General features: G+C 69.4%; 106 protein-coding genes and 1 riboswitch (2 of these 107 only partly in view). Of the genes, 49 read left to right on the top strand and 57 right to left on the bottom strand.

The window, feature by feature from the left end; genetic code table 11:
• Together ACPL7H_RS10590 and ACPL7H_RS10585 are read right to left on the bottom strand one after the other, a co-directional pair.
• On the bottom strand, nucleotides 1-1,161 hold the 5' portion of the coding sequence (locus tag ACPL7H_RS10590) for an alpha/beta fold hydrolase (RefSeq protein WP_424796889.1). It extends 156 nt beyond the left edge of the window; the window shows 1,161 of its 1,317 coding nt (coding positions 1-1,161); the start codon lies at nucleotides 1,159-1,161; its stop codon lies beyond the left edge, outside the window.
• A 351-nt stretch (nucleotides 1,162-1,512) separates the two neighbouring features.
• The gene (locus ACPL7H_RS10585) at nucleotides 1,513-2,601 is read right to left on the bottom strand and encodes a Gfo/Idh/MocA family protein (protein ID WP_424796888.1); all 1,089 of its coding nucleotides are present in this window, start codon (nucleotides 2,599-2,601) and stop codon (nucleotides 1,513-1,515) included.
• A 375-nt stretch (nucleotides 2,602-2,976) separates the two neighbouring features.
• On the opposite strand from ACPL7H_RS10585, the gene ACPL7H_RS10580 reads away from it, so the two are divergent.
• The 5 genes from ACPL7H_RS10580 (at nucleotide 2,977) to ACPL7H_RS10560 (ending at nucleotide 8,855) form a co-directional block, all read left to right on the top strand.
• Entirely contained in the window at nucleotides 2,977-4,176 is a 1,200-nt protein-coding gene (locus tag ACPL7H_RS10580; protein WP_424796887.1) for a sensor histidine kinase, read from the top strand.
• Entirely contained in the window at nucleotides 4,164-4,823 is a 660-nt protein-coding gene (locus ACPL7H_RS10575; RefSeq protein WP_424787686.1) for a response regulator, read from the top strand. Before ACPL7H_RS10580 ends, ACPL7H_RS10575 begins: the two co-directional genes overlap by 13 nt.
• A 148-nt stretch (nucleotides 4,824-4,971) precedes the next feature.
• Complete coding sequence (locus tag ACPL7H_RS10570) at nucleotides 4,972-5,829, top strand: hypothetical protein (protein ID WP_424787685.1); 858 nt, start codon at nucleotides 4,972-4,974, stop codon at nucleotides 5,827-5,829.
• 437 nt (nucleotides 5,830-6,266) lie between these two features.
• Nucleotides 6,267-6,932, top strand: coding sequence for a GntR family transcriptional regulator (locus ACPL7H_RS10565; RefSeq protein ID WP_424796886.1), 666 nt, complete (start codon nucleotides 6,267-6,269; stop codon nucleotides 6,930-6,932).
• A gap of 108 nt (nucleotides 6,933-7,040) precedes the next feature.
• Nucleotides 7,041-8,855 carry a thiamine pyrophosphate-binding protein gene (locus ACPL7H_RS10560; protein ID WP_424796885.1) on the top strand — a complete coding sequence of 605 codons (1,815 nt, stop codon included), beginning with the start codon at nucleotides 7,041-7,043 and terminating at the stop codon, nucleotides 8,853-8,855.
• A 72-nt stretch (nucleotides 8,856-8,927) separates the two neighbouring features.
• Here ACPL7H_RS10560 and ACPL7H_RS10555 read toward each other — a convergent pair whose 3' ends face one another.
• The 10 genes from ACPL7H_RS10555 to ACPL7H_RS10510 all read right to left on the bottom strand — a co-directional run bounded on the left by ACPL7H_RS10555 (nucleotide 8,928) and on the right by ACPL7H_RS10510 (nucleotide 20,764).
• Nucleotides 8,928-10,817: an FAD-binding monooxygenase gene (locus ACPL7H_RS10555; protein WP_424796884.1), complete on the bottom strand. Its 1,890-nt coding sequence runs from the start codon at nucleotides 10,815-10,817 to the stop codon at nucleotides 8,928-8,930.
• A gap of 41 nt (nucleotides 10,818-10,858) precedes the next feature.
• A complete protein-coding gene (gene hpaD, locus ACPL7H_RS10550) occupies nucleotides 10,859-11,941 on the bottom strand; it encodes a 3,4-dihydroxyphenylacetate 2,3-dioxygenase (protein WP_424796883.1) in 1,083 nt (360 codons plus the stop codon).
• A 27-nt stretch (nucleotides 11,942-11,968) separates the two neighbouring features.
• Nucleotides 11,969-13,474, bottom strand: coding sequence for a 5-carboxymethyl-2-hydroxymuconate semialdehyde dehydrogenase (gene hpaE, locus ACPL7H_RS10545; RefSeq protein WP_424796918.1), 1,506 nt, complete (start codon nucleotides 13,472-13,474; stop codon nucleotides 11,969-11,971).
• Nucleotides 13,475-13,562: 88 nt separating this feature from the next.
• Entirely contained in the window at nucleotides 13,563-14,492 is a 930-nt protein-coding gene (gene dapA, locus ACPL7H_RS10540; RefSeq protein WP_424796882.1) for a 4-hydroxy-tetrahydrodipicolinate synthase, read from the bottom strand.
• Between the two features lie 17 nt (nucleotides 14,493-14,509).
• Nucleotides 14,510-15,967: a fumarylacetoacetate hydrolase family protein gene (locus ACPL7H_RS10535; RefSeq protein WP_424796881.1), complete on the bottom strand. Its 1,458-nt coding sequence runs from the start codon at nucleotides 15,965-15,967 to the stop codon at nucleotides 14,510-14,512.
• 161 nt (nucleotides 15,968-16,128) lie between these two features.
• Nucleotides 16,129-17,448, bottom strand: coding sequence for a short-chain fatty acid transporter (locus ACPL7H_RS10530; protein WP_424796917.1), 1,320 nt, complete (start codon nucleotides 17,446-17,448; stop codon nucleotides 16,129-16,131).
• A 359-nt stretch (nucleotides 17,449-17,807) separates the two neighbouring features.
• Entirely contained in the window at nucleotides 17,808-18,563 is a 756-nt protein-coding gene (locus ACPL7H_RS10525; protein WP_424796880.1) for an anti-sigma factor, read from the bottom strand.
• The gene (locus tag ACPL7H_RS10520; RefSeq protein WP_424796879.1) at nucleotides 18,550-19,122 is read right to left on the bottom strand and encodes an RNA polymerase sigma factor; all 573 of its coding nucleotides are present in this window, start codon (nucleotides 19,120-19,122) and stop codon (nucleotides 18,550-18,552) included. The genes ACPL7H_RS10525 and ACPL7H_RS10520 overlap by 14 nt, the downstream gene beginning before the upstream one ends.
• A gap of 55 nt (nucleotides 19,123-19,177) precedes the next feature.
• Nucleotides 19,178-19,906, bottom strand: coding sequence for a class F sortase (locus ACPL7H_RS10515; RefSeq protein WP_424796878.1), 729 nt, complete (start codon nucleotides 19,904-19,906; stop codon nucleotides 19,178-19,180).
• 36 nt (nucleotides 19,907-19,942) lie between these two features.
• Complete coding sequence (locus ACPL7H_RS10510; RefSeq protein WP_424796916.1) at nucleotides 19,943-20,764, bottom strand: DUF4397 domain-containing protein; 822 nt, start codon at nucleotides 20,762-20,764, stop codon at nucleotides 19,943-19,945.
• 282 nt (nucleotides 20,765-21,046) lie between these two features.
• On the opposite strand from ACPL7H_RS10510, the gene ACPL7H_RS10505 reads away from it, so the two are divergent.
• From ACPL7H_RS10505 to ACPL7H_RS10495, 3 genes are all read left to right on the top strand, one after another.
• Nucleotides 21,047-21,661: a DUF664 domain-containing protein gene (locus ACPL7H_RS10505; protein WP_424796877.1), complete on the top strand. Its 615-nt coding sequence runs from the start codon at nucleotides 21,047-21,049 to the stop codon at nucleotides 21,659-21,661.
• 43 nt (nucleotides 21,662-21,704) lie between these two features.
• Entirely contained in the window at nucleotides 21,705-21,923 is a 219-nt protein-coding gene (locus tag ACPL7H_RS10500; protein ID WP_424787674.1) for a hypothetical protein, read from the top strand.
• Nucleotides 21,924-22,051: 128 nt separating this feature from the next.
• On the top strand, nucleotides 22,052-22,555 hold the full coding sequence (locus ACPL7H_RS10495) for a CinA family protein (RefSeq protein WP_424796876.1): 504 nt from the start codon (nucleotides 22,052-22,054) through the stop codon (nucleotides 22,553-22,555).
• Nucleotides 22,556-22,578: 23 nt separating this feature from the next.
• Here ACPL7H_RS10495 and ACPL7H_RS10490 read toward each other — a convergent pair whose 3' ends face one another.
• The gene (locus ACPL7H_RS10490; protein WP_424796875.1) at nucleotides 22,579-23,637 is read right to left on the bottom strand and encodes a DNA glycosylase AlkZ-like family protein; all 1,059 of its coding nucleotides are present in this window, start codon (nucleotides 23,635-23,637) and stop codon (nucleotides 22,579-22,581) included.
• A 257-nt stretch (nucleotides 23,638-23,894) separates the two neighbouring features.
• On the opposite strand from ACPL7H_RS10490, the gene ACPL7H_RS10485 reads away from it, so the two are divergent.
• The 4 genes from ACPL7H_RS10485 to ACPL7H_RS10470 all read left to right on the top strand — a co-directional run bounded on the left by ACPL7H_RS10485 (nucleotide 23,895) and on the right by ACPL7H_RS10470 (nucleotide 30,920).
• Nucleotides 23,895-24,257, top strand: a complete 363-nt coding sequence (locus tag ACPL7H_RS10485) for a DUF4342 domain-containing protein (protein ID WP_424787671.1) — start codon at nucleotides 23,895-23,897, stop codon at nucleotides 24,255-24,257.
• A 258-nt stretch (nucleotides 24,258-24,515) separates the two neighbouring features.
• Nucleotides 24,516-27,974 (top strand): serine hydrolase, encoded by a 3,459-nt coding sequence (locus ACPL7H_RS10480; protein WP_424796874.1) that lies wholly within the window; start codon nucleotides 24,516-24,518, stop codon nucleotides 27,972-27,974.
• 134 nt (nucleotides 27,975-28,108) lie between these two features.
• A complete protein-coding gene (locus tag ACPL7H_RS10475; protein ID WP_424796873.1) occupies nucleotides 28,109-29,293 on the top strand; it encodes an amidohydrolase in 1,185 nt (394 codons plus the stop codon).
• Nucleotides 29,294-29,510: 217 nt separating this feature from the next.
• A complete protein-coding gene (locus ACPL7H_RS10470; RefSeq protein ID WP_424796872.1) occupies nucleotides 29,511-30,920 on the top strand; it encodes an FAD-binding oxidoreductase in 1,410 nt (469 codons plus the stop codon).
• A 241-nt stretch (nucleotides 30,921-31,161) separates the two neighbouring features.
• On the opposite strand, the gene ACPL7H_RS10465 is transcribed toward ACPL7H_RS10470, so the two are convergent.
• Genes ACPL7H_RS10465 through ACPL7H_RS10445 form a run of 5 tightly spaced genes read right to left on the bottom strand, consistent with a single transcriptional unit; the run spans nucleotide 31,162 to nucleotide 37,153 of the window.
• Entirely contained in the window at nucleotides 31,162-32,286 is a 1,125-nt protein-coding gene (locus ACPL7H_RS10465; RefSeq protein WP_424796871.1) for a Gfo/Idh/MocA family protein, read from the bottom strand.
• A complete protein-coding gene (gene iolD / locus ACPL7H_RS10460) occupies nucleotides 32,273-34,246 on the bottom strand; it encodes a 3D-(3,5/4)-trihydroxycyclohexane-1,2-dione acylhydrolase (decyclizing) (RefSeq protein WP_424796870.1) in 1,974 nt (657 codons plus the stop codon). Before iolD ends, ACPL7H_RS10465 begins: the two co-directional genes overlap by 14 nt.
• Complete coding sequence (locus tag ACPL7H_RS10455) at nucleotides 34,243-35,181, bottom strand: Cgl0159 family (beta/alpha)8-fold protein (RefSeq protein WP_424796869.1); 939 nt, start codon at nucleotides 35,179-35,181, stop codon at nucleotides 34,243-34,245. Before ACPL7H_RS10455 ends, iolD begins: the two co-directional genes overlap by 4 nt.
• Nucleotides 35,178-36,185, bottom strand: coding sequence for a 5-dehydro-2-deoxygluconokinase (gene iolC, locus ACPL7H_RS10450; protein WP_424796868.1), 1,008 nt, complete (start codon nucleotides 36,183-36,185; stop codon nucleotides 35,178-35,180). The genes ACPL7H_RS10455 and iolC overlap by 4 nt, the downstream gene beginning before the upstream one ends.
• An 8-nt stretch (nucleotides 36,186-36,193) precedes the next feature.
• Complete coding sequence (locus ACPL7H_RS10445) at nucleotides 36,194-37,153, bottom strand: sugar phosphate isomerase/epimerase family protein (RefSeq protein ID WP_424796867.1); 960 nt, start codon at nucleotides 37,151-37,153, stop codon at nucleotides 36,194-36,196.
• Nucleotides 37,154-37,365: 212 nt separating this feature from the next.
• Between ACPL7H_RS10445 and ACPL7H_RS10440 the strand changes: the two genes are divergently transcribed.
• From ACPL7H_RS10440 to ACPL7H_RS10430, 3 genes are read left to right on the top strand one after another with little or no spacing between them, the layout of a single operon-like run.
• Nucleotides 37,366-38,103, top strand: a complete 738-nt coding sequence (locus ACPL7H_RS10440; RefSeq protein WP_424796866.1) for a GntR family transcriptional regulator — start codon at nucleotides 37,366-37,368, stop codon at nucleotides 38,101-38,103.
• Nucleotides 38,104-38,144: 41 nt separating this feature from the next.
• A complete protein-coding gene (iolB, locus tag ACPL7H_RS10435) occupies nucleotides 38,145-39,065 on the top strand; it encodes a 5-deoxy-glucuronate isomerase (protein WP_424796865.1) in 921 nt (306 codons plus the stop codon).
• A gap of 6 nt (nucleotides 39,066-39,071) precedes the next feature.
• The gene (locus ACPL7H_RS10430) at nucleotides 39,072-40,070 is read left to right on the top strand and encodes a Gfo/Idh/MocA family protein (protein ID WP_424796864.1); all 999 of its coding nucleotides are present in this window, start codon (nucleotides 39,072-39,074) and stop codon (nucleotides 40,068-40,070) included.
• A gap of 307 nt (nucleotides 40,071-40,377) precedes the next feature.
• Here ACPL7H_RS10430 and ACPL7H_RS10425 read toward each other — a convergent pair whose 3' ends face one another.
• The 3 genes from ACPL7H_RS10425 to ACPL7H_RS10415 are packed head-to-tail and all read right to left on the bottom strand — an operon-like array spanning nucleotide 40,378 to nucleotide 43,240.
• A complete protein-coding gene (locus ACPL7H_RS10425; RefSeq protein WP_424796863.1) occupies nucleotides 40,378-41,358 on the bottom strand; it encodes a sugar ABC transporter substrate-binding protein in 981 nt (326 codons plus the stop codon).
• 3 nt (nucleotides 41,359-41,361) lie between these two features.
• A complete protein-coding gene (locus ACPL7H_RS10420; protein ID WP_424796862.1) occupies nucleotides 41,362-42,168 on the bottom strand; it encodes an ATP-binding cassette domain-containing protein in 807 nt (268 codons plus the stop codon).
• Between the two features lies 1 nt (nucleotide 42,169).
• Nucleotides 42,170-43,240 (bottom strand): ABC transporter permease, encoded by a 1,071-nt coding sequence (locus ACPL7H_RS10415; protein ID WP_424796861.1) that lies wholly within the window; start codon nucleotides 43,238-43,240, stop codon nucleotides 42,170-42,172.
• 574 nt (nucleotides 43,241-43,814) lie between these two features.
• Here ACPL7H_RS10415 and ACPL7H_RS10410 point away from each other — a divergent pair.
• A complete protein-coding gene (locus ACPL7H_RS10410; protein WP_424796860.1) occupies nucleotides 43,815-43,946 on the top strand; it encodes a hypothetical protein in 132 nt (43 codons plus the stop codon).
• A 56-nt stretch (nucleotides 43,947-44,002) separates the two neighbouring features.
• Nucleotides 44,003-45,337, top strand: a complete 1,335-nt coding sequence (locus tag ACPL7H_RS10405; protein WP_424796859.1) for a DUF222 domain-containing protein — start codon at nucleotides 44,003-44,005, stop codon at nucleotides 45,335-45,337.
• A 211-nt stretch (nucleotides 45,338-45,548) separates the two neighbouring features.
• Here ACPL7H_RS10405 and ACPL7H_RS10400 read toward each other — a convergent pair whose 3' ends face one another.
• From ACPL7H_RS10400 to ACPL7H_RS10380, 5 genes are all read right to left on the bottom strand, one after another.
• Complete coding sequence (locus tag ACPL7H_RS10400) at nucleotides 45,549-46,607, bottom strand: ABC transporter ATP-binding protein (protein WP_424796858.1); 1,059 nt, start codon at nucleotides 46,605-46,607, stop codon at nucleotides 45,549-45,551.
• Between the two features lie 215 nt (nucleotides 46,608-46,822).
• The gene (locus ACPL7H_RS10395) at nucleotides 46,823-47,614 is read right to left on the bottom strand and encodes an ABC transporter permease (RefSeq protein ID WP_424796857.1); all 792 of its coding nucleotides are present in this window, start codon (nucleotides 47,612-47,614) and stop codon (nucleotides 46,823-46,825) included.
• Nucleotides 47,615-47,742: 128 nt separating this feature from the next.
• Nucleotides 47,743-48,525: a molybdate ABC transporter substrate-binding protein gene (gene modA, locus ACPL7H_RS10390; protein ID WP_424796856.1), complete on the bottom strand. Its 783-nt coding sequence runs from the start codon at nucleotides 48,523-48,525 to the stop codon at nucleotides 47,743-47,745.
• Nucleotides 48,525-48,935 carry a TOBE domain-containing protein gene (locus tag ACPL7H_RS10385; protein WP_424796855.1) on the bottom strand — a complete coding sequence of 137 codons (411 nt, stop codon included), beginning with the start codon at nucleotides 48,933-48,935 and terminating at the stop codon, nucleotides 48,525-48,527. The genes modA and ACPL7H_RS10385 overlap by 1 nt, the downstream gene beginning before the upstream one ends.
• A gap of 146 nt (nucleotides 48,936-49,081) precedes the next feature.
• Nucleotides 49,082-49,675 carry a TetR/AcrR family transcriptional regulator gene (locus ACPL7H_RS10380; RefSeq protein ID WP_424796854.1) on the bottom strand — a complete coding sequence of 198 codons (594 nt, stop codon included), beginning with the start codon at nucleotides 49,673-49,675 and terminating at the stop codon, nucleotides 49,082-49,084.
• A 53-nt stretch (nucleotides 49,676-49,728) separates the two neighbouring features.
• On the opposite strand from ACPL7H_RS10380, the gene ACPL7H_RS10375 reads away from it, so the two are divergent.
• From ACPL7H_RS10375 to ACPL7H_RS10365, 3 genes are all read left to right on the top strand, one after another.
• On the top strand, nucleotides 49,729-50,709 hold the full coding sequence (locus ACPL7H_RS10375) for an alpha/beta fold hydrolase (protein ID WP_424796853.1): 981 nt from the start codon (nucleotides 49,729-49,731) through the stop codon (nucleotides 50,707-50,709).
• Between the two features lie 227 nt (nucleotides 50,710-50,936).
• On the top strand, nucleotides 50,937-51,170 hold the full coding sequence (locus tag ACPL7H_RS10370) for a DUF4267 domain-containing protein (protein ID WP_424796852.1): 234 nt from the start codon (nucleotides 50,937-50,939) through the stop codon (nucleotides 51,168-51,170).
• Complete coding sequence (locus ACPL7H_RS10365) at nucleotides 51,167-51,493, top strand: hypothetical protein (protein WP_424796851.1); 327 nt, start codon at nucleotides 51,167-51,169, stop codon at nucleotides 51,491-51,493. The genes ACPL7H_RS10370 and ACPL7H_RS10365 overlap by 4 nt, the downstream gene beginning before the upstream one ends.
• Before the next feature lie 298 nt (nucleotides 51,494-51,791).
• On the opposite strand, the gene ACPL7H_RS10360 is transcribed toward ACPL7H_RS10365, so the two are convergent.
• Nucleotides 51,792-52,157: a WhiB family transcriptional regulator gene (locus ACPL7H_RS10360; RefSeq protein ID WP_424796850.1), complete on the bottom strand. Its 366-nt coding sequence runs from the start codon at nucleotides 52,155-52,157 to the stop codon at nucleotides 51,792-51,794.
• Complete coding sequence (locus ACPL7H_RS10355; RefSeq protein WP_424796849.1) at nucleotides 52,154-54,007, bottom strand: MFS transporter; 1,854 nt, start codon at nucleotides 54,005-54,007, stop codon at nucleotides 52,154-52,156. Before ACPL7H_RS10355 ends, ACPL7H_RS10360 begins: the two co-directional genes overlap by 4 nt.
• Nucleotides 54,008-54,121: 114 nt before the next feature.
• Here ACPL7H_RS10355 and ACPL7H_RS10350 point away from each other — a divergent pair, with 114 nt between their 5' ends.
• Nucleotides 54,122-54,865: a TetR/AcrR family transcriptional regulator gene (locus ACPL7H_RS10350; protein WP_424796848.1), complete on the top strand. Its 744-nt coding sequence runs from the start codon at nucleotides 54,122-54,124 to the stop codon at nucleotides 54,863-54,865.
• A 46-nt stretch (nucleotides 54,866-54,911) separates the two neighbouring features.
• Here ACPL7H_RS10350 and ACPL7H_RS10345 read toward each other — a convergent pair whose 3' ends face one another.
• The 4 genes from ACPL7H_RS10345 to ACPL7H_RS10330 all read right to left on the bottom strand — a co-directional run bounded on the left by ACPL7H_RS10345 (nucleotide 54,912) and on the right by ACPL7H_RS10330 (nucleotide 57,303).
• Entirely contained in the window at nucleotides 54,912-55,307 is a 396-nt protein-coding gene (locus tag ACPL7H_RS10345; protein WP_424796847.1) for a hypothetical protein, read from the bottom strand.
• Between the two features lie 203 nt (nucleotides 55,308-55,510).
• Nucleotides 55,511-55,936, bottom strand: coding sequence for a cupredoxin domain-containing protein (locus tag ACPL7H_RS10340; protein WP_424796846.1), 426 nt, complete (start codon nucleotides 55,934-55,936; stop codon nucleotides 55,511-55,513).
• Between the two features lie 40 nt (nucleotides 55,937-55,976).
• Nucleotides 55,977-56,732: an anti-sigma factor family protein gene (locus ACPL7H_RS10335; protein ID WP_424796845.1), complete on the bottom strand. Its 756-nt coding sequence runs from the start codon at nucleotides 56,730-56,732 to the stop codon at nucleotides 55,977-55,979.
• Complete coding sequence (locus tag ACPL7H_RS10330) at nucleotides 56,725-57,303, bottom strand: RNA polymerase sigma factor (protein WP_424796844.1); 579 nt, start codon at nucleotides 57,301-57,303, stop codon at nucleotides 56,725-56,727. Before ACPL7H_RS10330 ends, ACPL7H_RS10335 begins: the two co-directional genes overlap by 8 nt.
• Nucleotides 57,304-57,537: 234 nt before the next feature.
• Between ACPL7H_RS10330 and ACPL7H_RS10325 the strand changes: the two genes are divergently transcribed.
• Nucleotides 57,538-58,023, top strand: coding sequence for a hypothetical protein (locus ACPL7H_RS10325; RefSeq protein ID WP_424796843.1), 486 nt, complete (start codon nucleotides 57,538-57,540; stop codon nucleotides 58,021-58,023).
• Between the two features lie 80 nt (nucleotides 58,024-58,103).
• Here ACPL7H_RS10325 and ACPL7H_RS10320 read toward each other — a convergent pair whose 3' ends face one another.
• Nucleotides 58,104-58,526, bottom strand: coding sequence for a DUF5655 domain-containing protein (locus tag ACPL7H_RS10320; protein ID WP_424796842.1), 423 nt, complete (start codon nucleotides 58,524-58,526; stop codon nucleotides 58,104-58,106).
• Between the two features lie 143 nt (nucleotides 58,527-58,669).
• Between ACPL7H_RS10320 and ACPL7H_RS10315 the strand changes: the two genes are divergently transcribed.
• From ACPL7H_RS10315 to ACPL7H_RS10280, 8 genes are all read left to right on the top strand, one after another.
• Nucleotides 58,670-59,479, top strand: coding sequence for a serine hydrolase domain-containing protein (locus ACPL7H_RS10315; protein ID WP_424787640.1), 810 nt, complete (start codon nucleotides 58,670-58,672; stop codon nucleotides 59,477-59,479).
• An 81-nt stretch (nucleotides 59,480-59,560) separates the two neighbouring features.
• A complete protein-coding gene (locus ACPL7H_RS10310) occupies nucleotides 59,561-60,049 on the top strand; it encodes a hypothetical protein (RefSeq protein ID WP_424787639.1) in 489 nt (162 codons plus the stop codon).
• 219 nt (nucleotides 60,050-60,268) lie between these two features.
• Nucleotides 60,269-62,875, top strand: coding sequence for a DEAD/DEAH box helicase (locus tag ACPL7H_RS10305; protein WP_424796841.1), 2,607 nt, complete (start codon nucleotides 60,269-60,271; stop codon nucleotides 62,873-62,875).
• A complete protein-coding gene (locus ACPL7H_RS10300) occupies nucleotides 62,868-64,019 on the top strand; it encodes a DUF2510 domain-containing protein (protein ID WP_424796840.1) in 1,152 nt (383 codons plus the stop codon). Before ACPL7H_RS10305 ends, ACPL7H_RS10300 begins: the two co-directional genes overlap by 8 nt.
• 10 nt (nucleotides 64,020-64,029) lie before the next feature.
• A complete protein-coding gene (locus ACPL7H_RS10295; protein WP_424796839.1) occupies nucleotides 64,030-64,986 on the top strand; it encodes a DUF2510 domain-containing protein in 957 nt (318 codons plus the stop codon).
• A 114-nt stretch (nucleotides 64,987-65,100) separates the two neighbouring features.
• Entirely contained in the window at nucleotides 65,101-66,855 is a 1,755-nt protein-coding gene (locus tag ACPL7H_RS10290) for a DUF2510 domain-containing protein (protein WP_424796838.1), read from the top strand.
• A 21-nt stretch (nucleotides 66,856-66,876) separates the two neighbouring features.
• Complete coding sequence (locus ACPL7H_RS10285) at nucleotides 66,877-67,473, top strand: pentapeptide repeat-containing protein (protein ID WP_424796837.1); 597 nt, start codon at nucleotides 66,877-66,879, stop codon at nucleotides 67,471-67,473.
• On the top strand, nucleotides 67,470-68,165 hold the full coding sequence (locus ACPL7H_RS10280; RefSeq protein WP_424796836.1) for a YggS family pyridoxal phosphate-dependent enzyme: 696 nt from the start codon (nucleotides 67,470-67,472) through the stop codon (nucleotides 68,163-68,165). The genes ACPL7H_RS10285 and ACPL7H_RS10280 overlap by 4 nt, the downstream gene beginning before the upstream one ends.
• A gap of 15 nt (nucleotides 68,166-68,180) precedes the next feature.
• Here ACPL7H_RS10280 and ACPL7H_RS10275 read toward each other — a convergent pair whose 3' ends face one another.
• Together ACPL7H_RS10275 and ACPL7H_RS10270 are read right to left on the bottom strand one after the other, a co-directional pair.
• On the bottom strand, nucleotides 68,181-69,002 hold the full coding sequence (locus tag ACPL7H_RS10275; protein ID WP_424796835.1) for an ABC transporter permease: 822 nt from the start codon (nucleotides 69,000-69,002) through the stop codon (nucleotides 68,181-68,183).
• The gene (locus tag ACPL7H_RS10270) at nucleotides 68,999-69,934 is read right to left on the bottom strand and encodes an ABC transporter ATP-binding protein (protein WP_424796834.1); all 936 of its coding nucleotides are present in this window, start codon (nucleotides 69,932-69,934) and stop codon (nucleotides 68,999-69,001) included. Before ACPL7H_RS10270 ends, ACPL7H_RS10275 begins: the two co-directional genes overlap by 4 nt.
• Nucleotides 69,935-70,037: 103 nt before the next feature.
• Here ACPL7H_RS10270 and ACPL7H_RS10265 point away from each other — a divergent pair, with 103 nt between their 5' ends.
• Nucleotides 70,038-70,790 (top strand): TetR/AcrR family transcriptional regulator, encoded by a 753-nt coding sequence (locus ACPL7H_RS10265; RefSeq protein ID WP_424796833.1) that lies wholly within the window; start codon nucleotides 70,038-70,040, stop codon nucleotides 70,788-70,790.
• A 77-nt stretch (nucleotides 70,791-70,867) separates the two neighbouring features.
• On the opposite strand, the gene ACPL7H_RS10260 is transcribed toward ACPL7H_RS10265, so the two are convergent.
• The 3 genes from ACPL7H_RS10260 to ACPL7H_RS10250 all read right to left on the bottom strand — a co-directional run bounded on the left by ACPL7H_RS10260 (nucleotide 70,868) and on the right by ACPL7H_RS10250 (nucleotide 74,255).
• Nucleotides 70,868-71,917, bottom strand: coding sequence for a lipoyl protein ligase domain-containing protein (locus ACPL7H_RS10260; protein WP_424796832.1), 1,050 nt, complete (start codon nucleotides 71,915-71,917; stop codon nucleotides 70,868-70,870).
• Nucleotides 71,918-71,958: 41 nt separating this feature from the next.
• A complete protein-coding gene (gene cimA / locus ACPL7H_RS10255) occupies nucleotides 71,959-73,596 on the bottom strand; it encodes a citramalate synthase (RefSeq protein ID WP_424796831.1) in 1,638 nt (545 codons plus the stop codon).
• Nucleotides 73,597-73,841: 245 nt separating this feature from the next.
• On the bottom strand, nucleotides 73,842-74,255 hold the full coding sequence (locus tag ACPL7H_RS10250) for a DUF7715 family protein (protein WP_424796830.1): 414 nt from the start codon (nucleotides 74,253-74,255) through the stop codon (nucleotides 73,842-73,844).
• A 719-nt stretch (nucleotides 74,256-74,974) separates the two neighbouring features.
• Nucleotides 74,975-75,089, bottom strand: a riboswitch (SAM riboswitch).
• Between the two features lie 81 nt (nucleotides 75,090-75,170).
• Between ACPL7H_RS10250 and ACPL7H_RS10245 the strand changes: the two genes are divergently transcribed.
• The 4 genes from ACPL7H_RS10245 to ACPL7H_RS10230 all read left to right on the top strand — a co-directional run bounded on the left by ACPL7H_RS10245 (nucleotide 75,171) and on the right by ACPL7H_RS10230 (nucleotide 78,063).
• Nucleotides 75,171-75,695 carry a hypothetical protein gene (locus ACPL7H_RS10245; protein ID WP_424796829.1) on the top strand — a complete coding sequence of 175 codons (525 nt, stop codon included), beginning with the start codon at nucleotides 75,171-75,173 and terminating at the stop codon, nucleotides 75,693-75,695.
• A 139-nt stretch (nucleotides 75,696-75,834) separates the two neighbouring features.
• The gene (locus ACPL7H_RS10240; protein WP_424796828.1) at nucleotides 75,835-76,665 is read left to right on the top strand and encodes an ABC transporter ATP-binding protein; all 831 of its coding nucleotides are present in this window, start codon (nucleotides 75,835-75,837) and stop codon (nucleotides 76,663-76,665) included.
• Complete coding sequence (locus ACPL7H_RS10235) at nucleotides 76,662-77,684, top strand: FtsX-like permease family protein (RefSeq protein WP_424796827.1); 1,023 nt, start codon at nucleotides 76,662-76,664, stop codon at nucleotides 77,682-77,684. Before ACPL7H_RS10240 ends, ACPL7H_RS10235 begins: the two co-directional genes overlap by 4 nt.
• Nucleotides 77,614-78,063, top strand: coding sequence for a hypothetical protein (locus ACPL7H_RS10230; protein WP_424796826.1), 450 nt, complete (start codon nucleotides 77,614-77,616; stop codon nucleotides 78,061-78,063). The genes ACPL7H_RS10235 and ACPL7H_RS10230 overlap by 71 nt, the downstream gene beginning before the upstream one ends.
• A gap of 9 nt (nucleotides 78,064-78,072) precedes the next feature.
• Here ACPL7H_RS10230 and ACPL7H_RS10225 read toward each other — a convergent pair whose 3' ends face one another.
• The gene (locus ACPL7H_RS10225; protein WP_424796825.1) at nucleotides 78,073-78,960 is read right to left on the bottom strand and encodes a DUF2268 domain-containing protein; all 888 of its coding nucleotides are present in this window, start codon (nucleotides 78,958-78,960) and stop codon (nucleotides 78,073-78,075) included.
• 69 nt (nucleotides 78,961-79,029) lie between these two features.
• Here ACPL7H_RS10225 and ACPL7H_RS10220 point away from each other — a divergent pair, with 69 nt between their 5' ends.
• On the top strand, nucleotides 79,030-80,772 hold the full coding sequence (locus ACPL7H_RS10220; protein WP_424796824.1) for a bifunctional 3'-5' exonuclease/DNA polymerase: 1,743 nt from the start codon (nucleotides 79,030-79,032) through the stop codon (nucleotides 80,770-80,772).
• A 28-nt stretch (nucleotides 80,773-80,800) separates the two neighbouring features.
• On the opposite strand, the gene ACPL7H_RS10215 is transcribed toward ACPL7H_RS10220, so the two are convergent.
• The 5 genes from ACPL7H_RS10215 to ACPL7H_RS10195 form a co-directional block, all read right to left on the bottom strand.
• Nucleotides 80,801-81,901, bottom strand: a complete 1,101-nt coding sequence (locus tag ACPL7H_RS10215; RefSeq protein ID WP_424796823.1) for a branched-chain amino acid aminotransferase — start codon at nucleotides 81,899-81,901, stop codon at nucleotides 80,801-80,803.
• Nucleotides 81,902-81,971: 70 nt separating this feature from the next.
• The gene (locus tag ACPL7H_RS10210; RefSeq protein ID WP_424796822.1) at nucleotides 81,972-83,012 is read right to left on the bottom strand and encodes a 3-isopropylmalate dehydrogenase; all 1,041 of its coding nucleotides are present in this window, start codon (nucleotides 83,010-83,012) and stop codon (nucleotides 81,972-81,974) included.
• Between the two features lie 100 nt (nucleotides 83,013-83,112).
• The gene (locus tag ACPL7H_RS10205; RefSeq protein ID WP_424796821.1) at nucleotides 83,113-84,276 is read right to left on the bottom strand and encodes an FAD-dependent oxidoreductase; all 1,164 of its coding nucleotides are present in this window, start codon (nucleotides 84,274-84,276) and stop codon (nucleotides 83,113-83,115) included.
• A 13-nt stretch (nucleotides 84,277-84,289) separates the two neighbouring features.
• The gene (locus ACPL7H_RS10200; RefSeq protein ID WP_424796820.1) at nucleotides 84,290-84,724 is read right to left on the bottom strand and encodes a hypothetical protein; all 435 of its coding nucleotides are present in this window, start codon (nucleotides 84,722-84,724) and stop codon (nucleotides 84,290-84,292) included.
• A 185-nt stretch (nucleotides 84,725-84,909) separates the two neighbouring features.
• Nucleotides 84,910-85,542, bottom strand: coding sequence for a hypothetical protein (locus tag ACPL7H_RS10195; RefSeq protein WP_424796819.1), 633 nt, complete (start codon nucleotides 85,540-85,542; stop codon nucleotides 84,910-84,912).
• 146 nt (nucleotides 85,543-85,688) lie between these two features.
• On the opposite strand from ACPL7H_RS10195, the gene ACPL7H_RS10190 reads away from it, so the two are divergent.
• From ACPL7H_RS10190 to ACPL7H_RS10180, 3 genes are read left to right on the top strand one after another with little or no spacing between them, the layout of a single operon-like run.
• Complete coding sequence (locus ACPL7H_RS10190) at nucleotides 85,689-86,309, top strand: DUF4870 domain-containing protein (RefSeq protein ID WP_424796818.1); 621 nt, start codon at nucleotides 85,689-85,691, stop codon at nucleotides 86,307-86,309.
• Nucleotides 86,306-87,346: a proline racemase family protein gene (locus ACPL7H_RS10185; RefSeq protein WP_424796817.1), complete on the top strand. Its 1,041-nt coding sequence runs from the start codon at nucleotides 86,306-86,308 to the stop codon at nucleotides 87,344-87,346. Before ACPL7H_RS10190 ends, ACPL7H_RS10185 begins: the two co-directional genes overlap by 4 nt.
• Nucleotides 87,343-88,443 (top strand): YeiH family protein, encoded by a 1,101-nt coding sequence (locus ACPL7H_RS10180; RefSeq protein WP_424796816.1) that lies wholly within the window; start codon nucleotides 87,343-87,345, stop codon nucleotides 88,441-88,443. The genes ACPL7H_RS10185 and ACPL7H_RS10180 overlap by 4 nt, the downstream gene beginning before the upstream one ends.
• A gap of 50 nt (nucleotides 88,444-88,493) precedes the next feature.
• Here ACPL7H_RS10180 and ACPL7H_RS10175 read toward each other — a convergent pair whose 3' ends face one another.
• From ACPL7H_RS10175 to ACPL7H_RS10160, 4 genes are all read right to left on the bottom strand, one after another.
• Nucleotides 88,494-89,837: a GNAT family N-acetyltransferase gene (locus ACPL7H_RS10175; RefSeq protein WP_424796815.1), complete on the bottom strand. Its 1,344-nt coding sequence runs from the start codon at nucleotides 89,835-89,837 to the stop codon at nucleotides 88,494-88,496.
• Between the two features lie 162 nt (nucleotides 89,838-89,999).
• A complete protein-coding gene (ilvC, locus tag ACPL7H_RS10170; protein ID WP_424796814.1) occupies nucleotides 90,000-91,028 on the bottom strand; it encodes a ketol-acid reductoisomerase in 1,029 nt (342 codons plus the stop codon).
• Between the two features lie 58 nt (nucleotides 91,029-91,086).
• Nucleotides 91,087-91,611, bottom strand: coding sequence for an acetolactate synthase small subunit (ilvN, locus tag ACPL7H_RS10165; protein WP_424787610.1), 525 nt, complete (start codon nucleotides 91,609-91,611; stop codon nucleotides 91,087-91,089).
• A gap of 8 nt (nucleotides 91,612-91,619) precedes the next feature.
• Nucleotides 91,620-93,461 carry an acetolactate synthase large subunit gene (locus ACPL7H_RS10160; RefSeq protein ID WP_424796813.1) on the bottom strand — a complete coding sequence of 614 codons (1,842 nt, stop codon included), beginning with the start codon at nucleotides 93,459-93,461 and terminating at the stop codon, nucleotides 91,620-91,622.
• Between the two features lie 314 nt (nucleotides 93,462-93,775).
• Between ACPL7H_RS10160 and ACPL7H_RS10155 the strand changes: the two genes are divergently transcribed.
• The 3 genes from ACPL7H_RS10155 to ACPL7H_RS10145 are packed head-to-tail and all read left to right on the top strand — an operon-like array spanning nucleotide 93,776 to nucleotide 96,839.
• Nucleotides 93,776-94,996, top strand: coding sequence for a DUF418 domain-containing protein (locus ACPL7H_RS10155; RefSeq protein ID WP_424796812.1), 1,221 nt, complete (start codon nucleotides 93,776-93,778; stop codon nucleotides 94,994-94,996).
• Nucleotides 94,993-96,219, top strand: a complete 1,227-nt coding sequence (locus ACPL7H_RS10150) for a sensor histidine kinase (protein WP_424796811.1) — start codon at nucleotides 94,993-94,995, stop codon at nucleotides 96,217-96,219. Before ACPL7H_RS10155 ends, ACPL7H_RS10150 begins: the two co-directional genes overlap by 4 nt.
• Entirely contained in the window at nucleotides 96,216-96,839 is a 624-nt protein-coding gene (locus tag ACPL7H_RS10145; protein WP_424796810.1) for a response regulator, read from the top strand. Before ACPL7H_RS10150 ends, ACPL7H_RS10145 begins: the two co-directional genes overlap by 4 nt.
• Nucleotides 96,840-96,873: 34 nt before the next feature.
• Here the strand turns inward: ACPL7H_RS10145 and larB are convergent, their stop codons facing one another.
• Genes larB through ilvD form a run of 4 tightly spaced genes read right to left on the bottom strand, consistent with a single transcriptional unit; the run spans nucleotide 96,874 to nucleotide 100,564 of the window.
• Nucleotides 96,874-97,551, bottom strand: a complete 678-nt coding sequence (gene larB, locus ACPL7H_RS10140) for a nickel pincer cofactor biosynthesis protein LarB (RefSeq protein ID WP_424796809.1) — start codon at nucleotides 97,549-97,551, stop codon at nucleotides 96,874-96,876.
• A complete protein-coding gene (larE, locus tag ACPL7H_RS10135; RefSeq protein WP_424796808.1) occupies nucleotides 97,544-98,392 on the bottom strand; it encodes an ATP-dependent sacrificial sulfur transferase LarE in 849 nt (282 codons plus the stop codon). Before larE ends, larB begins: the two co-directional genes overlap by 8 nt.
• A 55-nt stretch (nucleotides 98,393-98,447) precedes the next feature.
• Entirely contained in the window at nucleotides 98,448-98,837 is a 390-nt protein-coding gene (locus ACPL7H_RS10130) for a hypothetical protein (protein WP_424796807.1), read from the bottom strand.
• Nucleotides 98,838-98,839: 2 nt separating this feature from the next.
• Entirely contained in the window at nucleotides 98,840-100,564 is a 1,725-nt protein-coding gene (gene ilvD, locus ACPL7H_RS10125; RefSeq protein WP_424796806.1) for a dihydroxy-acid dehydratase, read from the bottom strand.
• 126 nt (nucleotides 100,565-100,690) lie between these two features.
• On the opposite strand from ilvD, the gene ACPL7H_RS10120 reads away from it, so the two are divergent.
• A complete protein-coding gene (locus tag ACPL7H_RS10120; RefSeq protein WP_424796805.1) occupies nucleotides 100,691-101,224 on the top strand; it encodes an aromatic ring-opening dioxygenase LigA in 534 nt (177 codons plus the stop codon).
• A gap of 141 nt (nucleotides 101,225-101,365) precedes the next feature.
• Here ACPL7H_RS10120 and ACPL7H_RS10115 read toward each other — a convergent pair whose 3' ends face one another.
• Together ACPL7H_RS10115 and ACPL7H_RS10110 are read right to left on the bottom strand one after the other, a co-directional pair.
• Nucleotides 101,366-102,034, bottom strand: a complete 669-nt coding sequence (locus tag ACPL7H_RS10115; RefSeq protein WP_424796804.1) for a response regulator — start codon at nucleotides 102,032-102,034, stop codon at nucleotides 101,366-101,368.
• Nucleotides 102,031-102,810, bottom strand: a complete 780-nt coding sequence (locus tag ACPL7H_RS10110) for a sensor histidine kinase (protein WP_424796803.1) — start codon at nucleotides 102,808-102,810, stop codon at nucleotides 102,031-102,033. Before ACPL7H_RS10110 ends, ACPL7H_RS10115 begins: the two co-directional genes overlap by 4 nt.
• A gap of 193 nt (nucleotides 102,811-103,003) precedes the next feature.
• On the opposite strand from ACPL7H_RS10110, the gene ACPL7H_RS10105 reads away from it, so the two are divergent.
• From ACPL7H_RS10105 to ACPL7H_RS10095, 3 genes are read left to right on the top strand one after another with little or no spacing between them, the layout of a single operon-like run.
• On the top strand, nucleotides 103,004-104,320 hold the full coding sequence (locus tag ACPL7H_RS10105) for an FAD-binding oxidoreductase (RefSeq protein ID WP_424796802.1): 1,317 nt from the start codon (nucleotides 103,004-103,006) through the stop codon (nucleotides 104,318-104,320).
• Nucleotides 104,317-105,285, top strand: a complete 969-nt coding sequence (locus tag ACPL7H_RS10100; RefSeq protein ID WP_424796801.1) for an ATP-binding cassette domain-containing protein — start codon at nucleotides 104,317-104,319, stop codon at nucleotides 105,283-105,285. The genes ACPL7H_RS10105 and ACPL7H_RS10100 overlap by 4 nt, the downstream gene beginning before the upstream one ends.
• Entirely contained in the window at nucleotides 105,282-106,148 is an 867-nt protein-coding gene (locus tag ACPL7H_RS10095) for an ABC transporter permease (protein ID WP_424796800.1), read from the top strand. Before ACPL7H_RS10100 ends, ACPL7H_RS10095 begins: the two co-directional genes overlap by 4 nt.
• 72 nt (nucleotides 106,149-106,220) lie before the next feature.
• Here ACPL7H_RS10095 and ACPL7H_RS10090 read toward each other — a convergent pair whose 3' ends face one another.
• On the bottom strand, nucleotides 106,221-107,063 hold the full coding sequence (locus ACPL7H_RS10090) for a MerR family transcriptional regulator (protein WP_424796799.1): 843 nt from the start codon (nucleotides 107,061-107,063) through the stop codon (nucleotides 106,221-106,223).
• 161 nt (nucleotides 107,064-107,224) lie between these two features.
• Between ACPL7H_RS10090 and ACPL7H_RS10085 the strand changes: the two genes are divergently transcribed.
• Nucleotides 107,225-107,773, top strand: a complete 549-nt coding sequence (locus ACPL7H_RS10085) for a DoxX family protein (RefSeq protein WP_424796798.1) — start codon at nucleotides 107,225-107,227, stop codon at nucleotides 107,771-107,773.
• Nucleotides 107,774-107,854: 81 nt separating this feature from the next.
• Here the strand turns inward: ACPL7H_RS10085 and ACPL7H_RS10080 are convergent, their stop codons facing one another.
• The gene (locus ACPL7H_RS10080; RefSeq protein ID WP_424796797.1) at nucleotides 107,855-109,102 is read right to left on the bottom strand and encodes a glycerate kinase; all 1,248 of its coding nucleotides are present in this window, start codon (nucleotides 109,100-109,102) and stop codon (nucleotides 107,855-107,857) included.
• Nucleotides 109,103-109,201: 99 nt separating this feature from the next.
• Between ACPL7H_RS10080 and ACPL7H_RS10075 the strand changes: the two genes are divergently transcribed.
• A complete protein-coding gene (locus ACPL7H_RS10075) occupies nucleotides 109,202-110,395 on the top strand; it encodes a Gfo/Idh/MocA family protein (RefSeq protein WP_424796796.1) in 1,194 nt (397 codons plus the stop codon).
• 77 nt (nucleotides 110,396-110,472) lie between these two features.
• Here ACPL7H_RS10075 and ACPL7H_RS10070 read toward each other — a convergent pair whose 3' ends face one another.
• Nucleotides 110,473-111,198, bottom strand: a complete 726-nt coding sequence (locus ACPL7H_RS10070) for a GAP family protein (RefSeq protein WP_424796795.1) — start codon at nucleotides 111,196-111,198, stop codon at nucleotides 110,473-110,475.
• Between the two features lie 117 nt (nucleotides 111,199-111,315).
• Here ACPL7H_RS10070 and ACPL7H_RS10065 point away from each other — a divergent pair, with 117 nt between their 5' ends.
• A protein-coding gene (locus ACPL7H_RS10065; protein ID WP_424796794.1) for a sensor histidine kinase crosses the window boundary here: on the top strand, nucleotides 111,316-111,598 show its beginning. 950 nt of this gene lie beyond the right edge of the window; only the first 283 of its 1,233 coding nucleotides appear in the window; the start codon lies at nucleotides 111,316-111,318; the stop codon falls past the right edge of the window.

Raw genomic sequence — 111,598 nt, 5'->3', positions numbered from 1 at the left:
GTGGGCGTCGACGTACATGTCGTCGTAGTAGACCGCCGCGGCCACCGGGACCTCGTTGGCGGCCAAGGCGTCCAGGTCGTACAACCGGGACCAGTTCTGGCGGTGGGCCAGTTCGTTCACCGCCGGGGCGAAGCCGCGCAGCAGCCGTACCTCCCCGAACATCCACGGGAAGGCCATCTCGCCGGTGAACAGCAAGGGGCGGCGGTCTTCGGCGAACTCCGGGCGACGGTCGCGTTCGGCCTGGGCAGCCCACGCGGTGGGGCCCGAGCCGACGTCGCCGTAGATGGACTCCTGCAGCGTCCAGAACAGCGGGTTGCCGGCGGAGGAGGTGCGGGCCTGGACCTGCTCCAGGAAGCCGGTGGACAGCCGGCCCGGTCGCACGAACGCCCCCTCGAGCAGCCAGTGCATCCGCTCGAAGCCGGGTTTCATCCCGAAGTCGATGCCCAGGGACTGGAACCTACGCACGGTGAGCCGGTCGCCGTCGGGCAATCGCACGTCGTTGGATTGGAGGTGGTCGGCGATCGCGGCCACGATGTCGGCGTCGGCCGGGTAGCGACGGTAGAACTCGGCGGTCTTGTCCTGCACCCGGGTGAAGGTGCGGCGGTAGACGTCGGCGGCCGCCGGCGGCGTCCCCGGGACCCCACCGTGGATGTAGCAGGCACTCAGGGCCCGTGGGGCGACGGAGAGGTAGGTCAACGTGATCCAACCGCCGAAACTCTGGGCGATGGTGGCCCACTTGCGACCCTCGTACAGGGTGGTACGCACGTGTTCCAGGTCCCGCACGATCGAGTCGGCGCGGAACTTGGCCAGGTAGTCAGCCCCCGCTGCGGCGTCGCCACGGGCCTGCACGTCGGAGGCCTCGATCGGTGTGCTGCGACCGGTGCCGCGCTGGTCCACCAGCACGACCCGGTAGTTCGCCAGCGCCTCGGCCAGCCAGCCGCCGGAGCCGGTCAGCGGGCGTGGGTTCGCCCCGCCGGGGCCACCCTGGAGGTAGGTGATCAGGGGCAGGTCGGCGTCACGCCGGCCCGGGTCGATGAGTTCGCGGACGAAGACCTCGATGGTCTCCCCACTCGGTTCGTCCCAGTCCAGGGGGACCTCGATCGTTCGTTCACTCACCCACATGCCGGGCATGGAGTAGGTCCAGGGTTCGGCTCGAGTCACGCAGCATTCCTCCGTTAGAAAACCTCGATGGTATGTACCATTTCACACCGCCTGGACCGTCGTCCACCGGGCTCGCCCCGGTGCGCACCTCGCACCCAGCGGGGCCGGCCTGGGGCGCGCACCTCGCGCCCATCGGGACCCGCCCTCGCGCCAACCGGGGCTACCCCTGGCAAGCCACCGGACTCCAGGGCTCGCCCTGGCGCCCCACTCCAGGTGACACCGGTCGATCGCCCGCGAGACAGGGGGTGCGCGACCGGAGCCACCGCACCCCACCCGTCTCAGCGCTCGGGGGTGCTGGGGTGAGCGGCTCCGGGTGGTCGGACGAGTGCTCGGGTTGGTGGGGCGCGGGGGTCAGTGGGCGGGGCGTGGGACCAGGTCGACCGCTTGCATCTGGGCGCGCACCGCCAGTTCGGCGGCCTTGAAGGCGTGCTCCTGGGTCATCGCGTTCTCGGTGCGCGCCAGACAGTCCCGGATCAGTTCACCGAAGTAGGGGTAACCCACCTTGCCGTGCACATTGAAATGGGTCTCCTCCTGCCCATTGGCCAGGTACACATGCCCCGGACCATCGGAGGTGGTGATGTTCATGTACTTACGCTGCTCGATGAACCCCTCGGTCCCGAGGATGAAACTACGCCCATCACCCCACCCCTGCAGACCATCGGGGGTGAACCAATCACACCGGAAGTACCCACTGGCCCCGGTATCGGTCACCAGCATCGCATCACCGAAGTCATCCAACTCCGGGTAATCGGGGTTGTGGTAATTCGCGATCTGGGACCGCACCACCTCGGCATCGGTCGAGCCGGTGTAATGCAGGATCTGCTCGATCTGATGCGACCCGATGTCACACAAGATCCCCCCGTACCGCTCCCGCTGGAAGAACCACTCCGGACGCCCCGCGGCACCGAGACGGTGCGGGCCCATCCCGATCACCTGGACCACCTTGCCGATCGCACCGGCCTCGATCAACTGACCGGCGAACACCGAAGCCTCCACATGCAGACGCTCGGAGTAATACACCGCATACTTACGCCCGGTCGCCGCCACCGCCTCCTTCGCCGCAGCCAACTGCTCCAACGTCGTCAGCGGCGCCTTATCGGTGAAGTAATCCTTCCCCGCATTCATCACCCGAATCCCCAACGCCGCCCTATCCGCAGTCACCGCAGCCCCGGCCACCAGATGCACCTGATCATCCTCAAGGACCTCGGCCTCACTACGCGCCACGCGCACCTGCGGGAAGTTCTGCCTGAACGCCGCAACCTTGGCCGGGTCAGGGTCATACACCCACTTCAACTGCGCCCCAGCACCGATCAACCCCTGGCACATCCCCCCGATATGACCATGATCCAACCCGATCGCGGCGAACACGAACTCACCAGGCCCCACCACCGGCGCCGGCATCGGATCAGGGGCGTAGTTGGCGCCATCAGTTGCGCTCATCATCTTCCTTCCATCAAGGGCGAATCACAATTACTCTCGGGCGTCGGGCGGGCCGTCGGGGACCGTGGCTGCATCGCGGACGTGCGGGCTGGGTGTCGCGGACGGTGTTCGCGAGATCCGGCGAACCCTCCATTGCGATTGACACTCCTCGACTCCTCCAGCGGACCACATCCCTGGTACGGACCGTGTGCGGGCCGGCCGCGCCGGCCGCGCATCGGTCCTGCGGCGTACCCGAGCCTAGTGCGTCGCCGTCCACGGTGGCAGCGGGAGACGTTGTATCGTGCCCGCACGTGTGGCGGGGTGGGGAAAACCCTCCCCTGGATTGACCGGCCAGCACCGTAGAAGCCACCACCGGGCGCCCGTAGCGTTCAGGGTGTGAAAACCAAACTCATCACCACCTGGTCACGGGCAGTGGACCTGTTCCTGGACTTCATCGTCGGAACGTTCTGGGTGACGCTGTTCCTTGCCCTGATCGCCACAGGTATTCCGCTGATCCTGCTGGCAGGCCTCGGCGTGCTGCTCCTCCTCGGTACCGCCGCTCTGACCCGGGTGAGCGGCTCTGCTGAGCGGCACCGCGCGATGGCCCTGCACAACGTGGCCATCGAGGCACCCCACCGCCGCCGCACCACTCGCACCGACTGGCTCCGCCCCTTCGCCCAGGGCCTGACCGACATGACCGATCCGGTCACCTGGCGAACGCTCGCCCACCACCTGATCACGATGCTGGTGGGCAGCGGCATGCTCCTCATCCTCGCCGGCGGCATCGGCCTGCTGGAGTGGCTCACCCTGTCCGCGAACGCCGGCACCGTCTCCTGGGCGATGCCGGTGGCAGCCGGACTGGCCGCGTTGCTGCTCCTGGTGCTGTACGTCGCCTACATCGGCCGGCTGGACGAGGCCGCCTCGGTGGCCCTGCTGGGTCCGAGCCGCTCGGCGGCGCTGGCCGGGCAGGTCAACCAGTTGGCGCAGGCGCGCAAGGGCGCGGTCAGTGCGGCCGACACCGAGCGACGCCGCTTCGAACGCGACCTGCACGACGGCGTTCAGCCGCGGCTGGTCTCCACCGCAATGACCCTGGGCATGGCCAAGCACCGGTTCGACGAGGACCCGCAGGGAGCCCGCCAACTGCTGGATGAGGCCCATGAGGAGATCAAGGAGTCGATCACCGAACTACGCCATCTCGCCCGCGGCATGCACCCGGCGGTCCTGACCGATCGTGGCCTCGATGCGGCACTGTCCGCGGTGGCCTCCCGCAGCCCGGTCCCGGTGCGCCTGGAGGTGAACCTGGCCGGTCGCCTCGATGGCGAGACCGAGGCGGTGTTGTACTTCGTGGTCGCCGAGGCCCTGACCAACGTCGCCAAACACTCCGGCGCCACCAGCGCACAGGTGCAGGTCAACCGGCGCGATGGCGCAGTCTGCGGGCGGATCACCGACAACGGGCGCGGATCGGCCTACGTCACACCCGGTGGGGGCTTGAGTGGCATCGGCGACCGGGTCCGTTCCGCCGGCGGCACGTTCACCCTGACCAGCCCCGAGGGCGGTCCAACCGAGATCGAGGTACTGGTGCCATGCGAATCGTGATTGCCGAGGACGCCGTTCTGCTGCGCGCCGGACTGGAGCGCCTGCTCAGCGACGCCGACCATGAGGTGGTGGCCACCGTGAGCACCGCCAACGAACTGCTCCGCGCTGTGGACACCCATAGCCCTGACCTGGCCGTGGTGGATGTGCGCATGCCCCCGACGTTCACCGACGAGGGCATCCGGGCCGCGGTGCTGATCCGGTCCCAGAACCCCGACACGTGCGTGCTGGTGCTGTCCCAGTACGTCGAGGAACGCTACGCCGCCGAACTCATCGCCAGTGACACCGCCGGCCTGGGCTACCTGCTCAAGGACCGGGTGGCCGATGTGACGGACTTCCTGGATGCGGTCGCCACCGTGGGAGCCGGTGGCACGGCCCTGGACCCGGAGGTGGTGGCCCAGATCCTGGTGCGCTCGCGCCGGGTGGACGAGCTCACGGCCCTGACTGCCAGGGAGCGCGAGGTGCTGGCCGCGATGGCCGCCGGCGCCGCCAACCGCACCATCGCGAAGCAACTGCACATCACCGATGGTGCGGTGGAGAAGCACATCTCCTCGATCTTCACGAAGTTGAGCCTGTCGAGCGAGGCCACCGGCAATCGGCGGGTGCTTGCGGTGCTGCGATACCTCCGGCACGAGAACGGAGGGACATGACGCCGGGGCCCCGAAACCCAGGGCCGCGCACACCCCCGCATGTAGCCGGCCAATCGCACGCCGCGCCGGCGCAGATACCCCCGCACGTAGCCGGCGAACGCGTCGTCGGCACACCGCCACTCCGACCGACCTTTCCTGAGGACCCACGATGACCGCCACCGCAACGCCCCAGCCCACCTCTCCCCCGCCGTCAGGCACCCCGCACGCGCGGCCCAACAGCGCCCTTCGCGCCGCCCTGCTCCTGATCGGCACGGTGCTGCTGATCGGCCTCCTGGTCCCCACCGGGGTGCGGCTGGTCGCACTGGCCACGCACGAGAACCAGAGCGGCCTGCACCAGGTCACCGAAGAGGTGGACAGCGTGTCACTGCGCACCGTCGCCACCGACGTGCAGGTGCGGTACGCCGATGTGGATCAGGTGGAGTTCGAGTTCACCCAGAACAACCCCGACCTGATCCTGCGGCACAGCGTGCGGGCCGGAGAGCTCTCGATCGTGGTGGAACGGCCTGGCCGGGGCCTGGGCATCCTCACCCCGTCACTGTCCTCCCGCCGGGGGGCCAACGTGGAGGTCACCTTGCCGCGCACCTCGGCCGGAGCGGACCTGGACCTGCGCACCACGGCCGGGGACGGGCAGATCGAGGGGGACTTCGGTGGCGTCTCGGTGAACTCCACCGCCGCCGACATGCACCTGACCGGAAGTGCTGGTTCCCTCCAGGTGGACGGCACCGCCTCCGACGTCATCGCCCGTGACCTGGCCGTCTCCGGCCCGGTCCGGATCGACATGACCGCAGGGATGGTGAGCTTCCACGGCACCGAACTGCCCTCCTCGATCAATGTGGGCACCACGGCCACCGACGTGTTGTTCGAACTGCCCGCCGGTGAGTACGAGATCCGCACCAGCACCACCGCTTCGACCCTGACGCAGGGTCTGTCCAGCACCGTCGGCGCCGAGCGGATCTACGATTTCCGCAGCACCGCGGGCGACCTGCACCTGCGCGAACGCCCCTGAGCACGGCCCCGGCCGCCTACGGCTCCCCGGTGCCTCAACGCCCCGGCGCACGGCGTCGGCCGGCTTCGGCTCCAGGGCGAGCCTCGTGGCCGAGGGCGAGTGGCCGAACACTCGCCTTCGGCTACAGGGGTCGCTCTCGGCGGCACTGGACCGGGCGGGCTCGGCGGCACTGGACCGGGCGGGCTCGGCGGCACTGGACCGGGTGGGCTCGGAACCATCCGCAGCGTGCTGAACCGCTGTCTCGCCGACAGCGTGCTGAACCGCTGTGCCGCCGTCGCGCGTGCGTCGCGGGGGCGGTTCGCGTTCAGGTGTGCGGCGGGGCCGCCCACCGCTGACCTGGGAACGCAGGATCGTATATGATGCTGGGTGCCGGCACGGCCGGCGCACGAGCAGCGCCAGGCGCGCGAGCAGAGGCCGGCACCAACGGAGGGAGCGCAGTGACCAGACTCGTCGCGGTCTCCAAGTCCGAGATGGTCTACCAACGGGTACGCGACCGGATCCTCACCGGCACCTACGGCGCGGGATACCGGCTGGTGCTGGACAAACTCGCTCGAGAGTTCGAGGTCAGCCCCGTCCCGGTCCGTGAGGCGATCCGTCGCCTGGAGGCCGAGGGGCTGGTCACCTTCACCCGCAACGTGGGTGCCGAGGTCAGCGGAGTCAACGAGCGCGATTACACCGACGCCATGCAGACTCTGGCCTACCTCGAGGGCGCGGCCACCGCCCTGGCTGCGCCCGCCCTGAGCGCCGAGCAGGTCGCCGAGGCAACCGAGGTCAACGAGCAGATGCGCCGTCTGCACCACGGGGACTTCGACCCGGTGCGCTTCACCGCACTGAACGAACGCTTCCACCGGGTGCTCTGCGGGGTCTGCCCGAACCAGCGCCTGCTGGACCTGGTGGACCGGGAGTGGCAGCGGATGGCGATGATCCGCCGCTCCAGTTTCATCCGGCTGTCCTCGCGCCCGGCGGTCTCGATCGCCGAGCACGACGATCTGCTCCACCTGATCCGCACCAAGGCGCCGGCGGGCGAGGTGGAGCACGCCGCGCGCACCCACAAGCTGCGCACCATGGAGGAGTTCCTGGCCGGCCGGCACGGCGGCACCTGACAGCGCACCGTAGGGACCGCCCAGCACAGCGAAGGACGACGACGAGCACCTTGGACGATGACGACCGGAGGTTCCGTGCCAGACAAGCCAGACACACAAGGCCCCACCGTGTCCACGGACACCCCGACCGTGTCCACGCACACCCCCACCGTGTCCATCGCGGTTGCCGAAGTGATCAGCGAACGTGCCGGGCACCTCTTCGGCCTGCTGGGCAACGGCAACGCCCACCTGGTGAGCCACCTGACGAGTTCCGGTTTCCCGTTCACCTCGGCCCGCCACGAAGTCGCCACCGTGACCATGGCCGACTCCTACCACCGGGCCACCGGGCAGATCGCGGCCGCCACCACCACCTACGGCGCCGGCTTCACCAACACCTACACCGGCCTGGCCGAGGCCGCGCGGGCCCGCGTCCCCCTGGTGCTCATCACCGGCGACGCGCCGTCGACCGGCCTGCGCACCTTCGACATTGACCAAACCGCGGCAGCGGCCGCCGTCGGCGTGGCGACGCTCACCGTCACCCCCGCCGACGCCGCTGCCCTGACCCACCATGCCTTCGACCTGGCGCTGCAGACACGCCGTCCGGTGGTCCTGGCCATCCCCCACGACCTGGCCACCGTGCCACTGCCCGACGCCGACCAGCCGGCCCACCGGGCGCCCTCGGCCGAGACACCCGGTGAGCACGCGGACCCCGGCACCCGCACCGGCCAGAAGCCCCCTCCCCTGCCCGCGCCCATCGGCCCCCCAGCACCGTCAGCCGAGGAGTTGGACCGGATCGCCGAGGCCCTCCGCGCCGCGCGCCGCCCCCTGATCCTGGCCGGCCGGGGCACGGTCCTTGCCCGGGCGGGCCACGACGTGCGCGCGCTGGGCGATCGGCTCGGTGCCCTCTTCATGACCTCGGTGATGGCCGCAAGCGTCATCGACAGCCCGTGGAACCTCGGCATCGCCGGTGGCTTCACTCGCGCCCACCGCCTCGACGTCGCCCGCCGGGCCGACGTCGTGCTCGTGCTCGGCGCGAGCCTGAACCCCTTCCAAACCCGGTACGGCACCCTGGTCGCGGAGGGAACCCGAGTGATCAGGGTCGACGACGAGTCCCCGGCCGACCATCCGATGGTCACCGACGCCGTCCACGCCAACCTGGTGCCGGTAGTGCGCGGGCTACTGGAACGACTGCGGCAGGCCGATGAGGCGCGCACCTGGCGGGCCCACGTTCCGCAGGTGGCCACGGCGCAGTTCCGATCCGCGCAGATCGACCGCGCCGAGTTCACCCCGGCCGAGCTCGCCGCCCCGGAGGGCACCGGAACAGCAGCAGGGGTCGAGTTCTGCACCGACGGCCGGTTGAACCCCCGCGTCGTGGCTGCCGCACTCGACGGCATCCTCCCCGCGGACCGCTCCGTGGTCACCGACGGTGGCAACTTCATCGGGTGGGCGCCGATGTACTTCTCCGTCCCGGACCCCCACGCGATGGTGCTGCTGGGCACCGCGTTCCAGTCGATCGGGCTCGGTTTCGGCTCCGCCGCCGGTGTGGCCGCCGCCCGCCCGGACCGCACCACCGTCCTGGTCACCGGCGACGGCGGGGCCCTGATGGGCCTGGCGGACCTGGAGACCCTGATGCGCACCGCACACCGGGCGGTGGTCGTGGTCTTCAACGACGCCGCCTACGGCGCCGAACTGCACCAGTACGCCGCCGCGGGTCTGCACGATGCGGCGATGCGTATCGATGAGGTCGACTTCGCCGCGCTCGGCCGCGCCTTCGGTGCCGAGGGGATCCAAGCGCGCACGCTGGCGGACCTGGACGTCCTGCGCCAGTGGCTGGCCACCCACACCGAGGGCGTGTTCATTCTCGATGTGTCCATCTCCACCGAGGTGGTCGCCGACTTCCTGGCCGCCTCCCTCGAGGCCAAGTCCACCCGCGACCAACGCTGACTTCGCGGCACGTGGATCGAGTGCGCACCGAGGCGTGCGCGCGCTCAGTCCAAGATCCGCGAAGTCAGGGGATCACGCCGGCGGGCGCAGATTGGCGGCGAAGAAATCGGCCAGGTCTGCGGTCGCCTCCAGCGGGAGCACGTGGGCGACGTACTGGTCCGGACGGACGACGACGACGGCCCCGCCGCGATCGATCTGGCGGATGTCGAAGATGTCCTCGCCCTCCATCACCCCGTACACCTTGTTGTAGTCGAGCAGATCGAAGGGCCCCACGGTCGGTTTGAAGACCGTGGGCACGGCGTTGATGTCGACGTCGGGGTGGACCTGCTGGAAGATCACCTTGACGTCGAAGATCGCGTCGTCGTCGCCGTCGGCCGGGGTGAACCGCACCACGGGCGAGTCCGGCGAGGTGGAGAGCCAGTGCGCGAACCGGCTCAGCGCCGAGTCCTCCCCCGCCGGGCCGGCGTCGGCGAAGGCATAGATGCGCCAGCGCCCGTCGGCCTCGGCCAGGTGACCCAGGTGCACGGGGTTGGCGTCGCAGACCCGCACCACCCGTGCGGACTTGAACCGCTTGCCCACGGTGAAACCCTCGGCGAGGCCCTGGTGGGTGGCCGGTCCGGTGATCATCGACCGTTCGTACTCGGTCATGAAGCCCGCGGGGAACTCGAAGGTCTTGACGTAGAAGTCCTCCAGGGCCGAGGGGTCCTCGAACTCATCGGCCGGTTTGGCCATCAGGGTGGACCACTCCCGGTCGAAGTCGATCAGGTTCTGGGCCACGACCTGCCGCTCGGCCGAGTAGGTCGCCAGCAGTGACTCCGGGCTGCGCCCGTCCAGCACGTGCCCGAGTTTCCAGCCCAGGTTGAACCCGTCCTGCAGGGACACGTTCATGCCCTGCCCGGCCTTGGCGCTGTGGGTGTGGCAGGCGTCCCCGGCGATGAACACCCGCGGCAGGCGCTCGGACTCGGCCCCGGCGGGTACGTCGTCGAACTTGTCGGTGACCCGGTGGCCCACCTCGTACACGCTCCACCAGGCCACGTGCTTGACGTCCATCGAGTAGGGCGTGAGGATCGCGTTGGCCTTGTCGATGATGGCGGTGATCGGCGTGCGGCGCACGGTCGCGGCCCGCTCGGCGGTCACCTCCCCCAGGTCCACGTACATGCGGAACAGGTGCCCGCCCTCGCGCGGGATGTGCAGGATGTTGCCCCCGGATCGGGACTGGATCGCGCACTTGAGCCGGATGTCGGGGAAGTCGGTGGTGACCAGCACGTCCATCACCCCCCAGGCGTGGTTGGCCTGGTCGCCCACGTGGGTGGCGCCGATCTCCCTGCGCACCTTGCTGTGCGCCCCGTCCCCGCCGACGAGGTACTTCACAGCCACGGTGCGCTCCTGGCCCTCGCGGGGCCCGGCGGTGTAGCGCAGCCGCACGCGCACGGGATACTCACCCTCCCCGACGGTCAGGCCGAGGAGCTCCACGCCGTAATCAGGCCGCATCCGGGCCGGTGAGTTCGCCATGAACTCGTTGAAGTAGTCGATGATGCGGGCCTGGTTGACCAGCAGGTGCGGGAACTCGCTGATGCCGGTGGGGTCGTCGGCCGGGCGGGACGTGCGCACGATGTGGTCGGGGTTCTGCGGGTCCGGCTTCCAGAACGCCATCTCGGTGATCCGGTAGGCCTCCTCGGCCAACCGGCCGGCGAAGCCGAAGGCCTGGAAGGTCTCCACGCTGCGGGCCTGGATCCCATCGGCGTGGCCCATCGCCAGGCGGTGCGGGCGGCTGTCGATGATCCGGGTATGGACGTGAGGGAACTGGGACAACTGTGCCGCGGTGATCGTCCCGGCCGGGCCGGTACCCACCACGAGCACGTCGAACTCATCGGGTATCTCCTCCGGTCGGTCCAGGCCCACCCCGGCCGCCGACTGGATGCGCGGGTCGGTGGTGACGTACCCGTGATGGTGAAACCTCACTGGGGACTCCTCTCTGAGCCTGTCAGGGTGCGCACTGGGGCTCAGACCTGGTTGCCGAGTTTGAAGCCGTGGTCGGTCTCGCCCTTGCGGGTGTAGGAGAAGCCGTCGGCGCCGATGGTCACGTCCATCTCCTTGGCCTCCTGGCGCTCCTGCAGCGGGACCGGGTTGCCGTCCAGGTCCAGCACGGTGGAGGCCTCGGTGTACCAGGACGGCACCACCGGGTTGCCCCACCAGTCCCGGCGCTGGTTGTCGTGCACGTCCCAGGTCACCACCGGATTGTCCGGGTCGCCGGTGTAGTAGTCCTGGGTGTAGATCTCCACCCGGTGCCCGTCCGGGTCACGCAGGTAGAGGTAGAAGGCATTGGACACCCCGTGCCGGCCGGGGCCGCGCTCGATGCAGTCCGAGCGGCGCAGCGCGCCGAGCTTGTCGCAGATGTAGAGGATGTTGTGCTTCTCGTGGGTGGAGAAGGCGATGTGGTGCATCCGCGGCCCGTCCCCGCCGGTGAGTGCGGTGTCATGCACGGTGTGCTTGCGGGCGAACCAGGCGGCGTAGGTGATCCCGTCGTCGTCGCGGATGTCCTCGGTGCGTTTGAACCCGAGGTTCTCCAGGTACGCCGCGCCGGCGACCACGTCGGGATAGACCTGGTTGAAGTGGTCCAGCCGCACCAACGCGCCGGCGCCGTAGCGTTCATAGTTCCACGCCAGGCGCGGCACGTGCTCGGTCTCGTAGAAGAACTCATACGGGAAGCCGAGCGGGTCCTGTACCCGTACGGCGGCACCGATCCCGCGCACGAACCCCTCGGCGCTGCGGCGCACGTCGCAACCCAGGTCCCGGTAGTAGGCGTCGGCCCGATCCAGGTCCTGTGGGCTGCGCACCCGGAAGGCCAGCGCGGCGACTGCCGGCTCGTCGCCCACCCGGAGCACCAGGTTGTGGTGGATGAACTCCTCCAGGGTGCGCAGGTAGATCGCGGTCTCGTCCTCCTCGGTGACCACCAGGCCGAGGATGTCCACGTAGAACTCCCGCGCGGCGGCCAGGTCGGTCACCACCAGTTCCATGTACGCCGCCCGCACGATGTCGGGCGGGGCGGGTTCCGTCGTCGGGCTGTCCGTGCCGGGTTGGGTCATGACCGGCTCCCTCGCGCGCGTGCCATCTCAGGCCTCGTCCCTCTTGGCGGCGAAGAACGGGTCCTGCTCGTCATACCCGGTGGCCCCGAACCGCGCGGTGTGCACGGCGCCGAGGGTCACGTGCACAACCTTGTGCTCGGAGTAGAAGTTCAGCGACCGGTAGCCGCCCTCCTGGCCCAGGCCGGAGGCCTTGATGCCTCCGAACGGGGAGCGCAGGTCACGCACGTTATGGGAGTTGATCCAGATCATCCCGGCCTCGATCCGGTCGGCCAGGGTGTGGGCGCGGGTGACGTCCTTGGTCCAGATGTAGGCGGCCAGGCCGTACTTGACGTTGTTGGCCAGCGCCACGGCCTCATCCTCGGTGTCGAAGGGGGTGATCGCCACCACGGGTCCGAAGATCTCCTCCTGGAAGATCGACGCCTCGGGCGGCACGTCGGCGAACACGGTGGGGGCCAGGTAGTTGCCCTGGTCCAGTCCCTCGGGGCGCCCTCCACCGGCGACCAGGCGCGCCTCGGTCCTCCCGGCCCGCACGTAGCCCAGCACCCGGTCGTAGTGCTCCGGATGCACCAGCGCACCGACCTCGGTGTCGGGGTCCGACGGCGGTCCGACCTTGATGTTCTCGGCGCGCGCGGCGTAGGCGGCCACGAATTCCTGATACACCGACCGCTCCACCAGGATCCGGGAGGAGGCGGTGCAGCGCTCCCCGTTCAGGGAGAACACCCCGAACAGGGTGGAGTCCAGTGCGGCCTCCAGATCGGCGTCGGCGAACACCAGCGCCGGGGACTTGCCCCCCAGTTCCATGGACAGGCCCTTGAGCGTGGGGGCGGCATTGGCGAAGATCGTCTGCCCGGTGGTGGTCTCCCCGGTGAAGGAGATCAGGTCCACGCCCGGGTGCCTCACCAGCGCGTCACCGGCCACCTCCCCGATGCCGTTGACCAGGTTGAACACCCCCGGCGGCAAGCCGGCCTCCTCGAAGATCCCGGCCCACAGCGAGGCCGACAGCGGGGTGAACTCCGCGGGTTTGAGCACCACGGTGCACCCGGCCGCGAGCGCCGGGGCGAGTTTCCAGGAGGAGAGCATGAACGGGGTGTTCCACGGGGTGATCAGCCCGGCCACCCCCACCGGGGAGCGGTTCACGTAGTTCATCTGCATGCCCGGGACCTTGTAGGCGTCATCGGTCCCGGCCACGATCAGGTCGGCGAAGAAGCGGAAGTTCTCCGCCGCCCGGCGGGCCTGGCCCCGGGCCTGGGTGATCGGCAGACCGGTGTCGAAGGACTCCATGGTGGCCAGCGCCTTGTCCTGGGCCTCGACGGCGTCGGCGATCGTGTTCAGGATCCGGGCCCGTTCCCGGTTCCTCATCCGCGGCCACGGGCCGGTCTCGAACGCCTCCCGGGCGGCGGTCACCGCGGCGTCGATGTCGGCGTCCTGTCCGGCGGCGGCCCGGATGTAGGCGGCGTTCGTAGTGGGTTCGAGCACCTCGAAGGTCTGCCCGCCGCGGGACTCGAGGGATGCGCCGTTGATGTAGTGCTGGATGCGCTCGGGAGTGCCCGGCGGCGGGGCGGGAGCCGGCGACGGCGTGGGCCGGCTCGCCGGGGTCGGTCCGGTCGTCTCAGCGGTCACCTCAGGTTCCTTCCACCGGGGTCAGGTACTGCTCGCCGCGGCGGGCCAGCTCGGTCACGCGGCGCCGGCCCTGCTCACTCAGCCCGACCAGGGGCGGACGCACATGGTCCGAGGCGATCAGGCCGCGCTGGGCCATCAGCCACTTGGCCGGGGCGGGATTGGTCTCGGCGAAGATCAGGTCCACCAGCGGGTGCACGCCGTAGTGCAGCGCCCGCGCCCGGTCCCAGTCCCCGGCGATCGCGGCGTCGTAGGTCTCGGCGACGGCGGCCGGCGCGATGTTGGACAGCGCGGAGATGAACCCGGTTCCCCCCAGCGGGATCAGCGGCAGGCACAGCAGTTCGATCCCGGACCACATCAACGCCTCCTGGCCGCACAGGTACATGGTGCGGGAGAAGTGCTCGAAGTCCTTGGTGGTCTCCTTGATGCCCACGATGTTGTCGTGGTCGCGGAACAGCCGGGCGAAGGTCTCCGGGGCCAGGTCCACCGCGGTACGCACGGGCACGTTGTACGCCACGATCGGCAGGTCGGGGAACTCCGCGGCCACCGTGGAGTACCAGACGTAGAGCGCCTCCTGGGTGGGCCGGGCGTAGTAGGGGGTGATGATCAGCGCCATGTCCGCCCCGGCGTCCCGGGCGATCGAGGTCAGCTCCAGGGTCTCCTCCAGCTGCGCCGTGCCGGTGCCGGGCAGGAACGGGACGGCGTCACCCACCTCCTGGGCCACGGTGCGGATCGCGGCCGCGCGCTCGGCAAGGCTCTGGGAGGAGGGTTCGCCGGTGGACCCGCCGATGGAGATGCCCCGAGAACCGTTGGCCAGTTGCCAGCGCACCATGCGCCGCAGCGACTCGTGGTCCAACTCGCCCTCGTCGGTGAACGGGGTGAACACCGGCGCCAGCGCACCGGTGATACGGGCGGGGTCGGAGCGGAACTTCATCGTGTCCTCCTCGGAGCTCAGCCGCGGGTGGAGCGCCAGGCGTCGAAGGCCTGCCGCCATTTCTCGTTCATCGGGTATAGCCCGTGCACCGACTCCCCCGCCGCGACCATCTCGGCGATGAAGGTTTCCTCGGCCTCCTGGTCCTCGGCGTCCCGGAGTACCTCGGCCACGAGGTGGGGTGGGATGACCAGGGCTCCGTCGTCGTCGGCCACCACGACGTCCCCGACCTGCACGGTGGCACCGCCGCAGGAGATGGTCACGTCGGCCTCCCAGGGCACGTGCCGCCGGCCCAGGACGGCGGGGTGGGCCCCGGAGGAGTACACGGGCAGGTCGAGGTCGGCGACGGGGGCGGCATCGCGCACCGCACCGTCGGTGATGATGCCGGCGGCGCCGCGCACCTGGGCCCGCAGCGCGAGGATGTCCCCGAGGGTGCCGGCCGAGGACTCGGCGCGGGCCTCCATCACCAGGACCTCGCCCGGCCCGATCGTGTCGATCGCCTGTTTCTGGGCGTTGTACCCCCCGCCGTGGTCGGCGAACAGGTCCTTGCGGTAGGGCACGAAGCGCAGCGTGCGGGCCCGGCCCACCAGCCCGCGACCCGGGACCAGGGGACGTACGCCGTCGATGGAGACGGTGTCGAAGCCGCGCCGGCGCATCTGCACCGACAGGGTCGCCACGGCGACCGCTCCCAGGCGGGCGCGCAGATCCTCGGTGAGAACGAACGGGGGTTCGCCAGGGGTGGCCTCCCGCCCCCAGGCGTCGGCGCGCTGGGCGTCGTCGACCTTCGGCGGATGGCCCCAGTCGGGCAGGGCGGGTCCCTCGACCACCTCGGTGTGCAGCCGCCCGGTGCTCAGGTCCGGATCGTCCGGGCAGGACACCTCGACGGCGATGTGCTGGCCGGGTCCGGCGACCGAGGCTCCCGCGGGAGTGCCGGTGAGGATGACATCGCCGCGGTGCAGGGTCATGACGCGGGACAGATCGGCGATCATCAGGGCGAAGGGGAACAGCAGGCCGGCGGTGGAGTCGTCCTGGACGAGTTCGTCATCCAGCCAGGTGCGGATGGCAAGCCGGGCGGGGTCGAGCCCGGTGGCGTCGAGCAGCCGCGGGCCGATCGGGGTGTAGCCGTCTCCGCCCTTGGAGCGCACGTTGGAGCCCTTGTCCGCATACCGCAGGTCATGCAGGCCCAGGTCGTTGGCGGCGGTGACCCAGCCGACGTGACCCCAGGCCCGTTCCGGCGGGACGTCCCGCGCGTCGGCGCCGATCACCAGGGCGATCTCACCCTCGAACGCGAGCAGCTCGGTGCCCGCCGGTCGGATCACCTGGCCGGAGCCGGTCAGCGAGGAGGTGGTCTTGAGGAAGTAGGACGGATACGCCGGGGTTCGGCCACGCTGAGCGGCGCGCGAGGCGTAACTGAGGTGAACCGCGATCACCTTGCCGGGCCGGTGCCCGAGGACGGCGGTGATCGGGTCGTTGCTCATCTGCACCGGCTCCTTCGCCCAGGACGTCCACGAACGATCGTATACGATCCCAATCCTGCCCCCGCCACCCCCCGGTGTCAACAGGTGGACGGGCGTGGGAGTGGCCACCACGGGACACCTGCTGCGCCCGATGACACTGCGCCTCCGGGCGAACGCGTGGCCTACAGCGAGATCAGCACCAACGTGGTGCCGAACACCAGGCCCGTGGTCACCAGGGTGATCGTGGTGTAACTGAGGATGTCGCGCATCTTCAGCCCCGCGATGGCCAGCAGGGGCAGGGCCCAGAACGGTTGGATCATGTTGGTCCACTGATCGCCGTAGGCCACCGCCATGATCGCGATCGCCGGGTCCACCGACAGGCTCTCGGCCGCCTCGAGCATCACCGGCGCCTGCACCGCGAACTGCCCACCGCCCGAGGGCACGAAGAAGTTGACGGTGCCGGCGGCGACGAAAGCAAGCAGCCCGAAGGTGTACTGGTTCGAGATGGACACCAAGGCGTCGGAGATCACCGTGATCAGCCCGGTGCCGGCCATGATGCCCATGATCCCTGCGTACAGGGGGAACTGCAGCAGGATCTCCCCGACGTTGGAGGCGGCCTTCTTGGTCAGCGCGATCAGTTCAAAGGGGTTCTTCACCAGCAGCAGGATCAGGGCCAGGAAGCTCCAGTTGACGAGGTCAAGGGTCAACGTGCCGCCACCGGAAAAGTGGATCACCAGGTAGCCCACCAGCATCAGCCCGGTGAGCAGCGTGGGCACACGAGAGGCGTCCACCCGGTCCGCGGGGGTGGTGACCTGCTCGGCGACGTCAACCTCCTTCTCCCGGGCATCGACCTTCAGTGGCACGATCGCTTCCTTGCGCCGTGGTGCGACCAGCAGCAACGCCACGGCCACCAGAATGATCGCGGCACCGGCCGCGGCGATGTTCCACGGGGTGAAGATCGTCTCGGTGATCGGCAGCGGCTCACCGAGTTGCTCGGCGACGAAGGAGTCCGGCGTGGCCGCCAGCAGCGGACCGGACGCCGAGTAGCCCATGTGCCAGACCACGAAGCCGGAGAAGGCGGAGGCGACCAGCATGGCGAAGTGGATCGGTTCGTCACGTCGCCGGAACTCATAGGCGACCTCGCGGGCGAGCAGAGCACCGGCTACCAGGCCCAGGCCCCAGGTGATCAGCGAGGCCAGCGCGGCGATCACGAAGACCAGCACGTAGCCCTGCATGGCCGTCCTGGGTCGCTTGGCCAGCCACACCAGGACCTTCCGGACCGGGCCGGTGTTGGCCAGGATGTACCCGAGCAGCAGGATGAGCGCCATCTGCGTCATGAAGGCCAGTAGCCCTGCCAGTCCGTTGCCCCACTCCTCCACCACCTGCACCGGCCCGGCGTCGGTCAGGATGAGGGCGAGCAGGACCACCACGAACGTGAGCACGATCGCAAAGACCAGGGCCGAGGGGATGAACCTCTCGACCAGGCTGTTCAACGGGCGCATCAGGCCCGACAGCACCGCACCGCCGTCGGCCTTCTTCTCGTCTTTCGTCGTTCCCTGGCTATTCGGGTCTGCCATGTCTCCTCCTTGAGTATGGTCCCCGCCCGGATTCTCGGCTCGACCTGAAGCCGGGAGGGTAGATGGGGCGGGTGGCGACGATTCCACCCAGGCCTCAGCGTGGCACAACCAGGCGCCGCGCGGGCGGCACTTCGGGCTGGGTCCGGCCCACCGCCACGTGCCACCGCCGGGTGCCACCGCCGGGTGCCACCGCTGAGTGGCACCGCGTGGTGCCACCGCCGGGTGCCACCGCTGAGTGACACCGCGTGGCACCGCTGAGTGCCACTGCGGGGCACCGCGATCACCTAGGACAGTTCGCCGCGCACGATGCTGTTTCCGCTATGGGCAGGGTCGCCGTCGTAAGGCTCGTCGGAGACGTCCACGATCAGGAACTCGCCCATATCGAGGTTGTCGGGAACGTCGAAGACTCCCTCGGATCCGACGAGGACGCCGAGGCTGATCAGCCGCTCCAGATCGCTGTCGATGAGCCACACCTCGCGGTACCCCTCGCCCAGGCCGGGGTCGAGCTCGACGTTCAACACCCGGGCACCGTCGACCTCGTGCAGCGCGGCGGCGCCGGCGTCGGCCTCGCTCCACTCAGGAAGGGGCGCCAACTCGGCCGTGGCGAGCACCTCGGGCGCCGGGGGCGTGCGCAGTTGGTCAGCCACCACGGTGGCGCCGACGCCCAGCAGGAAGGCCGCCGCAGCCACCCACGCCGTGCGCCAGTTCCGGGACGAGCGCCGTGCCAGTTGCGGAACGGGCGCGCGCACGGGCTCGGCAGAGACCTCGGGCGCGACCGCAGACACCTCTGGCGCACCGGCCGGTTCGGAGGCTGGCGGCCCGAGGAGTTCGGCGCTGATCCGGGACCAGACGTGCTCTCCCGGGCGCTCCAGGCCGGGCTCCCCGGCGCCGGCCCGCCCTGCGCTCACCACGCGGCGCAACGCCTCGAGTTCCTTCCGGCACGTCGCGCACTCGGCGACGTGGCGGCTCTGTGCGCGCGTGACGCCCTGCTGCTCCCCGAGAGCGAGGAGGGCCAACGTGCCATCGTCAGGATGCTCCATCGGTCACCTCCAGCCGATCCCGCATACGTTGCAGACTGCGTTTGATGTGGGACTTGACCGTTCCGAGTGGCAGGTCGAGCCGCCCAGCGATCTGGGAGTGGGTCAGATCCTCGAAGAAGGCAAGCCGCATGATCGTGCTCGGAGGTTCACCCAGACGGCGCAGTTCCTCGGCGATCACCACCCGGTCGATGACGACGACCGGATCGGCTCCGGCCCCGGCCCCACCCGGCCGGCGGGCGACGACCTCGGCCGCGTCCTGCGCGCGGCCGTCCCGGGTCCGGCGCTGATAGACGTCGACGATCTTGTTCCGCGCGATGGCAACCAGCCAGGAATGCAAGCGAGCCCGGGTCGGGTCGTACCTGGTCCTACCCTGCCATGCGGCCACGAACACCTGCTGGGTGACGTCCTCGGCGTCAGCGACCGAGCCCAGGGCTCGTAACGCGATCGTGTAGATCAGCGGCGACCACCGTTGATAGACCGCACGCATGACGCCGTCGTCCTCGGCGACGAAGGCACGCTCCAGGGCTGACTCCCGAGCCTGCCCTGCCTCGTCGCTCATCGTCCGCCCATCCGGCACGATCGTGGCTCCATGTTTGGGCCAACCGGGGATTCGATCATCCTTGTCGCAGGCTAGCAGTGACGACGATGTTGTCGCTGTAACTACCGCGCGTCTCATCCCACTGCCCGCCACAGGTGATGAGCACCAGCCGGGGCTGCCCGTCGCGCCGGAAGTGGTCGGCCAGGTCGATGGTCTCCTTGGCTTGGCTGGTGACGGTGACGACGTCATAGGTCACCTCCGTCCCATCCGGGCCGATGAGGTCGATCGAATCACCTGGCTGGGCTTGGCGAAGGTAATGGAACGGACCGACGCCGGTGGTGAAGGAACCGTTGTGTGCAGCAACGACAATGGATCCGTTCGCGTCGCCCAGTCCGGGACCGAAGCGGTACCACCCGGCCCTGTTGGCGTCGTCAGGGATCTCCATCTGGCCGTCCGCGGCAACCCCGACCGGGTCGATGTCGAGGGTGATGTCCCGCTCGGCGTACTCCAATCGCACCGGCGGGGTCCTGGCCTCGGGGCCGGCAGCCTCGAGCCTGGCGGTGCTGACGTCGACCTCGACCGCGGGTGATTCGAGCTCACCGGGGACGACCTGCGACCCGGGTGCGGTGGCTTCGGTGCGCCCCTGCTCGGGCGCCCCCGGCGAGATCGCGGCGGAGCCCGGCCGTGCCGCCGCGGCGTCGGTCGAGACAGACCGGCTCGGTGGCTGCGCGTCGGGGGTCGCGCAGCCACCGAGGATTCCGGCCAAGAGCAGGATCCCGAGGGACAATGACCTCGTCCTGAACATTCGGACTCCTACTCCCGCCCCGTCCGGGCTTGCTCGTCAGTTGGTTGCGTGTGCGCCCTGGCTGCGGCCGCGCAATCCGAGGATGGCCAGGAGGCCCGCACCGAGGGTGATCACGACCCAAGCCAGCGGCGCCATGCCCGCTTCCTCGACCGGGATCTGACCGGTGGGGACACCACCCGGGGCCGAGTGCAGTCCATCGACCGTCTGGACCGCCAGGTCGAGAGTGTCCTCTTCCAGGCTGCCCCACGCATAGACGATCGTGAGTGACCCCTCACCGACCGTGACGTCGGCCGGGCCCAGCACCGGGTCGGTGGTGCCGGCTGCGGCCACTGCCGCCGGCACGGTCCCGGCGGGCAGATCGAGGCTGGCCTCGTCGGGGTTGACCAGGTCGGTGATGACAGCCTCGTCTCCGGCCAGGATGTCGACGGCCGGAGCGGCTGCGGTGTGCCGCACTGTCAGGCGCCCTTCGCCTGCCGCCGTTTCAGAGGTGTCGTTGGTGAACAGGGTGGCGGTCGGCCCACCGTCGGCGTCCAGGTGGGCCACCGCGGTGTAGTTCATCCCACCGTCCAGACTCAGGTCCACCGGCCCGAGGGCCGGCTCACTGTCGTCGTCGGCGTCTGCCGCGGTGATCGCCACCGAGTAGGTGCCGGCAGGCAGTTCGAGCGGGCCGGCGAGGTCACCGGGTTCGAAGTCGTCCAGGGTGAGTTCACCATCGACGTAGACGTCGACGACCATGTCCGGCACACCGTGCAGAACAGAGAGTGCGGCGCCGGGTTCGGTGGTGTCGGCGAAAGCGGGTGCCGCGGCGAGTGTGACTGCCGTGAGGCCGGCCAATCCGGCCAGCGCGGTGCGACGCATGTGCATGATGTTTCCTCCATCGGATGTGGCCCGGGTGGGCCGGTGGGTGTTCGCACCGGTACTTTCTGGCGATGACCCCCGTTTGGATGCACCTCGGCCGAAGTTTTTCCGATGAGTTCGGTCAGGGCCTCATGAGGTACCGCTCGGATCTACCACCCGAAGATCTACCGCCGGATCCTTCCGAACGGCACAATGTGGACACCACCAGGCGGCTGGCCGGGCCACATCGGGTGCGGCGGACGCACCAGAGACGGCTGCCGCACCAGAGATGGGAGTGCGTGCATGGCTGAGGCAACCGAGGCAGCGGCGCAGGCGCCGTGGGAACCGCCGCTGGCCAGCTCGGAGGTGGAGCACCTGCTCGGTGCCCTGAACCGGCTGCGCACCACCTTCCGCTGGAAGACCGACGACCTGGACGCCGAGGGCCTGTCCCACACTGTGGGCGCCTCCGCGCTGACCCTGGGTAATCTGCTCAAACATCTGGCGTGTGCCGAGGATGAGAAGTTCGGGATGGCCCTGTCCGGTGCGGCCTACGGGCCGCCGTGGGCCGGCATGGTCGACTTCGACGGAAGTCCGCACGACTACATGTTCAGCACCGATGGGATGGAGCCCGCGGAGTTGTACGGCGTGTGGGACGAGGCGGTACGCCGATCCGACCAGCGCCTGCAGGCCGCTCTGGAGCAACAGGGCCTGGACCAGCGGGTTGCCCTGGGCGCCGACGAGGGGTTGGAGGTGAGCCTGCGCCGGCTGCTGTACGACCTGGTGGAGGAGTACGGGCGGCACACCGGCCACGCGGATCTCCTCCGGGAGGCCGTCGACGGTCGGGTCGGCGAGGACCCGCCACAGGGTTGGAGCGCCGTGAGCGGGAACTCACCGGTCGGAGTTTCTCCTGGCAAGTGAATCGACGGCCGGCCTGGAAACGGCCGGCAGGGAAGGAGTCGCGATGGCTGACACACCCGATATCCGACCGGTGGGGGACCTACCGGACGCGATCGGCAAGACCGCTGCCCGCGAACTCGCGGGCAACGGCATCACGAGCCTGGCACGGGTGGCTCAGCACTCCCGGAAGGAACTGCTGGCCATCCACGGCGTGGGCCCCAAGGCGATCGCCATCCTTGGCGAGGCCCTGGCGGCCGAGGGCCTGGACTACCGCGCGACCTGACCGCGCCGGCGGGCCGGGCACCCCCGTCATCAGCCGCCATCGCCTCCGCCGGGCGGGCGCACCAGAACGGGCCGCCCCGGCGCAGTGATGCAGATGCCGCAGGCACGATCCCCTGCGAGGATGCGTCCATGTCCGCCTCTGAACAACTCCGAGCCGACTTCGAGGAACTCGCTGAGCGCGTCGGCAAGGCAGCCCTTGCCCGTGGCGCGCTCGTTGCCACCGCCGAGTCCCTGACCAGCGGGCAAGTGGCCGTCCACCTGGGCGCCGCACCCGATGCCGGTGACTGGTTCGCCGGTGGTGTGGTCGCCTACACGGTCGAGGCGAAGCAGCGTGCTCTGGGCGTCCCGCCCGGCCCGGTGATCTCCGAGCAGTGCGCCACCGCGATGGCCGAGGGGGCGGCGCAGCGGCTGGGGGCAGACTGTGCCGTGGGCGTGACCGGTGTCGGCGGGCCCGACGAGCAGGAGGGTGAGCCGGTCGGGACGGTGTTCATCGCCGTACACACCCCGGAGGGCACCACCTGCGAGCAGCATCACTTCGACGGCGACGCCGAGGAGATCCTGGACGCCACCACCCGCAGGGCCCTGGAACTGCTCGGCCAGGGGATCACCGATGTCGGCACCAAGGCCCAATAACGGCGCCGCCCACCGCGCGGGGTCTAGCCGAGGAGTTCCCGCACCCGCAGCGACTGTTCGGCCAGTTCCGGGGGTGATCGGTCCGCCCCGTCGAACCAGGACACCGCGGGCCCATCACCGGCGAGCCGCCAGGTCCCGCAGACCACACCACCGGTGATCACCAGGTTCGCTCCGCGGCTGACGGCGGGCCGGTGTTCGGGCGGGACCACGTGGACGTCGGCTGTGCCAGTGCCGAGCACCCACTGGTCGTGACCGGTGAGGAAGCGCACCGCGCTGGTAGGGCTGGCGGCCATCAGGTCCTCCACGTGGTCGGGGTGCACCAGCGCGGGCTCACCCTCCACCTCGATCTCGGTGAGTTGCTCACCCAAGCCGGCGAGCCACCCCGCGATGCGCTGACGGCCGGTGCCAAGCCCCTCCCCGAGCCAGTAGTGCACCCGCTCGGGCGTCGTCGGGCCGTAGGCGGACAGGTAGGCGAAGACCGCCTGCCTTCCCGCCTCCTGCAGTTCCGGAAGACCCGGCCAGTACCGGTTCTGTGCGAGCGCCTGAAGGGTGGCCTGCCCGTTCCTGGTGGGGCCGAAACACACGTCGCCCTGCCAGAAGAAGGGCTTGAGGAAGGTGTTCGCGGCCGAGAGTGCCGGTCCGAGGTGGGCGAACCTAGCGCTCGTGGTGACCTCCGCGGCGACTTCATCCGGTGTCAGCGGCCCATCAGCCAGGGTCTCGCGGACCGCTGCCCGAAGCGCCGGCCACTCCCCCGGCTCCACCCGGTAGTGGTCGCGCCAGCTCCGGCGCTCCCACATCCGGCTCGAGGATCGCAGCGCCAGGTAGACGGCCGCGCTCGCGGGGGTCATCAGGTAGGTGCCGCCTCGGAACGCGAACACCTTGACCACACGGCCCTGGGCGAGGACCTGATCGAGTTCGTCCGGTTCCGGTTCGGTCTGGCGCACCCACACCGCGTACCCAGGGTTACCGGACCAGGCCGGGATGGCACCCAACCGGCCCACGACCTCGTCGGCCCGAAGCCGACCCGCCGGCGCGAGCAGCTGCCGAGCCATTCGCCAGGCCAACGCCTGCGCCCAGGTCACCCGCACCGCGCTACCGCCATCTCGGATCCGGCGGAACGACACGCTTCATGGATGCCCACCCGGCAGCCGAAGACCATGCCACAGGGACTCTCCCCCAGCCTCGTTGCCATGGGCCCATCCTCGCACCCCGGCCGTCGTCGCACCCGGGGGTTATCCACTATACGTGCGGGTGCCGATGCAGGACAATGACGACGACGGAGAGGGGCCGAGCCGAATACGGCCACCGGACCACCGCTCACCTCAGGAGGAGACCACACATGGCTGACACACACGAATCCAAGGACGACTCGGCCAAGGCCAAGAAGACCTGGTACGAGGAGTTCACCGTCTCCGGGAACGAACTTCTCGACCAGGTGAAGAAACTCGTCGCCGAAGGCAACGTCCGGCGGGTGTTCATCAAGAACCCCGAGGGGCGCACCCTGCTGGAGATCCCCCTGACGGTAGGCGTGGCCATCACCGCCGTGACCGCGGCGTTCGCGCCCATTCTGGTGGCGGTCGGGGCCATTGCGGCGCTACTGACCTCCGCGACGATCGGTGTCGAAAGAGAAGACCCCGACGACGACGCGGGCGGCAACGAAGACTCGACGGCAGGCAACGGGCCGCCCGTCCTGGAGCAGTAGCCGCTGCTGCGTGTCGAGCCATGGCGCGCGCTCAGAGCACGTTCACCGGCCCAGCCGAGGCCTTGACCGAGCCCCTCAGGTGTGACGGACCAGCACCTTGGCTGCTCACGATCATGGGCCTTGCGAGCCCTCGGAACGGTCGGTAGGTAACTCCATTCCGCCACTCGTAGCATGAATGTAACTCCTTGACAGCCTCGGTGACCTGCGCCACAGTGGCTGTCGGCCGGCAGGGACGCCGGTGCCAACGGGAGGTAGGGCATGCGCAAGGTACTCGCGGTCGCGGCCACACTGGCGGTGGGTCTGACAGGTGCGGCAATGGCAACGCCGGCAGCGGGAGATATTCTCCCCCTCGCCGAACGTGAACGAGGGTGGGACCGCTCGAACGCGCCTCACCACCTACTGCGAGACGGCACGCCGGAGGAAGCCGGGCTCATCGCCAGCCGGCTCGCGGCCATCGAACCGGCCCTCCACGACGGGCTCACGGCCGACCCGACCCCGCTCTACCCGGGCGCTGTCGCCCTCGTCGCGGCGAATGGGGTCATCGCCGAACGTACCGCCGTTGGCCACTCGGTGCGCTGGGCCGACCCCGACACCGAGTTGCCCGCCGAGGAGCAGATCGAGATGTCGACCGACACGATCTTCGACCTGGCCTCCCTCTCCAAACTGTTCACCGCGGTCGCGGTGATGCAGCTGGTCGAGCAGGACGAGATCGACCTCGAGGATCCCGCAGCCGCCTACATTCCGGCTTTCGCCGCTGAGGACAAGGAGGACGTCACCCTCGAGCATCTGCTCACCCATACCGGTGGACTGCCCTCGTGGATCAACCTGTACTCGGCTTACGACGACATCGACTCGCGCCTGGCGGCGGTCTACGGGATCGCCCCCCTGAGCGAACCCGGTGAGGAGTACCGCTACAGCGATCTCGGTCTGATCGTGCTCGGCAAGATCGTCGAGGAGGTCTCGGGCCTGGCACTGGATGAGTACGTCGAGGCTCGCATCACCGGCCCGCTGCAGATGGCCGACACGACGTACAACCCCCCGGCCGAACTTCTCGATCGGATCGCCGCCACCGAGTACCAGCCGCTCGCCGAACGCGGACTGGTCCACGGTGAGGTGCACGACGAGAACGCCTGGTCCCTCGGTGGAGTCGCCGGCCACGCCGGCACGTTCGCGACTGTGGACGACGTGGCCGTCTTCGCCCAGATGCTCCTCAACGGTGGCAGTTACGACGGCGCCCGGATCCTCGAGCCCGCCACCATCGAGACCATGATGCAGGACTACACCGGACACGCCTCCAACGCCCACCGCGGGCTCGGCCCGGAGTTGGAAGCCTGGTACTACCACGACGTCCTCACCACCGCGGAGTCCGCGGGACACACTGGCTTCACCGGAACGTCGCTGGTGATCGACCCGCACTCCGACACGGTGGCGATCCTGATGTCCAACCGGGTCCACCCCAGCCGGGACTGGGGAAACGTCAACCCGGTGCGCCGAGCCGTGGCTCGTGCCGCCGGCCTGGCCCACCCGATGACCGGCTTCACCCATGGCTCCGCCTGGTACTCCGGTATCGGGGACGAGTTGGAGCACTCCCTCACCGTGCCCGCGCGTCTCGACGGTGCCGGTGAACTCGCCTTGGACGTGTGGTTCCACACCGAGCCCACCGACTACCTGCATATCGAAGCGTCGACGGACGACGGCGACACATGGGAACCGCTCAGCGGCACCCTGACTGCTGATGGCGACGCGCTCTCTGCACCGGGCTGGATCTCCGGTGACGGCCTGAGCCGCTGGTGGGATGCCCGCTTCGACCTCTCCGGCCTGGATGGTCACGTCCTGCTTCGACTGCGGTACGCCACCGACGAGTTCTACTCCGGGCGCGGCGTCTACTTCGACCGTATCCAGGTGACCGCCGACGGCGTGAGGATCTTCGACGACTGGGACCTGGCTGACCGGGCGCGGATGCAGGTCGAGGGCTGGACCCGCGTGGACGCCGAAGGTGAGGAGGTGCACGAACCCGTCGAGCAGTTCCGCGGCTACTGGGTGGACGCCTTCAACCCGGGCATCTACGACGCCGAGGAGGTTCAGAACCTCGTCGCCGACGCCGAGAAGGTCGGCGCCAACGCACTCATCGTGCAGGTGGGGCGCCGCTACGACTGCTTCTGTAACAACTCCGCCTTCCCGCGCACCGACGCCTCCATCGACCCGGCGCCCTACGACCCGCTCGAGGAGGTCATCGAGCAGGCCCATGCGGCGGGGATCGAGGTGCACGCCTGGGTGAATGCCACGACGCTGTGGAACCAGGCCGCCCCACCCAGTTCGCCCGAGCACGCCTACAACCTGCATGGACCGGGGGCCGAGGGCGAGGACCGTTGGCTGAACCAGCGTGTGGATGGCACCGAGCAGGTGGGGAACAACACCTGGATCGACCCGGCTCACCCGGGCGCCGTGGACTATTTCGTCGATGGCGTTGCCTCGATCATGGAGAACTACGACGTCGACGGAATCAACCTCGACTACATTCGCTACCCCGATCACAGCGCGGATGAGAGCCAGAACGAGTGGGGTTACTCCGAGGTCTCCTTGGCACGCTTCGCTGAACACACCGGACGCGCCGACGTGCCCGAACCGGACGATGCGGAGTTCTCCGACTGGCGGCGCGATCAGGTCTCGGCCCTGGTGCGCAAGGTGTTCCTGGAGATGTATGAGATCGATCCACTGGCTCGGTTGAGCATCGACGGCATCACCTACGGCTTCGGTCCGGTCAGTCACGACGACGGCTTCGAGGGCACCCGCACCTACGCCAACGTTTCCCAGGACTTCCGGTCGTGGCTCGATGAGGGGATCATCGACACGGTCACCGCGATGAACTACAAGCGCAACTGGATGGATGACCAGGCGCGTATGTTCGCCGAGTGGAACGACGCCCTGATCGAGTACCGGGCCGGGCGCCACGTGGTCAATGGTCCTGCGCTGTACCTCAACGAGATCGAGGACTCCGTGGCCCAGGCGCGCCAAACGGTCGATGCCGGCTTCGATGGCTGGTCGGGCTACTCCTACGCCAACGCCTCACTCACCGCCAACGCGTCCGGCTCCTCGGCGGTCAAAGACGCCGAGCGTCAGGCGTTGGCCGAGGCGCTGCGCGAGGAGGTGTTCGCCGCCGATGCTGACGTTCCGGAGATGGACTGGAAGACCAACCCCACCGACGGGCACCTGTCCGGCACCCTCCTCGCGGACGAGGATGGGCAGATCGACGGCGTGACCGTCACCATCGAGGCGGTCGACGGCGAGTCCGCGCAAGCGCGCACGGACGGCTCCGGATGGTTCGGCGCGGTCGACCTCGCCCCGGGCGCGTACGTCGTCAGCGCGACCGGCGCCGAACCGGCCGAGGTGACCATCGTCGCCGGTGAGGTCGCGCGTGTGGAACTGGAGCCGGCCGAGGAGCCGGCGGATCCGGCCGCCGCGCTGGAGAAGTTGACCGTCTCGTTGGAGGCCTACATCGACTCGGGTGGGGTGGACGGTCCGATCGCCCACCAGTTGGAGAATGCGCTGGAGCAAGCACAGCAGCACCTGGCCGCTGACCGGGAGACTCCGGCGATCCGTGCGATGGAACGGTTCCTGCGCCACGTGCAGAATCCGAAGGAGCCGGACACACTCGCGGACGCCGCTCGTGATGACCTCACCGGTCAGGCCGGGGCGATCCTCGAGCAGCTTCAATAGTCACCGGACGACCCGGTTACTGACGGCCCGTGCCCGGTGCCCGCTTCCCGCGCTTGCGCGGAAGCCCGGGAAGCGGGCACGGCGTGGCTCAGGTGAACTCACGCCCAGCATGCCGACCATGGCAGGGTGGGAGCATGACGACGATTGCTTTCACCGGCGGACATGTCCTGCCTGTTGACGCTGAGCCCTTCGATGGCACGGTGGTGGTCACCGACGGGGTGATCAGCGCGATCGGGCCGAAGGCGAAGGTCCCGCGGGGCGCCCAGGTGGTCGATGCGACCGGACAGTGGGTGCTGCCCGGTTTCGTTGATGCCCACACGCACCTGGGTACGCACGAGGAGGCCGAGGGCTGGGCCGGTAGCGACGTCAACGAGATGACCGACCCGGTCACCGCCCAGGTCCGGGCACTGGACGCTATCAACCCCAAGGAGACGGGCTTCGCCGACGCCCTGGCCGGCGGTGTCACGGCGGTGTGCGTCAATCCTGGCTCCGGCAACGTCGTCGGCGGTTTGTGCGTAGCGATCCACACCCACGGCGATGTGGTCGATGAAATGGTGCTGCGCTCTCCCGCCGGACTGAAGTCGGCGCTGGGTGAGAACCCGAAGCGGGTGTACGGGGACAAGAAGACCATGCCCTCGACCCGGCTGGGCACCGCCGCGGTGCTGCGGCAGGCGTTCGTCGAGGCGCAGAACTACGTGGCCAAGCGCAATGCGGCCAAGGGTGACTTCGATGCACGCAACCTCACCCACGAGGCGGTCGCCTCGGTGCTGGCCGGGGAGATCCCGTGGCGCCAGCACGCCCACCGCGCTGACGACATCGCCACCGCGCTGCGCGTGGCCGAGGAGTTCGGGTACGAACTGGTCCTGGACCATGGCACCGAGGCGCACCTGGTGGCCCAGCAGATCGCGCAGCGCGGTGTGCCGGTGCTCATCGGCCCGCTGTTCACCAGCAGGTCGAAGGTGGAGTTGCGCGAGCGCAGCCTGGCCAACCCCGCCAAACTCGCCCGGGCCGGAGTGACGATCTCCATCATCACCGACCACCCGGTCGTCCCGATCAACTTCCTGGTCCACCAGGCCACGCTCGCGATCAAGGAGGGCCTGGACCGCGATACCGCGCTGCGTGCCATCACGCTGAACCCGGCCAAGGTCATCGGCATCGACGACAAGGTGGGATCGCTGAGCAAGGGCAAGTACGGCGACATCGTCCTGTGGAGCGGGGATCCGCTCGATGTCATGCAGCGCGCACAGCGGGTCTTCATCAAGGGCCAGGAGGTCTACTCCTACTCCGCCGACGAAGCCAACGCGCCCGCGAGTTCGTAGCCTTTAGCCCCTGGGTGCCAGTTCGCCTGGCGCGCAGTGCACGCTGAGCGAAACGGCTCGGGTAGTCATCGGCGTCGAAGAAGGTCAAAAGCATTGACCAGCGATCAGCACGGGCGCAGGATTGGAGCGACTCCGCCGGCCTGCCGCTGTGGCCGGTTCGGGCGACGAGTCCGAATCGCGGGGCGCCGACTCCGACCTCCGCAGGAGAGAAGGCGTCATGGCTTCGCCGACCATTTCCAGCCCGCACATCGACACGCTCCGCGGCCGGGTCCAAGGCTCGGTCATCACCCCGTTGGATCCCGGCTACGACGAACAGCGCCGCATCTGGAACGCGATGGTCGATGCACGCCCGGCTGTGCTCGTACAGGTCACCGCACCCGGCGACATCGCAGCAACCCTCGAGTTCGCGCAGTCCCACGCCTTGCCTCTGGCGGTGCGCGGCGGCGGGCACAACGTGGCTGGCCACGGCACCGTGACGGACGGCGTGGTCATCGATCTGAGCGCGATCAACAGCGTGACGGTCCTGGACGATCCCGCCCAATCGGTAGGTGACGGTGCCGCAGTTCGCATCGGTGGTGGTGCCACTCTGGCCGACGTGGACCGCGTCACCGCCCCGATGGGCCTGGCTGTCCCGCTCGGAGTCGTGTCCCAGACCGGGGTGGGCGGCCTCACCCTCGGGGGCGGCATGGGCTGGCTCACCCGTGCCTATGGGTTGACCGCGGACAATCTGCTCGACGCCGAACTCGTCGCAGCCGATGGCTCGCCCATCCGGGCCGCCGATGACCCCGAACTGCTGTGGGCGCTGCGCGGCGGTGGCGGGAACTTCGGCGTCGTGACGGCGTTTACCGTCCGCGCGCACCGACTGGGTTCGGACATCTACGGAGCAAACCTCGTCTACAGGTCATCCCGGTGGCGCGGGGCATTGAGCGCCTGGGAGAACTGGACGCGGGACCTGCCCGACCAGATGCAGTCGATCGTCACGGTGATATCCCCGCCTCCGGAATTCGAGCTCGGTACCGAACCGGTGCTGATCGTCGGGGCCGCGTGGTCCGGCCGCGAGCCCCAGCAGGGCGAGGACCTGATTGCTGATCTCCGCGCCGCCGCCACGCCGGAGGATGAGGAGGTCGGCCTGGTCCCATGGACCGAGTGGCAAAGCGCCATGGACTTCTTGTTTCCCCGGGGTGTGCGCGGCTATTGGAAGAACACCTCCTTCGACCACCTCGACGACGACGTCATCGAGATCCTGGTCCGCCGCGGCACCGAACAAACCTGGCAGGGCACAGCCTTCGACATCCACCACATGGGTGGTGCCTTCGCCCGCGTTCCGGTTGATGGAACCCCGTTCCCGGCACGGGATGCGCGCTTCTGGCTGAATTGCTACGGGTTCTGGCGGGACCCGGGCGATGACGCGGCTCGCACACGGTTCGTGCAGGACCTTGCCCTGGATATGGCGCCCTTCGCCGGCGACGGACACTACGTCAACTTCGCTGCCCGCGACGAGCGAGTGCCCCGCGTCGCGGCCGAGGAGACGTTCGGCCGGTCGAAACTCTCCCGGCTCGTGGAGGTCAAGCGCCGGTACGACCCGAACAACGTGCTGCGGCGCAACCACAACATCCCGCCGGACTGAGGACCCCAGGGCGCCAGGTCCACCCGGCGCTCCGTCAAGTCGGCCTGGTCGCCCACGTAGGCGATGAGCGGCCCGGCGGGGTTGACCGAGCGTGAGCCGGTATGCCCCAAGAGTGCGCAGCAGCCGGCGGTAGTGCTGCTGGGTCCGGCTCAGCGGCAGCATCGGCACGTACCGCTCGATGGTCGCTGCTCCGGCTCACGGTCCTAGTGATGGCACCCATGGGGTCACCGCGTGCACCGGGTCATCGGTAGAAGGTGGGTTGTTCGACGAGCCGCACTGGTTCGATCCGTCCGGACCGTTGGGAGGTCACCCCGGCCTCGCAGCACGCTGCCGTGGCGTAGCCGTCCCAGGCGGTGGGCCCGGAGGTGGTTCCGGCACGGACCGAATCGACCCACTGCTGAATCTCGGCGTCGTAGGCCACCTCGAACCGGTCGTAGAAGTTCTGCGAGATCGCCCGGGACTCCTGCTGGGCGGAGGTGACCTGCATGCCGGTGGCGTACCCAGCGGAGACGACCCCGTTCTCGAACACCGCCTGCGCCTCCACCTGGTATCCCAGGCCGGAGTTCATAAAGATCTCCACATCGGCGAGCAGACCCGAGGAGGTCTCCAACAGCACCAGTTGCGGGTCACGCATGGCGCCCTTGCGGGTGCTGCGACTGGTGCGCACCTGCACGGAGGTCACTTCCTCCCCGGTGAAGAACCGCACCGCGTCGAATTCGTGCACGACGGAGTCGTTGATGAGCATCTCCTCGGTGAACCCTGGCGGAGCCGCAGGATTGCGGTGCTGGAAGTGCAGCATCAGCAGCCGACCCAACTGTCCGGAGTCGATGACCTGCTTCAACTGGCGGTATTCGGTGTCGAATCGTCGGTGGAAGCCCACCTGGATCGTGCGCCGGCCGCTGCGTTCCTCGGCCTGCAGCACGCGCAGTGCTGACTCGGCAGCCGGGGTCAGGGGCTTCTCGCACAGCACCGGTAGATCCGCCTCGATCAGTTGCAGCAGGGCCACCTCGTGCAGGAACCCGGGAGTCACCAGCACGACCGCATCTGCACAGTCGGCGGCGACGAGATCGTCGATAGTGCCGAACACCCGCGGCTGAACCTGCTGGCGGGCGCTGGCTCCGGCTGCCACGGAGCGGGCCCGGTCGGCGTCCACGTCCGCCAGGGCACTGACTATCGCACGTTGAGTGGTTCCGGCGATCCGTTCGACGTGATTGGCCCCCATCCGCCCGGTGCCGACGACTGCGATTCGCAGATCGCGCTCGGATACCGGTCGCCCGGTGGACTCTGCCGGTGCTGGCTGCCGCTCGGCGCGCACCTGATGGGGTGGCTGCACCTCGTCATCGGTGCGTCCCTCAGTGGATGGCATCGGTTTCTCCTGCGGTGGCGCTGGGGCCCAGCAGCGGGCGCTGGCGGGCTTTCTGCTCGGTGTAGGTGACGTGAGCAGCCTGGGTGGTGTCCAGGTCGGAAACCTGCGCCACGGGCACGTCCCACCAGGCCTCGGAGTCCGGCGCTCCCTGGTACAGATCAGAGGCGATGTGGATGAGCACCGGCCCGGTGTCCTCCGGTAGCGACCTGGCGTGGTCCACGGCCCGGCGAAGGTCGTCGATCGCGCCCGGACCACGGTCGATGCGGATCACCTGCACGCCCAGCGACTCGGCGTTGGCGGCCAGATCCACGGGCAGTTCCCCGCCGTCCTCAAAGGAGTGGCGCTGGGGGTCCAGGTAGCGGAACTTGGTGCCGAACCGTTGGCTGCCCACGGTCTCCGACAGGGATCCGATCGAGGCGAATCCGTGGTTCTGCAGGAGCACCACGATCAGTTTGATCCGTTCGGCCACAGCGGTGACCAGTTCGGTATGCATCATCAGATAAGACCCGTCCCCCACCATGACCACCACGTCCCGCCCGGCGCCTTCGGCGAGCGCGGCCCGTTTCACACCCAGGCCGCCAGCGATCTCATAACCCATGCAGGAGAACGCGTACTCCACGTGGTAACCGTAGGGGTCCTTGATCCGCCAGAGTTTGTGCAGGTCCCCCGGGAGGGAACCGGCGGCGCAGATCACCACGTCCTCATCCGCCATGGCCCGGTTCACCGCGCCGATGATCTGGCTCTGGGCGGGTAGCGGCTGGTCCTGGATGGTGAACGCCTCGTCCACCGTGGCATCCCAGCGTTGCTTCTCTGCCCGGATGAGTTCCGCCGCCTGCTGTCCTACTTGGTAACCCACGGAGCCCAGTGCCGCCCGCAGAACCGGGATCGTCTTTCCCGCGTCGGCGATGATCGGGACCGTCACCCCGAGTTTGTACGTGTCGAAGCCGGTGATGTTGATGTTCACGAACCGCAGCGCGGGGTTCTGGAACAGTGTCTTGGAGGCGGTGGTGAAATCGGAGTAGCGCGTCCCGATACCGATCACCACATCGGCCTGTGCGGCGTAGGCGTTGGCCGCGGTGGAGCCGGTCGCACCGACCGCCCCCAGGGCCTGTGGATGGTCCCAGTCGATCACGCCCACACCCGCCTGGGTGTAGGCGACGGGGATGCCGGTGACCTCGGCCAGGTCACGCAGTGTGTCGGTCGCCAACGCGTAGTGCACCCCGCCACCGGCGATGATCAGCGGCCGGTGGGCGCCACGAATCACGTCCACCGCGGCCTCGATATCCACCTGTTCGGGGTCGGGGCGGCGGATGCGCCACTGCCGGGGGGCCAGGAACTCATCCGGTACCTCGATCCGTTCGGCCTGCACGTCCTGGGGCAGTGAGATCGTCACCGTGCCGGTCTCAGCCGGGTCCATCAGCACCCGCATCCCGGACAACAGGGCGCTGAACACCTGTTCGGGCCGCTCCACCCGGTCAAAGAACCTGCTCACCGGCCGGAATAGATCGGCGCAGGCGATGGTCGCGTCGTGGGGCAGTTCGAGTTGCTGCAGGACCGGGTCCGGGGCCCGAGTTGCGAATTCGTCGGAAGGCAGCAGTAGTACCGGTAGCCGGTTCGTAGTGGCCACCGCCGCACCAGTGATCATGTTCGTGCTGCCCGGTCCGATCGAGGCGGTCACGGCGTAGGTCTGGCGCCGCCGGGTGTGCCGGGCGAAGCCGGTGGCTTGATGCACCAGGGCTTGTTCGTTGCGGCCCTGGTGGAACGGCATCAGCCCGGGGGCATGGGTCTGGACCTGCTTGAGGGCCTGGCCCACACCGGCGAGGTTGCCGTGCCCGAAGATTCCGTGCATGCCTGGGATGGTGCGCACCTCGGTGCGGTGACCATCGATAAGGTCGACAGTCCATTGGTTGGCCAGGAACTCCACCGCGGCCTGCGCCACGGTCATGATGCGGGTGCTCATTCAGGGGTCTCCTTCTCCACGGAGTCGTCGCGCAACAGCGACGCGGCGGTGTCGATCGCGCCGGCCACGTCACCATCCTCGGGGTAGAGCAAGGCCCGGCCCACGGTCAGGCCCTGCACCCCGGGTAGCGCCAGGGCCGGGCGCCACGTGTCCAGGATGTCCTCAGTGGGCCCGGCCGCGCTGCCGCCCAACAGCACGGTGGGCAGGGTGGTGGCGGCCATTACCCGTTCCATATCCGGTACCACGGGCAGTTTCAGCCAGGTCCGGGCCGTACTCGCCCCGAGCCCCTGGGCGATGGCTACCGAGCGCACCACCGCATCGGTGGACAGGTCGTTGACCACCTGGCCCTGGCGTTTGACGGCGATGAACGGTTCCACCATCGCCAGCAGCCGGTGCCGGTGCAGGTCGTCGACGGCGTGGGCGGTGGCCTCCAAGAGCGAGGTGGTGTGTTCGTCGTCGTAGGCGATGCGGGTGAGCATCTTGCCGCCGTCAGCACCGATCTCTGCCAAGGCCGGAGCGGTGTGGGCGGTGAACCGGTCATCGATCTCGTTCACCAGTCCGGGCAGGCCGGCGCGGTTCATTGAGCCGAACACGAGTTTGCCGTCCAGCGCGCCGAGTAACAGCAGGTCATCCAGCACGTCCGGGGACGCCAGCACCCCGTCCACCTTGGGGCTTGCCAGGGCGGTGCACAGCCTGTCCAGCAACTCCCGCCGGTCGGCCATGGCGAAGGAGTCACCGTTCACCTCAAGGGCGCCGCGGGCCGGATGGTCGGCGGCGATGATGAAGACCTGTTTGCCCGGGCGTGGGCCGGGGTGGCGGCGCCGGGCACGGGCGACACGCAGCACCGAGTCGGGGTCCTGCACACGCAGGTCGGTCAGATGCTCATACCGTCTTGGGTCGCAACTCCCGCTTCGCGCCGGTTGGGCCACGGTCATTCCTTCTTCCGGGCGGGCTCGGCCGGCGGCCGGTCCGGGACGGCGCGTCCGGCGTCGCGCAACATCTGGTAGATGCGGGTGGACGTGGGCATCGCTTCGGAACAAGCGATCTGCCCCGCGACGTGGGCGCCGGCGGCGTTGGCGAAGTCCAAGATCTGTTCCAAGGGCCAGCCGGATAACAGCCCGTGGCATAGCGCCCCGCCGAAGGAGTCCCCGGCGCCCAGCCCGTTGACGGTCTCCACCTGGATTGGCTTGGAGGTGACGCGTTCCTCGGCGGTGGCGGCCATGACGCCCTCGGATCCCTGTTTGACCACGGCCAGTCGCACTCCGGACTCCAGGAGCCGGTCGGCCTGGTCGTGGGCGCTGCCGGGACCGACCGCCACGGCGCATTCCTCGGTGTTACCCACCGCCACCGTCACCGAGGGCAGGATGCGCATCACCTGCTCGCGGGCCTGGTCCACCGAGTCCCAGAACATCGGCCGGTAGTCCAGGTCCAGGATGGTCTGTTGCCCGGCGATGAGTTCATCGCGAGGACGGGCCCGATGCATCGCGACCTGTGCTTCACGGGAGGCGGGTCGCACCATCCCGGTCAAGGTGGACCAGAAGATGCTGGTGTGCCGCACCGCGTGATAATCCACCTCATCGACCGCGATCTCCCAGTCCGGCGCCGACGGGCTGCGGCCGTAGAAGTACAGCGGGAAGTCCTCCGGGGGTTGGATCGCGCAGAACGTCACCGGGGTCTGCAGCCCGGGCACGGCGGTCGCCCACCGGTCGTCCACGCCGTAGCGCCGTAGTTCGCGGCGCAGGTAGACCCCGAACGGGTCATCGCCAGTGCGGGTGATGACGGCAACGCGCCGGCCGTGCCGAGCGGCGGCCACCGCCACGTTCGTGGAGGAGCCGCCCAGGTACTTACGGAACCGGGTCACATCCTCCAATGGCACGCCGATGTCATCGGGGTAGATGTCCACACTGATGCGGCCAGTGGTGATGAGGTCGTAAGCCACGCGTGCTCCTAGCGGATCCGGGTCCGGGATCCGCAGCCGCATAGGTACCGGCGGGTGCGGGCAGCGATCGGCAGGGGTATGTCGAAGGAGGCCACCGGGTACATATCCTGTTCCACGATGCAGTAGAACCCGCGGCCCAGTTTCTCCAGTTCCTCGATCACCACGGCCAGGTCGGGAGCGCCCGCCGGCGGTTCGACCATCACCCCGGCCTTGTTCGCCTCGGCCCAGGCGAGGTTGTTCCGGCGCACCACCTCCATGATCGTGGGATCGACCTGCTTGAGGTGCAGGTAGCCCACCCGGTCGGGATAACGGCGGATCAGGTCAGCCGATGAGGCACCCCCGTATTCGACGTGCCCGGTGTCCAGGCAGATACTGACCAAGTCCGGGTCGGTACCTTCGATGAAGCGCTCGATCTGCTGCTGGCTGCACACGTGCGCATCGGCGTGGGAGTGGAACTGCTGGTGCAGGCCGTACTCCTCATGCAGAACCCGACCCAGTTCGTTGTGCCCATCGAACAATCGCTGCCACTGGTCGGTGCTGAGGTCTTTATCCTCCACGGGCTCGCCGGTGACGTCATCGCGCCACATCGCCGGGATCACCACGATGTGTTCCCCGCCCACCGCGCTGGTGAGTTCGGCCACGCGCCTGGCCTGGTTCCACGTGGCCCGGCGTTCATCCGTGTGAGTGCGGTGGAACGCGGTGAACACCGTGCCGGCACTCACCTTCAGATCCCGCGCGGCCAGTTCGTCCTTCAGCTGGGAAGCGTCGGTGGGCAGGTAACCGTAGGGACCTAGTTCGATGATGCGGTAGCCGGCTTCGGTTGCTTCGTCGAGGAAGCGGTTCCAGGGGGTCTGCTTGGAGTCCTCGGCGAACCACACTCCCCAGGAATCCGGTGCGGTGCCGATCAGCAACGGCGCCTCGGTACCGTCCTCGGCGACCTGGGGCCTATGGGTGGGCGTGTGCGTCATTGTCCTCCTCCAGCCGCGGTTACAGCGAGAGGCCCGTTCGGCGGCCCCGCGAGTTGGCCTGCAGGTTCCAGTCTTCCGAGAAGGCTGTCCTATTGTCAAGACAAACAAAGGGAACGGCGAATAGCATCGTCCTTCCGAGCGCCTGTCCCTCAGGTGTTATGACACGCCCGGCTTGTCATGACAAACTAACCAAGGTGCAAAGGAGACGCCCCGTGCCCGCCTCACTCGAGATCGATCTGGACCGCTCCTCCCCGGTGCCGCTGTATCACCAGGTCGCGTCGGCCATCGAGAGCGCCATCCGCGACGGCACCCTGCCTCCGGACACCAAACTGGAGAATGAGGTGGCCCTCGCGCACCGATACAACCTGTCCCGGCCCACGATGCGTCAGGCGATGAACCAACTGGTCCGTAGCGGGCTGGTGGTGCGTCGCCGCGGTGTGGGCACCCAGGTGATCGGCCCCCGTGTGCGGCGCGACCTGCGCTTATCAAGTTTGTACAATGACCTGGTCTCCGAAGGAGCAAACCCGCAGACGACGGTCCTGTCGTTGGAACGGATCGGCGCGCCGGCCCAGATCGCCGAACCGCTGAGAATCGCCACCGGCGATGAGGTGTGTCATCTGCGCCGGTTGCGGAGGGTGGACGGCCAGCCGCTGGCGGTCATGGAGAACTGGGTGCCGAGTAGTGTCGCGCACCTGGACAAGGAGTCCTTGGAGCAGGATGGCTTGTACAACATCTTGCGCAAGGCCGGGATCGACTTCCGGATGGCCCATCAGCGGGTGGGCGCCACCACCGCCGGCACCGAGCAGGCTGAACTGCTCCAGTGCAATCGCGGTTCGGCCTTGGTGATGATGGAACGCACCGCCCTGGATAGCCGTGGCATCGCGGTGGAGCACGGGCACCACCTCTACCGGGCAGACCGGTACTCCTTCGACATCACCCTGGTGGATTGACCAGCCGGCAGGACCGTCGAGCACGAAAGTGAGGACTCGCTATGCCCCATGCACAGACCAGGCCCTGGTTCCACCCCGCAGGTAGCACCGGCCACGGCCCCTGGGCTCTCGACCTGGGTACGGCTGACTCGGTCGTCCAGGTGCCAGGGTGGGAGCACACCGGCATCCGTAGCGCGGAGATCGCCCCCGGCGGACACGTGCATCTGGGTGCCCAGAACGAAGAGCGGCTCGTGCTGCCGTTGAGTGGTTCCTTCGACGTGCAGGTGGAAGGGGCGCGGTTTGAGTTGGAAGGCCGCGAGTCGGTGTTCCACGGCCCCACCGATGTGCTGTACGCCGGTATCGGCACCGAGGTGCGGATCGGTTCAGCCGATGGCGGTCGGGTGGCCGTCGCCTCGGCCACCGCCACCGTGGAGTACCCGGTCCGGCACGTGGGCAAGGCTGAGGTGCCGGTGGAACTGCGCGGGGCAGGTGCGGCCTCGCGCCAGGTGCACAATTTCGGCACCCCGGCCGCATTGGATGCCGACCGGTTCATCGTGTGCGAAGTGCTGACCCCGGCGGGCAACTGGTCGTCCTATCCCCCTCACAAACACGATGAGGAGACCGACGGCGAGACCGCGCTGGAGGAGATCTACTACTTCGAGATGCAGCCCGCCGAGGGCATGCCTGTCCCCCAGCCCGAAGAGGGCGGGCCGGACCTGATGGGGTATCAGCGCGTGTACGCCTCGGACGACCGGGAGATCGACGTCACCGCCGAGGTGCGCACCGGCGACGTGGTGCTGGTGCCCTATGGCTGGCACGGGCCGGCGATGACGCCGCCGGGGCACGACATGTACTACCTGAACGTGATGGCCGGCCCCGGCCCGCTGCGGGCGTGGTTGATCAGCGACGATCCGCACCACGGGTGGATCCGGCGCACCTGGGAAGGTCAGCAGATCGACCCTCGTCTGCCGTTCGACGGCTGAGGACACATGGTGGCCACCACGATCGGGCTCCTCGGAGCCGGACGGATCGGGACGCTGCACGCGGCGAACCTGCGTGCCCTGGCAGAGGTGGAGGTGCTGATTGCCGACGCCGAGCCTGCCCGGGCGCAGCAGGTCGCCGTCGACCTGGGCTGCTCAGCGGTGGCAGACGCAGAGGCCTTGTTCGCCCGAGATCTTGACGGCGTGGTGATCGCGACGGGCACCGACCAGCACGCGCCGTTGGTCCAGCGGGCAGCAGCGGCCGGGGCTGCGGTGTTCTGCGAGAAACCCCTGGCGCGGACCACTGCAGAAGCCTTGGCGGTGCTGGAGGCGATCGACGCGTCCGGGGCCACGGTGCAGGTCGGTCACCAACGGCGCTTGGATCCCGGATACCAGGAGGCCCGACGGGCGTACCGGGCGGGAGAACTGGGGTGGCTACACACCGTCCGAGCGGTGACCGCGGATCAGTTCCCACCAGCGGTGACGTTCCTGGCCACCTCCGGTGGGTTGTTGCGGGACTGCTCAGTGCACGATTTCGACATCCTGCAGTGGATCACCGGGCAGCGGATCATGGAGGTCTATGCCCGCGGCTCCAACAACGGCGATCCGACTATCGGCTCCGTCGGGGACGTGGACTCGGCAGTCACGCTGGCCACGTTCGCAGACGGAACCCTGGCCACAGTCTCGGCCACCCGGCACAACGGCGCGGGACATGATGTACGGCTGGAACTGCACGGGTCCGTAGGTACCATCCAGGTCGGCCTGGATGCCAGTTATGCGGGCCGAAGCGCTGAGCCTGGATTCGGCTACCCCGCCGGCCAGGTGCACAGCACGTTCCACGAACGATTCGCCGACGCCTACGCGGCGGAGATGGCGGCGTTCGTAGCGTTGGTGCGCGGCTCCGGCGCCAACCCCTGCCCTCCCCATGAGGCGGTGGACGCTGGGCGTGTCGCCGACGCCGCGCAGGCATCGCTGGACTCAGCAGTACCGGTCCGGGTGGCGCGGTGACCGTCGGTCCTGCAAGGCGACGCGGTAATGGTGGTGCGGCGTTCACCGCCCGAGCACGCGCTCCGCTGCGCTGATGATGAGCGACGCACGCCAGGCCAGAGCGCGCGGAGGGTGTCCCAGTCCTGATACCGCGCGCTCACGAACACCCCGCATGTGACCCGAATACACTCCGAGACCCTTGGTGCGCCCCCGGCGACTCAGGTGCACCCCCACAGCGAGCAGGTGCGCACCGGCCAGGACCACACGGCAATGATCCCGGCCGGGTTCGATGAGCCTGTTGCAGCGCGGGCTGCTATTCCGCGGCCTTCTATTTCGCGGCCTGCTCCTCCAGCGCGGCCGCGAACTCCGCGGCGTTCTCGGCTGTCACCAATGTGGTGTCGATGGCGATCTCGGCTTCCACGTCTTCACCGGCTGCCACCCGGATGGCTTCCTCGATGCTGCGAGCACCCATCTCGTAAGCGCCTTGGGCCATGGTGGCGTCCAGTTCACCGGCGATGATGGAGTCGATCGCATCGCCGGTCCCGTCCACGCCTACGATGAAGAAGTCATCGAGGTCCAGGCCCGCTCCGCGAACGGCCTCGATGGCACCCAGAGCCATGTCGTCGTTGGCCGCGAAGATCACGTCCAGCTCGGGGTTGGCCTGCAGGGCGTCGGCGGTGACGGCGCGAGCCTGCGCACGGTCGGAGTCGGCTCCGAGATCCGCCACGAGGTTGAAGTCAGTGCCCTGCAGCACCTCCAGTGCGCCGTCGATGCGGTTGTCGGTGGAGGGGTTACCGGCCACACCGCGGATGGTGAGCAATTCCCCGGAGCCCGCCTCATCGAGAAGGAACTCGCCCACTGCCTGACCAAGGTCCCAGTTGTCGGTGCCGATGAAGGTTTCCGCTCCGTCCCACCCCTCGATGTTGGTATCCAGCAGTACCACCGGGGTGCCTTCGTCCACGGCGCTTTGCAGGATCGGTTGGAGTTGCTCGGCCTGGGTGGGAGAGACCACGAGCACGTCGGGCTGGTTCGTCAGGTCCGCCTGGATGCGGTCGATCTGTTCCTGCACCTCGGTCTCCTGGGTCGCGCCACCCACGGTGACGTTCACTCCGTGTTCGGCCGCGGCATCTTCCACCCCGCCCATCACCTGCAGCCAGTACGGGGAGGTGGTGGTCTTCAGCACCACGGCGACGTTCAGCGCATCATCGTCGCCGCCGTCGCCATTTCCGTTACCGCAGGCGCTCAGTGTCAGGACCGCAGCGGCGGTGAAGGCTGCACCCACCCGCCATTTCTTGCTTCTTGACGCCATGATCTACTCCTCCTTGTGGGTTCTCGCACCCACGATCAGTGAAACCATTTCCTCCATCGTCTCTGCGGTGGGCACGACCTCGCCGACCACACCGCCTTGTCGCATCACCACTGCCTTGTCGCACACCTCGACCACGTGATCCATGTTGTGGGAGATGAGGACGATCGAGACGTTGTACCGGCGCGGCAGTTCAGCGATCGTGTCCAGCACGTTGCGCGTCTCCCGGACCCCGAGTGCCGCCGTCGGCTCATCGAGGATCAGCACCCGGGTGGCGAACGCCACTGCGCGGGCCACCGCTACCGCCTGCCGCTGGCCCCCGGACATCAGGCCCACCGAGGAGCTAAAACTCGGCAGATGCACCTGCAGGGAGTCGAGTTTACGACGGGCCTCGGTTTCCATCGCTTTGCGGTCCAGCCAACCCAGGGCACGCAGCCAACGCGGCTTAGTCAGTTCGTTGCCCAGGTACAAGTTGGAGACCACGCCGAGGTTGTCGAACAGCGCCAGGTCCTGGTACACGGCTTCGATGCCCAGGGCCCGGGCGTCGTTCGGGGAGCGGATGTCCGCCGGATTCCCATCGATGTAGATCCTGCCGGCATCGAGCCGGTGTACACCGGTGATGGCCTTGATCAGCGTGGACTTCCCGGCCCCGTTGTCGCCGAGCAGTCCCAGTACCTGGCCCTCATCCAGCGAGATGCTCACGTTGTCCAGAGCCCGCACCGGCCCGAAGAGTTTCGAGGCGCCGCGCACTTCCAGGATCGGCGGAGTGCGCCCGGACTCTGCGGGGGCTGGTGCTGCTACGGCATCGGACATGTCACTTCGCCTTCTGGTCAACTTCCTTCTGGTCAACTTCCTTCTGGTCGACTTCCTTCTGGTCGACTGGTTTGTGTTCAGCCTCCGCAGTTTTCAGCCGGGTCTCGAGGCGTTGACGGACCACGTCCATCTCCACGGCTATGATGACCACCACGCCAAGCGCCACGTACTGCCAAGCTGCGGCGACGTTGAGCAAGTTCAGCCCGTTCTGGATCACGCCCAGGATGAGCGCCCCCACTAGCGCCCCGAACACGGTGCCCCGGCCGCCGAAGAAGCTGGCTCCCCCGATGATGACTGCCGCGATAGCGGACAGCTCCAGCAAGTTCCCGGCCGTGGGATAGGCCGAGTTGGTCTGCCCGGAGACCACGAGCGCTGCCACGCCAGCGAAGAAGCCGCTGATCACGTAGACCGAGATCAGCACTCGGTCCACGGGGATCCCCACTCGTTTGGCACCTTCCTTGTTCGCACCCACCGCATAGATCCACTGCCCCCAGGTGATGCGGGAGAGCAGGATGTGCACCAGCAGCGCGAGGCCGAGCACCAGGAACACCGCGATGGGCACGCCGAATACGCGATGACTGCCAAGGGCGAGGATGGCAGGGGGCATACCGGTGATCGGCCGGCCTTCGGAGATCAGCAGTGCAGCCCCGCGGGCTACCATCATCATCGCCAGTGTGGCCAGGAACGGGTGCGGTAGCCGACCTTTGACGAACAAGGTGCCGCTGACCGCGCCGGCGAGGATCCCCCCGGCGATCATGCTGGGGATGATCAACCAACCTTCCACGATGTTGGCTTCCCGGACCCACAAGGCACCGAGCACACTGGCGAAGGCGATCACCGAACCCACCGAGAGGTCGATCCCGGCGGTGATGATGACCAGCAATTGACCCAGCGCCAGCAGCGCCACCACCGAGGACTCCAGGCCGATGTTGCCCAGGTTGCGCCCGGACAGGAACACCGGGGTGAGAATGGACATCGCGATCGCTAGGAGCAGGAGCATCAGGGCCGGCCCCATCCGAACCAGTGTGAGGCCCCAACGCAGACGCTCCTTGTCCGCTACGGGTGCTGTCACAGGTCTCCCCCGTCCTTGTTGGGAACCGGCACCTTGCGTGTGTGGTATTTCATCCTGACCAGCACCCGATTCCTTGTCAAGACATATTGACTAATACCTGCGCCATGCGTGCCGCGCCGGTACGACTCTATGGTGGGTGCAGCGCACTGATCGACGAACCCGCTCGCCGCGACATGGCCGTCCGATCGCGAATCTGGTGCGGGCCCGTCATCACGTGCGGGCGTCCGACCGTTCCCACCGGGGCGAATGGCTCAGACCGGCGCCACCTGGCGCAGGCAACCGCGGGAGGCGACCCCGGGCGGGCGTGATTCACAATGCTGCCCGACACACCGGATGTGCAGCAGGTGTTGGGCACTGTCGTTCGCCCCGTTGAAGACGATCACCCTCTGGTGTTCGGCGAACGCAAGGACCGCTCGCTGCTCAATGACGTCGTCATCCTCCTCGCAGCCGACCCTGCTGACGCCGGTCGCCTACGCCGCGGGCGTCAACGGCGCCGGCGGGCTCTGGGGAACCCGGCGGCTGGCCGGTACCGGTGGGCTGGGGAGTTCAAGCACGACGGCGGTTGCCTCCCGCGGTGGCCGACATCGACGACGAGGCGGCCTGGACCGGCATCCTCGCTCGCCACCCGGTGCTGCCGGACACCCGACACCGATTCCTCGCGGAGAGCGCCCCGGGCAACCCACGCCGAGGGGAGGTGCTCGGATGAGTGCCATCGACCGGTCATCAAACTGGAATGTCAGTGGCCGCTAGTACGGTTGTTCTATGTCGACCACCTCCGTCGCCGATCCGGTGACCCAGGCGCCAGCGGTGCTGGGCCAGGTCACCGAGAAGTTGAGCGACCTTCCTCAGGGCGAGTGGTGGCGAGCCACGGAGAGTGACCTCGTCGATGTGCTCGGTGCGGTGAACCGGCTGCGGCACGAACTCGCGCGCGTAGAGGTCCATGCCACCGCCGAGACGCTCAAGCGCGGCCTGCCCAAGGATCGGTGCCTGTCGCCGGCAGACTACCTGTCCGAGGCCCAGGCCCAGCGGGCACCCGCACCACCGGTGGGGCACGCCGTGAACACCGTCCGGTTGGCAGAGGCCGTCCAGCAGGTCTCCGAGGGTGCCGACCGAACGGATTGTCTGCAGGAGACCGTCGCCGCATTCGACGCCGGAGTCCTCGCCGCGTCCCGGGCCGGCACGATCGTGCGGTTCCACAACGAGGTAGCGCCCCATTCACCCCCTCAGGCGCTGGCCACGACCATGCGCACGATCAACAAGGGCGCCAAGGACTCCCACGGTCCCCGCGGAATGAGCAGGGATCCACTGGGCCGGGATCACGATCCGAACTCCATCGTTCGGCGCCGAGGGTGGAGCGAGCGCGAGTTGCGCACGATCCTGTCCCAGGCCCGCCGCATCATCAAACCGGCCACCGAGTCCGAACGCGAGGAGGAACGCGGCCGGGCCTTCCGCACCCTGCACTCCAGCACGCGCGAGAACGGGATGACCGAGTACGCCCTGGTTGTCGAGCCCGAAGCCGCCGCCACCATCGATGCCGCTGTCTCAGCCTTGTCCGCCCCAGTCAAAGGTGAGGATGACACCCCGGATCCGCGCACTCCGGCCCAACGACGCGCAGATGCACTGCTGACCGTCATCCGGCGCGGGGTCTCCGCCCCCGACGGAGTGCCGAAAACGACCAAGGCCCAGGTGATGGTCACCATTCCACTGGCAGATCTGCTCAGCACCACCCAGGGTGCCGGCATCACCGCCACGGGGCAGGTCCTCTCCCCCGGCACCGTTCGGCGGATGGCCTGCGACGCCGGGGTCATTCCGGCCGTACTCGGCTCGCAGGGGGAGATCCTGGACCTGGGCACCAAGGTGCGCCTGTTCACCGAGGGACAGCACCGGGCCCTGTGGCACCGCGACCAGCGGTGCACCTTTCCCGCCTGCACGATCCCGGCGCAGTGGTGCGATGCCCACCACGTCGAGCACTGGGCTAACGGCGGACCGACGAACCTGGACAACGGGGCGTTGCTCTGCCCCCGGCACCACACCTATGTGCACAGTTTGGACTTGACCGCCACCGTGACCACCACCGAGGTCACATGGCACACCTGACTACCCCGCCCCGCACCCGGCTCGCAAGGGCCGGGACAGAGGCATGCCTGTGCAGCAGCGCAGCAACCACCGCAGGCACCCCCGGCCCCATAGGCACAGCAGGAACCGCAGGCACCCCCGGCCCCATAGGCACAGCAGGAACCGCAGGCACCCCCGACCCGGCAGGCCCCATAGACGCAGCAGGTACGGCAGCCGCCACAACAACGAACGCTCAGGCGGCGTACAGGTTCACCTCGGCAGCCTTGATCACGAACGTCACCTCCTGACCCACGGTCAGGCCCAAAGAGGCGACCGCTGCCGGGGTGACGTCGGCGGCCAAAGTGAGACCCGCCGTCGTCCGGGCGCGCAGCCGCACCAGTTCTCCCTGCTGCTCGATCCCGACCACCCGCACCTCGACGGTGTTGCGCGGGCTGCCCCCGGGAGCATCGCGGTGCACCGCGACCGCACGCGGGCTGAAGGTTGCCGCAGCGGCTCGTCCAGCAACAACCGGCCGGCCCGGCCCGGTCTCACCGCCGTCGGGCATGCCGTGGATCACCAGACCACCGGTCAGAGTGATCGCGTCGCGGGACTCCCATACGCCCGAGAGCATGTTCACCCCGGCGAAGCGAGCAGCGAACTCCGAGCGCGGCCGGGCGAGCACCTGCAGCGTCGGCCCCTGTTCGACCACCCGCCCATCGGAGAGGACGACGACGGAACAGGCCAGCGCGAGCACGTCCAGCAGGTCGTGGGTCACTACCAAGGCTGTGCGACCGGCTTCACGCAATGACGTTCGTAGCACCTGACGCATCTGGGCAGCAGCCTCGACGTCCAGCGCGCCCAGGGGCTCATCGAGGAGCAGCAACTCGGGGTCGGGGGCCAGCGCGCGCGCCAGCGCGACCCGTTGTTGTTGCCCGCCGGACAGCTCCCGCGAGCGCCGGTGTGCCAGGTGGGCGATCCCGACCTCCGCCAATCGCGCCATTGCGATCTGGCGGGCTCGCGCGCGTCCGGCACCCTGCGACTGCGGGCCGAACGCCACGTTCGCCAGGACATCCAGGTGGGGCAACAGCAGGGGTTCCTGAGCGAGCAGTGAAGTGCCCCGCCGATGCGGGGGCACCCACCCGCCCTGGCCGGCTACCTGTCTCGATCCCAGATGCACGGTGCCAGCACTGGGGTGGAGTGTGCCCGACGCCAAGGCGAGCGCGGTGGACTTGCCGGCGCCGTTGGGGCCGAGCAGCGCCACGATCTGACCGGCCGGAACCTCCAGGTCCAGGCGGACTTCGCGCTCGGACACCTCAGCGTGAATTGATAACGCCGGTGGAGTCGCGAGGTTTCCGCCTCCCGCCGTCGGTCCTCTGACCGCCGCGCATCCTGGGGCACCGCCACTGCCTGAATCCTCAGCGCGCATCACATCCCCGGCGCGCATCGCTCTGCCGGCGCTCATCGCGTCACCCGAGTTCGCCTCGGCCGAGTTCATCGCGCCACCGGAGTTGGCCGCGTCCCCCGAGTTCATCGCATCACCTGCGTGCCTCGCGCGCCGGCTGTGCGGCTACGCCCATGGGTGCTCAGCACCAAGACCGCAGCCAGCAGAATCAGGACCAGGGACAACGCGATCGCCGCATCCGGGTCGACCTCCCGCTGCAGGTAGATCTCCAGCGGCAGGGTGCGCGTCACCCCCTGCAGGGACCCTGCGAAGGTCAGCGTCGCGCCGAACTCGCCCAGACAGCGGGCGAAGGCCAGCGCTATGCCGGAGCCCAACCCCGGGCCCAGCAGCGGCAGCGTCACCCGGCGCAGCACCGTGGTGGGCCGGGCCCCCAGGGTGGCGGCAACCACCTCATGCCGACGACCGACGGTGCGGGCAGCGCCCTCGATGGAGATCACCAGGAACGGCATCGCCACGAATGCCTGCGCCAGCACCACCGCCGCCGTGGAGAAGGCGACGTCGACCCCGAGCACCTGCAACTGCTCCCCGATCAGTCCGCGGCGACCGAACGTGGTCAGTAGCGCCAACCCGGAGACCACCGGTGGCAGCACCAGCGGGAGCAGCACCACGGTCCGCACCACCCGCGCTCCGGGGAAGCGCACCCACGCCAGCACCAGCCCCAGTGGCACCCCGAGCACCACACACACCAACGTCGCGGCTACCGAGGTGCGCAGACTGAGCCAGAGTGCGGACAGGGAGGCTTCGGAGGTGAGCAGGGCGGGCAGGTCGGCCCAGGGCACCCGAGCCAGCATGCCGATCACCGGCAGCGCGATGAGCAGTACCGCACCTGCCGCGGGAAGCAGGATCCACCGCGGCAAACCGGCGGCGAAGCCGGCTCTCCCGTCCCGCGCCCGAACCTCCCGTCGCTGCCGCGGTTCGGTTTCCGGTTCACCATGGCCCGGCGGCCGAGAGCCTCGGGCCGTCGTCGGTGCCCGGTGCTGCGGGCTCATGGGATGCCGAAGCCCGTCTCGTCCAGCACCGCTTGCGCTTGCGACCCGAGCACGAAGTCGATCCATGCGGTCGCAACGTCGGGGTGGTCGGAGCCGGTGGTGACAGCCATCGGGTAGTGGTTGATGGCCCGCTCGTGCTGGTCGTAGACCTCGATGATCTCGATCCGTTCCCCGGCCGAGGCGGCATCGGTGTTGTACACAAGACCGGCATCGGCCTGCCCGGAGGTGATCTTGCCGAGCACGTCGGTGACGCTGCCCTCCTCACTCACCGGCACCAGGTCGACGTCGAACAGACCAGCCACGGCGGCGGTTGCCTGCCCACACGGCACCTGGGAGGCACAGACCACCAGGTCGGCACCGGCCAGGCTGTCATTCATGCCGGTCACGCGGGCCGGGTTCCCCGCCGGGGTGATAAGGGTGAGCACGTTGGTGGCGAACAAGACCGGTTCGCCCTCGATCGTGCCGTTGGCCGCGGCGTCGGCGATCGCCGCCTCGTTCGCAGCGGCCAGCACATCGGCAGGCGCCCCGGCGTCCAACTGGGCAACGAGGTTCGAAGATCCCGCAAAGGAGAACGCCACCGATACGTCGGGGTGCTCAGCGGTGAACATCTCTCCGATCTGGGTAAAGGCGACATGCAGGGAAGCCGCGGCGAATACGGTCAGTTCACGGTTGGGCAGGTCACGGTCGGGGTCGGCCTCGTCACTCGCCCCGAGTGTTCCGCACGCGCCCAGTGTGAAACCCGCGGCCAAGGCGGCAGCCAGTAGTCCGCTACGAGGCATCAGGCCGGTTCCTTCGGAGCCTCGATAATCACGGTGGTCGCCTTGACCACGGCGGTAGCCAGCGAGCCGGGTTCCAGGCCGAGTTCATCGACGGCCTCGGCGCTCATCAGCGACACCATCCGGAACGGCCCGCACTGCAGATCCACCTGCGCCATCACCTGGTCGCGTAGCACCCGGGTGACCAGTCCGGTGAACCGGTTCCGCGCGGAGGACCCGATCGCGGAGTCCCCCAGGCTCGCCGGTCGCGCAGCATGCTCCTCGGCTCGGCGAGCGAGTTCGCCGCCGTCGATCACCTTGCGTCCAGCACTGTCCTGGGATGCGCTCAGCAACCCTTCCTCGACCCATCGGCGCACGGTGTCATCGCTGACACCGAGAAGAACGGCGGCCTCGCTGATCCGGAAATGCGGCATGATCAGCACTCTACATCCGCATGCTCGGTTGTATGGCACTCTATGACCCGATTTCGCGGAGCGCCTCTCTTGGCTGCCAGGACCAAGCGCGCAGCTTGTCCGGTCCAGCGCACAACTCATGGCGTCGGCCCGGTATGCCACATCGCTCAGTCGAACAGCAGGTGCTCCATCATCCGCACCAGTTCGTGCGCCGCCCCGGCGGTGTCATACGCAGGGTCAACCAGCCGCTCCCGCATGATCGCGTCGATTCCGCCACCCACGATGATGGCCAGGGAGCGCAGGTCCGCATCGCCGGGACGCCTGCGGTCACGCCGGGCCTCGGCCATGATCGCCGCGAGGTCCCGCCAACGCCGACCGCGATCGAGGTCCTGGGGCTGGTTGATCAACGCCTCCGCCATCATGCGGATGTGGCGGGGGTGGCGATGCAGGTGCGCGATCATCGTACGCACGTAGACCGCGGGACGGTCCGCAGGTTCAGCCTCCGCCACCGCCTCTCCCACCTCGGCGACCAAGGAATCCAACACGCAATCCAGTGCCGCCTGCACAACGGCATCCTTGGAACCGAAGTGATAGAGCACCGCCGCCTTGGTGATCTCCGCCGCCGCCGCGATGCCGGCGAGGGAGGTGCCGGCATAACCGCGCTCGGCGACGAGTTCGATCGTGACGCCGACGAGTTGCTCGCGCCGCGCCTGCTCGGTGAAGGTCAGAACCCGCGACCCGTCGGACTTATCCCTTGCCATGCTCTGAGATTCTACCGTACGGTAACTGAACTTACCGATCGGTTAGGAGCGATATGTCCACACCTTCTCGCCGCCCCCGGTGGCGTCGTCTTCGAATCGCCCTGGTAGTCGTCGCTGCCATCGGGGTCGTCGCTACGCTCGCACTCCGGTCGCCGTCCCCGGCCGGTCACTGGCGAAGCGCGGAAGGTCATGACCACTTCCAGGAGGCCTACGCCGAGGCGATGGCCGAGATGCCCGCACCAGATCGCACGCTCGACCTGCGTACCGACTTCGGTCTGGTGCGCGCGTACCACTTCCCCGGCACCGGCGACAGCGCCGACCCACTCATCCTGATCAACGGCCAGGGCTCAGCCTCCCCCGCATGGGCGGACAACATGCCCGATCTGCTCGCCCTCGGTGACGTCTACACCGTGGACCTGCTCGGGCAGCCCGGAATGAGCGTGCAGGAGCGGCCGATCGAGGACAATGCCGAGCAAGCCTTGTGGCTGCACCAAGCCCTGGACCAGCTCCCGGAAGACCAATTCCACTTCGTTGGGCTGTCCGTCGGAGGCTGGACGGCAGCGAACTACGCCACCCATCACCCCGGACCGGTCGCCAGCCTCAGCCTGATCGACCCAGTGTTCACCTTCGGCACCATCTCTCCCGGATTCGTCGCGCGCTCCATCCCTGCCTCGATCCCCTGGCTTCCGAAGTCTTGGCGCGACGGTTTCAACTCCTGGATCGCCGGCGGGGAGGACACCGAGGAGTTCGCCGTGGGCCGGATGATCGACGCCGGTCAGGTGCACTACGCTACGAAGGTCCCGGCCCCCGAGCGGATCAGCGAGGAGGCCTTGCGCGACCTGCAGATGCCGGTGCTGGCGATCATCGCCGGAGACTCGGTGGTGCACGACGCCGAGTCCGTCGCGCAGACGGCCGAGGCCACCCTGGCTCACGGCACGGTCGAGTTCTACGACGGAGCCTCCCACGCCGTGGCGGGGCAAGAGCCGCAGCGTGTGGCCGCCGACGTCGGCGCCCTCCTCAGGTCCCAGGACTAGATCCGCACAGATCGCGACCGGTGGGTCGGGCCCGGTCCAGAGGAGGCCGCGCCGCGCAGTCGGCATCGCGATCGCCGTGGTCGGCGCATTCGGCATCTCGGGAATCGGGCCGCCTACCTGGCGGTTCCCCAGGCGATGGCGGCCAGTTTCGGCCTACCCGTCATCCCCGCGGTCGGGGCCACCGCATGGTTGCAACTGGCCACCGCATGGTTGCAACTGGCCACCGCATGGTTGCAACTGAAGGGGTCCGGGATCTGGCGACCGGGGTGGTCGCCGGGGTGCTGATCTTCCTCGCCTCCCCGGTCGTGGTTGGTGCGGCGATGCTGGCCTTGGCGATCGTGCCCGCCAGCGATGCCCTCGTTGTGCTGCGAGGCGCAGGTAGCACGAGCACAGCCCTCGGAATGCACGGCGCCACGGCTGCGGTCATGGTGCTCGGCGGGTTGCTCCTGGTGCTGGGATGAGGGCGCCGACGGATGGCCCGCGCGAGCGCCGGAAGACAGCCCGTCGGGACCAGATGGCGGCTGCGTTGCAGATCGCGGACGCAGAGGGCTGGTCGGCGGTGACCACGAAGCGGGTGGCGCAAGCGATCGATGACAGTCAACCGGTCATTCGTCAGCACGTCACCGGCCGGCAGGATCTGATCGATGCGATCGCCAAGGGAGAGTTTGAGGCACTGACGACCCTCACCGATCAGTTCGTCGACGGGTCGCGACGGCACGGGCTCGCGGATCTGTGCCGGACGCGCGGCTGTACGAGGCGATGTTCACCCGCACGAGCGCGCTGACCTTCGCCGCCACGAACACCCCGGGAGAACTGCGCGAGTCGTTCATGAGCCTGCGCCGGGCGATCGCCGACCGTATCGGCGATGCGGATCCGGATGAGTCCGCGGAGTTGCTCCGGGCCACCTGGCACGGGTTGGCCTCGCTGCGTGCAGCCGGGCGCATCCCGCCGCAGCGGATCGAGGCGCACATCGCCCCGATCGCGCGGATGTGGGACGGAAGCGAAGCCGGGACCGCGGGGAGCGGCCAGCACGTTCAGTTGGCCGCGCGGCAGCCCGGTCCATCAATCGCGAGCGCTCGTCCTCAGGCTGCCTGGGTGCGGCGGCGCGACGGGGCGTGCGACTCGTTCTTGCGGGGCCGGCCACGCCCACGCTTGCGGGCAACGATCTCCCCGTCGACGAACACCTCGCCGCCCCACACACCCCAGGGTTCACCGCGGTCCATTGCACCACGCAGGCATGCCTGCTTGATCGGGCACTCCTGGCACAACTCCTTCGCTCGCTCCACCTCGTGTCCACCCTCGGCGAACCACAGGTGGAGGTGAGCGGGGTCCTGGCAGGGCAGCACGCGCTCGTCACGGGCCGGCCGCGCGAGCGCATCGAGCCGCTGGACGGTACCTGAGTTGCGCTCCTGCCCGATGCCCGACGCACGTCCGCTGGGCACAGTCATGATTCATCTCGGGTCGGGGTGAGTTCGCTGGCCACGGACACCTCGGACGCTACCGCCACAGGGGAAGCGGGTCGGCTCGCCCGGGCCGCTGCCCCCGTAACGACTGCTGGAGCCGAATTGCCTACGGAAACCGGGCCATCTGCTGGAGCGGAGCCATCGGCTGGAACCGAACCAACTGCGGGAGCCGGGCCATCGGCTGGAACCGAACCAACTGCGGGAGCCGGGCCATCTGCTGGAACCGAACCAACTGCGGGAGCCGGGCCATCTGCTGGAACCGAACCAACTGCGGGAGCCGGGTCATCTGCTGGAACCGAAGGGCGGCTGGTGCGCACGCGCACGACCGTCACTCCGGCCGCCACAATCGCTATCATCACCGCGGCGAACCCGGCATAGGCCTGCAGTCCGGCGACGGTCGCCTCCCGGATCAGGCCGGGTAACTCAGGCGCCGTTGCTGCCCACTCCCGGCCGGCGAGAAAGCCCTCGTGGGCACTGCCCCGGGCCGCCTCCGCCGCCTCCGGCGGGGTGTGCGGGGGAACGCGTCCGGTCAGGTACGTCCGGTACATCACCAGGGCCAGAGCACCGGCGGCCGCGATCCCCATGGCCGAGCCCAGTTCCCCACTGACCTCCTGCGCCGCCGCGGCCGATCCGGCTTTGCTCTCCGGCGCGCTGGAGACGATCAGGTCCGATAGCAGCGCCATCGCCGGGCCCATACCGAGACCGACAGTGGCAATACCGGCGACCTGGGCCAGCAGGGGCGCGTCCGGCGTCGCCGTCAACGCCAGCAGGAGGGCGCCGAGTGCGGCCACAGTGAGGCCTCCTGCCACCGCCGTCAGCGGCATCATCCACCGGGCCAGCCTCGGGGCAAGCATGGCGCCGAGGATGTTGAGCACGATGAAAGGCAGGGTCCACAGTCCGGCATGCAATGCCGACAGCCCGACCACCAACTGCAGGTGCTGGGTGAAGAGGTAGAACGTGCCAACGCCGGCGACGCCGGTCAGTAGCAAGACCAGGAGGGCCGCACCCACGCGGGTGTTCCGGAGCAGCCCCAGGTCGAAGACCGGCTCGGCGAGCCGGCCCTGGCGGCGCAGGAACAGGGCCAGGGCCCCGGCACCCGCGACGACGGCGACCAGGTACGTCCACCCCGACCCGCTTCCCGACTCCTGGCGGGTGACGAGCCCCTGCAGGCCGTAAACCAGTGCCAGCATGCCGGCGACGGACAGGATCACGCTGCGCAGTTCGATCGGGGCGCGATTGCGTACCTCCCGTTCCGGTAGCAGCGCCGTACCCAGGATGACCAGCAAGAGCATCGGTGGCACGTTGAGCAGGAAGACCGAGCCCCACCAGAAGAACTCCAGGAGCGCGCCCCCCAGGAGCGGGCCGATGGCGCCGCCGACCGTGAAGGAACTGAACACCACCGCGATCGCCAGCCGGCGCTGGTCCGGATCGGCGAACATCGTGCGCAGCAGGGAGAGCAACGACGGCATCAGCGTGGCACCGGCGACCCCGAGCGCCGCGCGCGCCCCGATCAACATCGCGGCGCTGGTGGACATGGCAGCCACAAGAGACAGCGCACCGAAGACCGCGGAGCCCATCAGCAGCAGACGCCTCGGGCCGATCCGGTCCCCCACCCGCCCGGCGACAAGGAGGAAGCCCGCGATCAGGAAACCGTAGACATGCACGATCCACAGCGCCTGTCCCGCGCTGGGCTGAAGGTCCTGGGTCAGGGACGGCAGCGCGAAGAACAACACGGTCAGGTCACTGGCCACCGCGATCATCGGCAGCACTAGGAGCACCAGACCCAACCACTGCCGCGCCGTGGCCCGGGGTGGCTCCTCGTAGTGGTAGCCCATCGCTTCCTCTCACACGTCGTTCCGTTACGTTGCGGAACGTTACGCGCTGTGGCACAGGTTGCACAAGGGGGTTTTATTACGACATGTCCCGTAATCTCGACGTAATATGGCCACATGACGTCCGAAGGCGCCCCGCGTACGGTCGGCCGGCCCCGTGATGCGCAGATCGATGCGGCGATCACCGCTGCGGCCATGGAGTTGGTGCGTGAGGTGGGCTACCTCGGGGTGACGCTCGGAGAGGTAGCCAAGCGCGCAGGGACGTCGCGTCCGGCGATCTATCGTCGCTATTCCGGCCGCGCAGAACTGATACTGGCCGCGATCGAGGCCCATCTGGAACCCCCGACCGCCCCCGACGATGGCTGCACCCTGTGTGGCATCGAGGAAAGTCTCACGATCTTCCTCTCCATGTTCCGCACGATCGCCCCGGAGGTATTCACCACCCTCTACTCCGAATGCGCCCGGGACCCGATGCTGCGCGAGCGGTACGTGCGCGTGGCGATCGAGCCGTCCCGCCGGGCCGTGCGCACCACCTTGCGCCGGGCGGTCGACCGCGGCCACCTGCGCGAGGACGTTGACATCGAACTGCTACTCGACATCATCGCCTCCCTGACGCACTACCGGGTCCTGACCGGTGAGCACCTGAGTAACGTCGAGGCCGAGCAGGTGGTCACGGTACTGCTACGCGGCGCTGCGGTGGACTATGACGAACTGCTGGCACACAGCATGGAACTCGAGCGTGCACAACACGCCACCGAACCTCGCCTGGCCGAACCGCATTCATTCTGCTGGCCACAGCCCGGCGCCGCCGACCCACCCCGCGAGGACGCCGTCCGACCCCGTGAGGACGCCGGCCCTTAGCATCCGGGCGGGTCGCAAACCCCTGCTGCAGCGCCGTCGTCGGTCCTCACCCGCGTTCGGACACGACCCGCCTGCCGGCCAAGGCGAACCCGAGCAGCCCCAACAGCACCCCGACCGCCGCTGCGACCACGCTGAGCACCTTCAGCGGATACCAGGTCGGGTCATACATGGACGGGATCGGCCCGACAGCGGGCACGTTCACGAAGGAGTAGAGCAGCACCGGTCCCAGTGCGGACACGGCCACCAGTACGGCCACGGCATAGGCGAGCCGTGATCCCGCCACCAGCACCAGGAGCGCGGCCACCGCCGCAGCGCCGCCCTGGATCCGGAAGAGCGCGGCCCCGCCGATCCCCTCCGGTGCCGCCAGTTGCATCGCCCCGGCGAGGGTGAAGTGCACGTAGGCATCCACTGCGAGCGCAACGGCCACCAGGATGCGCACCACCGGTTCGACACCGCGAGCGCGAGTGCGGCCGGCGGCGCGGCCAGCGATGCTGCCGTCTGTAGGGCCGCCGGTACGGTCAGTCGTGCGGCCAGTCGTGCGGCCACTGGTGCGGCCACTGGTGCGGCCAGTCGTGCGGCCACTGGTGCGGCCAGGAGTGCGGCCGGCGGTCCGGTAGCCCCGGTCCTTCGCGCCGGCCACCTCGCTCACTCCACGACCAGCGTGGCGGTCATCGTCGGATGCGGGGTGCAGTGGAACGGGTACTCCCCGGGTTCATCCGGCACGGGGAGCATCACTTCTTCTCCCGGCGCCACACTCACATCGAACAACCCGGCCTCATCGGAGGTGACCGTGTGACCGACACCGTCATCGTTACGGATGGTGATCTGGCCGCCGGCCGGCACCGAGTCCGGCACCTGGTACTCGAAGTCGACGATGACGATCACGCCGGCCTCCTCCCCAGCATCCCCCGGTCCCGGCTCGGTCGCACCGGGCGCGCCGTCAGCCTCGCCGTTGCCACACCCGGTGAGCAGCGCAACGAGCAGGGCCAGGAGCAGTGCGGATGCGCCATGCCGTGTCCGGTGGTGGCGCGTCGCCGCAGCATCCATGTCAAGGTCCGCCTCAAGGTGCATGTCAGGGATACGAGTGCCGGACCCGAACGGATTGCCTCGATCAGAATTCGGCGACGGACCAGACCGCGCCGTCCTCGGTGACCATCTCGACCGCCTCGACCCCTTCGTCGGGAATCGCGATCACCCAACTGTTGGGTTCATCGGCACGGAGGCGCCACTGGCCCACGTCCCGGGTGCTGCCGTCGGACAGGACCAACCGGCAGGTGTAGGAATACCCTTGCGGACCGTCGGTCCGGGTGAGCACCCGGTCGTCGATCTGTACGACGAGGACCGGCCCGTCCGCAGCCCTGCTGGGGGTGACCGTGCCGACGGCCTGCCCACCGGTATCCACCAGGGGTTGCTCCCACCGGCTCGAGGCTGCCGGAATCTCCTCATCGCTCTCGCCGAGTCCGGCCATCACCCCGGCTCCCACGGCTACTCCAAGCAGTCCGGCAGCCACCGCCAACCGTACCGACCACCAGCGCCGGCTTCGCCGGTGTGCGAGCACGGCCCGGCCGGGTTCGCACACCGGATCAGGTACAAACTCCGGGTGGTGCTCGCCGGCGGCCTGCTTCTGCGAGTTCTGCCGACCCCGGGCCAGCGCCGCGAGCACCCCGTCCTCGAAACCGGCCGGCGGTGCGGTGCGCGGCACGGCCGGCAGCACGAGTTCGACGGCGTCGGCGATCTCACCGTAGTCACGGCGACAGGTTGGGCAGGTGGTCAGATGCGCGGTGACCTGGTCGCGCTCGCCCTCCGCTGCGTGGCCCAGGGCCAGGTCGGTCAACTGATCCTCGGTGGGGTGCAGGCGCTCAGCCACGGTCCACCGCCATCTCCTCCCGAAGCCTGCGCAGCCCGGTGCGGATGCGGGTCTTGGCGGTGCCCAGCGGGATCTGTTCCCGGCGGCTCACCTCGGCCGCCGTACAACCCCCGACGACGGCGAGCACCACCGCGCGGGCCTGCTCGGGCGCGATGCGGTGCAGCCGCCGAATGGCCTGCTCGGTCTCCAGTCGGTGCACGGCGCTCTCCTCCAAGTCCGGGGCGCTGGACAGTGTCTCGTGCAGGAGCCGGTCCAGCACGAGGTCGTCGGTGGGCTCGGCGCGCCGTGCCCGGACGGCGTCGATCGCAGCGTTGCGGGTGATCGTGAGCAGCCAGGTGAGCACCGAGGCACGGCGCAGGTCGTAACTGCCCGCGGCTCGCCAGACCCGCACGAACACCTCCTGGGACACGTCCTGCGCCAGTGCCGCATCCCGGGTGATGCTGACCGCCATCCCGAACACCGCCGACTGGAAACGCCGCACGAAGGCTGCCGAGACCGCCGGATCGTCCAGCGCCAGCCCGGCGAGCAGGGCGGCGTCGTCGGCCCGGTCGGCGCGGGACACGGCTGCCATACCCCAGGGTACGACTGGGCCGGCCAAAGGGATTGGACGGCCGGCAGGAATCGTCGGCTCCGGCAATCCCTGCACGCCCTCTCCCACGTATCCCACAGTGTCCGGCCACCACGGCCGGCGGTCAGGAACTGGAGGAGAGCAATAGGACGACGGACCACCGCGCTACTCACCGCCGGCATCCTCGGCGTGGGCCTGCTGACGGCATGTGACCCCGGGGGGTCTTCCGGCGAGGGAATGGAGGACCCTGCTCCGGCGGACGACGGCGCCGTTGATGCCACCGCGGAGGACGACGAGGCCGCCGAGCGTGACAACGGTGCCGGCGGCGAGGACGGCGATGGCGATGCTGCCGGCGAGACGCTCACGACCACCGAAACGGACCTGGGCACCTTCCTGGTGGACGGGGCGGGCATGACGCTGTACCTGTTCACCGCCGACTCGCCCGGCGTGAGCGCCTGTATGGACGAGTGCCTGGAGAACTGGCCGATCCTCGAAGGTGAACCGAGCGCCGGCGACGGCGTCGATGAAGCCCTGCTCGGCAGCATCGAGCGCGATGACGGCACCGTGCAGGCGACCTACGCCGACTGGCCGCTGTACTACTTCGTCCAGGACTCCTCCCCCGGGGATGTGACCGGGCAGGGGGTCCAGGACGTCTGGTACGTGGTGGCCCCGGACGGGCAGATGATCACCGCGGAGGATGAGGACAGCAGACCGGGCTACTGATCCGAGGCAAGCCACCTGAGCCATGCACCACGGCCTGCTGATCCCGGCCGAGCCGCACCCGTGGCACGTCGCGGCGAGCGCTATCGCCGGCGAGTCACCGCTCGAGGGCTGGTCGGGCGCCGCTGGGACTGCAGGTGCGCACCGCAACCGACGTCGTAGGCCTCCCGCAGCCAGGCGATGAATGTGTCATCCAGGTCGGCCGCCTCGCTCAACCGGTACTGATGCACGTTCAGGTTCCGCTGATAGGGCGCAACGCTGCTGATCCTCCGGTCATCGGTGCCCAACGACCGGGTCAGGTCGAAGTAGCCCCGGACACCTGTACTGGTGGGGCGGGCACTGGCGAAGCCCCGGCGGGAACCCTTGAAGGTGACCGTGGTCTTGGACACCGACTGGGTGACGTCACCGAAACCATTGATCACCTCCTGCACCCGCCGGTACAGCGTGACGAATTCCTCGGGTTTGCCGTGCAGGTGGTCTTCTTCGGTCCAGGTGCGCTCGCTCATCACTCGAGCGTACTGACCCGCCCGTGCCGAGGATGTCTACTGTCAACTCGCATCCGGCTTCTCCGGGACGGTCATCGGGCCCCAGGCCTCGGGCGAGGTGCCAGCGCAGGCGCACTGCCGCCTGGTCGTGGCAGGCTGGAGGGGTGAGCACTTACCCCACCCTGGAAGATTTCGACTTTCCCGTCGCTCTGGCGGTCTCCGATTCGCGGGAGGTGCTGGCGTTCACCGGCGCCATCGAGGAGGTCTTCGACTGGAAGTCGGTGACCAAGCCGCTGGCCGCCTGGGCCACGCTGGTGGCGATCGACCAGGGCCACCTGGCACTTGATGACCCGGCCGGCCCCGACGGCTCGACTGTGCGGCACCTGCTCGCCCACGCCTCCGGGCTCCCGTTTGAAGAAGGTCCGACGCAGAGCCCGGAGAGGCGCCGGGTGTACTCCAACATGGGCTTCGACGTCCTCGCCGAGCACGTCGGCTCCGCCGTGGGCAGCAACTTCGATGACTGGATGCGCGCCAGTGTGCTCGAACCGCTGGAGATGGACAGGGTCGAACTCTCCGGTTCAGCGGCATTCGGTGCCTCCGGAACGATCACCGATCTGCTCGCCCTGGCGCTGGAACTGCTGGTGCCCACGCTGGTCACCGCCGAACTGGCCGAGCAGGCCCGCACCGTCCAGTTCCCCGGGTTGGACGGGGTGCTCCCGGGCTTCGGCCGCCAGCAGCACAACGACTGGGGTCTGGGCATGGAGATCCGGGACCACAAGTCCCCGCACTGGACCGCCGAGGACGCCTCCCCCGACACTTTCGGACACTTCGGCCAGTCGGGCAGTTTCGTGTGGGTGGACCCCGGCGCCGACCTGACCGCGGTCTTCCTGGGCGAGCGCTCCTTCCGCCAGGACACCCACGCCAAACTCTGGCCCCGGCTCAACGCCGAGATTCTCGCGTCCCACCGCGGCTGAGGCCGTGCCGGCCGCCTCTCAGGTCGCGGGGGATGGCGTTGTGGCCTTTGATGGAGGCACCTTGAGGAATAGGAGTGCGCCATGGACACGTGGATCTGGATCGTCATCGGAGTCGTTGTACTGGCCATCATCGTGGTCGCGGTGCTGGCAATCACCCGGAAGAAGAGTGCTCGCGACCAAGAGCAGCGAGCGGTACAGGAGCGGGCCAACCGCGAGCAAGCGGCCGCCCTGCGCGCAGACGCCGAACAACGCGACCTCGAAGCGCGCGAACGCGAGGCCCAGGCCACCAAGACCGAGGCGCAGGCCCAGCAGGCCCGTGTGGAGGCCGACCGGCTCGAGCGTGACGCACAAACCCAGGCCCAGGGCGCCGATCGGGTCCGATCCGATGTCGACCGCGAACTGGCCGATGCCGACCACCTCGACCCCGACCGGGACGCTGAGGGCACCCGATCCGGCTCCGAACACCACGCCGGGGCCGGGGAGCCCGACTCCGGCCGGCATGCCGGGCGCACGCGGCCCGACTCGGACCGACCCGACACCGGCGACGACCGGACTGCCCGGGGTCACTGAGACCGAGCACGCCCGGCGGGCGGCCGGGACCGCACGAGACTGGGATCTGCGGCGGACCAGTTAGCGAGCCGGGACCCGGATCCCGCCCGATCGCCGACGCCGATCGGAACTGGTGCCGGCGCGAACCCGGTCGCATGGAGCCCGAGAGCACCTGAGCCACCACGGTCCGACCGGTGCCACCGGGCCGCACTGCCTCCGGGGTAGGCCACACTGGGAGCGATGACCCTCACACCCCCGGCCGATCCGGCCGATCCAGGAACCGTCGACGACGACGCCGTCGTGGAGACGTTCACCGACTGGGCCACCACCCGCGGCCTGAGCCTGTACGACCACCAGGAGGAGGCGCTGCTGGAGCTGGTCACCGGTTCCCACGTCATCCTGTCCACCCCCACCGGCTCGGGGAAGTCACTGGTGGCGGTGGCCGCCCACTTCACCGCACTGGTCCACGGCCAACGCTCCTACTACACCGCCCCGCTGAAGGCCCTGGTCAGCGAGAAGTTCTTCGACCTGATCGAGATCTTCGGGGCCGAGCGGGTCGGGATGATGACCGGGGACTCGGCCATCAATACCGACGCTCCGATCATCTGCTGCACCGCCGAGGTGCTGGCCAACCAGGTGCTGCGCGAGGGTGAACTGCATGACGCCGGTGTGGTGATCATGGACGAGTTCCATTTCTACGCCGACCCCCAGCGCGGCTGGGCCTGGCAGCTCCCGCTGCTGGAACTACCCGAGGCCCAGTTCCTGCTGATGAGCGCCACCCTGGGCGAGGTGTCCTTCTTCGCCGAGGACATGCAGCGCCGCACCGGCAAGCCCACCGCGATCATCGCGAACGCCGAGCGCCCGGTTCCGCTCACCTTCGAGTACTCCCTGGAACCCCTGCATGAGTTGATGCTCAAACTCGTCCAGACCGACCGCGCCCCGGTCTACGTGGTCCACTTCACCCAGGCCGCTGCCCTGGCCCAGGCCCAGGCGCTGACCTCGGTGAACCTGACCGACAAGGCCCGGCAGAACCGGATCGCGGAGGCAACCGGCGACTTCTCCTTCGCCAAGGGCTTCGGTGCCACGCTCTCCCGGCTGCTGCGCAAGGGCATCGGGGTGCACCATGCCGGGATGCTGCCCCGCTACCGCCGGCTCGTGGAGCGGCTCACCCAAGCCGGACTGCTCGCCGTCATCTGCGGCACCGACACCCTGGGGGTCGGCATCAACGTCCCGATCCGCACCGTGGTGCTGACCGGGCTCACCAAGTTCGACGGCGTGCGCTCCCGGCACCTGAGCGCCCGGGAGTTCCACCAGATCTCCGGGCGGGCCGGGCGGGCCGGCTACGACGATGAGGGCCTCGTGATCGTCCAGGCCCCCGAGCACGTGATCGAGAACGCCAAGGCCCTGGCCAAGGCAGGCGACGATGAGAAGAAGCGGCGCAAGATCGTCCGCAAGAAGGCGCCCAGCGGGGTGGTCAACTGGACGGACAAGACCTTCGAACGGTTGCGCGACGCCCAGCCCGAGGCCCTGACGAGCCAGTTCCGGGTCTCCCACGCCACCGTGCTGAGCGTGCTTGCCCGGTACGGGGACCCGGTGGCGGCGATGGCGAAGCTGCTCACCGACAACCACGACGAGCCCGTGGATCGCAATCCTCATCTGCGCCGGGTGGTCCACATCTACCGGTCCCTGCGCGCAGCCGGGATCCTGGAACGCCTGCCGGTACCGGACGCCCAGGGCCGGCGGGTGCGTCTGGTGCGTGAGGTGCCCCTCGATTTCGCGCTCAATGCCCCGCTGTCCCCCTTCGCCCTGGCTGCTCTGGAACTGCTCGACCCCGAAGTCCAGACCTATGCCCTGGATGTGGTCTCGGTGATCGAGGCAACCATGGAAGACCCGCGCCCGGTGGTGCTCGCCCAGCAGCGTGCGGCTCGCGATGAGGCGATCGCGGCGATGAAGGCCGAGGGTTGGGAGTACACCGAGCGGATGGAGGCGATGGAGGAGATCACCCATCCGATGCCGCTGGCCGAGCTGCTCGGTGCCGCGCTGGCCGAGTACCGCACCGCCCACCCGTGGGTGGATGAGTACCCGCTGCGGCCCAAGTCGGTGGTGCGGCACATGGTCGAACACGCCATGACGTTCTCGGAACTGATCTCCCGCTACTCCATCGCCCGCAGTGAGGGGGTGGTGCTGCGGTACCTCACCGACGTCTACCAAGCGCTGCGCCAGGTGGTCCCGGCCGAGCGGCACACGCCCGAACTCACCGAGATCATCGACTGGCTCGGGGCAGCGGTGCGGGGGGTGGACTCCTCCCTGCTGGCCGAGTGGGAGGCGCTGCACGCTGAAAGCGCTGCGATCAGGACCACTTCACTGGCCCGCGCCCGCTCGGACGCGCAGGAGCAGCCGACGACGACGGAGGCCCGGCTCGGCGGTGAGGGCGCCTCGGTCACGGCGAACCGGCACGCTTTCGCCACCAAGGTGCGCACCGCGATGTTCCGTCGGGTGGAGCTGCTGGCACGGGAGGACTACACCGGGCTGGCCGCGCTGAGCGCCCGGGAGGGCCAGAGCGAGTGGGATGAGGACCGCTGGCGCACCGAGATCGCCGGCTACTGGGCCGAGTACCACGATATCGGCATCGGTCCGGACGCCCGGAACGCGGCGATGTGCCGCCTCACCACCGAGGGGCGCACCTGGCAGGTGACCCAGATCCTGGACGATGCCGACGGCGACCGGGACTGGCGGATGTTCGCCGCGGTCGACCTGGACGCCAGCGATGAGCGCGACAGCCCGGTGATCCGCATGCTCGGCGTCGGAACTGCGCATTGGGCGCAATACAGTAGTGCCCATGAGTGAGAAGGAGGCCGGGTGGTACCCGGATCCCTCCGGGGAGAACCAACAGCGGTTCTGGGATGGCGATGGCTGGACGGAGTACTACCAGCCGTTGCTGCCCAAACCGGAGGCCGCTCACGACTCCCGGACCCCGACCGAGGACTACCCCTACCTGGCCCAGGCCGGCGGAACGATGACCACTCCGCACATCCCGCCGCCGCAGGGGTGGGCGACGAGCTCGAACACCTGGTCCGCCCCGCAGCCCACCACCAGTTGGGGTACCCCGGCCGACCCCCAGGACTACGCCGGCGGCGACTACCGTCCCCCGGATCCGGCCTGGGACGCCGGGGCCGGTACCCAGGTCTACCGCTCCGGCACCCAGGGTGGCGGCGGTGGCCGCGGCGGGCTGATCGCCGTGGTGGTGGCCTCTGTGGTGGTGTTGGTGTTGTTGGTGGTCGGTGGTGTCCTGGCCTTCCGTGGCAACGGCGGCGGGGGGGCCGGTGACGACGGCCCGACCGAGGAGGGCGTGGTCGAGGTGGGCGGGACCTCCTCGGGCAGCGTGCCTCGCGATGGCGAGTGGGTCGGTGCGCTGGCGATCGCCGACGCCGGGGCCTACCTGGTGGACGCCCGCAGCACCGGCGGTGACGACCTGCAGATGGCGGTGCGAGACGGCGGCGGCGCCACCCTGGCCTATAACGACGATCGGGGCAACCTGTTCCAGTTGGGCGGTGACCGGCTCGACCCGATCGCGCCGGTGTACCTGGAGCCGGGTGAGTACGAAGTCGTGCTGAGTGAGTACCGGGGCAGGGCCACCGACGTCACCGTGGACCTGGTGGCCATCACCGAGCGGTTCACCGTTGGTGATGTCGTACAGGCCGACATCGAGGCCGATGGTGCCTTCCTGGCCGTGCTCGAACTGGATGAGGAAACCGAACTCACGGTGGACGTGCAGGCCGTGGGTGCGGGCGACCCGACGCTGACCGTGCGCAGCCTGGACCGCGACGCGATGTGGACGGACGACGATCGCGGCAGTAGGGCCGATGACGAGGGTGGCAGCACCTACGATCCGCTCCTCACCGAGGACCTGCAGGCAGGACGGTACGCGGTGATGGTGGCCGAGTACGGCGGCGACCCATTGACCGTGCAGATCGAGCTCTCGTCCTCCTGAGCCGGTGCCGATGTCCTCGAACGAGCCGGCGGCCGGTGCTGTGGAGCGAGAGCCGATCCCGCCGGGGTGGTACCCCGATCCCCTTGATGCGGCCGGGCAGCGGTACTTCGACGGGTCGTCCTGGACGATGCACGTTGCCCCCAGGCCCGCGGTGCAGGTGCCGGTCCAGCGGCGCAGGTACGCCCATTGGGTGCTGACCGGTGGGGCGGTCGTGCTCGCGGTGGTGATCGGTCTGGTGGCGTTGAACCGGGCCATGGATCGGCCCGAGCCGGTGGACTTCCCGACGATCGGCGTCGGCGGCGCCCAGGAGGATGATCCGACCGAGGCCGGCCAACCCGAGGTGGTTCCCGGTGAACAGTTCACGGCCGGGGACGCGGTCGCCGGGTCCATCGCCGAGGGCCAGGAGTGGCACGGCACCCTCACCGTCGCCGAGGAGGCCCTGATCCTGCTCGATGCCCGCCCGGTCGACGACGGCGACCTGACCATGTCCGCTCACACCGCCGACGGCGAACGGGTGGTGGGCAACGACGACCGCGGCGAACTGGCGCGCATCGGCGGATCCGACCTGGACCCGGTACTGGTGCTCAGCGCCGATCCCGGTTCCTACCAGGTGGTGGTGGGATCCTGGCTGGCCGAATCGGCGTCCGACTTCGAGTTGGTCGCCACGATCCCCGAACCGGTCGAGGTGGAGGGTGAGATCGAGGAGTCGTGGGATCTCGGAGCCGGGGCGATGATCATGCGGACGCTGGTGGTGTCCGAGCCGGGACCGTACCTGATCGAGGTGATGGCCGAGGGCGGAGCGCACGGGTTCCTCATCGACACCGTCTCCGGTGAGGTCACCACCTGGCGTTCCGGAGCCGAACACATCCAGGAGGAACGTGACCTGGCCACCGGTCGTCACCTGCTCATCATCTCCCGCGACGGCCTGGACGCCGGAGACCTGGCACTAGCCATCGGTCCCGCCTGAGGCCAGTAGGCCGGCCAGCGGCCCGGAGATTCAGCCGGCGGATGGCGGTGCACCTGGTCCCGCTCATCTCGGGGAGGGCACCCGTGCGGCCCCCACGCCAGTAGGCTGATCTCCATGAGTCATCACGTGCCTGCCGGCTGGTACCCCGACCACCACGACGCCTCGCTGCTGCGCTACTGGGACGGTGCCCAGTGGACCCAGCACACCCATCCGGCCGCCGGGGATGCGCAGCAGGACCAGGCCGGCCAGCAGGCTCAGGACAGTCAGCGCACCGGGCAGGACCAGCAGGCCGGCTATGGCCAGGATGCTGACGGCCAGTCGGCCGTCGGTGGCCTCGCCGGGACCGAGGGCGCCCACGGGTCCGAGAGCGCCGGGGCCACCGAGAGCGGCGAAAGGATCGAGAACGCCGAGAGCACCGAGAGCGGGGAAGGGATCGAGGGTCCCGGTGGGCCTACGAGCGCCGAGGGCACCGACGAGGCTGAGGACGCCGAGGGCACCAAGGTGATCCCGCCTGGAGCGGACGAAGCGCAGACACAGCAGTTCGACTCCCCGACCGAACAGTTCCCAGCGGGCCATGGTCAGGGCTCCGCACCCGACTACGGTCACGCCGCCACCTCCGGTTATGACCAGCCCGACCAGCCGACCCCGCAGCCCTACGACCAGGGCGCAGCCGCCGGATATGGGGCCGCCGGCTACGGCCAGGGCTCCGCCCCCAGTTACAGCCAGCAGCCCACGCCCGGCTACGGGGAGTCGCAAGGCGGCTACGGCCAGGGCTCCGTCCCCAGTTACAGCCAGCAGCCCACGCCCGGCTACGGGGAGTCGCAAGGCGGCTACGGCCAGGGCTCCGTCCCCAGTTACAGCCAGCAGTCCACACCCGGTTACGCCGCCGGCGGCTACGGCGCCGCCGGCTATGGCCACTCGACACCGGGATACGGGCAGCCGGGCGACGGTTCGGCCCCGCCGCCGGGAGGCGGCTCGCCCGGCCCGGGTGACCAGCCGAAGAGCAAGACCGGCATCCTGATCGCCGTCATCGCCGTCGTCGTGGTGCTCCTGGCTGGACTGATCTTCCTCGGTGTTCGGCTATTCGGCAGCGACGGCGCCGATCCCGAACCCACGACTGTCCCCACCGGGGAGCCCACCGACGAACCCACCGAGGAACCCACCGAGGAACCCACCGACGAACCCACCGAGGAACCCACGGACGAACCCACCGAGGAGCCCGACGGCGGTGGCGCCGACGTCGACGGGGGCCAGTTCGAGATCGGCGACGTCGTCGCGGGCTCCATCGAGGTGGGCGAGACCTGGTCCGGGATGATGACGGTCGAGACCGAGGGGGTCTTCGTGATCGACGCGATCCGCGGTGAGCAGGACCCGGACCTGACGTTGCGAGTGCTCGACTCCTCCGGCAACCAGATCGCCTACAACGACGACCGCGGCGGGTCGCTGACCAGCATCATCGGCGGCCACAACTTCGACCCCTACCTAGCCCTGGGCCTGGAAGCAGGTGACTACACCGTCGAGGTGGGCACGTGGAGCGACGCGGACGGCGGTCAGTTCGAGTTGTTCGCCGGCGAGATCGCCCCTCTCGAACCGGGACAGGAGATGACGGCCGATCTCGATGCGCACTCCTACGTCGCACGGGCCCTGGTAGTGGAGGAGGCCGGGGAGTACACGGTCAACGCGACCGCCGAGGAGTGGGAGGCCGCGATCGCCCTCTTCACCGCTGATGGCACCAGTTACACCCTGGAGGACCCGCAGGAGTCCGAGGCATCGCTGACCGCGAACCTGGAACCGGGTAATTATGCCTTCGTCATCGCCGACCCGGGCGGGGAGCCGGACACCTTCACGTTCGAGGTCCAGGGTCCCTGACCTCCGGGGTGCGAGCCGGCGATGGAGGGACACAGCGGCGACTGGTTCAGCGCAGCGGACCTGACGCAGCGCAGGTGGGCGGGGGTGACGCTCGAGGAAGTCACCCTCGAGGAGTGTGACCTGTCCCGGGTCCGGGCCACGGCCGGCACCTGGCGGCACGCCCTGGTCGACGGGGGCACCCTGCGCGGGTCGGACCTGGCCGCCCTGCACACCACCGACTGCTCGCTACTGCGGGTGAGCATGGACGGGGCCAGGCTCACCGGATCGTCGTGGCTACGCGCACGCTGGCGGGACCTGGAGGTCAACGACGTCCAGGCGGACGGGCTCAGCGCGGTGCAGGCATCCTTCGCCGACGTGCGGCTGCGCAATGTGAGTCTGCGGGAGGCCGACTTCACCTCCGCCACCTGGCAGCGGGTGCACCTGATCGACTGCGACCTCACCGCCGCCCGCTTCGCCGGAATGCGAGCCGCTCACGTCAGTTTCAGCGGCTGTACCCTGACCGGTATCAGTGGTATCGAGGCCCTCCGCGGCACCACCCTCGCCAGCACCGACGCCGTCAGTGCCCTGGGGGCCATGGCCGCCCATCTGGGGATCCGGATCACGGAAGGAGAACAGTGACACTGCAGGACAACCTCTCGGCCATCCGAACCCGGGTCGACCGGGCCGCCCGGGACGCCGGCCGCAACCCTGCCGAGGTGCAGATCCTGCTCGCCGTCAAGACCCAACCGGCCGAGTCGATCCGAGCGGCCATCGCCGCTGGTTACACCCTGCTCGGGCACAACCGGGTCCAGGAGATCCGGGCGACCGCGGAGGAACTGGGCGACCTTGATCACCAGATGCACATGATCGGCCACCTGCAGTCCAACAAGGTCTCCCAGGCGCTGCGGCACGTCACGTGCGTCCAGTCCGTGGCCAGCACGCGCCTGGCCGACCGTCTGGACCGCGCCGCGCAGGCTCGCGGGCAGGCCCTGGAGGTGTTCGTGCAGGTGAACACCTCCGGTGAGGACTCCAAGGGCGGAGTCGGCCCGCAGGAGGCCCCCGCGTTGTGCACCCACGTGGGAGCCCTGGAGCACCTGCGTCTGCGCGGGCTGATGACCATCGGGGCGAACTCCCCCGACCCCGAGGTAGTCCGCGCCTCCTACACCGACCTCGCGAAGGTGCGGGACGCCGTCGTCGGCTCCGGTGCCCCCGGCACCGACCGGGCAACCGAACTGTCCATGGGTATGAGCAGCGACCTCGAGATCGCGATTGCCGCAGGAGCCACCATGGTGCGCATCGGCACCGGCGCGTTCGGAGAGCGACCCGCTTGACCCGCGTCTGCGCCCTCAGGACCGCCGCGACATCAGTCCCAGCGTCAGCGCCGTGGCTCCCACACCCCAGGCCGCCACCAGCAGTACCTGCGCGGGCTCGACCGTGAAGACGTGCGGCGCCAGGTTCGCACGGATCAGATCGGCCATCGACTCCATCGGTAGGACCCGGTGGACGGCGGCGATCCACCCGGGCAACACCTCAGAGGAGAAGGTGAGCGGGCTGAACAGCAGGATCACGAACACGAGCACCTGGGTGAGCAACTGGGCGATTCGTGCCGGTAGCGCGGTGGCGATCGCGTACCCGATCATCGCCGCGATAGCGGCCACCACCACCGCCACCAGCGGAGACCAGAGCGTCGGAGCCAGATCCAGGTCGTACCGCAGGGCCGCGACGAACACGGCCAGGGCGATTCCGGGCAGGGCCACCACGGTCCAGACGGCGATGTCGGCGAACAGGAACGCCGAGCGCGGGGCCGGCAGGGAGCGGAACCAGTCGTAGGAGCCCTCCAGTTTCATCGACCCCACCACCTGGGGCACGAGCACCAGGCCGGTGACCAGCAGCAGGATCGTCGGGGCGCCGGTGGACAGCATCATCGCCACCTGGGGGTCCTGCACCGGGGCTAGGAAGCCGAACCCGATCACGATGCCGGTGGCCATCATCACCTGCACCACCACGTTCAGCGGTAGCAGCACCTTCGAGGCCGCGGCGTTCCAGCGCACCAGCATCGACCACGACCGGATCCACTCGGTCACCACGTTGGTCCCGGTGTCCTGACCGGCCCCCGGGATCAGGTCCATGGCCGGGACGCCGCTCTCGGTCGGAGTCGTCGCGCTCATGCTGCCTCCTGCGGCTCAGTGGTTGCGGGGGTCCTCCGGGTCAGTTGCACGTAGGCGTCCTCCAGCGTCGCCGGCTGCATCGCGAAGGTCTCGATGCGCCCGTCCACCTGGGCCGCGCGGGCCCACCCGATCGCGGCCTCGGCAGCGGCGGCGTCGATGGTGGCGCTCAGCCGGCCGTCGCGGGTTTCGGTGACCTCGGCCTGCGTCGGGGCCGGCGGGGTGGTGCCCGGGGCACTGCGCAGTTCCAGTCGCAGCCGGCCGCGCAGGTCCGCGGTGAGCTGCGTTGGTGTTCCGCCTGCCACGACCGTGCCCTGGTCCATGATCACCAGGTGGTCCACGGCCCGTTCGGCCTCGTTCACGTTGTGCGTCACCAGCAGTACCGCCGCGCCGGCATCGGCCTCCCGGCGGATCTCGGTCCACAGCAGGCGGCGGCGCACCGGGTCGACGTCATTGGTCGGCTCATCGAGGACCACCAGGCCGGTCGGCACCGCGGTCGCGATGCAGAATGCCACCAGCCGCTTGGCGCCGCCGGAGAGCTTGTCCGTGGGGCGGTCCATCCACTCGGTCAGGTCGAGTCGCTCGAACCGTTCCCTCGCCCGGGCACGGACCAGGTCACGGTTCGCACCACGGATGCGCCCGACCAGTTCCACCGCGAGCGCCGGGGTCAGGCCACTGATCGGCACGTTCGCCTGTGCCTGGATGGCGCACCTCCGCCGGGCCTGCCGCGGATTGGCCACCGCGTCGATGTCACCGATGTGGACGGTGCCGGCATCGGGCTTGGTGATCCCCACCACCTGGTTCACCAGGGTGGTCTTGCCCGCGCCGTTGTGTCCGAGCAGACCCACGACCTGCCCTGCGGCCACATCGAGGTCCACCTGGTTGTTGGCGACAACCTTCCGGAAGCGTTTGGACACTCCCCGCACAGCCAGCATCGCGCCACCCATTCCACATACTCATCAGTACTCACATACCTCTCGGTATCTCGATGAGACTAGTCAGATACCAAGAGGTATGTCAACGCGATATCATCGGTCCATGACGAGTTCCCGGGTCGACCGCGCCATCCCGTCCGATGGCATCGAGCCAGGGACCGCCGATCGCGCGGAGCCCGGGTCCGGGCCGCCGGCTCCGAAATCCCGCGCACAGCGCCGGGCCGAAACGCGCGAGCAACTACTCGACGCCGCCCTGGTGGTCTTCACCGAGCGCGGGTTCCACGGCGCCACCCTCGATGAGATCGCCCGGCACGCCGGCTACACCAAGGGGGCGGTGTATGCGAACTTCGCCGATAAGGAGGACCTGTTCCTCGCCGTCGTCGACCGCCGCATCGACCACGGCGTACAGAGCCTGAGCGAGGTGGAGGCACTGACGCACGCCGGTGAGATCACCGTCGACGAGGTTCCGGAGGTCATCGAGCAGCAGTTCCAGATCCGCTGGGCCCTACTGGCTCTCGAAGCGGTCATGTACGCGGTGCGGGAGCGGCCCGAATTGCTGGCCGAGTTCGCCAAGCGGTACCGACACATCGACGCCCACACCACCCGCTTCCTACGGATGAAGGCGGCCGATCCGCCCGAGGCGATCGAGGCACTGGCGATCGGACAGAACGCCCTGGGTGAGGGGCTCATGATCCGCCACATGATCGAACCCGAGCGGATCACGCACGAGGTGATCGATCGGGTCTACACCGCCGTGTTCGACCCGGCGCACCGCCAGGCGTGGCGGGAGGACCCAGCCGCGCCGGATCCGGAGCGTGCCCACCGGGGAGAAGCCGACGACGACGCACCGCGGTAGGCGCGTCGGCACACCCTGGGTACGGGTGCGGCCGGGATGCCCGCGACCTCGTTCCGGCGCACCGGGCCGGTCCGCGTTCACGGGACCCGGTGCAGCCACTCCTCGGTGGCGAACTTGGCCTTGACGAGTTCCTCCACCCGCGCGAACTCGGCCGGCCGGACCTCACTCTCGCTGGTGGTGTACCGGGAGCGGAAGTAGTCCAGCAGCGACGTCACCACGTCCTCGCGCGCCATCTGACTCTGCGAGCGCAACGGATCCACCCGCTTGTTCGCGCTGGTGGTGCCCTTGTCGGAGAGTTTCTCCCGGCCGATCCGCAGCACGTCGGTCATCGCGTCTGCGTCCATGTCGTAGGACATCATCACGTGGTGCAGGACCGCTCCCCCGGCCAGCCGCTTCTGGGCCGCCCCGCCGATCTTTCCGGCCGGTGAGGTGATGTCGTTCAACGGTACGTACGTGGCACTCACCCCGATGCTCTCCAGCGCACCGAGCACCCAGTCGTCCAGGAATGCGTAGGACTGCTCGAAACTCATTCCGTCCACCAGCGTGGCAGGCACGTACAGGGAGTAGGTGATGGAGGTGCCGGGTTCGACGAACATCGCTCCGCCTCCGGAGATCCGCCGCACCGGCTTCACCCCGCGGCGCTCGGCGGCAGCGAGGTCCACCTCATTGCGGACCGACTGGAACGACCCCAGGACCACGGCCGATTCGGCCCACTCCCACAGCCGTAGCATCGGCCCACGCCGTCCGGCGCCGAGTTCCTCCACGAGCACCTGGTCCAGCGCCAGGTTCTGGTACGCTGGCAACGGGCCGGCCTGGATGAGTTCGAAGGAGTGGTCCGACCAGGTGGTGGAGGCCCCCAGCGCGCGACGCACCGCGATGCCCACCGAGCGCGCGTCGAATCCGATCAGTGCCGCGTCGGTGGTGGCGGCCTCGATGCGCTCGGCGAGTTCCCGGCCGCTGGTCTCGGCCGGGAGGCCGCGCAGCGCCTCATCGATCCGGTCCAGGGCGTCATCGGGCTCGAGGAAGAAGTCCCCGCTGATGTTCACCCGGGCCAGCACCCCGTCCTCGACCTCGACCTCGGCGACCACCAGTTTGCCACCGGGAACCTTGTACTCGCCTCGTCTCACGCCACCACCCTAGCCAGTCACGAGCATCGCCGAGGGCGCGCTCAGCGCGGCGTCACCTCATGCTTGACCAGACCGAAGACGAAGCCGTCCACCAGCGCCTCCCAGGAGGCCTCCAGGATGTTCGGGCCGACGCCCACGGTGGACCAGGACCGCTGCCCGTCGGTCATCTCGATCAGCACGCGGGTGATCGCGTCGGTGCCGTGGGAGGAGTCCAGCAACCGCACCTTGTAGTCGATCAACTCGAAGCCCTCGATGACCGGGTACACCCCGGACAGCGCCAAGCGGAGGGCGTGGTCCAGTGCGTTGACCGGGCCGTTGCCCTCCCCGGTGGACACCCGGCGCTGGTCACCGGCGTGCAACTTCACCGTGGCCTCGGAGTTGATCTCCCCGGCGTGCGAGGTGTGCTCCACGATCGCCCGCCAGGACTCCACCCGGAAGAACGAACGACGACGGCCCTCCAGTTCTTCCAGCAGCAGCAGTTCGAAGGAGGCGTCCGCGGCGTCATAGGTGTACCCGTTGGCCTCGGCGTCCTTGACCCGCGTGGTGACCCGCCCGAGCAACTCCGACTTCCCGGCCAGGTCGAACCCCAGCTCCCGGCCTTTGAGCTCGATGCTGGCCCGCCCGGCCATATCCGAGACCAGCATGCGCATGTCGTTGCCCACCTCGCGTGGGTCGATGTGCTGGTACAGGTCCGGGTCCACCCGGATCGCCGAGGCGTGCAGGCCCGCCTTGTGCGCGAACGCGCTGGCACCGATGTAGGGCTGGCGGGCGAACGGGGCGATGTTGGTGATCTCGCTGATCTGGTGTGCCACCGAGGTCAGTTCGGCCAATCCGGCGTCCGGGAGCAGTTCCTGCCCACGCTTGAGTTGCAGGTTCGCCACCACGGTGAGCAGGTCGGCGTTACCGGTGCGTTCCCCGTATCCGTTCACGGTGCCCTGAACGTGCCGGGCACCGGCCTCGATGGCCGCCAGGGAGTTCGCCACCGCACACCCGGAGTCGTTGTGGGCGTGGATACCCAGTTTGCCGTTCGACCGGGCTCGCACGGCCGAGACGATCTCGAATACGTCATCGGGCAGCATCCCGCCGTTGGTGTCGCACAACGCCACCACGTCCGCACCGGCCTCCTGCGCCGCCGTCACCACGGCCAGGGCGTAGCCGGAGTCGAACCGGTAGCCGTCGAAGAAGTGCTCGGCGTCCACGATCACCCGCCGCCCGGCGTCGATCAGGTAGCGCACGGTGTCGGCGATCATGTTGAGGTTCTCCTGCCCGTCGGTGCGCAGGGCCCGCTCGACGTGGCGGATGTCGCTCTTGGCCACCAGGGTGATGACCGGCGCCTCGGAGTCCACCAGGGCGCGCACCTGGGGGTCGAGATGCGCACTGCCCAGGGGTTTGCGAGTGGAGCCGAACGCGGCGAGTTCGGCGTGGGTGAACTCCATCTCCTTGTGGGCCCGGGCGAAGAACTCGGTGTCCTTGGGGATGGCGCCGGGCCAGCCGCCCTCGATGTAGGTCACGCCCAATCCGTCCAGCAGCGGGGCGATGGCGATCTTGTCCGCCACCGACAGGTTCATCCCCTCCTGCTGGGCACCATCGCGCAGTGTGGTGTCGTAGACGTCGACCTGGTCGGCCTCCTTCGCCCCGCTGGCGGCGCCCGCCGTCTCGGTGTTGAGGCTGGTGCTCATATTCCTGACTCTCTCCTGGGTGCCACCGCTCGGCGGCCGAATCTTCCTTCGGGCCGGTGCGGGATGAGTGATCCCGATGGTGCTGCCCGGAGTGTGCGACTTCGCTGCCGGCGGGAAGGGGTGGTCCCGCCAACAAAAAAACCTCCCGTGGTGCGGGAGGTTAGCGCGTGTGCCTGCAGGCACACGCGCTAGTCAATAATGAGCGCGACGGGGGTGGTGTAACGCATGGTGTCCATCATGCCACATCAGGGCCGGGACGCGGGTACCTCGCGCTCGTAGACCACATCCAGGCGCCGGCCCAGCACCGTGCCCACCCCGAAGTGGGTGGCCACGTGCTGGACCCGCTGCCAGGCCTCGGCGACCATCTGCTCCGCCAATTCCGGCTCGTCGGCGTCGAACCAGCCACCGGCCCTCAGGCTGGAGCGGATCGCCTCGCGCACCTCCGCCTCGCTCAGCGGCACCTCGGCCACGATCGCCGTCGTCGTCATCCGGTGGGAGTTCAGGCCGCTGAACGCGATCCCGCACCCGCACGAGCCGGGGTCGATCCGGCAGCAGTCGCAGTACTCTCCGATCATCAGCAGTTCTCCGGCCACGCAGTAGTCCACGTCGGTGGCAACGTCCCCGTTCGTGCGACGGGTGGCAATCAGTACTCGCATCATTCTCGCCTCCTGCCCGCACGGTAGGGGCAGGCACTGACATCGCGGCCCGGGAGGGCGTGCCCAGGCACCCGTCCCGTCGCGGCCGGCTGCCCACGGACCGGCGGCTACGCACCGGCGAGGGTGAGTGCCATCCGCGTCCGCTTCACGCGCTTCCAGGACGTCCAGGACGTCCCGGACGACCTCGCGCACCGCCGAGGCGGTCCAGTCCCCCGCACCGGTCCACTCATCGGGCTCGAGGGCGAATGGGCCCGGGCCGGGGCGGCCGGCCCAGGTGCGGTAACGACGGGGCACCCGCCGCGCCGGGCTCGGCCGGAGCTGACTCGACCGGGGCTGACTCGACCGGGGCTGACTCGACTGGGGCTGACTCGACTGGGCCGGCCCCACGGCCGGAGTGCTCGAAGGAGCCACGGGGATCTGGTACCCCAACCGGGACAGGTCGCTCACCGCGTCGTGCAGCACCAGGAAGGTGGGCGGGCGAAACCCACGCGAGCGCCGGGCCAGCACCGCTTCTTCCCAGTGCGGGTGCATGGTCAGGGTCACCGCCCAGCGCGCGTTGCTGCATGGCGCCCAGCGCGAACGTGGCCATGTGTCGTCCGGGCTGGTCGGGTGGGCGGTGCGACAACAGGGCGAGTTTCCACTGCAGCCGCTCGCGGTCGGAGAGATTGGTCAGTAAGGAGATGGCTCGTCGCCACCTTTCGCATCGCCGGCACAAACCCACCGGCTCCGACTTGCCGCCACCGATTGGCAGCGGCCGGTTCTTACCCCGGAGCACCCCGCTCAGGAGAGGGGGTTGCTGTTCGGCCAGCCGGGTACTTCACGCCGCAACTCGGGAACCTGGTACGGACGGTAGCAACCCCGGCAGACATCCGGCCTCGCACAGATGCCCCGACCGGCCTGCCGTGGTGGACTGGCACCATGTCCGTCACGATCGATCGGCACACCCGGCTCACGCCCGAGGAGGCATGGGCCGCGCTGACCGACTTCGCAGGCCACGGCGCCGTCATGCCCTTCACCTACGTGTTGTGCGAGCCGGGTGCGCCGAACTCCCCCCGTGCGGGTTGGCGTTTCATCGCCCGCACCCGCTTGGGGCCGTACCTGCTGGAGGACCCGATGCGGATCACCCACTGGGAGCCTCCGAGGGCCGGCCGCGGCGGCGAGTTCCACGTGCGCAAGGTGGGTCGCGTCCTCGCCGGCTACTCGGTGGTGCAGGTGCGCCCCACCGCCACCGGCGCCGCAACCGCCACCACCACCGCAACCGCCACTGGCACCACCACCGGCACCGGCACCGGCACCGGCACCGGCACCACGATCACCTGGCGACAGCACCTTCGGCTCCGTGTACCCCTGCCACCACCGGGCCCCAGGATCTCCGATGCGATCACCCGGTGGTTGTACGGGCGCGCGATCGACACCCTGCTCGCCGCCCATCAAGGACGCTGAGCCGGCACCATCGCCACGACTGCTCTCTCGGGTCAGACCACGGTATGACCTCGCGCTGCACCGCCCGGCTGACGTTGCTCCAGGATGAGGGGTCTGCCGGCTGATGTGCCGCCGCTCCGTTCCCGGGCACGCTGGCACCATGACCTTCGCACGCACCCTCAGCGCCCACGCCCTGACCAAGACCTACGGCACCGCGCCGCACACCACCACCGCCCTGCGCGGGGTGGACCTGAGCATCGCTCCCGGGGAGTCGGTGGCGATCATGGGACCCTCCGGATCCGGCAAGACCACCCTGTTGCACTGCCTGGCCGGCGTGCTGGTGGCCTCGGCCGGCCAGGTGCAGTGGGCAGGGACGGATCTGGGCGCGATGTCCGACGCCGAGCGCACCGTGCTGCGACGACGCGACTTCGGGTTCGTGTTCCAGTCCGGGCAACTGCTGCCGGAATTGCCCGCGGAGGAGAACGTCGCACTGCCGCTGTTACTGGCCGGTCACCCCCGGGCTGTCTCGGTCGGGCGCGCCCGGCAGTGGCTGGCCTATCTCGGCCTGGCCGGGATGGAACACCGCAGGCCCGGGGAACTCTCCGGCGGTCAGGCCCAGCGGGTGGCGATCGCTCGTGCGCTCATCGCCGCCCCGGGTGTCATCTTCGCCGATGAACCCACCGGGGCCCTGGACCAGGAGACCGGGCATGAGGTGTTGTCGGTGCTGACCAACGCCACCCGGGAGACCGGCTCGGCGCTGGTGGTGGTCACGCACGACACGGGGGTGGCCGCGTGGTGCTCACGCACCGTGCACATGCGCGATGGGTCGATCGTGCCCGGGCCGGGCGAGCCGCAGCCTGGTCATCCCCCGCCCGGCGCGCCCCCCGGTACCACGGCCACGCCACCCTGGCCGCCGGCAGCGCAGGCGGGCCCGTCCCGGCACCATCCCGCTGCGAGCGGCCCGTGGAGCGGTCCAGGGGTGCGCTCGTGACCGCTCCGGGCAACCAGGCCGTCACCATGAACTCGCAGGGCACGGCCATGTCCGCTGGGCCGCAGCCGGCCGCATCCGCCGGCTCGTTGCGCTCGGCCCTACGGCTGTGGCGCCTGCTGCGCGTCCGCGACGCCGGCCGATCGGATCCACAGCGTCTCACCGGGGTGCTCGCGGTGGTGGCCTTCGCGGTGACCACCGCCGTGCTGCTCCTGGTGCTGGGTGGCTTCGGCGCGTTCCAACAGCGGGCCGAGGCCGGCGGTCCCTACTCCGATGAGGGCTTCTACGTGGTCCTGGCCGGGACCGCCTCGGTACTGCTGCTGGTCCCGCTGATCACCCTCGGCGGGGCCGCGGCCCGGCTCTCCATGGCCCGCCGCGACGAACGCCTCGCGGCCCTGCGCCTGGCCGGTGCGACCACATCCCAGGTCTCGGTCATGACCGTCCTGGATGCCACCGTGCAGGCTTTGGCCGGAGCGTTCATCGGAACGGCCGGGGTGTTCGCACTGATCCCCCTGGTCCTGCCGGTGACCTTCCAGAACCGACCCTTCACCTACGCCGAACTGGTCCCGGAGTGGTGGGTGTTCGCGCTGACCGTCACCGGTGTAGCGCTGGTGTCCATGCTCTCGGCCGGTGCGAGCCTGAGGAAGGTCGCGATCACCCCGCTGGGTGTGGCCGCACGGCACACACCGAATCCGCTGCACTGGTCCCGCGTGGTGCCGCTCGTGCTGTTCGCCGCCTGCTTCGCCGTTCTGGTGCACTACGGGTTGGCCGGGATCGTGGTGCTCGTGGCGGTCCTGGCCGGTGGGTTCGCCCTGCTCAACCTGCTCGGACCGTGGGTGATGAGCCTGGTCGGTCGTCTCAGTGCCCGCCGGGCCCGGTCGGTAAGTACGTTGATCGCCGCCCGCCGGATCATCGATGACCCCAAGGGGGGCCTGGCGCAGTGTCGGCGGGGTGGCACTGTGCACCTTCATCGCCGGGCTGACCGCAGCGGCCGCGATGTTCGACTCCGTCGGCTCGGATGACCCGATCGTGGCGGACCTGTCCACCGGCGGTCTGCTCACCCTGACGATCGCCGGTCTGCTCGCGGCGGTGTCCACCGGGGTGATGCAGGCCGGAGGGATCATCGACCAGCGCACCCAGTACCGTGCGCTGCACCTGGCCGGCACCGATCTGACGGTGATGCATGCGGCCCGGCTCCGCCAGACGGCCATCCCGCTGCTGGCGGCCGTGCTCATCGCCACCGCGGCAGCACTGGTGTTCATGCTGCCGGCCCTGGGGTTCGGCCTGCTCAGTTCGGTGCCCCTGCTGATCCAGTTCCTGCTCAGTGTGGTGGCCGTCTGCCTCCTGGTGCTGGCGGGCAACCTGGCCAGCGCCCGGGTGGTGCGCACCGTGCTGGCCTGAACTCCGGCCTCAGGGGGCCTCGGCCCGGCGCAACGCCACCCGGATGACCTCATCGTGATCGGCGAGCAGCGCCTGGTCGGCAGTCATCCCGCCGGCCTCCAGATAGGCATCGACCAGACGATTGCCTGCCGAGTAGCCGGCTCCGGTGGGAAGCCCAACCGGCTGTCCGCCGTAGCGGAGCGCGTGGGCGTCACCGAGTACCCAGGCGGTGAAGTTCTCCATGCCCGTGACGTCCAGACCGGTGCAGACCTTGGCGAACACCTCGTCGTCGTCCAGTGCCCCCAGACCGATACGGGTGTATCCGAGATTTCCGTACAACTGCCGGGCGAAGGCATCGGCCAAGCCTTCGGAGACGATGTGCTCGCCCACCGTGACGGTGGCCGGATCCCAGACCCGGTTGGCGAAGCGCAGGTTGTGGTGCAGTTCGTGCACCGCGATGGCCTCGATCTGCTCCAGGTTCTCCGCCGTCGGCCAGATGTTGATCCACAGGTAGCCGGTCACACTGCCGTTGGCGACCATGGCAAGGCTGTCGTTCATGAAGTGCTCGTCATCGGGATTGCCCAGGACGACCAGGACGATGATCTCCTCCGGGACGGTGATGTCGGGCGTGGCCCGCAACTGCACCGCGAGCGCATGCTGCAGCGCGGACTCCACCCGTCCCCATACGTTCGCCTCGGCCATCGCATCCAGCGCGGGCAGGTAGCGCGCGTCCTCGACATCGAGCCGGAACCCACTGCCCATGTGGTGCATCTCGATCACCTCGGCCTCGCCCGGGAAGTAGCGGTACATCCCCGCGGCTTGCTCCAGGAACGCACGCGCGATCTCCGCTCGCTGCGGCAGCGGAGCGGTCAGGATCTCGCGGAACGCGGTCCGGCCATCAAGCACGGTGAAAACCATGGTCGAGAGCGTAGGAACGGCGGCACCCGGGATCAAGACGTTTTCCGGCGCCTCGATACAGTAGGCCGGGTGGAGATCGCGGTTGCGGTGCAGGGGCCGACGGCGATGGTGCAGTCGGTGCAGCACCGCAGCGATTCCGGCCACGGCAGGGCCGAACCGGAACGACTGGACCTCGCCGAACTGCCGGCGCGGGTGGCCGCGCTGGAGTCCGAGCACACCCATACCCCGCCCCGGTGGATCTGGGCCGACACCCGTGCGGCCGCCGCCGTCATGCTCCCCGCCGGTGTGCGGGTGCGGCGCTGCCTGGACCTGCGGTTGTGCCACGCGATACTGCGCCGCACCCCAGCGGGTCGACAGTGGCCCGACTCCCCCTGGGACACACCGGTGGAAGTCCTGGCGGCCTCGGTCACCGACCAGGGTGAGAGGCTCTTCGATGATCACTTCGGCGCCACCGGCGCCGACGAGTTCTCCCTGGCGCAGGTACACGCTGAACGCGCGCGGCAGGACCAGGCCATCCGCGCTCACCCGGCCCCGGGCAAGCTGCGGCTGCTGATGGCGGCTGAATCGGTCGGTGCCCTGATTGCGACCGAGATGCAGGCCGACGGGGTGCCGTGGGACCGGGCCGTGCACGAGGAACTGCTCACCGCCGCACTCGGCCCCCGCCCGGGACCGGGACTGCGCCCGGCGAAGTTGGAGGACCTGGCCGTTCGGATCCGCACCCACCTGGACACCCCGGCACTGAACCCGGACTCGCCCGCCGATGTGCTGCGAGCCTTGCGCGCCCAGGGCCTGGACGTGCGCACCACCCGCAAGGGGGAACTCGCCAGGATCGACCATCCGGTGATCGCACCGCTGCTGGAGTACAAGAAACTTGCCCGGCTGCTCAGTGCCAACGGCTGGGCGTGGCTCGATGCCTGGGTGAGCCCACCCGACCCACACGGCCCGGCCGGGCGCCAGGGTCGGTTCCGGCCCGAGTACGTCCCCGGCGGGGTGGTGACCGGCCGGTGGGCCGCCAGCGGCGGGGGCGCACTGCAATTGCCCAAGCAGGTCCGCGGCGCCCTGCGAGCCGATGCCGGGTGGCGCCTGGTGGTGGCCGACGCAGCCCAGATCGAACCCCGCGTGCTGGCCGCGATGGCCGGCGACCAGGCCCTGGCCCGGGCCGGTCGCGGGGGCGACCTCTACCAGGGCCTGGTCGACTCCGGGGTCGTGCCCACCCGGGATGCGGCGAAAGTGGGGATGCTCGGTGCCCTCTACGGCGGCACCACCGGGGACTCCGGCGCCCTGATGCCCCGGTTGCGCCGGGCCTACCCCCGGGCGATCGACGTGGTCGAGACCGCCGCACGGACCGGGGAGGCCGGGGGCGTGGTGCACACCTGGTTGGGACGGACCAGTCCCGCCCCGGGCCCGGAGTGGGTGGAGCAGCAGCGGCAGTCCAACCAGGCCGACGCCGACGCCGAGGCACAGCGCCGCGCCCGCAGCCGCACCCGGGAGTGGGGCCGCTTCACCCGCAACTTCGTGGTGCAGGGCACCGCCGCGGAGTGGGCGCTGTGCTGGCTCGGTGAGATCCGTCGTCGGCTGTCCGAACTCGACGGCCATACCGATGGCGAGGGTGACATCGATGGCGACGGTGCCCACCTGGTCTTCTTCTTGCACGATGAGGTCATCGTGCACGCACCGCAGGCTCAGGCCGAGGCCGCCGCCGGGGCTGTCCGGGCAGCAGCCACGGCGGCCGGCACGCTGATGTTCGGGCAGACCGCGGTGGACTTCCCGCTGAGCGTGTCCGTGGTCACCGACTACGACCAGGCGGCCTGACGAGGTGGCATAGGCCAGCCGGTTGCGCTCAGGCCAGCCGGTGCATCCAGCCGTAGGTGTCCTCGGCTCGCCCGTACTGCACGTCGGTGAGTTTGGCGTGCAGGCCGGTGGTGACCGCACCTGGCCCGCCGTCGCCCACCGTCAGGTCCAGTCCGGTGCCCTTGAACTGGCCGATCGGGGTGACCACCGCCGCGGTCCCGCAGGCGAAGGCCTCCACAATGTGCCCGCTGCGGATCTGCTCGGCGATCTCGGCGAACGGCAACGGGCGCTCGTACACGGTGCGGCCGTCGTCGGCCATGATCCGCAGTACCGAGGAGCGGGTGACACCCGCCAGGATGGTCTCGGTGAGTTCGGGAGTGTGCACGGCGCCGTCCGCGTCGACGAAGAACACGTTCATCCCGCCCAACTCCTCCAGCAACGTGCCGGTGGCCGCGTCCAGGAAGCACACCTGGGAGCAGCCGTTGTCCGTGGCCTGCTGCTGGGGCAGCAGGCTGGCGGCGTAGTTGCCGCCGCACTTCGCGGCGCCGGTGCCCCCGGGTCCGGAGCGATGGAAGTCGGTGGTGACCCAGATCGAGACCGGGCTGAAGCCGGAGGTGAAGTAGGGCCCGGACGGGGAGGCGATCACGAGGTAGTCCACGCGGTGCGCCGGGCGCACGCCCAGGAACGACTCGGAGGCGAACATGAACGGGCGCAGGTACAGCGAGGAGCCCGGGGAGTCCGGCACCCACTCGGTGTCGGTGCGCACCAACGCCTCGATCGAGCCGATGAAGTCGGCCTCGCGCAGTTCCGGCAGGGCCAGCCGCCGGGCGCTGGCGGCGAAGCGCGCGGCGTTGGCGTGGGGCCGGAACGTCCACACCGAGCCGTCGGCGTGCCGGTAGGCCTTGAGCCCTTCGAAGATCTCCTGGGCGTAGTGCAGCACGGCGGTGGCCGGGTCCAGGCTCAGCGGGCCGTAGGCCTCCACCCGGTGGTCGTGCCAGCCCTCATCCTTCGTCCACACCGCTCGGGCCATGTGGTCGGTGAACACCTTGCCGAAGCTCAGGTCGGCAAGGGCCTGCTCGCGCTCGGTCTGCGTGCGCGGATGTGAGGTGGGGCGCACCTCGAAGGTCGCCGCAGTGGTTTCGGTACTCATCGTGCCCCTTCGCCGGTCGTGATGGGATCACGCTACCCCCCACGGCTGGGCGGTGGTAGCAACTGGCGGATCAGGCGCGGACGCGCTGCGCCAGGGCGTCCCCGATCTCGGAGGTCGAGCGGGCGCCGCTGCGTTCGGCGATGTCGGCGGCGACCGCCTGCTCGATCCGCTCGGCCTGTTCGTCCAGGCCCAGGTGTGCCAGCATCAGCGCCACCGACAGCACCGCCGCGGTGGGGTCGGCCTTCTCCTGCCCGGCGATGTCGGGGGCCGAGCCGTGCACCGGCTCGAACATCGAGGGGTGGGCACCGGTGGGGTTGATGTTGCCCGAGGCAGCCAGTCCGATCCCGCCGGCGATCGCCGCAGCCAGATCGGTGATGATGTCCCCGAACAGGTTGTCGGTGACGATGACGTCGAACCGGGCCGGGTCGGTGGCCATGAAGATGGTCGCGGCGTCCACGTGCAGGTAGTCCACGGCCACCTCGGGGCACTCGGCCCCGACGGCGTCCACGGTGCGCCGCCACAGGTGCCCGGCGTGCACCAGCACGTTGTGCTTGTGAACCAGGGTCAGCTTCTTGCGGGGCCGGGCCTGAGCGCGGTCGAAGGCGTCCCGGACCACCCGCTCCACCCCGAACGCGGTGTTCACGCTGACCTCGGTGGCGATCTCCTGGGGTGTGCCGGTGCGCACCGAACCGCCGTTGCCGACGTAGGGACCTTCGGTTCCTTCCCGGACGACGACGAAGTCCACCTGGCCCGGATCGGCCAGGGGCGAGGGGATGCCCGGGAAGATCTTGGCCGGGCGCAGGTTCACGTAGTGGTCCAACTCGAACCGCAGCCGCAGCAACAGTCCCCGCTCCAGCACACCGCTGGGCACCGAGGGGTCCCCGACGGCGCCGAGCAGGATGGCGTCATGGGCCTTGATGGTCTCCAGGTCCGCCTCGGTGAGTGTCTCTCCGGTGGCGTGCCAGCGCCCCGCGCCCAGATCGAGTTCGGTTGCCTGCACCGTGACACCGCTTCCGGCCAGTACGGCGTCCAGGACCTTGCGGGCCTCGCCGGTGACGTCCCGGCCGATTCCGTCCCCGGCGATGACAGCGAGTTTGATAGTGCGCGACATGGCCCCACCGTAGCGCACCGGTCCCACGGTTCGGACGGAACGTCTCGCCAGTTGAGCGCCTGGCTCCGTCACCGATGTCCGGCGGTCGAGCGGGTGCGTCTCAGAGCGACCAGCTCCGCCTCGCTCCCGGGCCGTGGGCGGCCAGGGCGAAGCGTTCGGGGACCCGACCGGTCCCGGTGAGCAGCGCCGTCATCCACTCTCCGATGAGCGGGGCGAACTTGGCACCGTGTCCCGAACAGGCCGAGCACAGCACCACCGGTCCGATCCGGTCGACCAGGAAGTTCTGGGTCGGCGTGGTGGTGTACAGGCAGGTGCTGGCGTTGGCCGGCTCGGGATCCAGGCCGGGCAGCCATCGGCGGACATAGGCCTGCACGCGTTCGGTTCCGGCCGGATCGATGAGCCCGTCACGACCGGTGGCACTGGTGGGCCGGCCGTGATGGTGCTCGGCGACCTTGCGGTCCAGGCCGGCGCCACCGTCGCGGCCGCCGGAGAGGTGGTAGATCTCGAACCCCTCGGCGGCGTGGATGGTGCTGGGCCACGGGTGCTGGGAGGGGTCGGCGCGCGGGAAGTGAAAGGTCTGCTCCTGGGTGATCGACAACTCCGGGAGGACCGGATCCAGCACCATGCCCCTGGTCAGGTCCGGCAGCCACGCCCCCGCCGTGATGACCACGGCCCGAGTTCGGATCTCCTGGTCACCCAGGCGGACGGTGGCGCTGTCGTGGTTGCCCGCCACGCTGACATCGGTCACGGGCTGGTCGAACCGCACCTGCGCGCCATGGCCTCGAGCCAGGTCCAGGAAGGTGGTCACCGCCGTCTCGGCGTCCACGGTGCCGGCCTCGGCGTGATGCACCACCGGGGTGTCGAAGACCATGCCCGGCCAGCGGTGCGTCGCCTCGGTCGGGCTGAGCACCTCGTGTGCCACGCCGGCGCCGGACAGGTTCGCCACGATCTGGTCCACCCGCCGGTCCGGACCGAAGTCCAGGGCGCCGAGGTGGTTCAGCAGGGTTGCCCCAGCAGCGAGCTCGGCCTCGCGCCACAACTCGAAGGCACGGCCGGTCAACTGTGTGTAGAGGGCATCGGCATAGGCCCGCCGCACGATCCGGGCGCTGCCGTGGGAGGAGCCGCGATCGTGGTCGGGGCCGAACTGTTCCAGCACCAGCACGTCCAGGCCGCGGCCGGCGGCCTGCCACGCGGTAGCCGCACCGGCCAGTCCGGCACCGATCACCACCACGTCGTGGTCGAGCGCGCCACCGGCCGGTCTCATCTGCGCGCCCGGCTCACCGGTCCGCCCCGACCTTCTCGCGTGCGTGCCGCTTGCGGCGCCGTGGGTAGAGCACCTCCAGATGCTCCACCTGGACGGTGCCGGCGGCATCGGGCACGTCCGGATGGGACTCGGCCACATCCACGGTCACCGTGCGCACCAGCGCCCGGGGCTCTCCCTCGCCGTCGAGCACGATGCCCAGGTCACCCACCTGCGCGGGCGGCTGCCCGGCACTGGTCAGGTCCGCCACCGGCACCGCCTGGGTCATGGTGCCGCTGCTGAGGAGTTCCTCGACCTCGGCGGTGGCGGTTGCCGGGTCCGGGGAGGTGGACCAGACCGGGGGCGGGACCGTGTTCTGCACGTTCTGCCCGATCACGACCTCGAGCCGGTTCAGGTTTCCCTCGATGCGGGCCTGTATCCAGAAACGTTCCACCGCGGCCTCAGACGTCATCGGTCCATCATGCCGCAGGTGCGGGCGCGGGCGCAGTGCGGGCCGGACCTGCGGTCGACGCATGCCGGCTGTACCAGCGGCTCGACGCCGGCCGCATCCGCTGGTCGACCCACGCCGGCCGCATCCGCAGATCGACTCATGCCAGCAGCGGCGTCAACTCCTGGTCAGGCCGGGAACCGCCGTGCTCAGGTGAGGTAGCCCGCAGCACGCAGAGCGAGCACCAGGATCAGCGCCAGCCAGGACAGCGCACTCAGGTAGGCCTGCGCAAGCACCCGAAGCCCGCTGGTGCCCAGGGTCGGCGGGATGAACAACCTGGCCCTGGGGTAGTCATCCAGAATGCCGATCACCTGGTCGGGCAGGCGCACCAGGACCCACAGGCTCCGCAACCGGCGCAGCAGCAACAGACCCCCGCGTGCGGCGATGTCGCGGACCTTCTCCAGCAGGTCCTTGCTGAGCAGACCGGGGCGCAGCAGCGCCCGGAACTCATCGGCGAGTTGCTCCGGCTGTGCCGCCGCACGCAGATAGGCCCGTCGACGCAGCACGAAGGCCACCTCGACCGTCAGCCCGATCGCGATCAGCACACCCACCACGATCAGCCCCACCGGGCGGCGCAGCCCGGCCATCACCCAGACCAGCCCGGCCAGCGGCACCACCGGGATCAGCGCCAGCAGCAGTGAGGGCCAGCGCAGCACCCGGACCGCCAGCGCCAGCGCCCGGGCAGCGTGGGTGGCGGCCGTCCGAGCCTCCCGTTCGCTAGGCAGGGACCGCGAAGCGCCAGCCGAGCCCGGGGGCTGCTCGGCACGGTCGGAGTCGGCCATGGCCGAATCCTATGACCCTCGGCCCGAGTTCCATGACACGAAATCGCGTCGTCCGGGCGAGCGGCTCGACAGCAGCACCGAGGATCGGTCAGGCTGAGCGCACACTTTCGCCCCGGCACATCCGGGGCATAACGGTTGGAGGGCCCATGTCCCAGGACTACCCGAATGCGCCAGGACCGGGAGAGCACTCCCCCGGCGCCCAGAACCCGGGCGGCCAGTACCCGCAGAACCCGCTCCCCGGCGGCCCACCGGTCGGTGGGCACCCGGGCGCTGCCGGCCAGGGTGGCCGCCCACCGGTCGGCGGGTACCAGGGCGCCGGCGGCCAGGGCGGCGGGTACCAGGGCGCCGGCGGCCAGGGCGGCGGGTACTACGGCGGCCACCAGCACGACGGCCGGCCGAGCGACCCGGGCGCCGGCTCCGATGAGCGCACGTTGGCGATCGTGGCGCACCTGTCACCCATCATCGCCTTCGTGGTCAGCGCCGGGTTCCTGTCCGTGCTGGGCCCGCTGCTGATCTGGATGTTCTTCCGCGACCGCGGCCCGCTGGTCCGCAACGCTTCGGCCACGGCGTTCAACTTCCACATCACCGTGTGGGTCGCGATCATCATCGGGTGGATCTGCTTCTTCACCATCGTGCTGATCCCGCTGGGCATCGTGATCTGGTTGGTGGCCGTGGGCGCGCAGGTGGTCTTCTCCATCCTCGGCGCGGTACGGGCCAACCGCCGGGAGATCTACACCTACCCATTCCAGGTGCCGATCCTGACGTGACGCAGTGCTCACAAGAGGCCCTGATGGAGACCTACCGCACCGAGGATTACCACACCGGCGGGGAACCGTTCCGGATCGTCACCGATCCTGGTGCCCCCCTGCCCGGACGCACCGTCGCCGAACGTCGCATGCACGCGATGTCGGACGGTCCGGCCGACCGGGTGCGCCAGATCCTCTGCCACGAACCGCGCGGGCACGCCGACATGTACGGCGGGTTCATCACCCCACCCGATGACGACGGCGCGCACTTCGGGGTGTTGTTCTGGCACAAGGACGGCTTCTCCACCGCGTGCGGGCACGGCACGATCGCCCTCGGTGTGTGGGCGGTGCGGACCGGCCGGGTCAGCGCCCCGGAAACCGGCACCACCGACGTGGTCATCGACGTACCCTCCGGCCGGGTCACCGCACGCGTGCACACCGAGCAGGGTCAGATCATCGGGGTGGACTTCCTCAGCGTGCCCGGCTACGTCCTGGCCAGCTCGGTGCCGGTGCGAACCAGCGCCGGTGAGTTCCTCGTCGACGTCTCCTACGGCGGTGCCATCTATGCCCAACTGGACGCCTCCACCGTCGGCCTCTCGATCGACCCGGAGCACACCGGGGAACTGATCGCCCTCGGCCGGCAGATCAAGTGGGCCCTGAACGAGACCGAGGTGGCCCGCCACCCCGTGGACCCCCGGCTCAGCGGGATCTACGGGACGATCTTGTTCCAGCGGTTGCCCGCCACCGAGCCGGGCGAGATCCGCCAGCGCAACGCCACGATCTTCGCCGACGGGGAACTGGACCGCTCCCCGTGCGGATCGGGCACCGCCGCGCGTCTGGCCACCCTGGCCGCTGCCGGTGAACTCGGTGCCGGCGAGATGCTGGTGCACTCCTCCATCGTCGACTCCCGCTTCACCGCCCGGATCGTGGACCGGCTCGAGGTGGCCGGATACCCGGCCGTGCTGCCGGAGGTGACCGGGATGGCCTACCGGACCGGCGACAGTACGTTCACGGTCGATCCGCTCGACCCCCTTGTTCCCGGGTTCGTGCTGCGTTGACAGCCACATCCCGCCTCGGTGAGCGCCGGCGGTGGCGCTCCATGCTGCCCGGCCTGGGCCTCGCCGTCGTGCTCGCCGCTGTGGCCACGGTGGCCGCTCCGCTGCTCCCGCTGATCGGTGCACCCGTGCTGGGGGTGCTGCTCGGGCTGGCGGTGGCCCTGCTCCGGTGGCGTCGCGGCGGCCCCGACGGCCCCCGGCGCAGTGACCGGTTGGCCCCGGGGTTGCGGTGGTCCGGCTCCCGGGTGCTACAAGTGGCGGTGGTCCTGCTCGGGGCACAGCTGTCCTGGGAGCAGGTTGCCGACGCCGGTGTCGCAGCGCTGCCGGTGCTGGTCGCGGTGATCGTGGCAGCCCTGGTCGGAGCGTGGCTGCTCGGGCAAGCCCTCGGTGTGGACCGCGATCTGCGCACCCTGCTGGGGGTGGGCACGGCGATCTGCGGGGCCTCGGCCATCGCCGCGGTCACTCCGGTACTACGCCCGACGGCGGACAAGGTCGCTTATGCGCTCTCGACGGTCTTCGCCTGCAACATCGCCGCCGTGCTGGCCTTCCCGGTGCTGGGTCAACTGGCCGGGTTGAGCCCGGAGGCGTTCGGGATCCTCGTGGGCGCCGCCGTCAATGACACCTCCTCGGTGCTGGCGGCGGCGAGTGCGTTCGGCCCCGAGGCCGCCGACACCGCGGTGGTGGTGAAGCTGACCCGGACGCTGGCCATCATCCCGATCGTGCTGGGCCTGTCGGTGCTGGTGGCGCGGTGGGCTCGGGTGGACAACGGCCGGAGCGGGAGCGGGACGGGCCCGCAGGACGGCGCAGTTGCTCACGCCGGCCGGCCCCCGGTGTGGCGCCTGGTGCCGTGGTTCCTGACCGGGTTCGTGCTGCTGGTCGTGGCGAACAGCCTGGGGCTGGTGCCCGGAGCCCTGCACGATCCGGTCACGACCGCGACCACGTTCTTCATCACCGTGGCGCTCAGCGCGGTCGGGGCCGGCGTCGACATCGCGGGCCTGCGGCGGACGGGGGCGCGCCCGATGGTCCTCGGGGTCGGGCTGTGGCTGGGCGTCACCGGCGCGGCCCTGGGCGCCCAGGCCGCTACCGGCACCCTCACCTGACCGGCCCGCCCGGCGAAATCCCGCACGCTCCCTGAGCACACGCCGGTGTCTCAGTCGCGGCGGGCGAGCAGGATGAACTCCGGGCTGTGCTCGGTCAGGTCGGCACCGGAGAAGTCGCCCCAGGTGGCGGTGACGGTGAAGCCCGCGGCGGTCAGGGAGTCGGTGAGGTCGGCCAGGGTACGGAACCGGAGGGTTTCCTGGTTGACCAGGTGCCTGCCGTCAGGCAGCACCGTATGGCCCTCGTGGGTCTCGACGGCGCCGTAGCCGGCGGACTCGGCCACCGCGATCGAGCGGCTCCAGGACCGGAACAGACCGCCATCGGGGTGGGGATAGGTGTCCTCGGTGTTCTTCCTGGTCCACGTCTCCCAACAGCGGGCAGCAGGGTTGCGCGACTCGAAAGCGACGTGACCGCCCGGGCGCAGGGTGCGATGGAGATCGCTGAGCACCCGGGCCCACTCAGTCTCGCCGAGGAAGTACTGCGCCACGTGGCCCTCCATCACCACCAGGTCGGCATCGTCGTCGGGCATGTCGGCGGACGTGCCGTGGATCCACCGCACCTGCTCACCCCCGGGCCTGGTGCGGGCAATCTCCAGGATCGCCCCGGCCGGGTCCACGCCGGTGACCTGGTGCCCGGCGGCAGCCAGATCGACGGCGAGCACGCCGGTGCCGCACCCGAGGTCGGTGACGCGTTCGGCCGGTAATCGCCGGGCCAGGGCGAGGTAGAAGTCGTGGTCCCGGCGCCCGGCACACTCGGCGTCATACGTCGCCACCAGCGCCGGGTCCTGGGTCCAGGTGGGAATACGCACCGGGCGCGTGTACCGGCGGCAGCGGTGCACACGCGCGTACCGGGCGCGCATCGCCTGCTCATCGGCGAGCCGGGCGTGGCAGAACGCCTCGACCGGGCGGCTCAGGCCCGCGGGGGAGGTGAAGTCATGCGTCTCCCCCGCACCGGCGTGCACATGCAGATACTCCTGGGCCACCCGGAATCCGTGGCGCACGTACCAGGCGTTCGCGGCCCCATCCTCCCGGGTCCAGGCATCCAGCACGGTGGTACCGGCGGCCGCCAGCCGGGCCAGGGCCTCGCCCAGGAGGGCATCGGCGATGCCGTGGCGCTGATGGTCCGGATGCACGCCGATGGTGTCGATGGTGGCCGCCGGCACTCCCTCGTCGTCCCACAGCTCCAGGTCGAGGATGCCCACCACCTGCTCGCTGCCCGGGGTACGCACGTGCGCAGGCCGGGGCCCGGTGGCGACAAGTTGAATCGACTCGTTCTCGAAGGTGGTGCGCTCCGCCTTGACGTCATCGAAGTAGGCCGAGCCGAGGAAACTCAGGGCCCGGCAGCGCAGCCAGGAGGCCTCGTCGTCATCGCGGTAGGCACGGATCCCTGCTCTCATCGATCGCGACGGTAGTCGCCGCAGCAGTCACGGGCGAGCGTATTCCCGATCCGAGGTCGCGGAAGCAAGGAACGCGGCCCCAGTCGGCCCTGAGGTGGTCCCGGTCCGGCTGAGGCCGCATTCGACGGCGCTATCGCGGGTCGCCCTCGCGGGCAACGTGCGTCAGCGCGCGGCGCTGCCCTCGGTGTAGTCGGCGTCGCTGGGCTTGACCCAAGCGAAGAGCTTGCGCAGTTCCCGACCGGTGCCCTCGATCGGGTGCTGCTCACCCTTGGCCCGCAACTCCTTGAACTCGGTGCCACCAGCCTTCTGGTCATCCATGAAGCGCTGCGCGAAGGACCCGTTCTTCACGTCCTCCAGCACCGCCTTCATGTTCTCCTTCACCTGCGGGGAGATGACCCGCGGCCCGGAGACGTAGTCGCCGTACTCGGCGGTGTCGGAGATGGACCAGCGCTGCTTGGCGATCCCACCCTCGTACATCAGGTCCACGATCAGCTTCAACTCGTGCAGAACCTCGAAGTAGGCGACCTCGGGCTGGTAGCCGGCCTCGGTGAGCACCTCGAACCCGTACTGGACCAACTGGGAGGTACCGCCGCACAGCACCGCCTGCTCACCGAACAGGTCGGTCTCGGTCTCCTCGGTGAAGGTGGTCCTGATCCCCGCCGCGCGCAATCCGCCGACCGCCTTGGCGTAGGACAGCGCCAACTGCCAGGCGTTGCCGGAAGGGTCCTGCTCCACCGCGACGAGCACCGGGACCCCGCGCCCGTCGACGTACTCCCGGCGCACCAGGTGGCCGGGGCCCTTGGGGGCGACCATGAAGACGTCGATGTTCTCGGCGGGCTCGATGAACCCGTACCGGATGTTGAAGCCGTGCCCGAACACCAGGGCGGCCCCATCGCGCAGGTTCGGGGCGATCTCGGCAGCGTAGACGCCGGCCTGGACCTGGTCCGGGGTGAGGATGACGACGACGTCGGCCTCGGCGGTCGCCGCCGCCACGTCCAGCACCTTCAGGCCCTCCTCGCTCGCTTTCGTCGCCGAGGCCGAGCCCTCCCGCAGTCCGACGCGCACGTCCACACCGGAGTCACGCAGGTTCAGCGCGTGCGCGTGTCCCTGGCTGCCGTACCCGATGACGGCGACCTTCTTCGCTGCGATCAGGGACAGGTCGGCGTCGTCGTCGTAGAAAAGTTCAGCCACAGTGGCACTCCTTCAGTGTTGGGATGTGGGTTGGTGAGAGGTCAGTGGGTTGCTCGGTTCAGGCGGTGCGGGAGATCCGCTCCAGGGCCCGGTCGGTCATGGAGCGCGAACCGCGCGCCACGGCCACCGAACCGGATTGCACGATCTCACGGATCCCGTAGGGGCCCAGCGCGGTCAGGAGCGCCTTGATCTTGCCCTCCCCGCCGGTGGCCTCGACCGTGACAGCCTCCGTGGAGACATCCACCACATGGGCGCGGAAGAGTTCCACGACCTGCAGCACCGCGGTGCGGGAGTGGTCGTCGGCGCGCACCTTGACCAGGAGCAGTTCGCGCTGCACCGAGGACTCCGGGGCCAACTCGACGATCTTGATCACGTTCACCAGTTTGTTCAACTGTTTGGTGACCTGCTCCAGGGCGTTGGACTCCACATCCACCACCACGGTGATCCGGGAGATCTCGGCGTGCTCGGTCGGGCCCACGGCCAGGGAGTGAATGTTGAAGGCCCGGCGGGCGAACAAGGCCGAGACGCGGGTCAGGACGCCGGGCTTGTTCTCCACCAGCACCGAGAGTGTGTGTCGGGACATGTCGTTCCTCACTCGTCGCGTTCGAAGTCCGGGCTGATGCCGCGGGCGTACTGGATGTCGTCGTTGGAGACCCCGGCAGCCACCATCGGCCACACCATCGCATCTGCGCTGACGGTGAAGTCCACCACCACGGGCCGGTCGTCGATCTCGTTGGCCCTCTTGATCGTGGCGTCGACGTCCTTGGCGTTCTCACATCGCAACCCCACGCAGCCGTAGGCCTCGGCGAGTTTGACGAAGTCCGGGATCCGTCGGGTCTCGAAACCGGTGTTCAGGTCGGTGTGGGAGTACCGCTGGTCGTAAAACAGCGTCTGCCACTGCCGCACCATGCCCAGTGAGGAGTTGTTGATCACCGCGACCTTGATCGGGATGCCTTCGATGGCGCAGGTGGCCAGTTCCTGGTTGGTCATCTGGAAGCACCCGTCCCCGTCGATCGCCCAGACCAGGGAATCGGGATAGGCGACCTTGGCGCCCATCGCCGCCGGTACCGCATAACCCATCGTGCCCAGCCCGCCGGAGTTCAACCAGGTGCGCGGATTCTGGTACCGGATGAACTGGGCGGCCCACATCTGGTGCTGGCCCACCCCGGCGGTGTAGATCGCCTCGGGGCCCGAGATCTCCCCGAGCCGGGAGATCACGTGCTGCGGAGCCAGCAGGCCGTCCTCGGTGGGCGTCCAGCCCAGGGGGTAGGTCTCACGCAACTGGTCCAGGGTGCGCCACCAGCCCTCCAGGTCCGGCTTGCCGTGCTGGACGTGTTCGGCGTCCACGGCCACGGTCAGTTCGCGCAGAACGTCCTTCAGGTCACCGACGATCGGCACGTCGGCTAACCGGTTCTTGGAGATCTCCGCCGGGTCGATGTCGGCGTGCACCACGGTGGCCCCGGGGGCGAAGGAGTCCAGTCTGCCGGTCACCCGGTCGTCGAACCGGGCGCCCAGCGCCACCACCAGGTCGGCCTTCTGCAGTGCGGCCACCGCCGCCACGGTGCCGTGCATGCCAGGCATGCCCAGGTTCTGCGGGTGCGCATCGGGCAGCGCACCGCGGGCCATCAGGGTGGTGACCACGGGGGCGCCGGAGGCGTTGGTCAACTCCAGCAACTCGGCGGCGGAGTTGGACCGGATCGCTCCCCCACCCACGTACAGCACCGGCTTGCGTGAGGTGGCCAGCAGCCGGGCCGCCTCACGGATCTGCTTGCCGTGCGGTTTGGTGATGGGGCGGTACCCGGGCACGTCGAGTTCGGCCGGGGGCCAGACGAAGTTCGTCTGGTCCTGCATCGCGGACTTGGCGATGTCCACCAGCACCGGGCCGGGCCGCCCGGTCTGGGCCAGGTGGAAGGCCTCGGCGATCCGGGCCGGGATCTCATCGGCGTCGGTGACCAGGAAGGAGTGCTTGGTGATCGGCATCGTGATGCCCACGATGTCGGCCTCCTGGAAGGCGTCGGTCCCGATCATCGGGGCCGCCACCTGGCCGGTGATCGCCACCATCGGCACCGAGTCCATGTGCGCATCGGCCAGGGGGGTGACCAGGTTGGTGGCGCCGGGGCCGGAGGTGGCCATGCAGACCCCGACCCGGCCCGAGGCGGCCGCGTATCCGGTGGCTGCGTGACCCGCGCCCTGCTCGTGACGAACCAGGATGTGGCGCAGACGGCGCGAGTCGAACAGCGGGTCGTAGACCGGCAGGATCGCCCCGCCCGGAATGCCGAAGATGACGTCGGTACCGGTCTCCTCCAGCGAACGCACGACGGCCTGGGCGCCCGTCATCGGCTCGGCCGGGCTGGACACGACGTCGTTCGTGGTGCTCGGCGCCGGCTTGGGCGGGTGCGTGCGAGGCGGTGCCGGGTGCGGAACCTTGGCCATCGCTCCTCCTGGTCTAGATCACATCAGACAAACAAAAACCCCTCGGCCGAAGCGGCGATCGAGGGGCGCGTGGTGAGGGGACGAGTGTTCAGTCCCCCGCGCACGCGCGGGGGATAAGGACTACTCGGACGATCCCGTTCACCATGGTGGCGATCCTAACCCCGCAATCACCAACGCTGACAAGCCGTCTCATATAGTGGGCCACGTGGTCAGCCTGTGGACACTTCGATCCGCTCTCACCCCGGTGCGACGGTGGGGCGATATCCCCCGATCGGAGGATACGCGCCGATCGTGTCGCTGCCTAGCGTCGAGGCATGGACCTCGCCGCATCAACCCCCGCGCCTTCGAACCCCACGGCAGCGTGCCCCACCCCACCGGCCACCGAACGCTTCCTCGCCCCGGACCTGGCCCGCGGCCTGATGCTGGCGCTGATCGCCGTCGCGAACGTGATGATCTACCTGCACGGCCGGCCCTACGGGCTGCGCCAGCACACCCTGACCGGGAACGTCGTGGACCAGGCCGTCAGCGCGTTCCTGGGCGTCGCGGTAGATGCTCGCGCCTATCCACTGTTCGCGGCCTTGTTCGGCTACGGGATCGTTCAGATGATCCGGCGCCGGCAGGAACGGGGCATCGCCGAGAGCCAGATCCGGCGAACCCTGCGCCGTCGCTCGGTGGGCCTGATTCTCTTCGGCGCGCTGCATGCCGTACTCGCGTTCTCCGGCGACATCCTGGGGTGGTACGGGCTGCTCGGGGTGGTTCTGGTCAGACTGCTGCGGCTCGATGACCGAGCGCTCCTCGTGGTGGCGTCCGTCTGGCTCGCCGTGGCCGGAGCGGTCCAGGGGGTGATCTTCGCCGACCCGACCCCGAGAGCCGAGCGTTCCTACTTCTGGTCCTACACCATCTCCGACCCGCTCCAAGCCGCCGGGCTGCGGCTGCTCGAATGGCTGATGGGGCCATTCGGCTTGGCCGCCGTCCTCAGCGCGATGCTGGTCGGCGCCTGGGCCGGGCGGCACCGCATCCTGGAGCACCCGCAGCGTCACCGGATACTGCTGCGCCGAACGGCAGCGATCGGGATTACCGCCGGCTTCGCCGGCGGGGTGGGTCCGGCCCTTCTCGGCGCCGGGATGTGGACCCCGGCCCTGCCCCTGACGATCGCGGTCTCCTGGTTGCACGTGGTCACCGGGGTGGCCTGCGGGCTCGGTTACGCCGCCCTGATCGCCCTGGTCGGCGCCTCGCTGACGGCGTCCGGCCGGGACCGGCACTGGAGCGTGCGGGCACTGCAGGCAACGGGGCGCACGTCGCTGTCCTGCTACGTGTCCCAGTCCGTGGTCTTCGCCGCGCTGCTCCCGGCTGCCGCACTGGGGTGGGGTGGCTGGCTCGGTCCCGCGGCAGCAGCCGCACTCGCGCTGGCGACCTGGGCGTTGACCGTGCTGGCCGCCGCAGCCTGGGGCGAGCGGACCGGCCCGGCCGAGGCCATCCTTGCCAGGATCATCGGCGGTCGCCGCGCGCCGGCACGTGCAACGATCAGGGGATGACGCCGCAGGGTGCTGCGCCACACCGCGACCGGACCGACTGGATCTGGCTGCTGCTGCCGTATGCCATGCTCCTGCTCACCTCCGCCTATGCCGGGTTCACCGGCCAGGTCGGCGCGGCGCAGGCCCCGCGCACCATCGTCGTCGGTCTGGCACTGGTCGCCTGGCACACCTTCTGGGCCATCGGACACCGGCACTGGCTGGAGCGGGCCTTGGTGCCGATGGCGGTGTACTTCGTCGGCCTGGTCGCGCTGTGCGCACTACTGCTGGAAATCTCACCGAGTTATCTCCCGATGTACCTGGTCTGCTACGCGATCGCCTTCGTCGCACTTCCCGGCGTCTGGGCCTACGCGGGCCTAATCCTGGCGGCGTCGGTGCCAGTGGCACTCACCGGCGCCCTGGGCTGGCAGGAGCCGAACCTGGCGGTCAACCTGGGCGGCCTGGCGCTGGCCGGGGTCATCGGATGGAGCATCCGGAAATCGGAGGCCGAGACGGCCGCACGCACGGCCGCTCTGACCGAACTCGCCCGGGCCCACGAGGACCTGGAACGGGCATCGGCCGAGAACGTCGCACTGCAGGACCGGCTGGTGACCGAAGCCCGCGAATCCGGTGTCCTGGCCGAACGCACCCGACTCGCGGCCGAGATCCACGACACTCTCGCTGCGGCGCTGTCCGGGATCGTCAGCCAGCTCGAGGCGCTGGACGCCGAACTCGCGCCCGAGGACCCCATCCGCGGCCGGGTCCGTCTCAGCACCGACCTGGCCCGGGAGAACCTGCGTGAGGCAAGGCTCTCGATCCAGGCACTGCGGCCGACGGCGCTCCATCACCAGTACCTGCACCTCGCCCTGACCGAACTCACCGAGGCATTCGAGCGGGCCCATGGCCTCACCACCCGCGTGCACGTCACCGGAACGGTCGTGGACACCCCCCGGGACGTCGAGGACGCCCTGGTGCGGATCACCCGGGAAGCGTTGACGAACATCCACCGGCACGCCGGTGCCGGACGGGTCCACCTGACCCTGTCCTACTTCGGGGACTCCATCGCCCTGGACATCGCCGATGACGGCGACGGCTTCGGCGACCCCAACCCAAGGGGGTACGGCTTACAGATCATGACCGAGCGCGCGCAGGGCGTGGGCGGTGCGGTCCAGGTGCGCACAGACCCGGACACCGGCACCACCGTGACCACCACCGTCCCGCTGCCCGGCAGGACGGGCGCGCCATGACCGAGCCGATCCGGCTGCTCCTCGTCGATGACCACCCGGTGGTGCGGGACGGTCTGCGCGGGCAGCTGCAGACCCAGCCGGATTTCGCTGTCGTCGCCGAGGCCGGCACCGCCGCCGAAGCGTTGGCGGTGCTGGGCCGGCTCGCCGTGGACGTGGTGGTCACCGATCTGCGGATGCCCGGCATCGACGGGATCGAACTGATCAGCACGATCAGCCACGCCCATCCCACGATCGAGGTGTTGGTCCTGACCACCTACGACGCACGGCCCGACATCGACGCCGCGCTGGCCGCCGGGGCGCGCAGCTACCTGCTCAAGGACACCGAGCGAGCACGGCTGTACGAGGCGGTCCGCTCCACCGCCGGTGGGCGCCCGGTCCTGTCCCCGTCGGTGCACGCGCGCCGGGCCGCCACCCCGGAGCCGGCTCCGAGTCCGCTGAGCGCCCGCGAGCGCGAGGTGCTCCAACGGGTGGCGGCCGGCCGCACGAACCACCAGATCGCGGCCGAGTTGTTCCTCGGGGAGTCGACCGTGAAGACACACCTGCAGCACATCTACACCAAACTCGGTGCCAGCGACCGGGCCGCCGCGGTGGCGATCGCCTACCAGAGGGGACTGCTCTGACCCGGCCGCCCTCCGCAGCCTGGAGGGGTGCCGGTCAGGAAGCGGCGATCTGGGCGGCCAGATGCCCACCGCCGTAGCCATTGTCGATGTTGACCACCGCGACACCCGGGGCGCAGGCGTTGAGCATCGACAGCAGCGGCGCGAGCCCGGCGAACGCCGCGCCGTAGCCCACGGACGTGGGCACCGCCACCACCGGGGCGCTCACCAACCCCGCCACCACGCTCGGCAGGGCCCCGTCCATACCGGCTGCCACGACGACGGCCCGCGCACCGCGCAGCAGGTCCAGATGTCCCAGCACCCGGTGCAGACCCGCCACCCCCACATCGACCACCAGTTCGGTGGACCGGCCCAGGTAGCGGGCGGTCAACTCGGCCTCACGTGCCACCGGCAGGTCGGAGGTCCCGGCGGCCAGGACGACGACGAGCCCGCCGTCCGCTTCGGGCGGCTGCGCGGGCCAGGCGAGCAGCCGGGCGCCGGGGTCGTGATAGGCGTCGGGCAGCACCGCCAGGATGGCGTGCGCCTGTTCGGCCGAGGCGCGGGTGAACAGTGTGGGCGTGCCCCCGGCACCGACCTCGGCGGCGATGCGGGCGAGTTGCTCGAGGCTCTTGGGCTCACACAGCACCGCCTCGGGGTAGCCACGCCGGGCCGCGCGGTCGTGATCGAGGTGGGCGATCCGGTCGAGTTCGGGGCCCGGTCGCCAGGCCTCACGCATGGGTGACGGAAACCAGCGGCAGGGTGAAGGCACCGGACTGGATGCCACGCAGGTCCATCGCCGCGAACCGGAAGCCGGCGTCCCGGACCACCCGGTCGACCTCCTCGCGCTGTTGCACGGCACTGTGCATCTCCTGCGGGAGCAACTCGAGCCGGGCGACGTCACCGTGGTGGCGCACGCGGCAGTCGGTGAAGCCGAGGCGGCGCAGGCCCGCCTCGGCCTGATCCACCTGGCGCAGTTTCTCCGGTGTGACCTCCTCGTAGTGCGGGATGCGCGAGGCCAGGCACGGTGCGGCCGGCTTGTCCGCCACCGGCAGGGCCAGGGCACGGGCGACCTGGCGCACCATCGCCTTGGTCATCTGCGCCTGTGCCAGCGGTCGGAGCACCCGGTGGTTGGTGGCAGCCTGGGCGCCGGGACGGTCCGGCCGCTTGGCGTCGTCGGCGTTCTCGCCGTAGGCGACGGCGGTCAGGCCGAGTTCACTGACGAGCTCGGCGGAGATGCGGGTGAACAGCTCGTCCTTGCAGTGGAAGCACCGGTCCGGCCCGTTGGCCCGGTACTGCGCCGAGTCTGCCTCGTGGGTTTCGACCTCCACCACCCGAGCCCCGATCGCCGCAGCCGTGGCATGGGCCGCGGCGCGTTCGTCGGTGGCCAGGCTCGGTGAGATGCCCAGGATCGCCACCACGTTCTCGGTGCCGAGTTCGCGAACCGCCAGGGCGAGCAACGTGGCCGAGTCCACCCCACCTGAGTAGGCGACCCCGAGCGGCACCTGACCGCTGAGTTGTTCCGCGACGCTCGCCACGGCCTGCTCGGCCGGCGCATCCAGTACGGGGATCGTCGTCATGGCCTGCTGCTCCTCGCTGTGCTTAGCCCGGTCCGAATGCTACCGGGCCGCCGGTTCAATCCCATGCCCCAGGAGCCCGGCGTTCTCCCCCGCCCGGGGAACCGTGGTGGTCGACCGGAGGACTACCCGCCGCCCTCCTCCCCTGCGGGCTTCGGGCGTACTGGGCGCGCCGGCGCCGATGTCCCACCAGGACCAGCATCATCAGCACACCGCCCACCAGCGCCGCGCCGAGCACCAACCAGACCCCGGTCTGCGGATCGACGACTTCCAGTGCGTAGACGGCCACGATCGCGGCCGTGAGCAGGACGGCATTGACCACGCCGACCTGAACGATGGCCATCGTGAAGGCCTGCGGCGAGCCCGGCTCCGGACGCCCGCCGCGTTTCCGGCCGGAGGGACCGATCTGGTTCGGGATGCGGGCGTCGCCGCCGGGCTCGAACGTCATCGTCAGCCGAGCACCGCCCCCACCGAGGCGGACTTGACCAGCTTGGCGTACTTGGCCAGCACCCCGCGGGTGTAGGTCGGGGGCAGCGGCTCCCAGACCTCCCGGCGACGCTGGAGTTCCTCGTCGTCGACCAGCAGGTCCATCGTCTTGTTCGCCACGTCCAGGCGGATCCGGTCACCGTCGCGCACGAAGGCGATCGGTCCGCCGTCCACCGCTTCGGGGGCCACGTGACCCACGCACAACCCGGTGGTGCCCCCGGAGAAGCGCCCATCGGTCAGCAGCAGCACGTCCTTGCCCAGGCCGGCGCCCTTGATCATCCCGGTGATGGCGAGCATCTCGCGCATCCCCGGTCCGCCCTTGGGACCCTCGTACCGGATGACGACGACGTCACCTGCGGTGATCGTGCCGTCCTCCAGGGCGTCCATCGCCCCGCGCTCACGGTCGAAGACCCGCGCGGTGCCCTCGAACACGTCGGAGTCGAACCCGGCGGACTTGACCACCGCACCCTCCGGGGCCAGGGAACCGTGCAGGATGGTGATCCCGCCGGTCGGGTGGATCGGGTCGCCGATGGCACGCAGGATCTTCCCGTCCGGGTCCGGAGGGGCCACGTCGGCGAGGTTCTCGGCCACGGTGCGCCCGGTCACGGTGAGGCAGTCCCCGTGCAGCAGGCCCGCGTCCAGGAGCGCCTTCATCACCACCGGGACCCCACCGATCCGGTCCACATCGGTCATCACGTACCGGCCGAACGGCTTGAGGTCCCCCAGGTGGGGCACCCGGTCAGCGATGCGGGAGAAGTCCTCCAGGGTCAACTCCACCTCCGCCTCGTGGGCGATCGCGAGCAGGTGCAGCACCGCGTTGGTGGACCCGCCGAAGGCCATCACCACCGCGATGGCGTTCTCGAAGGCCTCCTTGGTCATGATCTGCCGGGCGGTGATCCCCTGGCGCAACATCTCCACCACGGCCTCCCCGGACTTCAGCGCGAAACTGTCCCGGCGCCGGTCCGCCGAGGGCGGAGCGGCGCTGCCGGGCAGCGACATCCCGATCGCCTCGGCCACCGAGGCCATCGTGTTGGCGGTGTACATCCCACCGCAGGCTCCTTCGCCGGGGCAGATGGCCCGCTCGATGCGGCCCACGTCCTCCTCGCTCATCAGGCCCCGCGAACAGGCTCCCACGGCCTCGAAGGCATCGATGATGGTGACGTCCTTCTCGGTGCCGTCGGAGAGCTTCACCCAGCCGGGCATGATCGAGCCGGCGTAGAGGAACACCGCAGCCAGGTCCAGCCGGGCCGCGGCCATCAGCATCCCCGGCAGCGACTTGTCGCACCCGGCCAGCAGCACCGAGCCGTCGAGGCGCTCCGCCTGCATCACCGTCTCCACCGAGTCGGCGATCACGTCCCGGGACACCAGGGAGAAGTGCATCCCCTCGTGGCCCATCGAGATCCCGTCGGAGACCGAGATCGTCCCGAACTCCAGCGGATACCCACCGCCGGCGTGCACGCCGGCCTTGGCCCCCTGGGCCAGGCGGTCAAGGGACAGGTTGCACGGGGTGATCTCGTTCCAGGAGGAAGCTATGCCGATCTGGGGCTTGGCGAAGTCGTCATCCCCCAGACCCACCGCCCGGAGCATCCCGCGCGCTCCGGTGGCCTCCAGGCCATCGGTGACGACACGGCTCCGGGGCTTGAAATCGGGGGCCTGGGATCTGGAACTATCACTGGTGGGGGCAGTCATGCCGGCCAGTCTAATGTGCTCTGGGTCATAGTCGGGCCGGGACTTCCGGCCCAGATTTCCCGGTCGCGAATGGACCAGGATCGAACCAACGTGATCACACCACCACGACAGATTGAGAAGGTCACCATGTCCGCAGTCGTTCGTTCTTTCAAAGCCACCAAGGTCCTGGGAGTCATCCTGCTGGCCTTCGGCATCGCCTTCATCGCCGCCGGGGCGACCACCTGGGGAATGGTCAGTTCGCAGTTGAACGATGAGAACATCACCATCCCCGGGGACGCCCGCTGGTTCGCCGGGGAGGAGGTGCGCGGCCCGCTGACCGCCTACGCCCAGGCGGATGTGATCAACGAGCACGCACTGGCCGGCACCGAGGGCCGCACCTACGCCGAACTGGGCAGCGCGATGCGTGACGTCGAGCCGGGCACGGCCGAGCACGAGGAACTGCAGGCCCAGCGCGACTCGGTCATGAACGCCTCGTTCCTGCGCGCCTCGCTGTTCACCTCCGTGCTGGCCTACGGGGTGTCCGCGCTGGTGATCGGCCTGGGCGTGGTGTTCATCGTGGTGGCCTGGGGCATGCGCCGGATCGGCTTCGCCCTGGTCGCGAACGAACCCGCGGGTGCCGCACCGGCCGCCAAGGAGCGCGAGGCCGAACCCTCCCGGTAGTGCCCGCGCCGGGGCCGACGACGTCAGCCGGCCCGGGCTCGCTGATCACAACGCCCTGGGTGCCTCGCGCACCCAGGGCGTTCGTCGTCGTCGCCCCTGCCCGCCCGGAGGCATCCGGGCGCACGCACCGGCGCGCCTCGGTCAGGTACGCGACTCCCGGGGCGCCACCAAACCTGCCTCGTAGGCGAACACCACCAGTTGGGCCCGGTCGCGGGCGTGCACCTTGGCCATCGCACGGCTCACATGGGTCTTGGCCGTGGTGGGGCTGACCACGAGGTGATCGGCGATCTCGGTGTTGCTCAGGCCGTGCCCGACCAGGGCCACGACCTCTCGCTCGCGGCTCGTCAGGTACCGCACGGCCTCGGTCGAGATCTGCGTGGACGGCCGGGAGACGAACTCGCTGATGAGGGTCCGGGTGATGGCCGGGGAGAGCAGCGACTCGCCGGCGGCCAGCACCCCCAGCCCCTGCACGAGGTCGGCCGGTTCGGTGTCCTTGACCAGGAATCCGGCCGCACCGGCCCGGAGGGCGGCGAACACGTGCTCGTCCAGCCCGAAGTTGGTCAGCATCACCACCCGGGTGGCGGTCAGTTCCGTCCGCGCCGCGATCCGCCGGGTAGCCTCGATCCCGTCGATCAGCGGCATCTGGATGTCCATGACGATCAGGTCGGGCCGGTGCTCGAGCGCCAGCGCCACCGCCTCCCGTCCGTCCCCGCCCTCGGCGACGACGGAGAAGCCGTCCTCGGCGTCGAGCAACGCGCGTATCCCGGTCCTGATCAGGGGTTGGTCGTCGACCAGGACGATGCTGATCATCGGCGTGCCCCCACGGAGCGGTCGGGAAGTTCGGCCCGAACCGTGAAGCCCCCGTCCGGCTGCCCCCGCGCCACGAGCCGACCCCCGAGCGCGGCGGTGCGCTCACGCATCCCCCTCAGGCCCAGCCCCGCGCTCGCCGGCACCCCGTCGTGCCCCAACCCGTCGTCGTCGACCTGCAGCCTCACCTGCGCATCGTCGTAGCAGAGCCGCACCCGCACCGTGGTCGGACCAGCGTGCCGGGAGACGTTGGTCAACGCTTCCTGTGCGATCCGGTAGATGGCCGCGTCCACCTCGTAGGGCAAGACGCGGGCGAGCCCGATCACCTCGAGCTCGACCTGCAGGCCGGCAGCACGGGCACTCTCGACGAGACGGCGCAACTCGCCCGCACCGCGGCCATTGTGCTCGCCGTCGCGGCGCAGGATCCCCAGGGTCTCCCGCAGCTCCAGGGCAGCGTCACCGGCCGCCTCCTGGATCGTCGTGAGTGCCTCGGGCACCTCCTCACCGCGCTTGCGGGCCAGGTGCGCGGCCACGCCGGACTGCACCTTGATCACCGAGATGCTGTGGGTGAGGGAGTCGTGCAGTTCACGGGCGATGCGCAGCCGCTCCTCGGCCGCCACCCGTTGCACCACGGCCTGCCGGGCCCGCTCGGACTCGGCCAGCTTCTCCTCGACGGCGCGCACCCGCTGCAACCACTCGGTGAAGCCGACCGCGCCGACCACGGCCGCGACCAGCCACCCGGTGGCGTAGAACCGTTTCCAGCCCCGATCGGTCTTCATCCGGGAACTGTAGCGAGGGGCACCAGTCCTTTCGTCCTCCCTGCGCAGTAGCCCCGGCCTGCGCCCAGCGGAGTACGCCGGCACCCGCGACGCTCCGCCCGGGTCGGTTCGAGGTGTCGCCCGGCAGCCGACGACGGCGCAGTCCGCAGCGGGTTGGCTCGACACGTACCCGCACACCGAGGAGGAGAACAGCATGACCACCGATGCCACGTTGAACGACCTGGACGTCCTGCGCCCGGGTGAGGCCGGCTATGCCGACGCCGCCACAACGATGCTGGGCCAGGGCAGTCCCGAGTTGATCGTACGGCCGCGCACGGCGCGCGAGGTCACCCGTGCCATCCGGTTCGCCCGCGCCCATCGACTCCCCCTGACCGTGCGGGCCGGTGGACACAGCACCGCGGGGGTGACGACCCCGCATCACGGCCTACTGCTCGACCTGCGCGCGATGCACGGTGTGGAGGTCGACGTGACCGCACGGCTGGTGCGGGTCGGTGGCGGTGCGTGCTGGGGTCAGGTCGCCGAGGAACTACGTCCCTTCGGCCTCGCCCTGACGTCCGGCGACACCAGCAGCGTCGGCGTCGGCGGGCTGACCCTCGGGGGCGGGATCGGTTGGATGGTGCGTCGCTACGGCCTGGCCATCGACAGTCTGGTGGGCGCCGAACTCGTCACCGCCGACGGCCACATCCGCCAGGTGTCGGCGACGCGGCACGCCGACCTCTTCTGGGCCGTGCGCGGGGGTGGCGGCACCGTCGGCGTCGTCACCCGGTTCGACTTCGTCGCCCAGCCGGTGGCGAACGTCGTCTTCGGCACCGTGACCTACGCCCTCGAGGACCCGTTGGCCCTGCTCGGCCGCTGGCGTGAGTTCCAGCGCGGCGCGGACGAACGTCTGACCACGGTCCTCACCCTGATGCCCGCCATGGGCGATCAGCCCGCCGCGGGGGTGCTGGAACTGTGCTTCGCCGGCAGCCGGGAGGAGGCCGGAGCCACCCTCACCGCCCTCCCGGGCCTGGGCACGGTGGTGCAGGATGACGTCGACGTGCGCCCCTACGCCGATGTCCTCCGGGATGTCGATCATCCGCCGGGGATGCAGGTGACGTTGGACAACGCGTTCCTTCCGGACCTCAGCGATGCCGTGCTCGCCGAGGTCGCCGGTGTCTTCGCTGCTGCCCCGACCATCCTGACCATGCGCGCCCTGGGCGGCGCATTCGCCCGCGTACCGCACGAGGCCACGGCATTCCATCACCGGTCGGCCGAGGCGCTGGCGATCGCCGTGCGGTTCAGCGCCGGTCCCGGGGCCGCGGCGCCAACCCGGATCCACAGCTGGGACGCCGTCGCCCGGCACGGGACCGGTAGTTACGTGAACTTCCAGTCCTCCGCGTCGGCGGCGGCGATCGCTGCCGCCTACCCGGACCGGACCCTGCGCCGGCTCGAGCAGATCACACGCGAGTACGACCCCGATCAGGTGTTCGCCCCGCGCCGCCCCGTCGATGTGGATCAGGTGAAGGTATGACCTATGCATTCCAGACCGAGGACCTGGTCAAGGGCTTCGGCACCACGACCGCCCTGGCCGGCCTGAACCTGCGGGCCCGTTGGGGAACCGTGCTCGGTGTGCTCGGACCAAACGGTGCGGGTAAGACAACCCTCATCCGGGTGCTGGCCACACTGCTGCGGGCGGACTCCGGACGGGCCCTTGTCGGTGGCATGGACGTGGCGACCGAGGCGGCCCACGTACGGCGGATGATCGGGCTCACCGGGCAGTACGCGGCCGTCGATGAGGACCTCACCGGCACGGAGAATCTCCGGTTGCTGGGACAGTTGCTCGACCTCACCGCTGCCCAGGCGCGGGCCCGGGCCGCCGCCCTGCTCGAGCAGTTCGGCCTGAGTGATGCCGCGATGCGCCGGGTCCGCACCTACTCCGGCGGCATGCGCCGCCGCCTCGACCTGGCCGCAAGCCTGGTGGGCCGTCCGCGGATCGTGTTCCTCGACGAGCCGACCACCGGGCTGGATCCGGGAAAGCGCGAGGACCTGTGGCGCACCATCCGATCCCTGGCCGCCGACGGGTGCACCGTGCTGCTGACCACCCAGTACCTGGAAGAGGCGGACGCGCTCGCCGACGAGATCACCGTGATCGACCACGGGAGCGTGATCGCCCACGACACCCCGGCCGGCCTGAAACACCTCGTCGGCGGCCAGATCGCCGTCATCCAGCCGCGAGATCCCACCATGACCGAGGTCGCCGCCGACACAGTCCAGCACCTCACCGGCCACGCCCCTGACCGGACCGGCCGCGGCGTGCTGACGGTTCCCGTGAACGGCGAGGACGAATTCGCCCGGATCGTTCACCATCTGCGGGCCGCAGATGTTGAGGTCTCCGAGCTGGCGCTGCGGCTACCCACCCTCGATGAGGTCTTCCTCACCCTCACCGGCGGCAGCGCCCGCGCACACACCGAATCCAAGGCAGGAACAGCACCATGACCAACACCACCAACGCCGCACCACTACCGGCGATGCCGTCGGACCCGCACGAGCGCACTCCGGCCGGCAAGCCCCGGTTCGCTGGGTTGGGCCACCGGCGGCGGTGGCCACTGGCCCGCCACAGTCTGGTCCTCGCCGGATGCAGCCTGACGAAGACCGGGCGCAACCCGGGCCTGCTGCTGGATGCGCTGATCCTGCCGGTGATGTTCCTGGTCCTGTTCGTCTACCTCTTCGGAGGTGCCGTCGCCGGTTCGACCCGGGAATACCTGCAGTACGTCCTGCCCGGAATCCTGGTGCTCACCACCATCCTGGTCGGGCAGACCGCCACCGGAATGAACCTCGTGATCGATATGAAGAAGGGCATCTTCGACCAGTTCCGAGCCCTGCCCATCGGACGGTCGGCACCGCTGATCGGCTCGGTCCTCGGCGACGGGGTCCGCTACCTCGTGGCGGTGCTGATCCTGTTCGGGCTGGCCTTTCTGCTCGGATTCCGCGTGCAGACCGGAGTCCTCTCCACGCTGGCCGGCGTGGGCGTGGCGATGATCTTCGGCTTCGCACTCAGTTGGCTGGCCGTCGCGGTCGCCGTGCTGCTCCGGGAGGAGACCGTGGTGGCCACGGTCGGATTCCTGCTGCCCTTCCCGCTGGTGTTCGGCACCGACATGGCGGCCCCGATGGAGACGATGCCGGCCTGGCTGCAGACCTGGGCCGGAATCAACCCGGTCAGTCACGCTATCGAGGCCAGCCGGGCGCTACTGCTCGGCGGACCCGCCGCCGAACCCGTTCTGATGACCCTGCTCTGGGCCGGCATCTTCCTGGTGGTGCTCTTCCCGCTGGCCCTGGTGGCCTACCGTCGGCGGGCGTGAGGATGGACCTGGTCCCGGTCCCCGCTGCCGGGCTGCCGGGCTGCGGGCCCCGGGCAGGGGTCGGGCGGCGGATCACTCGGCGCCGGGCGCTACGACTTCCTGGGCAAGTTCCAGTTGCACCTGCACCACCCAGTCGGACTGGTCGGTGCCGTCAGCCTCCAGGTACACCTCACGCCAGGTGCACGGGCCCAGTACACCCCGTTCGCCGGCCCACCGGCCCAGTTCGGCATACGTCGACCCGATCTCGGACATCTCCCCCACGTGCAGCAGGGTGGCCACCGTGGCCGGCGGCACCTCGACGACCTCCAGTCCGGCCAGGACGGCCGCCCCGACCGCCGCCTCGTCCGGCCCGATCTCGAATCCCGTTGCCAGGTGCACCCCGCCGGCCCGGTGCGGGTAGTACCCCACCGGCTTGATCCGGTCGATCCCTGCTTCGTCGGCGAGGTCCGAAGCGCGGGTGAACAGGGGCTCGATCATCGCCACAGCCGAGCCGCGATCGGGACCGGGGTGCTCATCGGTCACGGCGGCCAGGTGCATGGCGGCCGCCGTCGTGGTGGTGATCGAGGTGTTCATCGGTGGTTCTTCCTGGAGCAGGGCCAGCCTCGCCTCCACCCGCGCCAACCGGTGCCGGTCGGCGCGGACCTGCCGATTCAGTTCGTCGCGACGCGCGGCCAACATGGTCCGCAAGCGCTGCAGGTCCACGCCGGCCTCCAACATCTCCCCCACCTGGGCCAGGGAGAACCCCAACGTCTTCAGGGCGAGCAGCCGGTGCAGCCGCGGTAGTTGCTCGGGCGCGTAGGTCCGGTGCCCGGTGCGGGCGTCGACGTGGGCAGGGGTGAGCAGCCCGATGTGGTCGTAGTGGCGCAGCATCCGAACCGATATCCGGCCGGCCCTGGCGAAGTCCGAAATGTTCATGGCAACTCCCACCCTGAACCCTCACACAGTGTCAGGTGCAAGTCCCGTGAGGTGTATCGAGGAATCCGGGACCTTCGGCCCGCGAGAACCGGCTGCCTATTCGGAATACTCGTGATCAGCGAGGTCCACCACACGGAACTCCCAACCAGAAGGAAAGTCCCATGACTACCACCGAAAAGGTACCGAACGTCCACCTCACCACCCAAGAGGACATCGTGACCCGGCCCGGCCTGCGCAAGGTGCTCGCCGTCAGCCGCATCGTCATTGGCTTCACGTTCCTGTGGGCCTTCCTCGACAAACTCTTCGGGCTGAGTTATGCCACCCCGGCCGAACGCGCCTGGATCAATGGCGGCACACCGGCACAGGGATTCATCGGCGGAATCGAGAACTTCACCGGAGGATTCTTCTCCCTCTTCCAGAACGCCTTCGGTGACGTGCTGTTCATGCTCGGTCTGCTGGGCATCGGCGTGGCGATGATCGCCGGTGCCGGACTGCGTATCGCCGCCATCACCGGAACGGCCCTGATGGTGTTCATGTGGCTGGCTACCTTCCCCGTTGCCGGGGCGGCGACCAACCCGATTCTGACTTCCCACTGGCACGAGGCGTTGCTGCTGATCATCGCAGCCCTCACCCTGTCCGGGGACACCTGGGGCCTGGGCAAGTGGTGGGCCAACAAGGGGTTCGTGCAAAAGAACTCCTGGCTCCGCTGACCCCGGTCACGGCCGGCCCGCACCAGCACCTGGTGCGGGCCGGTTCGTCTGTCCGCCCACCTCGGAGCCGGTGCTCGGGGTTCACTGATCCAGGTCGGTCCACAGGTGGCGAGCCGCGATCCGGGCGGCGACCCGCTCCAGCAGTTCACCGGCCCGGGCCTTGCTGCGTTCCAGGTCCGGCTCGAGGTCACTGAGTGCGTAGACCCCGCTGAACCCGGCCTGTTCGACCTCCTCCTCGGTCAACTCGTTCACTCCGGCGATGGCCACGCTGACCACCGCCGCGTCGGTAGCGGCCGCAGCCACACCCACGGGAGCCTTGCCGGCCAGCGACTGGCTGTCCAACTTGCCCTCCCCGGTGATGACCAGGTCGGCCCCACGCACCTTGCGCTCGAACTCCACCAGTTCCAGTACCACCTCCACCCCTGGACGGCGGCGCGCCCCGAGCACCAGTGCGGCGAAGCCCGTCCCCCCGGCTGCGCCCGCCCCGGCAGCCTGCGCCGTTGCCCAGGCGTCCACACCCGCCTCCTCCAGCGCCTGCACCCAGCGAGTCAGGCCCGCCTGCAGCGCCGCCACCTGGTCCGGGCCGGCACCCTTCTGCGGGGCGTAGACCGCAGCCGCACCATTGGGTCCCAGCAACGGGTTGTCGACGTCGGCGGCCAGGGTGATCCCGACCTCGGCAAGGCGCGGGTGCAACCCGCTCAGGTCCACCCGGTGCAGATCCCGCAGCGCCGCACCACCGGGACCGGTGAGCCCGTGCAGCCGGGCGCCCAGGGCCTGCAGCATCCCGGCGCCGCCATCGGTGGTGGCCGAGCCGCCCACCGCCAGCACCAGCTCCTGCACCCCGGAGTCCAGGGCGTGGGCGATCAGTTCCCCCACCCCGATGGTGCTGCCCTGCTGGGCTGCGTCGGCATCGGCCGGGCTCAGGTGCAGCCCAGCGGCCTGGGCAAGTTCGATCACCGCCCGGCGCCCGTCAGTGGCGTACATCGCCTCGACCGGCTCGCCGAACGGTCCGCTCACCCGCACGCGAACAGGTTGCAGATTGGCTACCAGGACGGCACTCAGCGTGCCTTCCCCACCGTCGGCCATCGGTACCATCTGCACCTCCACGTCCTCCAGGGCGCGGTGCAACCCGAGCGCGATGTGCTGGGCCACGTACTTGGCGTTCAGCGACCCCTTGAAGGTGTCCGGGGCCACCACGACCAGGGGCCCGACCGGGTGGTCGGGCCCGATCGGAAGTTCGATGACACCCGCTCCTGGGTCGGGACTGTCCGGTGTCGGGGTACCGCCCGGCCGGGGCGAGTCCGCCGTGGTGAGGTCGACGTGAGTCATCCGCCTATCCTGTCCTGTGGGACCCGCTGGGACCAGTGCATCGGCGGTGGCGACAGCCAGTCGGCGGTGATCGACCGGACAGAATCGACCGAGAGGGACGTGGCAGTGAAGATTGCGATCGTAGGTGCGGGACAGTTCGCCGGGAGTTTCGCCACCCTGTGGCAGCTCCACCCCGAGGTGAGCGAGGTGTACGTCACCGACGTGGTGGCCGAGCGCGCCGCCGAGTACCTGAGCAAGTACGACCTGGCCGGCACCTTCGCCGACTTCGACGAGGTGCTGGCCTCCGATGTGGATGCGGTGGCGATCTTCACCCAGCGGTGGACTCACGGGCAGATGGCCCTGGCCGCCCTGCAGGCCGGCAAGCACGTCTACTCCTCGGTGCCGATGGCCATCGAGTCCTCCGAGATCGAGGCGATCGTCGCCGAGGTCGCCGGCGGCGACCGCATCTACATGATGGGTGAGACCAGCTACTACAACCCCGCGGTGTGGTGGGCCAGGGAGAAGATCGGCTCCGGTGAGATGGGGCGCGTCTTCTACTCCGAGGGCGACTACGTGCACGACATGGACAACGGCTTCTACGCCGCCTACCAGTTCAGCGGCGGTGAGAACTGGAAGCGCACCGCCTCCTTCCCCCCCATGCTCTACCCGACCCACGCCGTCGGTGGTGTGCTGGGCGCGCTGCCCACCTATGCCACCTCGGTCAGTTGCATCGGTGTGGTCGACGACCGTGACGACGGGGTGTTCGACAAGTCGGTGTCGATGTTCGACAACGACTTCTCCAACATGAGCGCTCACTTCGAGTTGGCCGACGGCGGGGTGATGCGCACCAATGAGTTCCGCCGGGTGGGTCATCCCGCACACGTGCACGAGTCCCGGTTCCGGTTCTACGGCACCGACGCGGTGATGGAGCAGACCTCCAACGGCGCTTCACTGTCGGACCGGAACGTGATCGAGGACATCTCTCCGCTGTTCCGCACCCACCAGGGCCAGGTCCCCGAGGGCGAACTGGAGGGTATCGATGAGGCACTGCGCCACTCCTTCTCCTCCGGTACCGCACCGGTACAGGACCGCAGCCGACTGCCCAAGGAGTTCGAGGGCGCCCCGAACGGCCACGAGGGCTCCCACCACTTCCTGGCCGACGACTTCGTCAAGGCCGTGCGCTCCGGTACCCACCCGCCGGTGAATGCCTGGACCGCAGCCCGGTTCACCCTGCCCGGGATCGCTGCGTGGGAGTCCGCTCGCCACGGTGGCGTACGGGTTCCGGTACTGGACCTGGGCGACGCCCCGGCCTGAGCGTGCCGGCCGGCCCGGTGCTCGCCGGGCCGGCGCATCCGGGCGGAGGATCGCCTGGACCACGCCGGGCCCCGGACTCAGCCGAGATTGTCCAGGAAGTCAAGAATCTCCGGCATCCGGGTCACGGCATCGCGGGCGAGCAGGAACCCCACGATCCCCACGATCCAGCCCGTGGCCTCACCGGCGCTGCGTTCCATCCAGTCGGCGAAGCGCTGCAGAATACCCTCGATCCGGTGGCGCAGCACCACGCGGGCACCGAGGAGCACCAGCGCCGGTGTGATCATCACCAGGCAGTAGACCGCAAGGGCCGCCACCATGGCGGCGGGAGCGAGGTCGGAGGCGGACAACAACCCGATCGCGCCCAGGTAGGGCAGCATCGTGGCGACCTCCAGGGCCGCCGCACCCAGGGCCAATGCCACCAGCGCACCGGACCCGCCGTCCTCCCCCATCGCCCGCTCCCGCCAGCGCATCAGCCGACCCCGGCTGGGCGCATCCGGATCCTTCTTCCCACCGATGAAGAAGCTCCCGACCAGCAGTGCCGCCCCGATCGCGAACTGCCCCCGCACCACGAGGGGGTGCTCGGCCCACCCGTTCCCCATCTCCAGCAGGGAGGCCAACCCTGCGCTCAGCCCGATGCCGAGCAGGAAGTAGAAACCGGCCACCACACCGAGGAACAGCAGTGTACGGCCCGGGCGCACCCGTCCGGGGCTGAGCATCAACCACAACGGGATGAGCAGTGTGCCGAAACTGGTGGAGTCGATCAGGGCGAGCAGCAGCAGGCCGGCGGCCAGGGCGAGCGTCATGGGTCCACGGTTGCGGGTCAGTGCTGGCCGCCGCGTCGGGCCTTCGGACCATCTGGGTCCGCCGGCGTCATCCTTTCGGCCGACCACGCCGCGGCACCGATGTGCTGGGATGGAAGCGTGAGGTCGCTCCTGAGGTACTGGCACCGCCGGCTGCGGGGCACGCCGTGGCGAGCCAGCGTCACCGAGTCGGCTGGGGTCGCCCTGGTGGGGCTGGCCACCATCGCGCTCGGACTCACCCGGCCTGTCCCGCTCGCGTGGCAGGAACCGCCGCCGTCATCGTGGTGGCACGCCCTTCCGCTGCTCCTGGGCGCGACGGTGCTGTTGGGCAAGCGGCGCCATCCGGTCGCGGCATTGTTGGCAACGCTGCCGATACTCGCCGTCGACGTCTGGTTCGGTGGCT

This window comes from Pseudactinotalea sp. Z1732, assembly GCF_049724975.1.
Taxonomy (GTDB): Bacteria; Actinomycetota; Actinomycetes; order Actinomycetales; family Beutenbergiaceae; genus CALKWS01.
This window is presented reverse-complemented; position numbering and strand designations above follow the sequence as displayed.

What these genes read in the sequence shown, in the direction of transcription:
- ACPL7H_RS10195 (WP_424796819.1), bottom strand. Translation starts at nt 85,542, where the DNA reads ATGGCCGACTCCGACCGTGCCGAGCAGCCCCCGGGCTCGGCTGGCGCT.
- ACPL7H_RS10285 (WP_424796837.1), top strand. Translation starts at nt 66,877, where the DNA reads ATGGAGGGACACAGCGGCGACTGGTTCAGCGCAGCGGACCTGACGCAG.
- iolB (WP_424796865.1), top strand. Translation starts at nt 38,145, where the DNA reads ATGCCCCATGCACAGACCAGGCCCTGGTTCCACCCCGCAGGTAGCACC.
- ACPL7H_RS10425 (WP_424796863.1), bottom strand. Translation starts at nt 41,358, where the DNA reads ATGGCGTCAAGAAGCAAGAAATGGCGGGTGGGTGCAGCCTTCACCGCC.
- ACPL7H_RS10190 (WP_424796818.1), top strand. Translation starts at nt 85,689, where the DNA reads ATGTCCCAGGACTACCCGAATGCGCCAGGACCGGGAGAGCACTCCCCC.
- ACPL7H_RS10240 (WP_424796828.1), top strand. Translation starts at nt 75,835, where the DNA reads ATGACCTTCGCACGCACCCTCAGCGCCCACGCCCTGACCAAGACCTAC.
- ACPL7H_RS10375 (WP_424796853.1), top strand. Translation starts at nt 49,729, where the DNA reads ATGTCCACACCTTCTCGCCGCCCCCGGTGGCGTCGTCTTCGAATCGCC.
- ACPL7H_RS10100 (WP_424796801.1), top strand. Translation starts at nt 104,317, where the DNA reads ATGACCTATGCATTCCAGACCGAGGACCTGGTCAAGGGCTTCGGCACC.
- ACPL7H_RS10090 (WP_424796799.1), bottom strand. Translation starts at nt 107,063, where the DNA reads ATGAACATTTCGGACTTCGCCAGGGCCGGCCGGATATCGGTTCGGATG.
- ACPL7H_RS10270 (WP_424796834.1), bottom strand. Translation starts at nt 69,934, where the DNA reads ATGCTGGCTGTGCGGGGAGTGTCCAAACGCTTCCGGAAGGTTGTCGCC.
- ACPL7H_RS10430 (WP_424796864.1), top strand. Translation starts at nt 39,072, where the DNA reads ATGGTGGCCACCACGATCGGGCTCCTCGGAGCCGGACGGATCGGGACG.
- ACPL7H_RS10360 (WP_424796850.1), bottom strand. Translation starts at nt 52,157, where the DNA reads ATGACTGTGCCCAGCGGACGTGCGTCGGGCATCGGGCAGGAGCGCAAC.
- ACPL7H_RS10465 (WP_424796871.1), bottom strand. Translation starts at nt 32,286, where the DNA reads ATGCCATCCACTGAGGGACGCACCGATGACGAGGTGCAGCCACCCCAT.
- ACPL7H_RS10300 (WP_424796840.1), top strand. Translation starts at nt 62,868, where the DNA reads ATGAGTGAGAAGGAGGCCGGGTGGTACCCGGATCCCTCCGGGGAGAAC.
- ACPL7H_RS10480 (WP_424796874.1), top strand. Translation starts at nt 24,516, where the DNA reads ATGCGCAAGGTACTCGCGGTCGCGGCCACACTGGCGGTGGGTCTGACA.
- ACPL7H_RS10215 (WP_424796823.1), bottom strand. Translation starts at nt 81,901, where the DNA reads ATGAGTACCGAAACCACTGCGGCGACCTTCGAGGTGCGCCCCACCTCA.
- ACPL7H_RS10275 (WP_424796835.1), bottom strand. Translation starts at nt 69,002, where the DNA reads ATGAGCGCGACGACTCCGACCGAGAGCGGCGTCCCGGCCATGGACCTG.
- ACPL7H_RS10380 (WP_424796854.1), bottom strand. Translation starts at nt 49,675, where the DNA reads ATGGCAAGGGATAAGTCCGACGGGTCGCGGGTTCTGACCTTCACCGAG.
- ACPL7H_RS10155 (WP_424796812.1), top strand. Translation starts at nt 93,776, where the DNA reads ATGGACCTCGCCGCATCAACCCCCGCGCCTTCGAACCCCACGGCAGCG.
- ACPL7H_RS10130 (WP_424796807.1), bottom strand. Translation starts at nt 98,837, where the DNA reads ATGACGTTCGAGCCCGGCGGCGACGCCCGCATCCCGAACCAGATCGGT.
- ACPL7H_RS10070 (WP_424796795.1), bottom strand. Translation starts at nt 111,198, where the DNA reads ATGACGCTCGCCCTGGCCGCCGGCCTGCTGCTGCTCGCCCTGATCGAC.
- ACPL7H_RS10250 (WP_424796830.1), bottom strand. Translation starts at nt 74,255, where the DNA reads ATGATGCGAGTACTGATTGCCACCCGTCGCACGAACGGGGACGTTGCC.
- dapA (WP_424796882.1), bottom strand. Translation starts at nt 14,492, where the DNA reads ATGAAGTTCCGCTCCGACCCCGCCCGTATCACCGGTGCGCTGGCGCCG.
- ACPL7H_RS10095 (WP_424796800.1), top strand. Translation starts at nt 105,282, where the DNA reads ATGACCAACACCACCAACGCCGCACCACTACCGGCGATGCCGTCGGAC.
- ACPL7H_RS10485 (WP_424787671.1), top strand. Translation starts at nt 23,895, where the DNA reads ATGGCTGACACACACGAATCCAAGGACGACTCGGCCAAGGCCAAGAAG.
- ACPL7H_RS10150 (WP_424796811.1), top strand. Translation starts at nt 94,993, where the DNA reads ATGACGCCGCAGGGTGCTGCGCCACACCGCGACCGGACCGACTGGATC.
- ACPL7H_RS10305 (WP_424796841.1), top strand. Translation starts at nt 60,269, where the DNA reads ATGACCCTCACACCCCCGGCCGATCCGGCCGATCCAGGAACCGTCGAC.
- ACPL7H_RS10120 (WP_424796805.1), top strand. Translation starts at nt 100,691, where the DNA reads ATGTCCGCAGTCGTTCGTTCTTTCAAAGCCACCAAGGTCCTGGGAGTC.
- ACPL7H_RS10420 (WP_424796862.1), bottom strand. Translation starts at nt 42,168, where the DNA reads ATGTCCGATGCCGTAGCAGCACCAGCCCCCGCAGAGTCCGGGCGCACT.
- ACPL7H_RS10370 (WP_424796852.1), top strand. Translation starts at nt 50,937, where the DNA reads ATGGTTGCAACTGAAGGGGTCCGGGATCTGGCGACCGGGGTGGTCGCC.
- ACPL7H_RS10080 (WP_424796797.1), bottom strand. Translation starts at nt 109,102, where the DNA reads ATGACTCACGTCGACCTCACCACGGCGGACTCGCCCCGGCCGGGCGGT.
- ACPL7H_RS10110 (WP_424796803.1), bottom strand. Translation starts at nt 102,810, where the DNA reads ATGAAGACCGATCGGGGCTGGAAACGGTTCTACGCCACCGGGTGGCTG.
- larB (WP_424796809.1), bottom strand. Translation starts at nt 97,551, where the DNA reads ATGCGTGAGGCCTGGCGACCGGGCCCCGAACTCGACCGGATCGCCCAC.
- ACPL7H_RS10570 (WP_424787685.1), top strand. Translation starts at nt 4,972, where the DNA reads ATGACCGCCACCGCAACGCCCCAGCCCACCTCTCCCCCGCCGTCAGGC.
- ACPL7H_RS10500 (WP_424787674.1), top strand. Translation starts at nt 21,705, where the DNA reads ATGGCTGACACACCCGATATCCGACCGGTGGGGGACCTACCGGACGCG.
- ACPL7H_RS10530 (WP_424796917.1), bottom strand. Translation starts at nt 17,448, where the DNA reads ATGCGCCCGTTGAACAGCCTGGTCGAGAGGTTCATCCCCTCGGCCCTG.
- ACPL7H_RS10575 (WP_424787686.1), top strand. Translation starts at nt 4,164, where the DNA reads ATGCGAATCGTGATTGCCGAGGACGCCGTTCTGCTGCGCGCCGGACTG.
- ACPL7H_RS10105 (WP_424796802.1), top strand. Translation starts at nt 103,004, where the DNA reads ATGACCACCGATGCCACGTTGAACGACCTGGACGTCCTGCGCCCGGGT.
- ACPL7H_RS10355 (WP_424796849.1), bottom strand. Translation starts at nt 54,007, where the DNA reads ATGGGCTACCACTACGAGGAGCCACCCCGGGCCACGGCGCGGCAGTGG.
- ACPL7H_RS10210 (WP_424796822.1), bottom strand. Translation starts at nt 83,012, where the DNA reads ATGTCGCGCACTATCAAACTCGCTGTCATCGCCGGGGACGGAATCGGC.
- ACPL7H_RS10160 (WP_424796813.1), bottom strand. Translation starts at nt 93,461, where the DNA reads ATGGCCAAGGTTCCGCACCCGGCACCGCCTCGCACGCACCCGCCCAAG.
- ACPL7H_RS10175 (WP_424796815.1), bottom strand. Translation starts at nt 89,837, where the DNA reads ATGAGAGCAGGGATCCGTGCCTACCGCGATGACGACGAGGCCTCCTGG.
- ACPL7H_RS10535 (WP_424796881.1), bottom strand. Translation starts at nt 15,967, where the DNA reads ATGAGCAACGACCCGATCACCGCCGTCCTCGGGCACCGGCCCGGCAAG.
- ACPL7H_RS10510 (WP_424796916.1), bottom strand. Translation starts at nt 20,764, where the DNA reads ATGCGTCGCACCGCGCTGGCCGGATTGGCCGGCCTCACGGCAGTCACA.
- ACPL7H_RS10495 (WP_424796876.1), top strand. Translation starts at nt 22,052, where the DNA reads ATGTCCGCCTCTGAACAACTCCGAGCCGACTTCGAGGAACTCGCTGAG.
- ACPL7H_RS10245 (WP_424796829.1), top strand. Translation starts at nt 75,171, where the DNA reads ATGTCCGTCACGATCGATCGGCACACCCGGCTCACGCCCGAGGAGGCA.
- ACPL7H_RS10470 (WP_424796872.1), top strand. Translation starts at nt 29,511, where the DNA reads ATGGCTTCGCCGACCATTTCCAGCCCGCACATCGACACGCTCCGCGGC.
- ACPL7H_RS10225 (WP_424796825.1), bottom strand. Translation starts at nt 78,960, where the DNA reads ATGGTTTTCACCGTGCTTGATGGCCGGACCGCGTTCCGCGAGATCCTG.
- modA (WP_424796856.1), bottom strand. Translation starts at nt 48,525, where the DNA reads ATGCCTCGTAGCGGACTACTGGCTGCCGCCTTGGCCGCGGGTTTCACA.
- ilvN (WP_424787610.1), bottom strand. Translation starts at nt 91,611, where the DNA reads ATGTCCCGACACACACTCTCGGTGCTGGTGGAGAACAAGCCCGGCGTC.
- ACPL7H_RS10405 (WP_424796859.1), top strand. Translation starts at nt 44,003, where the DNA reads ATGTCGACCACCTCCGTCGCCGATCCGGTGACCCAGGCGCCAGCGGTG.
- cimA (WP_424796831.1), bottom strand. Translation starts at nt 73,596, where the DNA reads ATGAGCACCAGCCTCAACACCGAGACGGCGGGCGCCGCCAGCGGGGCG.
- ACPL7H_RS10145 (WP_424796810.1), top strand. Translation starts at nt 96,216, where the DNA reads ATGACCGAGCCGATCCGGCTGCTCCTCGTCGATGACCACCCGGTGGTG.
- ACPL7H_RS10310 (WP_424787639.1), top strand. Translation starts at nt 59,561, where the DNA reads ATGGACACGTGGATCTGGATCGTCATCGGAGTCGTTGTACTGGCCATC.
- ACPL7H_RS10205 (WP_424796821.1), bottom strand. Translation starts at nt 84,276, where the DNA reads ATGAGACCGGCCGGTGGCGCGCTCGACCACGACGTGGTGGTGATCGGT.
- ACPL7H_RS10325 (WP_424796843.1), top strand. Translation starts at nt 57,538, where the DNA reads ATGGAGGACCCTGCTCCGGCGGACGACGGCGCCGTTGATGCCACCGCG.
- ilvD (WP_424796806.1), bottom strand. Translation starts at nt 100,564, where the DNA reads ATGACTGCCCCCACCAGTGATAGTTCCAGATCCCAGGCCCCCGATTTC.
- ACPL7H_RS10295 (WP_424796839.1), top strand. Translation starts at nt 64,030, where the DNA reads ATGTCCTCGAACGAGCCGGCGGCCGGTGCTGTGGAGCGAGAGCCGATC.
- ACPL7H_RS10115 (WP_424796804.1), bottom strand. Translation starts at nt 102,034, where the DNA reads ATGATCAGCATCGTCCTGGTCGACGACCAACCCCTGATCAGGACCGGG.
- hpaD (WP_424796883.1), bottom strand. Translation starts at nt 11,941, where the DNA reads ATGACCCAACCCGGCACGGACAGCCCGACGACGGAACCCGCCCCGCCC.
- ACPL7H_RS10200 (WP_424796820.1), bottom strand. Translation starts at nt 84,724, where the DNA reads ATGACGTCTGAGGCCGCGGTGGAACGTTTCTGGATACAGGCCCGCATC.
- iolD (WP_424796870.1), bottom strand. Translation starts at nt 34,246, where the DNA reads ATGAGCACCCGCATCATGACCGTGGCGCAGGCCGCGGTGGAGTTCCTG.
- ACPL7H_RS10525 (WP_424796880.1), bottom strand. Translation starts at nt 18,563, where the DNA reads ATGGAGCATCCTGACGATGGCACGTTGGCCCTCCTCGCTCTCGGGGAG.
- ACPL7H_RS10265 (WP_424796833.1), top strand. Translation starts at nt 70,038, where the DNA reads ATGACGAGTTCCCGGGTCGACCGCGCCATCCCGTCCGATGGCATCGAG.
- ACPL7H_RS10085 (WP_424796798.1), top strand. Translation starts at nt 107,225, where the DNA reads ATGACTACCACCGAAAAGGTACCGAACGTCCACCTCACCACCCAAGAG.
- ACPL7H_RS10320 (WP_424796842.1), bottom strand. Translation starts at nt 58,526, where the DNA reads ATGAGCGAGCGCACCTGGACCGAAGAAGACCACCTGCACGGCAAACCC.
- ACPL7H_RS10475 (WP_424796873.1), top strand. Translation starts at nt 28,109, where the DNA reads ATGACGACGATTGCTTTCACCGGCGGACATGTCCTGCCTGTTGACGCT.
- ACPL7H_RS10290 (WP_424796838.1), top strand. Translation starts at nt 65,101, where the DNA reads ATGAGTCATCACGTGCCTGCCGGCTGGTACCCCGACCACCACGACGCC.
- ACPL7H_RS10385 (WP_424796855.1), bottom strand. Translation starts at nt 48,935, where the DNA reads ATGCCGCATTTCCGGATCAGCGAGGCCGCCGTTCTTCTCGGTGTCAGC.
- ACPL7H_RS10330 (WP_424796844.1), bottom strand. Translation starts at nt 57,303, where the DNA reads ATGGCAGCCGTGTCCCGCGCCGACCGGGCCGACGACGCCGCCCTGCTC.
- ACPL7H_RS10505 (WP_424796877.1), top strand. Translation starts at nt 21,047, where the DNA reads ATGGCTGAGGCAACCGAGGCAGCGGCGCAGGCGCCGTGGGAACCGCCG.
- ACPL7H_RS10365 (WP_424796851.1), top strand. Translation starts at nt 51,167, where the DNA reads ATGAGGGCGCCGACGGATGGCCCGCGCGAGCGCCGGAAGACAGCCCGT.
- larE (WP_424796808.1), bottom strand. Translation starts at nt 98,392, where the DNA reads ATGACGACGATCCCCGTACTGGATGCGCCGGCCGAGCAGGCCGTGGCG.
- ACPL7H_RS10455 (WP_424796869.1), bottom strand. Translation starts at nt 35,181, where the DNA reads ATGACCGTGGCCCAACCGGCGCGAAGCGGGAGTTGCGACCCAAGACGG.
- ACPL7H_RS10350 (WP_424796848.1), top strand. Translation starts at nt 54,122, where the DNA reads ATGACGTCCGAAGGCGCCCCGCGTACGGTCGGCCGGCCCCGTGATGCG.
- ACPL7H_RS10340 (WP_424796846.1), bottom strand. Translation starts at nt 55,936, where the DNA reads ATGCACCTTGAGGCGGACCTTGACATGGATGCTGCGGCGACGCGCCAC.
- ACPL7H_RS10445 (WP_424796867.1), bottom strand. Translation starts at nt 37,153, where the DNA reads ATGACGCACACGCCCACCCATAGGCCCCAGGTCGCCGAGGACGGTACC.
- ACPL7H_RS10585 (WP_424796888.1), bottom strand. Translation starts at nt 2,601, where the DNA reads ATGAGCGCAACTGATGGCGCCAACTACGCCCCTGATCCGATGCCGGCG.
- ACPL7H_RS10515 (WP_424796878.1), bottom strand. Translation starts at nt 19,906, where the DNA reads ATGTTCAGGACGAGGTCATTGTCCCTCGGGATCCTGCTCTTGGCCGGA.
- ACPL7H_RS10520 (WP_424796879.1), bottom strand. Translation starts at nt 19,122, where the DNA reads ATGAGCGACGAGGCAGGGCAGGCTCGGGAGTCAGCCCTGGAGCGTGCC.